This window comes from Achromobacter aegrifaciens (assembly GCF_902859735.1).
Lineage (GTDB): Bacteria > Pseudomonadota > Gammaproteobacteria > Burkholderiales > Burkholderiaceae_B > Achromobacter > Achromobacter aegrifaciens.
The window spans coordinates 112,244-223,190 of record NZ_CADIJY010000004.1; the positions used below are offsets into that span (position 1 = coordinate 112,244).

The following is a 110,947-nucleotide window of genomic DNA, read 5'->3' on the forward strand; positions in this document are numbered from 1 at the left end:
GGCTTCGATCGCCGCGTTCAGCGACAGCAGGTTGGTCTGGTCCGCCACTTTCGTGATCGTAGTAACCACTTGCGTGATGTTGCCGGCCTTCTCGTTCAGGATCGCCAGCTTGGCGTTGACCGAACCCGCCGCCCCGACCACGTTGCGCATGGTGTCTTCCATGCGCGCCAGGCCCACCTGGCCGCTGCCCGCCAGCGCCGCGGTCTGCTCGGCCGCGCCGGAGACTTCGGCCATGGTGCGCACCAGCTCGCGCGAGGTGGCGGAGATTTCGCGCGAGGTCACGCCGATCTCGGTCGTGGTGGCGGCGACTTCGGAGGCCGTCGCCTGCTGCTGCTTGGAAGTGGCCGCGATCTCGGTGACGGAGGTGGCCACCTGCACCGCGGAGCGCTGCGTCTTGCCAACCAGACCGGTCAGCTCGTCAACCATGCCATTGAAGCCGGTCTCGATGGCGTTGAATTCGTCCTTGCGCGCCAGCGTCAGTCGCCGTGTCAGATCGCCGCCGCCGGTGGCCTCCAAGGTCTTGACGATGGCGCGCATGGGGTTGGCGATGGCGCGCATCAGCAGGATGCCGCAGATGATGGCGGCCACGATCGCCAGGCCCAGCGACAGCAGCATGCGCGTTTCGGCGCTGTTCACCGATTGCTTGATGGCGACGGCCGCTTCGTCGGCCTGTTTCTTGTTTTCCTGCACCATCCTGGCGAGGATGTCGCGGCCCTTGTAGAACGCCGGCCGCAGTTCCGCCTTGATCAGCGCCTGCGCCCGCGCCGGGTCCGCCAGCGCGGCAGGCGCAAGAATGTTGGCGCGGATGCGTCTGTACTCCTGCAGTTCCTTCTCGAACTCCTCGAACATCTGCCGGTCGTCGGCGCGCGCGATGGTGCGACGGTATTGCTCGATATCGTCCGCCAGCAACTTATCGGTCTCGGGCAGACCCGCCAGGATGCGGCTGCGTTCCTGGTCCGTCTCCATGTTGAACGCGTCCTGCACCAGCACGAAGCCGGCGAACCAGGAGGCCCGGATCGAAGTGCTGTAGTAGATGCCGGGCACGGCATCATTGTTGATCAGCTCGACTTCCGACTCGATGACCAGCAGGCGCCGGTAATCCATCACCACCATCAACGCCATGATGGCCAGAATCGCCAGGAAGCTGGCCAGGATGCGCTGGCGTAGTGTCAGATTCTTCATGCCGGGAGACCTCTATGCAAAATCAACTCGTCGATTGGACCGAAATATTCTGGAACAGAACCGGGGACACAAGGCTGTCCATTTATTACGGGATGTTGTGAGTTGGTTGACAATTATTGCAAAGGCAAACGCTGACAGCCACGGAAAACGCCGAAATTGCGGGAAATATGGCGCTTTGCGTCGGAAAAAAGCAAAGCCCTCTTACAAGGGCTTGTCTTTTCCCGCAACAATGCGTACCGGACCCGTTTTCAGGCGGCGCCGCTCCAAAGCGCCGCGGGCGGACGGGATTGCACCCAGTCTTGCGCCTGCCCATAGGCGTGCGCAAGCTGCAGCACAGCCAGGTCCGCCTGCGGCGGCCCGATAAGCTGCATGCCCATGGGCAGCCCTGCGGCGTTGAATCCCACCGGCACGCTGATCACCGGGCAGCCCGCCAGCGTCCAGGGCGTGACGGTCTCCATCCAGCGGTGATAAGTGTCCATGGGACGCCCGGCGATCTCCTTGGGCCAGTCCAGCGCCGCGTCGAAGGGGAAGACCTGGGCCGACGGCACCGCCAGATAATCCACGTCGTCGAACATGCGCTGCACGGTCTGGTACCAGGCGCTGCGCTCTTCGGTGGCCTGGTAAACCTGCCGCGCCGTCATGCCTTCCAGCCCTTCGACTTCCCAGACCACGGCCGGCTTCACCAGCTTGCGGGTTTCGGGATTGTGGACGAGGGGGTGCAGTTGTCCGCCCACCATCAAGTGGCGGTGAGCCAGCCAGATGCGCCAAAGGCGTTCGCCGGCGAATGGCACCTGGTAGTCGACCGCCTCGCAGCCGGTCTGCGCCAGGCCGGCCAGCGCCTGCTCGCACAGTTCCAGAATGCCCGCCTCCATCGGCAGGTAGCCATTCCAGTCGCCCAGCCAGCCCACGCGCTTGCCCCGCAGGTCGGCGTCCAGGGACTGCGCGAACTGCGCCGGGTCGCCGGTCAGGGACAGCGGCACGCGGCGGTCGGGCCCCGCCATCACGGACAGCAGCATGGCCACGTCGCGCGGTGTACGGCCCATCGGCCCCTCAACCGCCAGCTGCTTGAGGAAAACCTCGGTCGACGGTCCGTAAGGCACGCGGCCAGCGGACGGGCGCATGCCGTAGACGTTGCAGAACGCCGCGGGATTGCGCAGCGAGCCGCCGAAATCGCTGCCGTCCGCCACCGGCAGCATGCGGGCCGCCAGCGCGGCCGCAGCGCCGCCGCTGCTGCCGCCCGCGGTCCGGGACGGATCGTAGGGGTTGCCCGTGACGCCATATACCTGGTTATAGGTGTGCGAGCCCAGGCCGAACTCCGGCACGTTGCTGCGGCCGATGAAGATGGCGCCGGACGCGCGCATGCGCTCGATGATGATGGAGTCGTGCGCCGTGACCTGGTCCTTGTAGACCAGCGAGCCCATGGACGTGACCATGCCGCGCACGGCGGTCAGGTCCTTGGGCGCCTGCGGCATGCCATGCAGCCAGCCCAGCCACTGTCCCGCGGCCAATTGGGCGTCGCGCTCATCGGCCTCGCGCAGCAGTTCGTCGCTGTCGCGCCGGGCGACGATGGCGTTGAGCTTGGGATTGACCCGGTCGATGTGCGCCAGGTAGGCCGCCATGACCTCGCGGCAGGACACCTGACGCTTGCGGATCGCCTCGGACAGCGCGTGCGCGGGCATCGCCACGATGTCGTTCAATGGGACGGCTGCGGCCGGGGCGGCAATGGTCATGCGGGTCTCCTTGCGGCGCGCCTTCGACTCGGGGCGCCTGATCATATGGGGTCGCGCTTGCCGGACGCCGGCCGCGCAGGCAGACGATACTACGCAAACCACAGGCGCCGCGCTTGGCGCGCCGGATCCCGCGGCAGGCCGGAAAACTTGCGCCAGATCAAACCGCAGGCTGGCGCACCCGCCCTAAGATCGCCTTCCGCCCCACAAGGAGACGACCTTGACCTCAGACGCAGACATCTGCACCGAAGCCGAAATCCGCGACCTGGTGCACGCCTTCTACGGCAAGGCGCGCGCGGACGCGCAGCTGGGCCCGGTCTTCAACAGCCAGGTGCACGACTGGGACGAGCATCTGGCGACCCTGTCGGATTTCTGGTCCGCCGTGCTGCTGGGCACGCGCCGCTTCACCGGCATGCCCATGCCCAAGCATGCCGCCATGCCGAACCTCAGCGCAGAACTGTTCGAGCGCTGGCTGGCGCTATGGCAGGAGACCACCGACGCCCTGCCCAACCGGGCGCTGGCCGACGCAGCCCAGGAAATGGCCCGGCGCATGGCGCGCAGCCTCTGGTATGGGTACCAGCTCAGCCGCGACCCCAGCCAGCCGCTGACCGAACTGCACCCGGCCTGATCACTCGATCCGCCACCAGCCCGGCAGCAGCCCGCGCACCTTGGCGCGGCGGTAGCGGTCGTCGATCAGGTGCACCGTGCCCACGTCGTGTTCCGTGCGGATGACGCGGCCCGCCGCCTGCACCACCTTCTGCATGCCGGGGTACAGGTAGGTGTAGTCGTAGCCGTTCTCCACGCCATAGCGCAAGTCCATGGCGCGCTTCATGTTCTCGTTCACGGGATTCACCTGCGGCAGCCCCAGCGTGGCGATGAACGCGCCGATCAGCCGCTTGCCGGGCAGGTCCACGCCTTCCGAAAATGCGCCGCCCAGCACCGCGAAACCTACGCCCTGCCCCGTTTCGGTAAAGTGCGCCAGGAACGCCGCGCGGCCCGCCTCGTCCATGCCCGGCGTCTGCAGCCAGATCGGCACCGCGGGATGGCGCTCACGCATCAGGTCCGACACCTGGCGCAGATAGTCGAAACTGCTGAGAAAACCCAGGTAGTTCCCCGGCCGCTCGGCGTATTGCCGCGCAATCAGTTCGACGATGGGCGCCAGCGAACGCTCGCGGTCGCGATAGCGCGTGGATACGTTGCCCACCACCCGCACCGCCAGCTGCTCGGCCTGGAATGGCGCGGCCACGTCCAGCCAGGGCGTGGCCGCGGGCAGGCCCAGCGTGTCGCGGTAGAACTGCTGCGGGCTCAGCGTGCCCGAGAACAGCACCGTGGCATGCGCCGCCGCGTAACGCGCCGCGAGGTACGGCGCCGGGATCACGTTGCGCACGCACAGCACGGAGGGCGGCGTCTTGGCGCCGGCCGCGCTGGCGTCCGACAGGGTCACATCGAACAGCGCGTGCGAGCCGAACTGCTCGGCCAGCCGCATGAATTGCAAGGCCTCGAAGTAGAACGCCAGCACGGGATCGTCCTGCGGCAGCGGGTTCTCGGCCATGTGCTCCATGATCGCGCCCACCGCCTTCTGCACCGCGGCCAGCACGCCGGCCGCGACCTCGTCATAGGCCTGGTAGCGCTCCGCCTGCTTCTTGTTGAGCGCGTTCCATGAGCGCTGCAAACCATCCAGGGACTTCTTCAACCCCTTGGGCGCGGCGTAGCGCGCCGCCACGAGCGAGGCCTGGTCGAGCTGGCCCGTGTACATGCGGCGCGCCCGGTCGACCAGATTGTGGGCCTCGTCCACCAGCACCGCCACCTTCCATTGGTACACCTGCGTCATGGCGTACAACATCGCAGTGGCGTCGTAGTAGTAGTTGTAGTCGCCCACCACCACGTCGCTCCAGCGGATCAGCTCCTGCGACAGGTAGTACGGGCAGACCTGGTGTTCGCGCGCGGTGGCCGCCACCGTGGCGGCATCCAGCCGCGCATGCGACAGCGCGGCTTCGCGCGCCTGCGGCAAGCGGTCGTAGAATCCCTGCGCCAGCGGGCAGGACTCGCCGTGGCAGGCCAGGTCCGGGTGGACGCAGGTCTTGTCGCGCGCCTGCAAGTCCAGCACCCGCAAGCCGGGCGCAGCCGGCTGCGCGTTGACCGTGTCCAGCGCCTCAAGCGCCAGGCCGCGGCCCGGACTCTTGGCGGCCAGGAAGAAAATCTTGTCCAGGCCCGCGCCCGGGCTGGCCTTGAGCAGCGGGAAGATCGTCCCCAGCGTCTTGCCTATGCCGGTGGGCGCCTGGGCCATCAGGCAGCCACCGTCGCGCGCCGTGCGGTACGTGGCCACGGCGAGCTCGCGCTGCCCCGCGCGGAACTCGCCGTACGGAAACTTCAGCGCTTCCAACGCCGCATCGCGCGCCTGGCGGTGCGCAAGCTCGGTCGCTGCCCAGGCCAGGAATCTTCCGCATTGCTCGCGGAAGAACGCCTGCAGCGCGGCGGCCTCGTGCGTTTCCACCAGCACCGTCTCTTCCTCGGTGACCACGTTGTAGTACACCAGCGCCACGCGCAGGCTTGCGAGTCCGCGCGCCTGGCACAGCAGATGCCCGTACACCTTGGCCTGCGCCCAATGCACTGCGCGGTGGTTATCGCGCACACTTTCAAGCTGGCCGCGGTAGGTCTTGATCTCTTCGAGCTGATTGGCAACGGGGTCGTAGCCATCGGCGCGGCCGCGCACCAGCAGGTTTTCATGCAGGCCGGACAGCGCCAACTCGGTCTCGTAATCCGGCCCCCGGCGCCCCGTCACGGCGGCATGGCCCGCCATGCCCTCCAGACCCGTAGGCGCAGGCGTGAAGCGCAGGTCCAGATCCCCCGCCCGCGCCGTGAATTCGCACAGGGCGCGCACCGCCACGGCGTAGCTCATGCCGCGTCCTCGCGCCAGCTGACGTGGCACACCCGCACCGGCATGCCGTGCGACACGCAGTACCGCAACCAGCGGATCTGGTTGTCCTGCAGCTTGTCGCCCGGCCCCTTGACTTCGATCAGCTCATAGCGGCGCTCGGCCGGCCAGAAGCGGATCAGGTCCGGCAAGCCGGAGCGGTTGGTCTTGACGTCGCGCAGCAGGCGTTCGAAGTACAGCTTCAAGTGGGCGGCAGGCAGGCAGTCCAGCGCCTGCGTCAGCAGGTCCTCGGACAGGGAGCCCCAGAAAACAAAGGGCGATTGCAGTCCGGATTTTTCGGCGTAGCGTTGCAGGATCAGGTCGGGGTAGCCCGGCGTGTCCAGCTGCGCCAGGCATTGCGCAAACAGCGCCGCGCGGCGCTCATGGAAATCCGGCGCGTCCAGGTCCGCCGGACCGCGCTGGAACGGATGGAAGAAAGCGCCCGGCAAGGGCGCGAACACCGCGGGCCAGCACAGCAGTCCGAACAGCGAATTGATCAGCGCGTTTTCCACGTAGTGCACGGGTGCGTCGTCCTGATGCAGGTGATCGCGGGTGACGAATTCGACCGAAGTTCGCTCTGCCGGGCGCGCCAGCGTCAGATCAGTGCGCAGCAAGGCGGGAGCCGACTCGCGCGCCGGAGCGCCCTGCCCCGCGCCGCGATACAGCCGCGGCAGCATGCGCGCCAGGCGCTGGCTTTCCTCTTCGCTTTCAGGTTGGGCCTGCGCCTGCAGAGCCAGGGCCAACGCGTCGCCGTGCCGCGCCATGCGTTCATACACGCGGATGCGGCGATGGCGCGCGCCAGGATATGCGCAGGCCTCGTACACGCGCTGCGCGGTGTCCCAGTCCTGCGACCGCTCGCAGGACTGCCCGATGCGCAACAGCACTTTGGCGCGACGCTTTTCGAGCCAGGGGTTGGCGCTGGCGCAGGCCTGCACGGCCTGCATCAGCGCATCGGCATCCGCCCCCTCATCCAGCGCGACGCGGCAAGCGTGCAGCGCCAGATAGCAGTCCACGTCTTCGCGCGTCTGGAAGGCGCGCGACGAGGCATCGAACAGCACGGTCTCGTACTGGAATACGCCCAGGTCGGCCAGCACGAACTCCGACCAGTCCTGGTGCAGATTGCCGAAGAACATCAGGCGGAATCGCTCACAGACATCCGATACGGTCACGCGCCAGACTGGCTCGTCCGCTGCGGGATTCCAGTCCGCATAGGGCCGCGCATCCGCGCACGCGACGCGCACGGCCTCCAGCAGATCGCCCTTGCGCGGGGCGGACTTGGCCGGCACCTGCGCAAACATGCGATTCAGCTCCGGCTTGGTATGCAGGCCGAAGAGTTCATCCAGCGTCATCGGCGCCTGCGCGTCCAGCCAGCCCAATTGCAGCAGCGGCCCGGCGGCGGCCTCGGCCGCGCCGATCTCCTCGTAGGTCAGCCGACTGGCGCGGAACCATGGCCCGCGCCGCATCAGCATGCGCACCATCAGGGCCTGGGATGCCTGCGGCAAGGCCGGAAATTCCGCCATGAAGCGGCGCTCGGCGTCGTCCAGCAGGTCGGCGTAGCGGTCGCCCACCCACGTCAGCGCGCGCTGGAAGTTGTGCAGATAGTAGTAACGGTAGGCGGGGAACATCGGCCGGGCCGGAAGACTGGATATTTATCCAGCAATCATAGCAGGCGCGACCGGCCGGCGTCCCTCTCTTCAGGCTTGCCCGTGGCGCACCAGATTGAACCCTTCGTCTTCGTCCGGCTCGACGAAGTACGCCGTGATCATGTCGAACTGTTCGTCCGTGGTGGTGTAAGGGTGCGTGCCCGAGGCATTGCGCGCGCGCAGCCTGGCCTTGCAGACCTCATCGGGCAGATCCAGAAAATGCAGCTGATGGGCGCAGCCGGCCTCTTGCGCCACTTGGCGCAGCCATTCACGGCTGCGCCGCGTGTTGGCCGGGAAGTCCAGCACCACCGACAAGCCAGCCCCGACCAGCGCCGCCACGTGGCTGCCCATGGCATTGCGCAGGCGGCTGGCGCAGCTGGCGTAGTCGGTCAGGTCCACGATTTCTCCGGGATACAGCGCCGCCAGCCAGCTGTCCTCGCTGAGCAGGATGGTGCCGGGCCGCGCGGCCAAGGCTTGCGCCAGCGTGGATTTGCCGGCGCCGATCTTGCCGCACAGAAAGTGCAGCATGGGCGTGGCGGCGGCGGAAGGTTCTGTGGACATCATGAAGTGCTCTCCTGGAAAAAACTGCGGCAGGAGGCGGGCCAACAAAAAACCCGCCTCTGGCGGGTTTATGTAGCGATGTACCGACGCGCGCTAACCCACCATGACCTTGATGGTGGTAATAATCAAAGCGAACGGGGTCAGGGATCGGCGCATGTGGTGAAGCTTGCGCCCGGCATCGGCTCTTGTCAAATTCCGCGGAAAAAACAGCGCCGGCAAGCCCTGCAGCTTGCCGGCGCCGTGTTGCATCACGCTGCGCGATGCCGCGGGGACCTCAACGCGCGGGCTGCGGCGCCGCCCCCACGTCCTTGCGCACCTTGGCCACGTCGGCGGCGGTGACGGCCGCCCCCTGGTTGCCCCAGCTGGACCGCACGAACGTCACCACATCGGCGACTTCCTTGTCGGTCATGCGCCAGTCGAAGCCCGGCATCGCGTAGGCAGTGGGCGCCGCCGCGGTGGCCGGCATCTGCGCGCCCTTGAGCACGATGTGGATCAGGGACGCGGGGTCCGCCGAATTCACCGTCGAGCTCAACGCCAGCTGCGGGAAGGTTTCCGCATAGCCCTTGCCGGTACTGCGGTGGCAGGCCGCGCAATTGTTGAGGAAGGCCATGGCGCCGTCGCCCTTGTCCTTGCCCGTGCGCAGCGCCTGCGCCACGGACTCGTTGTAGGCCAGCGGCTTGGTGGCGTCCTTGTTCACCGGCGGCAGGCTCTTCAGATAGGCCGCGATGGCGTTCAGGTCGGCATCGGACAGGTGCTGCGTGCTGTCGCCCACCACCTGCGCCATGCCGCCAAAAGCCGCGGAATGGCCGTTGCGACCGGATTTCAGGAAGGCCACGATGTCCGCCTGGCTCCAACTGCCCAGGCCGTCGGTCGTGTCGCCGCGCAGGTTCTTGGCCAGCCAGCCTTCGACCACGCCGCCGGACAGGAAGGCCGAGCCGTCCGCCTCGGTCAAGGCCTTTTCCTGCAAGGCGACGCCGCGCGGCGTGTGGCAGGTGCTGCAATGGCCCAGGCCTTCAACCAGATACTGGCCGCGCAGGAGCGCGGCGCGGTCGGCGCCCTGGGTATCGGCGGTCACGGGAGCCGTGGCCACGTCGGGCGCAAACATCCAGCGCCACACGCCCAGCGGCCAGCGCATCGACAAGGGCCAGATGATGTCCGTGTCCTTGTTCTCCTGCCTGACCGGCTCCACGCCATGCATGAAGTAGGCGTACAAGGCCTTCACGTCCTCGGGCGTGACCTTGGCGTAGGCGGTGTACGGCATCGCCGGATACAGCGAGTGCCCGTCCTTGGCCACGCCATGGCGCACGGCCCGGTCGAAGTCCTCGTAGGAATAGCCGCCGATGCCGGTGTCCTTGTCGGGCGTGATGTTGGTGGAATAGATCATGCCCAGCGGCGAATCGATGCCCAGGCCGCCTGCAAACGGCTTGCCGTCCTTGGCCGTGTGGCAGGCGATGCAGTCGCCGGCGCGCGACAGGTACTCGCCCTGCTTGATCATCTGGGCGTCGGCGGCGGCCGGCGTGCCGTCCGCGGCGAACGCGGCGCTGGCCACCAGGGCGGAGATGGCCGCAACAATGGTCTGCTTAATCATTGTGCCGTCTCCTTAAGCCTGGACCAGCGGGCCGGGGTTCTTCAGATACAGGTCGCGGATCGCCTGCGCCGACCAATAGGCCAGCGCCCCGACCAGGCCGGTGGGGTTGTAGCCCATGTTCTGCGGGAACACGCAGGCGCCCATCACGAACAGGTTGGGCACGTCCCAGCTCTGCAGGTACTTGTTGACCACGCTTTCCTTGGGGTTGGTGCCCATGATGGCGCCGCCCGTGTTGTGCGTGCTCTGGTAGACCCGCGTGTCGTAGCGCGCGCCCTTCTTGCGCACTCCCACGGCGTACTTTTCGGGCTTCATGGCCTTGGCCACTTCTTCCATGCGCTTGCCCATGTAGCCCAGCATGTCGAACTCGTTGTCGTGCCAATCGAAGGTCATGCGCAGCAGCGGCTGGCCAAAGCTGTCCTTGTAGGTCGGGTCCAGCGACAGATAGGCGTCGCGGTACGACATCACCGAACCGGAAATGCCTATGGACATGTGGCGCTGGTAGGCGTCCTGTACGCCGGCCTTCCAGCCCGTGCCCCAGCTGGGCGTGCCCGGCATGGTGGGCGTCTGCTTGATGGGACGGCCGCCGTAGCGCACGTGGCGGATGCTGGCGCCGCCCAGGAAGCCCAGCGGGCCGTGGTCGAACTGGTCGCCGTTCAGGTCGTCCATGCCCACGCCGCCCGCGCCCGTGCCCACGAAGGGATTGAGCTGGGTACCCTTGGGCAGCAGCACGCTGACCGCGCCGTTCATCTGGTACGCATAGTTCTTGCCGACCACGCCTTCATTGGTCTTGGGATCGTAGGGCTTGCCGATGCCGGACAGCAGCAGCAGGCGCACGTTGTGCATCTGGTAGGCCGACAGGATCACCAGGTCCGCCGGCTGCTCCACTTCGCGGCCTTGCGCATCGATGTAGGTCACGCCCACGGCCTTCTTGCCGCTCGAGTCCAGGTTGACCTTGATCACGTGCGAGTGCGTGCGCAGCTCGAAGTTGGGCTTCTTCAGCAGCACCGGCAGGATGGTGGTCTGCGGCGAGGCCTTCGAGTACATGTAGCAGCCGTAGTTCTCGCAGAAACCGCAGAAATTACAGGGGCCGAGACGCACGCCATAAGGGTTGGTGTACGGACCCGAAGCATTGGCCGCAGGCGCCGGATACGGATGGAAACCGACCTCGCGCGCCGCCTTGTCGAACAACTGGGCGCCGTAGGTGGTGGTCAGGGGCGGCAGCGGAAATTCCTTGCTGCGCTTGCCTTCCAGCGGATTGCCGCCTTCGACGATCTGGCCGTTCAGGTTGCCGGCCTTGCCGGAGGTGCCGCATACGTACTCGAACTTCGTGAAGTACGGCTCCAGCTCGTCGTAGGTCACGCCGAAATCCTGGATGGTCATGCCTTCAGGGATGAAGTTCTTGCCGTAGCGCGTTTCATACCGGGTGCGCAGCTCCAGTTCTTCGGGCAGCACACGGTAGTGCATGCCATTCCAGTGGAAGCCCGCGCCGCCCACGCCCGTACCCAGCAGGAACGAGCCGTTCTGGCGGTACGGCACGGCCACGTCGTCCACGCCATGGCGGATGGTCACGGTTTCCTTGGACAGGTCCTGGAACAGCTTGCCGCGCACGGAGTACGCCAGCTCATCCGCAACCTTGGGATACTCGGCGTCCTTGGGCGTGTCCTGCATCGCGCCGCGCTCCAGCGCCAGTACATGCAAGCCGGCCTCGGTCAGCTCCTGGCCGAGGATCGCCCCGGTCCAGCCGAACCCGACCAGCACCGCATCGACTTTGTCTTTCTTGATCGCCATGGCTTAACCCTTCTCCCCAGAGATCGACACGGGGCCGTAGGGATACTTCGCGTTGGGCTGGTCGGCCCAGTCCATGAAGTCCGCGCGCGCGCCCGGGAAACCCACCATCTTCCAACCCACCATGTTCTTGTTGCCGCCATACATCGGATCGGCGAAGAAGCCTTCCTTGGTGTTGGAAAGCAGGAAGCTGAAGAACGTCGTGGCAGGCACGGTTTCGAACTTGATCTTGCCGCCCTGCAGGTCCTTCAGGATCTGCTCCTGCAGCGGCTTGTCCAGTTCGGCGTAGGCCTTGCCGTGCGTCTTCACGCACCAGGCGTCACAGGCCTCGATGCCGTGGCGGTAGACCTCGCGGGGATTCTGGTTCAGCTGGTAGCCCAGTTCCGGCACCTGGTCGGTGTGGAACGGACCTTGCATGTACCAGAGCTTGCCGTGGCCGAACGGGGTTTCCATCTGGCGGTCGATGAACTCCGGCACGCCGGCCTCGATGGCGCCGGGACCGTACTGGTCTGCGGGAATCAGATGATCCACCGCGGCCACGATGAAGGCCCATTCGGCCTTGGTGAAATAGGTGGGTTCGTAGGGCTTGGCCGCGCGCGCTGCGGCGCCATCCGGCTCGTTGGTACAGCCGGTGGTCATTGCGCCCACCGCCAGCGTCGACGCCGGCACAATGGCCAACGCCTGCAGGAACCGCCTGCGCGGCTTTGCGTCTTCTGTCATAGACATCTCCGTGAATACTCCAAGTTGTCCTAGCTACCGAACATGAACCTGGGAACACGAACCGCCGAGCTAGTGACAACACGCTCTTCGCTTGCAGAAAATCGACCCGATCCCCACGACATGGAGCTTGGGAAAGGGTGCGCACATTATGCGCTTTTTAGGCCATCTGATACGCTCAGATGACCATATCAGATCGATTTTCTTGACATGAAAATAAGTTTTGCATTAAGGACAAAGTAAGTGCCTTTGCACTAGACCCGCATGACAACGGACCCACGCATGAACGAAAAAGCCAAGACCTGGCGCAGCACCACGACGACGCGCAGCTGGAGCGCCGCGAAGGACCTCACGCCTGAACAGCGCGCCAACATCGAAGATCTGCTGGACGGCGGAATGGACGGCGCCACGGTCAACGAGACCTGGAGCTATGCCGGCATCGAAAACGGCGAGTCCTTCAAGGTCGAGATCAAGAATGGCGCGGTCACGGTCAATGGCCGCAAATACGACAGCCTGGACGAAGTGCCGCGCGCCGAACGCGAACGCATCGAGGCATTGCGCGCCGGCCAGGGCGATGGCGGCCTGTGGGACATGCTGCGCAATGCCGGCGTGGACGTGGAAAATCTCGCGCCGGGATTGAAGCCGCAGGGCGCGAAGCCGGAGTTCGTGATCGAGACCGATGAGCCGACGCCGACCCGCGCCCCGACGGCAGCCGTCCAATCGGACCCGAACGCGGGCCTCCCTCCGGGCGCCGTGCCGGCCAAGGGCGGCGGCCTGCGCAGGACGCTGCTGATCGGCGTCGCGATCGGCCTGGGCTGGTGGGTGGCGCGGGCGCTGAACCTGTTCTGAAGCGCCCGGGACTGCGCAACGCGCCTGGCGAATTGTTTCAAAACTTGGCCGGCGCACGCAGCATTGCCGCCCCCGACATGCATGGAAACATAAGGACAAAACCCGCCAGGAGCGACACGCCTACGATCTGGGATTCCCGATGCGCGCGGCCTGCGCGCCTGGAGTCCGGATGCGCGTACTGCACTCGCTCAGAGCCCGTGTCGCAGCCAGCCTGGCAGGCATAGGCTCTCTGGTCGCCGCGGCCAGCGTGGCGATTTACGGCGCCTACGGCAAGCTCAACCGCGTGTCCGAACCCGTGTATGGCGCCGATATCTCGATCCAGACCGGCCAGTGGCAGGTGGTGCCGCGCCGGGCCTGGACCGCCTCCACGCCCAAGGTCTACGGCGTGCCGCTCAAGCCCGGCGCCACGGCGCTGGTGGTCGAGGCCGACCTCACCAACCGCACCGCCGAATCGAGCGCCGACTATCTCGGACTGCTGCGCTGGAATGCACCGCCGGGATCGGCTGCCGGCAAGCCCATGGTGGTCGGCCTGCGCGACTCCCAGCAAATGCCTTATCTGCAGCCCGGCCTGCCCGAGCGCATGGCCTTCGTCTGGATGCTGCCCCCCGCGGCCGCGGTTCCCATGCGCACCGCGCTCGCGGTGCAGAGCAAGATCTACAAGCCCGTCGACAACCTGTATGGCGCGCCGGGCTGGTTCAATCCCGCGAACGTGGGCCGGATCGAGTTGCCGATAGCCCCGGGCGGCGCGCCGGAGTCGGCCCCATGAGCGCACGGCTCGGCACGCTGCTGCTGGTGCTGGCCGCCGCGCTGGCTCTGTACGCCATGCAGCGCACCACGCCCCGCTACATGGCGCTGACCGGCCCCATCACGGCAAGCGGCGCCATGGGACAGACGGTGAGCGCCAGGCTGTTCGACGTCACTGTGGAGCGCGTGCAGTTCGCGCAGCAGCTGAACTACAAGAGCCTGAGCGCCACGCAGACGCGCACGACGGGCGGCGTCTGGGCCATCGTCTGGCTGCGCCTGGCGGCACGGGACACGTCGGCCACGGTCGGCGAAGCCGCCTGGCTCGGACCCGGCGGCCTGGCCTACCGCCATACGGACCGCCTTGCCCTCGCGCGCAACCAGCCGCCCCACGCCTTGGAACCGGGCCTGCCGCGCACCGTGCGGCTGGTGTTCGAGATCCGGCCGGATCAGGCGCGCGGCGCCACGCTGCTGCTGTCCGCGCGCTATGACCCGCGCCTGGATTCGCAGGTGCGCATTACGCTGGACGACGTCCCGCTGGACGCCTCCGGCCGGCCCATCGCCGCCGCCAACCATGATCTGGAACAGGAGGCCGCCCCATGAACGATGCGGCCGCGAGCGAACGCCGCTGGCGCCGCCGCAGCCTGTGGCTGCTTCCTGTGCTGCTCGCGCTGACGCTGTACTGGAGCGGTCGCGACAGCGTGGCCCGCTGGCTCGCAGGCCGTGAATTGCAGCCGCGCGAAATCGCGGCGGGCGCGCAGGCGCCGCTGGGCGGCGCGCAATGGCAGCTGCGGCAATTCGCGGTACTGGAACCACCTGCCGGCAGGGGTTGGCAGCCCGGCTCGCGCGCCGCGCTGGCTGCTTTCTCCGTGCAGGTGCAATCTGCCGATCTGCCCACGCGCTGGCGCGGCTGCCGTATTGCGCTGCACGACGCGCAGGGACGCACCTGGCTGCCCGCCATCGCCCCGGCGCTGCGCCTGCCGCGCGGCACCGCACGCGGTTGCGTGGCCGCGGCCCACAGCGGCGCCGCACCCGGCGCCAGCGTCGAAATCATGGAAGCCTTCATGGTGCCCGCCGACGCAGCCGCGCCCTGGTCTATCACCGTGTCCATCGACGCCGAACGGCCCGCCTACCTGCGCTTCGCGCCGCCGGAGCCTGCCGGCTGACTCACGCTGCTGGCGCGGGCGCCGCGCTGCGCATCTTCCAGGGTGCGTAAGCGCATTCCAGCACGGCCGCAAGAAAGCAGATGCGCACGGGTTCGATCAGCAGACCCGTGGAAGAATCGCGGAAGGGGCTGCCGAACAGCAGCGAAACGCCATGCGCCAGCACCTGCCAGGTATCCAGGTCGTGCGGACCGATCAGGCGCGCCGCGCCGTACCACAGCCACGCGGCGCCCCAGTCGATCAGGCGGTAGCCCACGATGAGCGTAACCAGCAGCAGCGCGCTGCTGTGAAAGGCCAGCCGCACGCCGCTGGCCAGCGGCAGATACCGCTTGCGGTAGCCGGCCACGAAATGCTCGACGAAATCGCGCAGAAAACGCGGCACGGCGCGGTAGCGATCGCCCAGCCGTTGCAGCCGTTCATAGCGCCTGAGATCGGCATCGTCGCGCACGTCATAGCCATAGACCAGTGCGGCCATCACCAGCCATATCACCGGCAACAAGGCATAGAAGAACAGGCTGAGCAGCGCGGCGCCCAGGCCGCGCCCCTGCGCCTCCACGGGCGTCATGCCCGCCGCCCAGGCATTCGTGACGGGCGTCAGCATGTTCATCAGGGACTGCAACAACGCCTCCAGGCCGCGCCGGTCGGCCAGCCACTGCCACGCCTGGTCCTTCCAGCGGCTGATGACGTACAAGCCGATCAGCACCCAGTTGGTTTCGCACAGCACCACCAGCCATTGCCAGCGACCCTTGCCCGTGCGGTCGCGCGCCGTCACCGCCGCCTTGCGCACCAGCCAGGAAATCGCCACCGACACCAGCAGCCAGCGGGAATCCAGCGCGTCCAGCACATTGCCGTGCTCGCCCAGCGGATCCAGCCCATAAGCAAGACGCGAGTATTGCCGCACGATGTCGCCCAGGAAACCCCAGGCGGCGTAGTAGGCGAAGAACGGCAACAAGGCCACGGTCAGCGCCCGCCCCAGACGTCCGTTGCTGCCGCCGGCCTCCGCCTGTCCGGCGCGCGCCGCTTCCTGTGCGCTTTGCAAGGCTGGCAGACCCGGTAGCAGCACCAGGAACATGGCGACAGTGGTGACCAGCTGAGCCAGGGCCACCAGCGTAAGCACGGCCAGGCCGGCCAGATGGTTGGCGAAGCCGGTCTGCGCCGCCACCCACAGCAGCACATCGCGGGCCAGCGTGCCTGCCAGCACCAGCGCCATCAATTGCGGCCAGAACCGCAGCCACAGCCGGCCGGTGAGCGCCCATGGCGCGAGTACGGACTCGAGCATGCCTACACCCTGCAGTGCGCGGATTGAAGCGAACGATGTTAATGCCGCCCGGACGCGCGGAGTGTTACCGCTCGCCACGATTGCGCACAGGGTGTCAATATACGGATATGAGCACATTGACATTCCGCCCCGCTACCGCCGACGACGTCCCCGCCTGCCTGACGATCCGCGGCCAGACGAGAGAGAACGCATTTTCCGTGGAGGAACTGCACGCATTGGGCATCACCGAGGACAGCTGGGCCGCTGGCGTGCGCTCGGGCGACCTGCCCGGCTTTGTCGCCTGCGCGCACGGCCGGGTGACAGGCTACTGCTTCGGCGACCGCGAGACCGGCGAAATCGTGGTGCTGGCGCTGCTGCCCGAAAGCGAGAACCAAGGCGCGGGCAAGACGCTGCTGCAACTGGTGGTCCGCCATCTGGCCAGCCTGGGACACGAACGCCTGTTCCTGGCATGCGCCAGCGATCCCGCCGTGCGCTCCCATGGCTTCTACCGCCACTTGGGGTGGACGCCCACCGGGGAGCGCGACGAGGCTGGCGACGACATCCTGGAACTGTCGATCAGATAGTTTCCAGGCGCCAGCCTTCCCTGCCCGCAACCAGCCGGTGCGTCAGGTCCAGACGCTCCATAAACGAGTCGTCATGGGACACCACGACCAAGGCGCCCCGGTAGGCGCGCAGCATCGCCTCCAATGCCTGCATCGAAGGCAGATCCAGGTGATTGCTGGGTTCATCCAGCAACAGCAATTGCGCGGGCGGGTCGGCGTACAGCGCGCAGGCCAGCGCGGCCTTCAGGCGCTCTCCCCCGCTGAGCTCGCCGCTGGGCGCCGCGATCTTGCGCGCGTCCAGCCCCAGTTGGGCCAGGCGCGTGCGCAAGTCGGCTTGCGTCGCGCTGCGATTGGCCGCCTGCAACTGCTCCAGCACCGGCCGCTGCGGCGCCAGCATGGCCAATCCCTGGTCCAGATACACGGCCTTTGCCGCGACCCGGCAGGTTCCGCCCGGTGCCTGCAGCTGTCCCGCCAGCACCTTGAGCAAGGTCGACTTGCCGCAACCATTCGGACCGACCACGCCCACCCGTTGCTGCCCGCCCAGCGTAAGGTCGATGCGGCGCGTGGCGGCCGGAACAAACGGCAGCTCCACTGCATCCAGTTCGGCGACGCGCCGCTGCGCCGGCATCGCGGCGGGCGGCGCATGCAGCACGATGGCGTCCTGGTCGTCGACCTGCGCGGCCGCCTCGCGCACGCGCAAGGCAAGCCGCTCGCTGGCCGCCGCATGCTGGTGGCGCAGCTTGCCCGCGGAAGTTTCACTGCGCGCCTTCTGCCGGCCCAGCAGGATCTTGGCCTGATTGGCGTCGCGTGCCTGACGGTTGCCGCGCGCCTGGCGGCGTTCCTGGCGTTCGTGCTGTTCGCGCAGGGCCTGTTCCTCGCGTTGGCGCTCATGCTTGCGCTGCTCCAGCAGCGACAGCGCATTGCTCCGTTCCTCTTCCTTGCGCTGCGCGTAAAAGCTGTAGCCGCCTCCATACCCGCGCAGTCCTAGCGTCGACAATTCCACGATGCGCTGCATCGCCTCCAGCAATTGCCGGTCGTGGCTGATCACCAGCAAACCGCGCGGCCAGCGTTGCAGCTGCTCGGCCAGGGCCTGCCGGTTCGGCCTGTCCAGATGGTTGGTGGGTTCGTCCAGGATCAGGAAGTCGGCGTCCGACAGCAACGCGCCGATCAAGGCGACACGCATGGCCTCGCCGCCGCTGAGCGCGGCGGCCGGCGTCGCCGCATCCAGATGGCCCAGGCCGCAGCGTTCCAGCTCCTGCTGCAACGCGAGGCGCGCCCCCCAGCGCTCGCCCACGATGTCGAAGTCCTCGGTGGCGGCGCTGCCCGCTTCGATGCGCTCCAGCGCAGCCAGCGTGGCCTGCATGCCCGCCAGGCCGCCCACGGTTTCCGCCACGCCGGGCGCCGCCTGCTGGGCCAGGTAATGCACGCTGCCCGAGCGCAGGCAGCGGCCGTGGGTCGGCGGCAGCTGCCCGGCAAGAATGCGTGCCAGCACGCTCTTACCCACGCCATTGCGGCCCACCAGCCCGGAAGGCCGCAGGTCGAACTGTTCGTCGAGACCGGAGAATAGCGTTCTGCCGTCCGGCAGAACATAAGACACGCCTTCCAGCGCGATATAGGGATTCGTCATGTGCAATTCCAAGGATGCCAAGAACTCCCCCTGCTCTTTGGGGGTGGGTGGAGACTGGCCGTCGCGTAGACGGCGGCATCAGTGGCGCATGGCGAATGACTCCTGGTGAGGTGATGAATACCGCATTGTAATGGGGATCACCGCCTGACCTGGGCATCCTGCTCGATCGTGGCTAGCAGAACGCGCCTGAGGGCGCTGGTCAGATGGCTGCGCGCCTCGTTCTCGAACAGCCCGACGGTGCGCTGCGCGGAGGGATCATCGAAGTAAGCCACGCGCAGCCGCGGATCTTCCTCCCAATGCGCCGCGCGCGTCAGCGGAACAATGGTCACGCCGACATCCTGGTGTACCAGTTCAACCATGGTCCGCAGCGAATTGATTTCCAGGTACTCGCCAAACTTCAGGTGATTCCTGCGGACGAAGGCATCGATCAGCGCCCCCGTGTGCGTGTCGCGCGAAGGCCGCAGGAAGAGCCGCCGCGCCATCAGGCTGGCCACGTCCGCCTTGCCCGCCGCCTGACGGTTGGCGATGAACACAAAGGGTTCTGTGTAGAGCGGCGTCCATTGCGTGCCCGAAGGCAGCTTGTGGGCGTTCTTGACCGCCAGCGCCGCGTCCAGCTCCCCTGCCCGCACGCGCAGCGACAGGTCGCCGGAAAAACTGATCACCGGCTGCACGTTCAGCTTGGGATGCGAGTCCCGCAGGGTCAGTACGGCGCGCGCAAGGAACGCCATGGACGTGCCCACCGACCCCACATCGATGGAACCCACCAGCTCGTCGCCGGCCGGGCCGTCGCGCAGGTCGTCGTACACCGCCAGCAGTTGCTCCGCGCGCGGCAACAGCCGGTGTCCGCCTTCGCTCAGCGACACGATCTTGCCGCTGCGGTCGAACAGGGTGACGCCCAAGTCGTCTTCCAGCGCGCGCATCTGCAGGCTGACCGCGGCCGGCGTCAGCGACACCCGTTCCGACGCCGCGGCGAAAGACCCGCTGCGCGCCACGGCGACGAAGGTGCGGAAGAAGCGGATCGAGCTCATCGGGTGGGCGCCATATCGGTAAGAAGAACTTTATATATCACAAAGTAATTTTAGTTTTACTTCTTTATGACAGGACGTCAAAGTTACGTCGTCCCGCAGCCGAGCTGGCATAGCGGCCCCGTCAACCGTATCGTCACCATCGCGCTGCCGCGGCAGGCGCCGGGACGTGAGCTACGAGCCCCCTATGCTTCGCTTCGCACTCTCGCGCATCGGAATGGCCATACCGACACTGCTGATCGTGTCCGTCGCCGTTTTCGTGCTGATCCGCATGATCCCGGGCGATCCGGCCCAACTGCTGCTGGGCGACCTTGCCGACCCCGCCAGCCTGGAAGAACTGCGCCAGCGCATGGGCCTGGACCTATCCTGGCCCGCGCAATTCGCCTTGTGGTTCGGCGACCTGCTGCAGGGCGACCTGGGGAAATCCATTACCACCGGCCAGGCCGTGCTGTCCCTGGTCTGGGACCGCTTCCTGGTCAGCGCCCCCATCGTGCTGGCCGCCGTGGCGGCCGCCGCCCTGGTCGCGGTGCCGGCCGGCATCATCGCCGCCTGGCGCCAGAATCGTGCCACCGATATCGCGCTGGTCGGCATGGCCACGCTGCTGGTTTCCATCCCCACCTTCTGGCTGGGCCTGCTGCTGTTGCTGCTGCTGGGACTGAAGCTGGAATGGCTGCCGGTCGTGGGCTATGTGTCGGTGTCGGAGGACGCGGTCGCCGGCCTGCTGTACCTGGCCATGCCCATCCTGACGCTGTTCCTGCACGAGATCGGCGTGCTGATGCGCATGGCGCGCGCCAGCGCCCTGGAGGTCCTGCGCCTGGATTACGTAACCCATGCCCGCGCCAAGGGCCTGAGCGAGCGCGCGGTGCTGACCCATCACGTATTCAAGAATTCCTTCGGCCCCACCTGGACCCTGATCGGCCTGGTGCTCGGCAATCTGCTGGGCGGCATCGCGGTGGTCGAGACCGTGTTCACCATACCCGGCCTGGGCCGCCTGCTGGTCGATTCCATCTTCGCCCGCGACTACCCGGTGATCCAGGGTTGCCTGCTGTTCGTCGCGGTCATCTACGTGCTGGTCAACCTGTTCGTCGACCTGCTCTATCCCGCCTTCGATCCCCGCGTTGGAGCGGAGTAAACCGCCATGCAACTGACTACAGCCATCAATCCCGTGAAACCGCGGCGCCGCCGCCTGCCCGCCAATGCGGCCATCGGCGGGGTCATCATCGCCATCGTCGTGGGCGCCGCCCTCATCGGCGCCGTCTGGACCCCGCGCGACCCGCTGGGCATCAGCTTCGCGTCCCGGCTCAAGCCGCCAGGCGCCCAGTTCTGGCTGGGCACCGATGAATTCGGCCGCGACGTGCTCAGCCGCCTGATGGTGGGCGCCTCGACCAGCGTCTGGATCAGCCTCTTGACCGTCTCGTTCTCCATCGTGCTGGGCACCGCCATCGGCGTGCTGACCGGCTTCGTGCGCGGCTGGACCGACCGCATCATCATGGCCTTCAACAACGCCCTGCTGGCCTTTCCCGGCCTGCTGCTGGCGCTGGGCCTGCTGGCGGTGGTAGGCGCCAACAAGTACGGCATCATCCTGGCGCTGGGGCTGGCCTATACGCCTTCGGTGACGCGGATCGTGCGCGGCACGGTGCTGTCGCTGCGCGAGAAGGAGTTCATCGAATCCTCGCGCGTGCTGGGCAATTCCGAGCTCTACACAATGTTCCGCCACGTGCTGCCCAACTGCGTCGCGCCGCTGACGGTTCTGGCGACTTCCATGTTCGGCTGGGTCATCCTGGCCGAAAGCGCCCTGTCCTTCCTGGGGCTGGGCGTGCCGCCTCCCGCGCCGACCTGGGGCAACATGCTGGCCTCGGCCCGTCCGTTCATGGCGCAGGCGACGTATCTCAGCATCTTCCCCGGCATCTGCATTTCGCTCACGCTGCTGGGCATCAACCTGCTGGGCGACGCCGTGCGCGACCGCCTGGATCCGCGCATGCGTACGGGTGAATGACATGACGACCAAGCATATGGACGCCGGCGCGACGCTGGCAGAGGTGAACGGCCTGACGCTGACCGTGGGCGCGGGCGGCCGGGAAATCGTCAAGCGGGTCAGCTTCTCCATCAAGCCCGGGGAACTGGTCGGCATCGTCGGCGAATCGGGCAGCGGCAAGACCCAGGCAGCGCGCGCCTTGCTGGGCCTGACGCCGCCGCCGCTGGTGCGCGCGGCGGGCTCGATCACGTTCGAAGGCAAGTCGCTGACCGACGCCCGCCCCGCCACCCTGCGCAAGCTGCGCGGAGCGCGCATCGGCATGGTCTTCCAAGAGCCGATGACCTCGCTCAATCCTTCCATGAAGATCGGCCGCCAGCTCGATGAAGGTCTGGCGCTGCACCGCAAGGACCTGTCCGCCGCCGCCCGCAAGCAGCGGACACTGGAGATGCTGGCGCGCGTCGGTCTGCGCGACCCCGCGGCTGCGCTGGACGCCTGGCCCCATGAATTCTCCGGCGGCATGCGCCAGCGCATGATGCTGGCCGCCGTCATGCTGCTGGAACCCGCCCTGCTGGTGGCCGACGAACCCACCACGGCATTGGACGCCGTGGTGCAGCGCGACGTGCTGGAACTGATGCTGGAGCTGACCCGCGCCCGCAACACGGCCGTGCTGATGATCAGCCACGACCTGCCCATGGTGGCCAAGTACACCGAGCGCATGATCGTGATGCGCCACGGCGAGATCGTGGAAACAGGCACCACCCAGCAGATCCTGGACCGTCCCGCGCATCCGTACACGCGGCAATTGCTGGCGGCCATGCCCATGCGCGGCCCCGCCCGTCCCATTCCGACCGAGGCGCCCATCGTCGACGTGCGCCAGCTGCTGGTGGACTACGCCGGCCGCCAGCGGCTGTTCGGCCGCACCCAGGCCAAGCGCGCCCTGCACGGCATAGACCTGCAGATCCGGCCGCGCGAGGTGGTGGCGGTGGTGGGCGGATCGGGTTCCGGCAAGACCACGCTGGGCCGGGCCATCGCGGGGCTGCTGGCCCCCACGGACGGCGGCATTTACTTCCGCGGCAAGCCCATTGCGCAGACGGGCGCCGCCTGGAACGACTACCGCCTGAACTGCCAGATGGTGTTCCAGGATCCCTATTCCTCCTTGAATCCGCGCATGACGGTCGGCGAGCTCACGGCCGAAGGCTTGCGCCAGGTGGACGGCATGACGGCGGCGCAGAAGGCCGAACGCGTCCAGACCGTGCTGACCGAGGTCGGGCTGGGCCCGGAGTACGCCAGGCGCTACCCGCATGAATTGTCCGGCGGCCAGCGCCAGCGCGTGGCGATAGCCCGCGCCATCGTACGGCGCCCCGCCTTCGTGATCGCGGACGAGCCGGTTTCGGCACTGGACGTGACCGTGCGTGCGCAGGTGCTCAAGCTGTTTGCCGAATTGCAGCAACGCCACGGCTTTTCCTGTCTGTTCATCAGCCACGACCTGGGCGTGGTCGAGCAGGTGGCAGACCGCGTGGTCGTGATGCAGGACGGCCAGATCGTCGAACAGGGCCTGCGCGACCAGATCTTCGACGCGCCCCAGCATCCCTACACGCGCAAGCTGCTGTCGGCCATTCCGGCCCTGGAGGCCAACGACAGCGGCGGCGTACGCCTGAAATGGCGGTTCGACCAATGACGCCCGCAGCCCCGCAGGCATAGGAACAGACATGGAAGCGCAAGCCTACTTTCCGCTGGTCGAGGTGGCCGGCACGCCTTACCAGCGCGGACTGCAGCACGGACGCCTGGCCGCCGCGCGCGTGCGGCGCAGCGCCGGGATCTACGCCCGTGCGCTGCAAGAGCTGCGGTACTCGCCCGCGGACCTGCGCCGGCTCATCGCGAACTTCTCGCGCGCCGTCGAGAATTTCGAGCCTGCCTACCTGGACGAGATGCGCGGCATCGCCGAGGGCGCCGGCGTTTCCTTCGAAGACGTGCTGATGATCAACGCCCGCACCGAGATCGTGGCCCAGGCCCGGCGCGCGCAGCTTGCCGGTTCTGCCGCGGTGGCAAGCGACGAATGCACCGGCGCTGCCATCCTGCCTGCCCGCAGCGCCAACGGCAGCTTCCTGCAAGGCCAGAACTGGGACAACCGCCAGGACTGCGCCGACACCATCATCATCCTGCGCGTGCTGCGCGACGACGGCCCCGACGTGCTTACCTTCGTTGAAGCCGGCGGCCTGGCGCGCTATGGCATGAACTCGGCCGGGTTGACCCTGAACGGCAACGGCATGTCCTCCAGCCGCGACTACCAGCAGGACGGCGTACCCCTGCCGCTGGTGCGCCGCAAGGCCCTGGAACAAGAGCACTACGCGCTGGCCCTGCAGATCGTCACCGGCACGCCTAAAGCGTGTTCGTGCAACCTGATCCTGGGCACGCAACTGGGCCTGGCGCTGAGCCTGGAATGCGCGCCCGACGAGACCTTCCTGGTCTATCCCGAGGACGGCCTGCTGGTCCACGCCAACCATTGGACCAGCCCTGTGGCGCTGGGCAAGCTGAAAGAGACGGGCATCGCCAGCTCGCCGGAAAGCCTCTACCGCGACCAGCGCGTGCGCCAGCGCCTGTCCGCCGCGGGCAACAAGCTCGGCGTGCAGGACCTGAAGGCCGCCTTCGCCGATACCCACGCCACTCCCTTTTCCGTCTGCCGGCCGGGGCGCGTCAGCGCCCAGGGCTATGCATCCTGCACCACCGCGACGCTGATCATGGAACCCGCGGCTGGCGTGCTGGAGGTCGCGCGCATGCCCTGGCAGGGCGCCACCTACGCCCGCTATACGGTGGAGCGCGGATCCTCCCCTTCCTTCTGAACGTCTTCCGGCTGCAAACCGCTCACAACAAGGACCCATCATGAAACGACCTCTGTATGCGTACACCGCCCTGGCCGCCCTCCTGACGGCCACCGCGCCGGCCCTGAGCGCCACCGTGCTGCGCGCCCACCAGGACGCGGACATCCGCAGCAGCGATCCGGGCGTCAACCGCGACGCCAATACCGATGGGGTGATCCTGCACGTGGTTGAAGGACTGGTCGGCTACAACGCGAAGGGCCAGCCCGCCCCCTTGCTGGCCGAGAAGATCGACGTATCCGAAGACGGCAAGACCTACACCTTCCGCCTGCGCCAGGGCGTGACCTTCCACAACGGCGCGCCCCTGACCGCGGACGACGTGGTCTGGAGCTGGAACCGCTACATGGATCCCAAGACGGGCTGGCGCTGCCTGACCGACTTCGATGGTCGCATCGGCCTGAAGGTGGAAAGCGCCGCCGCCACCGATCCCGCCACCGTCGTGTTCAAGCTGGACCGGGCCGCGCCGCTGTTTCTCGATTCGCTGGCGCGCAGCGATTGCGGCATGACGGCCATCACCCATCGCGACTCCGTCAAGCCCGACGGCACCTGGGACAAGCCCATCGGCACCGGCCCGTTCCGCTTCGCGGAGTGGCGCCGCCGCGAATACGTGAGCCTGACGCGCTTCGAGAACTACGCCAACCGGCCGGGCAAGCCCGACGGCTATGTGGGTTCCAAGCGCCCGCTGGTCGACGAAGTGCGCTTTGTCGTGATCTCCGACCCGGCGACGGCCAAGACCGCCCTGGCCAGCGGGGCTATCGACGTGATGTCCAAGGTGCCGTATTCCGAGGTCGCCGAATTGGCGCAGAACAAGGCCATCAGCACCAATGTCTCGCCCCAGTTGGCGCCTTCCACGCTGACGATCCAGACGCGCGACAAGCTGCTGTCCAATCCCTATCTGCGCCAGGCCATCGCCGCGGCGCTGAACTACAAGGAACTGGTGGCCGGCGTGACCTACGGCCTGACCGAGCCCAACAACTCGCTCGTCCCCGTAGCTTCGCCCTACTATGGCGAAGCCGAAAAGCAGGGCTACGTCTACGACCTGGCGCGCGCCAAGGCGCTGCTCGCCAAGGCCGGCTACAAGGGCGAGAAAATCGTCATTTCGACCAACAAGCGCAATCTGCCGAACTACGACGCGGCCGTGATCACGCAGGCAATGCTGCAGCAGGCCGGAATCAACGCCGACATCGAGGTGCTGGAATGGGGCGCCCAGCAGGACAAGTGGCAGAAAGGCAATTACCAGATGATGTCGTTCTCGTACTCCAGCCGCATGGACCCCGCCCTGAACTTCGAGGCCGTCACCGGCGACAAGAGTTCCCAGCCGCGCAAGCTGTGGGACGACCCCGCTGCCCGCGCGCTGCTGGAAAAGGCCACCAACGCCACGGCGCCCGCCGAACGGCAGGCCTTGCTGGATCAACTGCACCGGCTGATGCTGGAGCAGGTCCCCATCATCCCCTTGTTCAATACCTTGAGCACGGGCGCATACCGCAAGAACGTCCAGGGCTTCGAATCGTCGATCTTCGGCGCGCCGCTGCTCTGGGAAGTCTCGAAGGCCGACTAGGAACGCCACCATGAATCAAACCCTGTATCTGCTGGGCGACATCAACCTCAAGGGTGTGGATGACGCCAGCGGCCTGTTCGACCGCGTCAGCCAGCCGCTGCGGCAAGCGGACCTGGTGTTCGCCAACCTGGAATGCTGCCTGTACGACCTGCCCGAGCACGCCCAGGAGCGGCGCGGCTTCTATACCTCCCCCCGGCACGCGCAGGTCCTGCGCGACGCCGGCCTGCAGGCGGTGGGCAACGCCAACAATGTCAACATCGGCCATGAAGCGGTGCTGTCCTCGCTGGCGGCCTTGCGGAGCGCTTCCCTGTCCAGCGTGGGCGCCGGTGCGAACGCCAGTGCCGCCCGCGCTCCGCTGATCGAGGTACGCGACGGCGTGCGCTACGGCTTCCTGCAGCGCACCGCCGTGTACTGGCCGGACAACCACGAAGCCACCGCGCATCATGCCGGCGTCGCCATCATCCGCGGCCATACCGCCTACCGGCCGCGGCTGGAAATGCAGGCGGCGCGCACGCGCCCCGGCGTGCCGCCCGAAGTGCTGACCTGGGCCGATCCGGAGTCGCTCGCGCAATTCCGGGCCGACGTGGCGGCGCTGCGGGAACAGGCGGACGTCGTGATCGCCTCGCTGCACTGGGGCTACCGGCGCGAAGTGCTGCAGTACCAGCGCGAGTACGCGCATGCGGCCGTCGAGGCCGGCGCCGACATCGTGCTGGGACATGGCCCCCACATGATCCTGCCGATCGAACTGCATCGCGGCAGGCCCATTCTTTATGGCAGCGGCAATTTCTCCTTCCAGGTCGCCCACCAGGCGGACGCGCATACGGAGTGGACCGGCATGACGGTTCGCGTCGACATCCGCGACAAGCGCCCCGCCGCCATGCAGTTCCGTTTCGTGCAGCGCAACGACGCCAACCAGACCGTATTCCTGCCCGCGTCCGACGTGGCCCAAGAACGCGACCTGCTGATCCGCGCATCCGCCGCGCTGGGCGCGGACCTGCACGCCGACGGCGATGCCCTGCTGCTGGACCTGACCGGCCACACCGCCTCCTGAACATCCGTCTCCCCCATTTGATGCTCCCATGAAATACGCCCCGTTTCCCCTAGTCTCGATCTCCGGCGCCCCCTTTGAACGCGGCGTGCAGTACGGCCGCGCCGTGCCCGAACGCATTGCCCGCAGCGCGCGGCACTATCGCGGCGAACTCGACAAGATCGGCACTTCCATGGCCGCCCAGGCTGCCCTGATCAAGGAGTTCGCAGACCAGATCCAGAAGTTCGACCCCGCGCATACCGAAGAAATGCGCGGCATCGCGCAAGGCGCGGGCTGCGCCTTCGACGACGTAGCCCTGATCAACGCCCGCACCGAAGTCATCGCCAAGGCGCGGCTGCTGGCCAAGATGGGCAACCTGGACCCCGCCGAGGGCGAATGCACCGCCGCCCTGGTCATGCCCGGGCGCAGCGCGACAGGCACGCTGATCCATGCGCACAACTGGGACTGGGAACCCGACGCCTGCGACAGCACCATTGTGCTGCGCGCCACCCTGGAAAGCGGCATCACCTTCCTGACGCTGGTGGAGGCCGGCGGCCTGGCGCGGCACGGCTTCAACTCGGCCGGCATCGGCCTGACCGGCAACTATCTCAGCAGCGACCGCGACTACACGCAGTCCGGCGTGCCGCTGAGCAGCGTGCGGCGCGCGGTGCTCTGCCAGCAGCACGTCGCCATCGCCATGCAGCTGATCGCCGCCACGCCCAAGGCCTGCTCCAGCAACATGATCGTCAGCCAGAACGGCTGGGTGATCGACTTCGAATGCGCGCCCGACGAGAGCTTCACCTTGCTGCCGCAGGACGGCCTCTTGACCCATTCCAACCATTTCATGAGCGAAGTCGCGCTGGGCAAGCTGCGCGAAGCGGGCCTGAAGAATGCCGTGGACACCTATTACCGGGCCTGGCGCGTGCGCCAGTTGCTGGACGCCTGCGGCCCCCGGATCACGGTGATAGACGTGCGGCGCGCCCTGGCGGACGACTGGGCCACGCCCTATTCCGTCTGCCGCCCGCCGCGCGGCACGCTGACGGGCGGACGCTCGGCCACCGTCGCCACCCTGGTGCTGGACACCGCAGGACTCACAATGGATATCGCCGCCATGCCGTCGTTCGGGCAGTTCTTCACCCGCTATGGCCTGGAGGGCGAGGCCTATCCGATCGACTGAACGGGTTGGGCCATGAGCGCATGTTTTTCATGCGCATCGCCGGCGCGAAGGAATATTGCCGGGGCCCGCCTTGCAAATCCTGGACGAGATCGGGACGCTGGCGCGGGCAAGCGCTCTCAAAATGCGCAGGACCGTCATCCCACCAGCGCTTCCAGTGCCTTGGAGGCAGAACGCGAAACGCGCTGCCCTTCCTTTGCCGCATTGACCTGCAAGGCCACACGCGCCACGTCCATGACTTGTTCGACCTGCGGATAGCCGCCCTTGGCCTGCAACCAGGCCAGCACGTCCGCCAGGTGCCAGATCGAGGTACTGCCCTCATGGACCGGCAGCGGAAAGCTGTCTGGATACGCCAGCATCAGTTTGCGCATGTTCTGGCGCGAGACGCCGACGATCTCGGCCACATCGGTCAGGCCCACCAGATCGGGTGCGGCCTCGATCAGCTTGGCGGTTGGAACCGCGCGCCTGACGTCTGCCAGCGCCGAGCGCACGGCGGATTCCGCGCTTTCAGCCTCGCGGGTGAACTCCAGCGCGATGCGTCCCGGCAGCCCGGTGCCGACCAGAGCATCGTCGCAACCGGCCGCACCCAGGCGTTCGACCAACGCATCCATGTCATGGTCGCCGTCGGCAAGCTGGTACTTCAAGGTGAAGGTGTATTCCATCGCACTACTCCCATGCGCCGCCGTCAGCCCTAGGCAAGTGGCGGTGCGCAGTACAGTTATTTACGACGCGCAGCAAGGCGCGCGCATGATTGCCGGGGTTCTTCGGGGTGCTCCAGATGCTGGTGATGCAGAATTCGCCGCAGCGGCAGTCCGCCAGATTGCTGGGGCAATAGATCCGCCCCCATGCGTGGCTACCGCCAACTTCCACACGCCAGCCGCATTCTTCGGCATGGTGCAGTGCTGCCTCGACCTCTTTTTTGGGATGGGACGGACGAGCCATCATTGGTATCCAGTATGAAGACATAAGAATAGGTTGTCAATAGACAACCAAGCCACAGCTTCAGGGGATGCCAACAGCGCCGGGCGTCGTGAACGAACGGCGTTCTTTGCGCCGTGGCCGCCGGCCCTGAAAGCCGACGTTGCAGCTTATCGAGGGCGCTCGCGGGAACCAAGGCGGAATCCGTCTGAGAAACGGACGAAAAGGCTGGAATGGCTTGCGGGTTCTACCATCGCGGCCCATCACCGGGCCGCGCGCTCACCAAAGGATGATCTGCGAACAACGGAACAGCGACAGCTTGCGGCCGCTTGCGTCGACCACGGTCGCCGACCAGACCTGGGTCGTGCGCCCCATGTGCTCCGCCACCGCCTCTACGGTCAGCACGCCTTCCCGGGCGGTGCCCAGGAAGTTCGATTTCAGCTCCAGCGTGGTGAAGCCCTTGGCCCCTTCGGGCAGATGCGCCAGGGTGGCGTAACCGGCGCAGGTATCGGCCAGCATCACCTGCGAGGCTGCGTGCAGATAACCGTTGGGCGCCATCATCCACGGCGCCACCGTCATTTCCATGGACATGCGCCCTTCCTCGATTGACAGCGGCCGCACGCCGAAGGTGTCAGGCAACGTGCCGCGTTGCCGTTCGAAGAGACTTTCTATGGTTTCGGGTGAGCGCAGCATTGCGTTTGTCCTTTGTACAGGTTGTCGAGAATCAGGAAAGTACTACCGCTGGCGCTTGCCCGCCATCAACGCAGCGCACGCAAGCACAGAAGCGCCAGCCAACACCCCGCCCAATATCAGCGTGGGGCTGCCGCCCGCCAGGCTGGCCAACGCCGTCATGCCACCCGCGCAAGCCATCTGCAGGCCGCCCAGCAGCGCGGACGCCAGCCCGGCCTGCCGGCTGAAGGGTCCCAGCGCCAGCGCAGTGCCCAGCGGATTGACCAGTCCCATGCCGAACAGATACAGCGCCACGGCGGCCGTGAACTGCGACAGGCCGCTATCTTCGCCGCCCGCCAGCAAGGTCAGCGCGCCCGCCAGCGCCACCGCGCAGCCGGATCGCGCCACCCTGGCCGCGCCAAAGCGGTGAGCCAGGCGCGGCGCCAGCATGCCGGCGGCGAACACCACAAACACCGTGCAGGCGAAGAACAATCCCAACTGCAGCGCGCTCAGACCGAGGCGCCCCATGAGCATGGCTGGCGTGGCTGCAAAAATGGCATACAGGCCGCCGATGACCACGCTCACGGCAGACGCCGGACCGATGAACCGGACATCCCGCGCCAAGTCCGCATAGCCGCGCAGCACGGCAGCGGGCGTCGCCGCAGCGCGCCGGTCGGCCGGATGCGTCTCCCCCACCGTCGCCACATAGGCCAGCGCCAGAACAAGCCCCAGCACCGCGACCAGCGCAAAGCTCGCGCGCCAGCCCGGCCCGTACTCCATCGCGCTGCCCAGCAGAGGCGAAAAGCCCGGCGCGGCAGCCATGGCCACCATGGTCAAGGCCAGGGTGCGCGACAGCGCTTCGCCTTCGAACAGGTCGCGCGCGATGGCCCGCGACAGCACCGAGGCCGCGCATACGCCCAGCGCCTGCACCACCCTGCCCGCCACCAGCAGCGGCAAGGTCGACGCCCACACGCAGACCAGGCTGCCAGCGATGAACAGGACCAGTCCACCCACCACCGGAGCGCGCCGTCCCCAGCGGTCCGACAGCGGCCCGACGAACAATTGCCCGATGGCGAAGGCCAGGAAAAAGCTCGACAGCACCAGTCCCATATCGCGGGCGTCCACGCCCAGTTCGGATGCCATGCTGGGAAACGCCGGCAGGATAATGTTGGTGGACAGCGCGCCCAAGGCCGCCATGCCGGCAAGCACGGCCAGCAGGCGCCCGGTCAGGCGCGCAGGCGCCGCACTGCCCGGCGCCGCAGCGGAGATGGCGGTGTCCATGGTTCAGACCGCGGCCGTGTAGCGTTGCGCAACGGCGCTGCTGGACAGATGGGGCGCCATGGCCAGGCGCGCGGCCTCGTAGGCGTCCCATTCCTCGCCAGCATGCAGCGAGGGAATGGTGACCTTCTCGCCGCGCGCGAAGCCCAGCAAGGCGGCGTCGACCAGGTCTTCGGCTCGCATCACGATGCGCTGGTCCAATGTTTCCACCGGCCGCCCGCCGATGGCCCAGAAGTCCGTGGCCGTGGCGCCGGGCAGCACAGCCTGGACCTGCACGCCAGTCCCAGCCAGCTCGTGTTGCAGCGACTGGCTGAACGCCAGCACGAATGCCTTGCTGCCGCCATAGACGCCGTTCAGGACTTCTGGCGCAAGCGCCACGACGGAAGCGATATTGATGATGGCGCCCCGGCCTCGCGCGACAAAGCCCGGAACCGCCGCATAGGTCAGCCGCATCGGCGCGGTGACGTTCAGGTCGACCATGCGCGTCATCTGCTCCACGTCGCTTTGCAGCAGCGGCGTATGCGTGCCGATGCCGGCGTTGTTCACCAGCAAGGTAATGCTGGCGTCCTGGCGCAGTTGGTCTTCGACGCGGGCCAGCGACGCGCGGTCGCCCAGGTCCGCCGCCAATACCTCCACCGCGCGGCCGCTGCGGGTGCTGATGGCGCTGGCCAGCGCGTTCAGGCGTTCGCGGTTGCGCGCGACCAGGATCAGGTCGTAGCCCTGCTGCGCGAGCTTTTCCGCGTACAGCGCGCCGATGCCGCTGGATGCGCCCGTAACGAGGGCAGTGCCGGGTTGGGTTTGTGCCATGGTGAGACTCCGTAGGGGCGATTGCGATGGAAGCCATATTGCGGCTTGCAGCCCATGGCGTAAATGACGTATATAGTCATAAATAAGGACATTGACGCAGGACATACGCGGGGCCATAGCCCGCAAGGACGCTCCCATGCACCGCATCGGTTACATACTTCCCGAAGGCTTCCAGATCATCGGCCTGGGCACGCAGGCCGTGTTCGAACTCGCCAATGTGGTGGCGCGCGAGCCCTTCTACGCTGTGGAGAGCTACGCCCTGGATGGCGCGGTGCGCGCCTCGGCTGGCCTGACGGTACAGGCCCGTCCGCTCACCGTCCGCAGCCAGGCCGACACCTGGCTGGTGGCCGGCGTGCTTTCGCCCCTGTCCAGGCCCGTCGCGTCCGAACTTCCCCGGCTGCTGGAAAAACTCGCGCCCCGCTCGCGCCGCGTCGCCGGCCTGTGCACCGGCGCGTTCCTGCTGGCCGACGCCGGCCTGCTGGACGACCGGCGCGCCACCACGCACTGGTACTGGGCCGACGCCTTGCAGCAGCGCCATCCGCGCGCGCGGGTCGAGGCCGACCGCATCTACATCGCCGATGGGACGGTCTGGACCTCCGCCGGCATGACCGCGGAAATGGACCTGGCCTTGGCGCTGGTGGAAAAAGACCTGGGCGCGGATATCGCGCGCGCGGTGGCGCACCGGCTGGTCATGCATCAGCGCCGCTCGGGCGGCCAGTCGCAGCACTCGGAAATGCTCAGGCTCGCGCCCAAGTCCGACCGCATCCAGCAGGCGCTGGAACATGCCCGCCGCAACCTCGCCCGCCCCTTGAGCGTGGAGGATCTGGCCCAGGCCGCCAGCCTGAGCCCGCGCCAGTTCAGCCGCGTATTCACGGCCGAGACCGGCCAGTCGCCCGCCAAGGCCATCGAGGGGCTGCGGCTGGAAGCTGCCCGGCTGATGATAGAAAGCAGCCGGCATCCGCTGGAAGTCGTGGCCAGGGAAACCGGTTTTCGCGACCGCCGCCACCTGCGCGAGGCTTTTCTGCGCGGGTTCGGGATGCCGCCCCAGGCGGTGCGGCGCGACGCGCGGACCAGCCCTCCCGGCCCCTGACCGGCGCCAGATACCCCGCGGCCCCCTGCCTGCGGTCCAGTACAATTCGCGCTTGGCGACGTTGTGCTCGCCCCTTTATCTGGACCAAAGATGTTGCGACTGTCTGAAATCAAGCTGCCGTTGAATCACGCGCCCGAAGAATTGCCCGCCGCGATTCTCAAGAAACTGGGTGTAGCGGCCAGCGATCTGCGCGGCCATACCGTTGCCTCCCGCAGCTATGACGCGCGCAAGAAGCACAACATCCTGCTGATCTACACGCTGGACGTCGATGTCGAAAACGAAGCGGCGCTGCTCAAGCGCTTTCACGACGACCGCAACGTCAAGCCCACTCCCGACACCGAATACAAGTTCGTCGCCCAGGCACCCGCCAACCTGGCCAAGCGCCCCATTGTCATCGGCACCGGCCCCTGTGGCCTGTTCGCCGGGCTGGTCCTGGCGCAGATGGGCTTCAAACCCATCATCCTGGAGCGCGGCAAGGCCGTGCGCGAACGCACCAAGGACACCTGGGGCCTGTGGCGCAAGCGCATCCTGAACCCCGATTCGAACGTCCAGTTCGGCGAAGGCGGCGCCGGCACCTTCTCCGACGGCAAGCTGTACAGCCAGATCAAGGACCCCAAGCACTACGGCGAAAAAGTGCTCAAGGAATTCGTGCTGGCTGGCGCGCCCGAAGAAATCCTGTACGTCAGCAAGCCGCACATCGGCACGTTCCGCCTGGTCGGCATGGTGGAAGTCATGCGCGACACCATCACAAAGCTGGGCGGCGAAGTCCGCTTCTCCAGCAGGGTGGAGACGCTGCATCGGGAAAACGGCCGCGTCACCGGCGTGACCCTGGCCGGCGGCGAGCACATCGAGGCCGACCACGTCGTGCTGGCCATCGGCCACAGCGCGCGCGACACCTTCCAGATGCTGCGCGACCAGGGCGTGTTCATGGAAGCCAAGCCCTTCTCTATCGGCTTCCGCATCGAACATCCGCAGTCGCTGATCGACCGCGCGCGCTTCGGTCCCAACGCCGGCCACCCCATCCTGGGCGCGGCGGACTACAAGCTGGTGCACCATGCCAGCAACGGACGCTCGGTCTACAGCTTTTGCATGTGCCCGGGCGGCACGGTGGTGGCAGCCACCTCCGAACCCGACCGTGTCGTCACCAACGGCATGAGCCAGTACTCACGCAACGAGCGCAATGCCAACGCGGGCATCGTGGTCGGGATCTCGCCCGAGGTCGATTACCCCGAACATGTGCTGGCGGGCGTGGACTTCCAGCGCAAATGGGAATCCCAGGCCTTTGAGCTGGGCGGCCGCAACTACAGCGCGCCAGGCCAGTTGGTCGGCGACTTCATCGCCGGCAAGGCATCGACCGAATTCGGCTCCGTGCTGCCGTCATACACGCCGGGCGTGCACCTGACCGACCTGGCCACCGCGCTCCCCGAATTCGCCATCACCGCCATCCGCGAGGCGCTGCCCGTCTTCGACAAGACCATCAAGGGTTTCGGCATGCACGACGCGGTGCTGACCGGCGTCGAAACCCGCACCTCATCGCCCATCCGCATCAAGCGCGACAACGAAACCTTGCAGAGCCTCAACACCCAGGGACTGTTCCCGGCGGGTGAAGGCGCGGGCTACGCCGGCGGCATCCTGTCGGCGGGCGTAGACGGCATCAAGATCGCCGAGGCGGTGGCCTTGAGCATCATGAGCCGGCAGGCGTAAACAGTCGCACTTGCGGCGCCCGGGTTGAAGTGCCTGTGGCCGTCGCCAGGCCGGAGGTCGTTCTCAATCCAGCTTGGGATCAGGAAACGGCAGCTTATCCTGGGAAACGCTGGGCTGCGCTTTCCACTTGCCGTCCTGCTTGTAGAAATCCATCTGGTTCTCGCTGACCGCGGCCCCCAGGGTCACCGCGACCGTGCAGGCGACCTGGCCCGGATACGTGGCCTCCACCGCCGGGATGCAGGTTCCAAGCTTGACCTTGGACGGCCGGGGCATGCCCGTGTCCGCCAGCATGTCGACGATCGCATCCGTCGCTTCGGGAATGGAAGGCAGGACCAGATCCTGGGCCCGGGCCATGCCGCCCATTCCCAACAATGCAACCATCGACGCCACGGAAATCAAGGGCTTGAACATGCGCCAGCTCCATCAGAATTGAGACTCGCGGAGCTTAAAGGAAGCGCCCCTCTGTCACCGTAACAGAGCGCTACGCGACTATTCCTAAGGCAGCATCTGAGGGTTGTAGACCACTTCCCATAAATGCCCGTCCGGATCCATGAAGTAGCCCGCGTAGCCGCCATAGAAGGTATCGCCTGCGGCCTTGACCACGGGTAAGCAACGCCTCAGTAATCCCTGGCCTCGTCGAACCAGCGCTGCGTCTGCGCTTCGCTTACTCCCAGCCGTTCGACCTGGGCAAGCTGGCTGAACTGCCACACCGCCTCGCCTATGTCTTCGCGCTCGCTGGTCTCGATCCCCTTCATGCTGTTGAAGTGGCGGGTAAAGACAGAGATTGCGGCTTGGACCTCAACGGTATTGCTTGCGCTTTCCAGCGCCGACCGGGCCGTGTCGTAGGCCGTATTCGCCGACTTCGCCATGCGGCTGTTCCAGCCCGAGAAAGGCCGGCCGTATTCGCTTTGCCACCACTCCCGCTTGCGCAGCTGGGAGACGGAGTTGTAACCGCCCCATGCGCGGACCTTCTCCCTTGCCTTCATCTGCGCCTTCAAGCGCTTGCCCGCGGCTTCGTCGACGTTGTAGGCGATGAACCTGTCCAGCGCGGGCCAACTGGCCAGTTCCGGCAAGCCATCCAGATCGGGCGTGAATCGGATCTCCAGACTAGTCAGGCGCGGCAGGCGGGCAAGCGCCTCCCAGCCGCTGAAACCGCCCCAGAGCGACAGGCTCTCCAACTGCGGAAAGCGATCGATTCCCTGCAGCGAAATGGGCTGCCCCAGCGGCGCGCCATGCAGCGCCAGCGCGCGCACGTCCTGCAGCGGGCCGAGGTCGGGCAAGGCGTAAGGCGCCACGCCAGTCCGGCGCCCCAGCGCCGGCCGCAGCGACAACATATCGGGCAGTTCGCCCGCCACGGCAATGCGCGTCAGGTCGCCAAACAGCTCCAGGTCACGGACCTGAGGCAACCTGGCTTCAAGATGCCCCGACACCTGGTCCAGCCGGATGCGCAGCGTCTGGATTCTTGCCGCGCCCGCGTCGATGGCGCGCCTGCCTGAGTATGCCGGCGCCCAGCTGAACTGCTCGATTTCGCGGCCCTGCGACCAGCCGAAAAAACCGCTGTCGTTGCCGTAATAATCGATATGCCGCGGCCACGGCGAGCCGGCAGGCGTGGAGAACGGTTCAAATGCAGCCCAGTTGATGGCCTCGTCGCCAGCCACGTGCAGATCAGCCTTCTTGCCCATGCTGGCCGGGCCGATGATCAGATTGCCGCGCCCTGCTTCGCGTGCGAAGACGTGGCTGCCCGTCGCGGTCAGGCTCACCTGATAATGCCCTGCCTCGCTCACCGAGCCCGCGGGCTCGCCGGACACGTCTATGGGTACGGACATGCAACTCTCCTTTTGCTTGGCGGGATCCACTGATGGCGGTTCCGCCGACTCATTGACGCCTACGCAGGCTCGCCGTCCACGCGGAAGAACAGCGCGGTCTGCCCCTTCAGGCCGCCATCCAGGAACTCGAACTCGACGCGCCTGCCCGGTTCAACCACGTCGCCCAGGTATTCGACCCGATACATCACGCCGCCGATGCGGTAGTTGTGGACCAGCGAGACGATCGAGGAGTTGGGGCTGCGCAATCGATAGACCACGGCCTCTTCGACCACACCCCGCACGCCATGTTTGTACAGCCCCCGCTGCAGTTTGCGGCTGCGCATGCCAAACAGCATTCCCAGGATTGCAAAGATCGCCGCGACGAACAGCAGCGGCGGCAGAAACAGCCCCCCCACCAGCGGCACAAGGGCAAAGATCAGCATGAACTTGCGCGCGTCCAACTCTTCCCCGCGCACGGCCGCACGGTCGGCATCGCTGATTTCCTCGACAGCGACCAGGGACTCCGCGCTCATGGGGTACTCCACCCGCAACAGCACGGGAGGCGAGTCTGGCTGCAAGGTCAGCAGGTGCAGGCGCACGGGCAGATTTGTCAGACCCACGGCCGTCGCGGGCCCGTGTCCGCTACGAGTGTCGCTGGCGATCTCGTTCCAGAACGGCAGGGCGGCGTCCACGCGCTGCTCGCCGAATCCGTAGCACACGCCCGGCGTCGAGGAAGCCGGACCAAATGACGTCAGCCGGCCTGAAACGATCTGCTTGGCCAGCCGCCCCTTCAGCGCCCGGTCGAGGCTGCGCCAGCCTGGCGGCATGCGCAGCAGCTTGCGTCCGAAAAACACCGCCAGCGCTCCCATCACCGCAATGCCCGCCAGCAGCACCGCGCCCACGCCGACGTCCAGCGCGCGCCACTCGGACAGACCAAGCACGACAAAGGTCAACACGGAAAGCGCCAGCAGCAGCACCACGAAGACGCCGAACACGGCCATCAACAGCCTGCCGCGGGAGCATCTGCGCAGCAGCAGGATGTCATCCTCGGTGAGCGGGGCATCCTCGATTTGCAGGGTCTGGCTCATGCGGTGGTCGTCGCCTCCCGGGCTCAATAGGTTCCGATGGGAACCTCGATCTTCAGCGGCGCGCCACCCTTGGCCGGACGCAGGCTGTACGTGTACAGGCCGCCATCGTCATCAGCCAGCGTCGAATCCTTGCGCTCCACCGCGTAGCGCTGTCCATCGATTTCCAGCGAGCGGGCGGCGACGGCGTCGGCATGGTCGGGGACCAGCAGACCGCCCACGCCGTCGCCAGCATCGGCGAACTCGTAGTCGCGCAACTCGCCATCCACGCGCAGCAATTGCACCCGCGGCCGGTAAGGCGCCGCGTCCAGGTTCCAGCCATTGGTCAGATCGGTGATCCAGGGGCCCGGAATGTCGTAGACGCTGCCCAGTTGCTCTTCCGACACTTCCGGCCCTTCCACCACCAGGCAGCACACCACCTTCCCCGCGCGGGAGTCGTACACCGCCCAGTTGCTGCCGATGGCCGCCACGCCGGGCAGCATCGAGAAATGGAATTTCCGGTTGAACTGGCTATCCGACACCTGGCGCCAGCCTCCAATATTGGGCGCAGCCGCAGGCGGTTGCGCCTGGCTGGCCGTTGCCATCAGGACGCCTGCGGCCAGGACGCCTGCTCGGAACAATAAACGGTTCATCTCGGTGCCTGTCGTGGGCTTGTTGGGATCAGCGGACTTGGGCCTTGCGCCGGCATAGTACCAGTGCCGGCGCGGCGATCATGGCCTGCGCGCCGCCGCCCTGCCGGCTGCGAGCAAACTTCGCTACTATCGACGCATGGCTCATCTCGTTCCCCCCTCAATCGCCCCCCAGGTCGCAGCGGCCAGCAGCCTCATCGAACGGCATCTGGGCGCTGGCCTCGTCGCCATCCATCTGTTCGGCTCCGCCGTGGACGGCGGGCTGCAGCCCCATAGCGATATCGACCTGCTCGTTACCGTGACCCAGCCGCCGGACGAAGCCGTGCTGCGCGCGCTGGCCGCGGCGCTATTGCCGATCTCCGCGCCGCCCGGCTCATCGCCCGATTTGCGCGCGCTCGAAGTCACCGTGCTGGCGCTGGAACACGTCGTGCCTTGGCGCCACCCGGCCAGACGCGAACTCCAGTTCGGCGAATGGCTGCGGACCGATCTGATGGCGGGCGTCGTGGAACCGCCCATGATGGACCACGATCTGGCCATACTGCTCACCAAGGTCCGTGGCCACAGCATTCCCATCTTGGGGCCGCAGGCCGATCAGTTGCTCCAGGCCGTCCCCCGCGAAGACCTGAGGCGGGCGCTACTGGACACTGTCGCGCAGTGGAACACGCCCGAGGACTGGGCCGGCGATGAAAAGCACATCATCCTCGCGCTGGCGCGCATCTGGTACACGGCCGTCTCCGGGGGCATCGCATCCAAGGACCAGGCGGCGGCGTGGCTGCTCGAGAGGTTGGAAGCGCCCTACCGCCCCGTCCTCGCCCTGGCGCGCGCGATCTATCTGGGACAAGAAGAAGACGACCTGGCGCAACGGCACGATGCCGAAACCGCGGCGTTCATTGCCCACGCCCGCGCCGCTATTGAAGGACTGGCCGGCAGCCGATAACCCGGGGACACGTGAACGACCTGCTTGCCTGCGCGGATGCAGCGGGCGGCCTTTCAGCCATCACGGCTTCAGGTCGATTTCCATGCGCACGAAATCGCCGCGATACGTCACTTCGCCCAGGTAGATGACGCGGCGGTCCGGCCCGGTGAATACGCGCCGGACTTCCGCCACGGGCGCGTTCACGTTGATGCCCAAATGCCGCGCCACCTCGACGTCAGCGGTCGAAATGGTCAGCACCTGACGGGCAGAGACAATATCCACCGAGGACATCCCCATCAGAATGGGAATGACGGTCTCCTTGCGAAAGCGCGCAGGGTGCTTGGCAAAGATGGCGGCGTCCAGGTAGATGTTGATGACGCAATACGGCTGCCCGTTGCGGGCATGGATGCGCCGCATGAACACGTACTTTTCCGCGGCGACGCCGTCCGACTCGTTCAGCAACGGCGTGCGCGTGGACTCGTCGATATTGAGTATGGTCGGGTGCGTATCCCGATAGACGCTGGACAGGTTCTCGAGCGTGGTCTCGACACGGAACCAACGGTTGTCCTGGGGCGCTCCCGTCACGAAGGTGCCGCGCCCCCGCTGCGGTGAAAGCAGTCCGTCGCGGGTAAGCCTTTCGATTGCCTGGCGCACCGTGACCTTGGCCACGTGGAACTCCTCGGCCAGCGCGTCGAGCGAGGGCAATTTTTCGCCGTTCTTCCACACACCCTTCAGGATCCGCTGCCGGAACAGATCCGAAAGTTGAACGTAGAGAGGGGCTTGGGCGGTGTCGAGAATCATGGCGTCAAAGTGTCCGCGACTATATCACGCGCTTGCGGCCGGGCAGCGCCGCGCGCGTCTTCCAGGATCAGCGCGGCGCCCTTCTCGCCGATCATGATCGCGGCGGCGTTGGTGTTCGTCGACACCATGCGGGGCATGACCGAAGCGTCGACGACGCGCAAGCGCTCCACCCCGCGCACGCGCAAGCGCGCGTCGACCACCGACCCGGCGTCGCCGCCCATGCGGCAGGTGCCGGCAGGATGGAACACCGTGCCGCCCTTGTCGCGCGCGAATTGCTCCAGCGCGGCGGCTGTCGTGACATCGTTTCCCGGCAGGTACTCAACTCCGGTTACCAGGTCGCGGAACGACGGCTGGGCATAGATGTCGCGCAACATGCGCAAGCCCGCGACCAAGACCTTCGCATCGCGCGGTTCGGTCAGGTAGTTCGAGACGATGCGCGGCGATGCGAACGGATCCGTGCCCACGATCTCGACGGTGCCGCGCGAATCGGGCCTGCATTGCGTCGCCGACGCGGAAAAGCCGGAAAACCGGTGCAGCGCGTCGCCTGGCTTGTCCACGGATAGCGGCATGACATTGAAAAGTATGTCCGCACGGCCGCCCACCGCGTGCTCGGTCGCCGCCAGCCCGCCTACCTGGCCCGCGCCCACCGTGAGCGGTCCCCTGCCCTGGAACAGCCACTGCGCCCCCATGCCTGCGAGGCTGAACGGATTGCGCACCGCGTCGTTGAGCGACATGCGCCGCTTAAGCTTGACGATCACGCGCGCCTGGTAATGATCTTGCAGGTTGCGGCCGACTTCCGGCGAATGTGCGGCGACGGCGATGCCGTGCCTGGCAAGCAGCGCTGCGTCGCCCACGCCCGAAAGCTGCAGTACCTGGGGCGATTGCAGCGCACCCGCAGCAAGCACCACCTCGACATCCGCCATCGCGCGCTTCAAATGGCCCTCTTGCACCCACTCCACGCCCAGCGCCCGGCCGCCTTCGATCAGGATGCGCGTGACATGGGCGCCGGTCTCGGTCACCAGGTTCGGACGCGACCTGACCGGATAAAGAAACGCGGTCGCGGCGTCGCAACGCCAACGGCTGCCCAGCGTCAGCTGGTAGGGACCCACACCCTCCGATTCGGCGCCGTTGAAGTCGTCATTGCGCCGGCAGCCGGCCTCGACTGCCGCTTCCACCCAAGCAGCCGTGTAAGGATGTTCATTGCGCAGGTTGGAGACACGGAGTTCACCGGAAGCGCCGTGATACTCGGACTCGCCCCCGTCGTAGCGCTCGGATTTCTTGAAGTACGGCAGCACGTCCCGATAGGCCCATCCCGTTGCGCCCAGATCGGCCCAGTCGTCGTAGTCCTCATGCTGTCCACGGATGTACAACAAGCCGTTGATCACGCTTGAACCGCCCAACGCCTTGCCGCGCGGCCACAGGATGGTGCGATTGCCGGTTTCGGCCTGGGCTTCGACCGGGAACAGCCGAGCAAACCGCGGATCGTAAATGGTCTTGAAGTAGCCCACCGGCAGCTTGAGCCAGAAATTGTGCGCAGCCGCGCCCGCCTCCAGCAGCAGCACGCGCACCGCAGGATCGCGGCTGAGCCGGTTGGCCAGCACGCATCCGGCGGAGCCGCCGCCGACGACGATGTAGTCAAAGCCCGCGCCAGCCGGAATGCTCATGCCTTGATCGCCTCCAGATAGGCCGAGGGATCGAAGTAGCGCGAAGCGGGAACCGGATTCGGAATGTTCCCGGCCTGCGCGAAGAAATCGGTCACCTGCTGCAGCCAGCGTGTCACTGAGCCGTCCTCGTACTTGGTGCGCCATTCCGCCGTGGAGAAATACTTGGCCTGCTTGAACTGCGCCTTGAACTCGGCCAGCGGCACGTCCTTGTATTGCGTCTTCTGCAGCGTCTCCACCGCGGCGTCCGGGGTTTTTACGATTGCATCGTTGGCCTCGCCCCAGGCAGCGATGAGGCTGCGGATGGCCGGCTTCTGGGCCTCGTAGAAATCGTTCCTGGCCGCCCATCCGCCCATGATCGCCGCCTCCGGATAGAACGCGGAAGCGTCGATCAGCATGCGCGCATTGGACACCTTGGACCGGACGATCGTGTCAAACGGAACCCAGAGCGCAACCGCGCTGACCGCGCCGGACACGAACGAGGTAACGGCATCGGCCATGCGCTGGTTGACGATCTGCACGTCCTTGCCCGGATCGAGCTTGGCGGCGCGCAAGGCCCGGTCCAGGAACACATGGGCGGTCGTACCCGTGGTCGTGGAGATCTGCTTGCCCTTCAGATCGGCCACGGTCTTGATCGACTCGTCGCGGACCCAAAGCTGGGCAGTACCGTACTCGATGTCGTTCACAAGAAAAACCTTGCCCTGCCCGCGCGCTGGAAAGTTCGACACAACCGCGCCGGTGGCCAGCACATCCAGGCTGCCGCCTATCATGGCCTGGAAGATCTCCAGCCCCGTGGTGAAGACAATGGGCTCCAGTTCCAAACCATGCTTGGCGTAGCTGCCCATCTGCAAGCCCAGCCACAGGTGGCCGTCGACGGCGGGCGTATGCAAGTAGCCTACGCGCAGTTTCTTGCGCGCCTGGCCGATGGCAGGCGCCGCGATTGCTGCGATGGAAGCGGCCATGCCGGCCTTGAGCAGGGTTCTGCGGTCGAGTTTCATGGAGTCTCCTTGTGGTGGGGCTGCTGACGCTGGCTCAATCCGTCGGGCGCACGGATTGGCGGGCCTGGGCTTCGTACTCGAACATGACCAGCTCCCGGATCTCGCGGCTCAACTCGACGAAGCGAGGGTCCTCGTGTACCCGCTCCGAACGGGGGTAGCCGAAAGGAACCTCTATCACCTTCCGGACCTTTGAAGGCCGGGCGGTGACCACGACGATCTTTGACGACAGGTAGACGGCTTCTTCAACTGAGTGGGTGATCAGCATCACCGTCTTGCCTTCGGTCTGCAGCACTTCGAGCAGCAGATCCTGCATGGCGGTCCGGGTCTGCGCATCCAGCGCGCCGAAGGGCTCGTCCATCAACAGGAACTGGGGCTTGACGGCGTAGGCGCGCGCGATCGCCAGCCGCTGCCGCATGCCGCCGGACAAATGCTTCGGAAAGTGATCGGCGAAGTCGCTCAGGCCCATCAGCTTCATGTAGCGCTGGCAGATCTCGGCGCGCTCCCGCGGGCTCGTCTTGTTGGCCGCGAGCTTCATGCCGAACTCGATGTTGCCGCGCACCGTCAGCCACGGGAACACGCCGTATTCCTGGAAGATCACGCCGCGGTCGGGCCCGGGCGCCGTGACGGGCCGGCCGTCCAGCGTCACGGAGCCGGCGGTGGGTTGCACAAAACCGCCGACGATATTCATCAAGGTCGTCTTGCCGCAGCCTGAAGGGCCGATGATGGAGACGAACTCCCCATCCCGGATGTCCAGGGTCACGCCATCCACCACCCTCATCGGGCCTGTGGCCGTGGGAAAGTCCACGGTGACGTTATCGAACCTGATTCTGACTTCCGGTTCCTGGGAAGGCTTAGGCGTAGCGGTGTCCACGCTGCGCAGTTGAGTGCTCATGGTCATGGTCTTGTATGTCCGGAACGGTCTCAGGCGATGCGGTCTTGCCACGCGACCAGGCGCCGGCTCACGGCCCGCAGCGCCAGGTCCATCAGCATGGCGATGAGGCCGATGCAGATGATCCCCACGTAGATCACGTCCAGCTGGAAGAACGACGATGCATTCTGGATAAGCGCCCCGAGCCCCTGCTGGGCCGCAATGAGTTCGGACGCCACCAGCGTGGCCCAGGCGACGCCCAGCGCCACCCGGATGGCCGTCAGGATGTGCGGTACGGTAAGCGGCACGATGACCTTGGCGAAGATCTCCACGTCGTTGGCGCCCAACGTGCGGGCGACGCGCACGAAGATCGGGCTGATCTGGGCGATGCCTTCGTACATCACGATGACGCCGGCAAAAAACGAGGCATAGAACAGGATGACGGTCTTGGCCGATTCGCCAATGCCGAAATAGACGATCACCAGCGGAATCAACGCGATCGGCGGGAGCGCGCGAAAGAAGTTGATGACGGGATCAATGAAGACCCGCAGCCCGCGGTACCAGCCCAGGCAAAAACCCACAGGCACTGCCACCAGGATGCCCAGCGCGACGCCCGTGAAGACGCGCCGGGCCGACATCCAGATGTCCAGCCACAGGCGGTCCTTGGAGAGCTCGATGAACTTTTCGACGACGGCGGCGGGCGAAGGCACAAGCGCGGGGCTGACGAGTCCGCTGGCGCGCACCGCCAGCCACAGCAAGAGGATGCATAGCCATGGCGCCGCGATGAGCAGCGGGCGCGAGATGAAGGACGGAAGGCGCATGGTGTGTATAGAGGGTTAGACCTGAGTTGCAATCCGTAAGTGCTAAACATACTATAGACCAGCACTTAATATCTTCATGCCATGACAAACCCTAATACGACTCAAGCCTGGTCCATCAAACCATTCACGCTGGCGCGTATCGAGGCCTACGTCCTGCGATGGCCGGTCAAGCGTCCGGTACAGACCTCGTTCGGCACCATGCATGACCGCCCCGCCCTGCTCGTGCGGGTAGAGGACACGGATGGCGCAGTGGGCTGGGGCGAGGTCTGGTGCAACTTTCCCGGCTGCGGCGCGGAACACCGCGCCCGTCTGCTTGAAACCGTTGTCGCGCCGCTGGTCGTCGGTCAGCCTTACGCCTCGGCCCAAGCCGCGTTTGCCCACATGAGCGCGCGCACCGCGGTGCTCGCCATCCAGTCGGGCGAACCCGGGCCCATCGCGCAGGTGATCGCCGGCATCGACCTGGCCTTGTGGGACATGCTGTCGCGCCGGGCGGGCGTGCCGCTATGGCAATTCCTGGGCGGCGTCTCGGACGTGATCCGCGTCTATGCAAGCGGCATCAACCCTGACCGCCCCGAAGATACGGTGCTCGCAAAACACGCGGAGGGCTATCGCGCTTTCAAGCTCAAGGTGGGCTTTGGCGAAGAGCGGGACCTCGCCAATGTCAGAACGGTGCACGCCCGGCTGCCTTCGGGCAACGAGCTCATGCTGGACGCCAATCAGGCCTGGGATCTGGCGGGTGCGCAGCGCATGGCCAGCCACTTCAGCGAGTTCGCGCCGCGCTGGCTGGAGGAGCCGCTGCGCGCGGATCGCCCGCAGTCGGAATGGGCGCAGTTGGCTGCTCAAACGGACATCCCCCTGGCAGCCGGGGAGAACCTCATCGGTTCAGATGCCTTCGAGACCATGATCAACAGCAGGACGCTTAAGGTCGTGCAGCCGGATCTGGCCAAATGGGGCGGCATATCCGGCTGCCTGCCCGTCATCGACAGGATTCACGAGGCTGGACTGCGCTACTGCCCGCATTTCCTTGGCGCGGGTGTCGGCCAGCTTGCGTCGGCGCACATTCTGGCGGCGCGAGGACGAGCCGGCGGCATGCTTGAAATCGATGCCAACGAGAACCCGCTGCGCGCGGCCCTCAGCCCGGCGTTGGGCGTCATCATCGAAGGAGAGGCCAAGCTCGGAAACGCGGCGGGCCTGGGCGTGGAGCCGGATCTCGCGCAATTGCGCGAGATCTGTGGTTTGCGTTCATAACATCCCAGAAAGAAGGCCCGCAATTGCCCAGGCTGCAGGGGTCAACAGGGCTTGACGTCAGCCGGGCACGCTTGTCGCAAGACGCATCTGGAGAAAATCGAGGAATACCTGGACCTTTTTGGAGTGCCTGCGATTCGGTAGATACGCCGCATGGACGCACACACTCTGTTCTTGAGGATTGACCTCGTAGTCCTCGAAGAACCGGCGCAGCCGCCCGGCCCGCACGTCCTCCCGGATCAGCCATTCCGCCAGCAACGCGATGCCCTGTCCATCCAGCACGGCTTCGCGCAGCATGTCCGAGTTGTTGGCGGCCAGACGCCCCTGCACCTCCACATGCTGCACCTTGTCATCGCCGCGAAGAAACGACCAGCGCTGCGGCCCGGCCTGGTGGGCGAATCGCAGACAGTCGTGCTGTGTCAATTCCTCCGGCGCAGTGGGCGTGCCGTGACGTTCCAGGTAGTCGTGGCTGGCCACCACGTAGCGCCGATGCTCGGCCAATTTGCGCACGATCAATTGCGGCTGCAAGTCCGGTGTGCCAATGCGGACGGCGACATCGATCCGTTCCGCCGCCAGGTCCACATACGCATCGGATAGCACCAGATCCAGTGACACGCGCGGATTCTCGCGCAGGAAACCCGAGATATAGGGTCCCAGGCACAAGCGCGCGAAGGTCACGGGCAAGGAAACCCGCAAGGGTCCGACCGCGACCGCGCCAACGTCCGACACGCTGCCGTCGGCCTCCTCCAGATCCGACACAACCCTGGACACCTGCTCCAGGTAAGTCACTCCTGCGTCGGTCAACGTTACCCGGCGCGTCGACCGGGTCAGCAGCGCGGTACCGAGAGACGCCTCCAAGGTATCGATCAGCCGCGTGACGGAAGACGTGGCGACCCCCAGGCGCCGCGCGGTTTTGGAGAATCCTCCTGACTCGGCCACGTCCAGGAAGACGCGCAAGGCTTGCAGTTTATCCATGGTTATCTTTGCAAATAACGCAACCCTACGTTGCGATAAAGACCAATTCATTGAATTCCATGCAAAGACTAATCTGGCCTTCCCCTCAACGCAAGGAGCTACGCCGTGAAATCCCTGTGCATCGGCACTTCACTCGTCAGCGCTGCGCAACCCCTCGCGCCGTTCCTGCAAGCCCTTCAACAGGCCGCTGCGGCGGCCGCCCACCAAGCCCCCGGAACATAGCAACATGCCTTCCACGCAAATTACCGCCATCAAGGATCAGGATCCGACCGTCTCCTCGGGGCTGCCACTACGCTTGACCTTCATGCTGGCCGGCAGCGCCGGCCTGTCGGTCGCATCCCTGTACTACAGCCAGCCCATGCTGGGCGTGCTGGCTCCGGACATCGGCGCCTCTTCCCAGTCGGTCGGACTGCTGCCGACACTGACCCAGTTGGGCTATGCCCTGGGCATACTCTTCCTGGCGCCGCTGGGTGACCGGCACGACCGGCGCAGGATCATCCTGCTCAAGGCCGCCATCCTGTCTGCCGCGCTGCTGTTGGCGGCGCTGTCACCTACGCTGGCGACGCTGCTGGCCGCCAGCCTGGCCGTCGGCCTGTCCGCGACAATGGCGCAGGACATCGTGCCGGCAGCCGCAACGCTGGCGCCAGCCGCGCACCGCGGCAAGATCGTGGGCACGGTGATGACAGGCCTGCTATTGGGCATCCTGCTGTCCCGGGTAGTCAGCGGCTTCGTTGCCGAGAACTGGGGTTGGCGCGCCATGTTCGCGGCCGCCGCCGCCAGCATCGCACTCGTGGGCCTGGCCGCAAGCCGCCAACTCCCGCGCTTCGAGGCCAGCACGCGACTGCCCTACTTTGCGCTGCTGCGATCGCTGGCCGCGCTATGGCAGCAACATGCCGCACTACGTCGCGCCACTTGGGCTCAAGGCCTGCTGTCGATCGGCTTCAGCGCCTTCTGGTCCACCCTGGCCGTCATGCTGCATGGCGAACCCTTCAACCTGGGCGCAGCCGCCGCCGGCGCCTTCGGACTGGCCGGCGCGGCAGGGGCCATGGCCGCGCCCATCGCCGGACGCATCGCCGACCGGCACGGCGCGGCGCTAGTCACCCGCCTGGGCGCAGCTCTGGTCGTCGTGTCCTTCGCCGTTATGGGTTTGACCCCGTTCCTGGCGCCCGGCGCGCAGCTGGGATTGCTGGTCGCCAGCGCCATCGGCTTCGACCTGGGCATACAGGCAGCGCTGATCGCGCACCAAACCATCATCTACGGTATCGATGCGAACGCCCGCAGCCGGCTCAACGCGGTGCTGTTCACCGGCATGTTCATCGGAATGGCCGTCGGGTCGGCATTGGCAGCCTTGCTGTATGCACAGTTCGGATGGATGGCGGTGACGGTGCTGTCCACTGCCACGGCGCTCGGAGCATTCTTGGTGCGATTGAGGGGATGACGGCAGCGCTTTCATCTCCCGACTCAAAAAGAAAGAGGCGCCGAAGCGCCTCTTTCATTCACCGCACGACAACAGCGGGATCACTCCCACTCAATCGTCGCAGGCGGCTTGCTCGACACGTCGTAAACAACGCGATTAATGCCACGCACCTCATTGATGATCCGCGACGACACCCGCGCCAGCAGCGGATGCGGCAGCGGCGCCCAATCGGCGGTCATGAAGTCGAAGGTCTGCACAGCACGCAACGCCACCACGTATTCGTAGGTGCGCCCATCGCCCATCACCCCCACCGACTTCACCGGCAGGAACACGGCAAACGCTTGTGAGGTCAGCTCGTACCAGGTCAGGCCGCTGGCCTCGTCCTTGGTGTTGCGCAGCTCTTCGATGAAGATCGCGTCGGCGCGGCGCAGCAGTTCGGCGTATTCATGCTTCACTTCGCCCAGGATGCGCACGCCCAGGCCGGGGCCAGGGAACGGGTGGCGGTAGACCATCTGCGGCGGCAGGCCCAGGGCTACGCCGAGTTCGCGGACTTCGTCCTTGAACAGTTCGCGCAGCGGCTCCAGCAGTTGCAGGTTCAGCGTGTCCGGCAGGCCGCCCACGTTGTGGTGCGACTTGATGGAGGTGGCCTTGCCCGTCTTGGCGCCAGCGGATTCGATGACGTCGGGGTAGATCGTGCCCTGGGCCAGCCACTTGGCGCTCTTCTGCTTGCCCGCCTGTTCCTGGAACACTTCGACGAATTCGCGGCCGATGATCTTGCGCTTGGCTTCGGGATCCGCCACGCCGGCCAGCTTGCCCATGAATTGAGCGGTGGCGTCGACGTGGATGATCTTCACGCCCATGTTTTCAGCGAAGGTCTGCATGACCTGCTTGCCTTCGTCCAGGCGCAGCAGGCCGTGGTCGACGAACACGCAGGTGAGCTGGTCGCCGATGGCCTTGTGGATCAGCGCCGCGGCGACCGAGGAGTCCACGCCGCCGGACAGGCCCAGGATGACTTCGTCCGTGCCGACCTGCTCGCGGATGCGGGCGACGGCTTCGGCCACGTAGTCGGGCATGTTCCAGTCGCCTTCGCAGCCGCAGATCTCGTTGACGAAGCGGGCCAGCATGGCCTTGCCCTGGACGGTGTGCGTGACTTCGGGGTGGAACTGGACGGCGTAGAACTTGCGGTCTTCGTCGGCCATGCCGGCGATGGGGCAGGACGGCGTGGAAGCCATCAGCTTGAAGCCCGGGGGCAGCTCGGTGACCTTGTCGCCGTGGCTCATCCAGACCTTGAGCATGCCGTGGCCTTCGGCCGTGGAAAAGTCTTCCAGGCCTTCCAGCAGCTTGGTGTGGCCGTGGGCGCGGACTTCGGCGTAGCCGAATTCGCGGTGGTCGGAATAGCTGACCACGCCGCCCAACTGCTGCGCCATGGACTGCATGCCGTAGCAGATGCCGAGCACGGGCACGCCCAGCTCGAACACCGCGTGCGGCACGCGCATGGAGCCTTCTTCGTAGGCGGAAGCGTGGCTGCCGGACAGGATGATGCCCTTCAGGCCTTGCGCCATCTGGTCGCGCACGAAGGCGTCGTCGACGTCGCCGGGGTGCACTTCGGAGTAGACGCCGGCTTCGCGGACGCGGCGGGCGATCAGCTGGGTGACTTGCGAACCGTAGTCGAGAATGAGGATGCGCTGGTGCATGGAGACTCTACCGGTAAAGAATAAAACCGCAGTAAATAAAACCGCACCGGCAGAACCGCTGATTCATGTTGCGGTTCTGCCGGTGCGCGATGCATGACATTGTAGTTGACTGTACGGATCAGTCGGCGCGGTAGTTGGGCGCTTCCTTGGTGATCTGTACGTCGTGCACGTGGGACTCGCGCACGCCCGCGGAGGTGATCTCCACGAATTCGGTCTTGGTGCGCATGTCGTCGATGGTGGCGCAGCCGCAGTAGCCCATCGAGGCGCGGATGCCGCCGACCAGTTGGTAAATGATGGCCAGCACGCTGCCCTTGTAGGGGACGCGGCCTTCGATGCCTTCGGGAACCAGCTTGTCGGCGTTGTTGGACGGATCCTGGAAGTAACGGTCGGCGGAGCCGTCCGTCATGGCGCCCAGGCTGCCCATGCCGCGGTAGGATTTGTACGAACGGCCCTGGAACAGCACGACTTCGCCCGGCGCTTCTTCGGTGCCGGCGAACATGCCGCCCATCATGCAGGCGAAAGCGCCGGCCGCCAGGGCCTTGGCAACGTCGCCCGAATAACGGATACCGCCGTCGGCGATCAGGGGCACGCCCGTGCCTTCCAGCGCCTTGGCGACTTCGGAAATGGCATGGATCTGCGGCACGCCGACGCCCGCGACGATGCGGGTGGTGCAGATGGAGCCCGGGCCGATGCCGACCTTGACGCCGTCGGCGCCGTACTCGACCAGCGCGCGCGCGGCGGCGGCGGTGGCGATGTTGCCGCCGATGACTTCAACCTTGGGGTAGTTCTGCTTGACCCAGCGCACGCCTTCCAGCACGCCCTTGGAATGGCCGTGGGCGGTGTCGACGATCAGGACGTCGACGCCAGCCGCAACCAGCTTTTCCACGCGTTCTTCGGTGCCGGCGCCCACGCCCACAGCCGCGCCCACGCGCAGCTGGCCCTGGGCGTCCTTGCTGGCCATCGGGTGTTCGGTGTTCTTGACGATGTCCTTGACGGTGGCCAGGCCACGCAGTTCAAAGCCGTCGTTGACGATCAGCACGCGCTCCAGGCGGTGCTTGTGCATCAGGGACTGCGCCTCTTCCAGCGTGGCGCCTTCCTTCATGGTGACCAGGCGTTCCTGCGGCGTCATGATGTTGCGCAGGGGCTGGTCCAGGTTTTCTTCGAAGCGCAGGTCGCGGTTGGTGACGATGCCGACCAGCTTGCGTCCTTCGACCACCGGCAGGCCCGAGATGCCATGCTGGCGCTGCAACGCGATGGCGTCGCGCACCTTCATTTGCGGGGTAACCGTGACCGGATCGATCACGATGCCGAATTCATGGCGCTTGACGCGGGCGACCTCGCGGGCCTGGGCTTCAGCCGACAGATTCTTGTGGATGATCCCGATGCCGCCCTCTTGCGCCATGGCGATGGCCAGGCGCGATTCGGTCACGGTGTCCATGGCGGCGGACACGAGCGGGATGTTCAGGGTGATGTTGCGAGTGAGGCGCGTAGCCAGGGAAGTGTCGCGAGGCAGGACCTCGGAATACGCAGGCACCAGCAACACATCGTCGAAGGTGAGCGCTTTTTGTACGAGACGCATGGGTAACTCCGGGCGCAAAGCAAGATTATACGCCGCTTGCGTGTTTTGCCTAGGTGTTGACCCTAGGTCCACAAGGATATTTCTGCACCTCACGGTGGTGCATTTTTCGTTTCTATATTTTTACCCGGGTGTATTGACATCCATTTTTACCCGGATCATAATTCATACACAAATTTCACCCGGATAAAAATGAACAACCCAATCTCCCCCCTCCCCGCCGATCCGCACACCGCCTTCGCGGGTCATCGCATCCTTGCGGCCGGCGCCCTCTCCGACGTGGCGCTCGCGGTCAGGCAGGCGATGGACGAAGGCCACGACGCCACCATCCTCGTATTCGATGACCTGTCCGGCAAACAGGTCGATCTGGACCTGAGCGGAAACCATGCCGCCATCGCGGAGCGCCACCGCGTCCGCACCAGCCCGGCCGCCCCTTCGCTTGAAGCGCCCGCCGCAGCGGCCGATGACGAGCAACCGCGCGGCCGCGGCCGTCCCAAGCTCGGCGTGGTGGCGCGCGAAGTAACCCTGTTGCCGCGCCATTGGGACTGGCTGGGCGCGCAGCCCGGCGGCGCATCGGTCGTCCTCCGCAAACTGGTGGAACAGGCGCGCCGCGACAACGAGGCGCAGGACCGCCGGCGCGAGCGCCAGGAGGCTGCATACCGGTTCATGTCCAGCATGGCCGGCAACCTGCCCGGTTTCGAGGAAGCCACGCGGGCGCTGTACGCCAACGACCGCGAGCGCTTTACGCAGCAGATCGCCGGATGGCCGGAAGATGTGCGCGGCTACGCCATGGGTCTGGCATGGGGCGCGCCCGACGAAGCCGCCGCGGGCTGATCCGTGTCCGGGTGCGGCCTGCGCGGGCTGCACCCTCCCCCCAAAAGGCCACGGCCTTCCTCGCCGCACTTTCCTCAATGCTGCCACCGGCCTTGCTCACCGCAGCATCGGCCACAATGTCAGCGCCAGCAGCGTTCCCATGCCGATGTTGAACCACTTCAGCCTTCCAGGCTGCGCCAGGAATCCGCGCAGCGCCACGCCGAAGCCCGCCCACAGCGAAACGCTGGGCACGTTCACCACCGCGAACACCAGGCACATCCACGCCAGCGACGCCCAGGGCGCCGCGGCATCCACATAGACCGCAACCGCGGCCAGCGCCACGATCCAGGCCTTGGGATTGATCCATTGGAACAAGGCCGACTCAATGAACGTGAGCGGCCTGGCGGACGCCTGTCCCGCACCGATGGAACGCGATAGGGCTATGCGCCATGCCAGGTACAGCAGATAGGCCGCGCCCCCAACCTTCAGTCCCGCCGACAGGGCCGGCCAGGCGTGGAACAGCGCACCCAGGCCCAGGCCTACCCCAAGCAGCAGCGAAGTGAAGCCGGCTGTGATGCCCAGCACTTGGGGCAGCGTCCGGCCGAAGCCGAAGTTTGCGCCCGAGGTCATCAGCATGACGTTGCTAGGCCCTGGCGATACCGAGGTCACGAAGGCGAATACCGTCAGGGCAAGCAGGTTTTCAAAAGACAAGATAAGGCTCCGGCAAGACGCGGCGCACGCTTGCGCTCGCGATCAGACAGCGGCATTGTGCGTCCGGGCGGGCCTTATTAATATTGGCGGTTTTGACATCTTTGATAGCGTTCTTGCCATGAAGATCCAGATCCTGGCCCTGGAGGGCGTGTTCGATACCGGCCTGTCGGCCATCCTGGACGTGTTCACCACGGCCAACGAGCTGGCGCCGCTGCTGCCCGAACCGGTCCGGCCGTTCGACGCGCGGATCGTCGGCATGCGCCGCAAGGTGCGTACCGCACAGGGATTCGGCGTGCCCGTCTCGGGTAGCCCGGACCCGTCGGACCCGGACTGGCTCGTGATCCCCGCCATTGCCTGCAAGATGCCCGAAACCCTGCTGCCCGCGCTGGACCGCGCCGACGTGCGCGACGCCGGCCGCATGCTGCGGCAGCGCGCGCCCGGCGCGAACACCGCCGCAGCCTGCATCGGCACCTTTGTGCTGGCGGAATCCGGCCTGCTGGACGGCCACAAGGCCACCACCACCTGGTGGCTGGCCCCGTTGTTCAGGCAGCGCTATCCGGCGGTGGACCTGGAGGACGAACGCATGCTGGTGCGTTCGTCGTCGCTGCTGACCGCAGGCGCGGCGCTCAGCCACATGGACATGGCGCTGTGGCTGGTGCGCCAGGCCAGCCCGGAGCTGGCCGCGCTGGTGGCGCGCTATCTGATCGTGGACCAGCGGCCCTCGCAGTCGGCCTATGTCATTACCGATCACCTGACGCATGCCGAGCCGATGGTACAGGCCTTCGAGCGCTGGGCCCGCGCGCATCTTGCGCAGGGATTCTCGCTGGACGCCGCGGCGCAGGCGCTGGGCGCCAGCAAGCGCACGCTGGCGCGCCGCATGCAGGAGGTCCTTGGCAAGAGCCCGCTGTCGTTCTTCCAGGACCTGCGCGTAGAGCGCGCGGCCCATTTGCTGAAGACCAGCAACCAATCGCTGGAGCAGATCGCGGCGCAAGTCGGCTATGCCGACGGCGTCACGCTGCGCAACCTGCTGCGCCGGCGCCTGGGCCACGGCGTGCGCCAGATGCGCTGAAACCCGCGCCGCGATGCGGGCGGTGGGCGCTTGCCGCGATATGCGTTTTAATCGGATGTAAGAGGCAGGCGCGCCTTTCGCGCCCGCGCATTTCCACACGGTGCATCATGGCCATCGCAAAGAACTTCCTGCTCTACGACGGAGACTGCCCTTTCTGCTCGAACTACGTGCGGATGCTGCAACTGCAGAAGGCCGTCGGCCCCATCGACCTGCTGAACATGCGCGACCACCCAGACCTGGCGGTGGCCTATAAGGCACAAGGCTACGATCTGAACCAGGGCATGCTGCTGCACCTGGACGGGCAGGACTACTGGGGCGCGGACTGCATCAACCGCCTGGCGCTGATCAGTACCGGCAACGACCTGTTCAACAGCGTCAACGCGGCCGTGTTCCGCAACCCCTGCCTGTCGACGGCGCTCTACCCCTTCATGCGCACCGGCCGCAGCCTGGCGCTGACGCTATTGGGCAAGAAGAAGATGCAGATGTAGCCGCGCCGGCCGCTGAGCCAACGCAGGAAAGGTATCTGATTAAATACGGCGCGCCACGCTACGCGGCGCCGACGGCTCTCGCCAAAGGCGCTTCGGCCGTTTCCGTGTGCACGCCCGCATCGGAGCGGCGCCACCCCGAAGCCGGGTCGCGCTTGTCGTAGAGATAATCCCAATCCGTGCCGCACACCGCACAGGTGTACGCCTCGTGCTGCACGCCGCGTTGCTGCTGCCCCGTCGATCGCACCACTCCCAGGCTGATCAGGCTGTCATGACCAGGCGCGTCGCGCCGGTCCCTGACGATAGCCTCGCATTTTTCGCACGCCCCCATGCCTCTTCCCCTTTCAATATCCTTTCATCGGATATTACGAAGGGAAAAACGATTAAAGCTCAGCAATTCTCACCAGTTCGAGGCCGGCCGGCGCTGGAATTCAGCCGACCCCGGCGCTGGCGTCAGACCAACGTCACCTTGCCCGTTGCCAGGCTGTACACGCCGCCCACCACTCCCAACTTTTTCTGTTGCACCATCTCTTGCAACAGCGGCTGCGCAGTCTTCAGGCGTTCAACCGCAAGGCGCACATTGGCCTGCACGGCAGCCAATATCAGATCCCTTGCGCCCGACTTGCTCGCGATCTCGACAGCGGGCTTGATCGTGTTCACCAGCGCAGGCAGATGGCCAGGGAATTCCGTCTTGTCCTGCCACGCCTTCACCGTCGCGTCCACCGCGCCGCAGTTGTCGTGGCCCAGCACCAGGATGAGCGGCGCGCGCAGGACCAGCGTGCCGTACTCCAGGCTGGCCAGGCCGTCTTCGTTCACGAAGTTGCCGGCCACGCGCACGATGAAGAGGTCGCCCGGCCCTTGGTCGAAAGCCAGTTCCGGCGCCACCCGCGAGTCCGAACAGCCCAGGATGGCGGCGATGGGCTTTTGCTTCACGGCGCGAGCGGCGCGTCCCGCGGAATAGTCCCGCATGTTCGGCTTGTTGGCGGCGTAGCGGGCATTGCCGGCCATCAGGCGTTTCAGGGCCTCGTCGGGGCCGATATCGTTTGTCGGCACGGCGGCTTGGGCATCGCCCAGCCAGCCTGAACCGCCGGCCGCGGCGATCGCTGCGGCGCCGAACAGCAGGCGGCGGCGGTTGAATTGCGGGGAATGGGCGAAAGAGGAACAGTCGCACATGAGGCTCTCCTGAAAGAAGAACATCTGGGAAACCAGCGCAGGACCATTGTGCTGCCGCGGCCACTACAAATGCTCAAACATTGCGCTGCCACAATCAAAAAAAGCGCCGTAGCCGCAGCTTGAGAAACACGGATGAGGGGCGTAATGTGGAAAAGCGGCATATGCCGCGTCACCTGCTTGATAGGTACGCACCATGACGCCCAACACTCCCCACCCCAATCCCTCCCACACCGCGCCAGACACGCATGCCGACAAGGAACGCGCCCGCGCGGATCAACAGCATGAGGAAGCCCGGCGCAAGGCCCTGGTCGGCTCGCAGCACAAGGAAAACGTCCGCAGCGTCGCCGCACCGCGCTACCACGGGCACCGCGGCGGATGAGGCTTGTGCCGGCTAGATTCCGTAACGTCTTGGAAAAACATCAAACTGAAATAAGCGCCTGAAAGTTGGACCATCTTGCGTTGGACTTTGGACGGGACCAAAAGGATGAGTCCTGGTCCGGATGCCCTGCCCTGAATGGTTTTCAACGACAAAGGATGCTTATCGTGATTCCGATCAGAAAGACAGCCGCCGCCTGTGCCCTCGGTTTGGGCATGATGGTGGCGGCAGCCGCCCAGACCGCCATGGCGCAAGGCCAGGCCGACGCTCCCGCGCCCCTGGCCACCGGCCTGACCGATTCCGGCAGCGCGGAAGGCCAGGTCATCGAAGCGGTGCGCAGCGGCGACATCCTGTCCATCAAGATCCGGTTCAAGCCCATCGTCGACGGCAAGACGGAAATGATCTACTCGCAGATCAGCAAGGACGACTACGCCAACAGCTTCTACGTCATCGCCGGCAACAAGAAGCACCTGCTGCTGAAAGACAGCAACGACAAGCCGCTGACCAATCCCAAGCTGCTCATCCGCACGTCCAAGGACACCCCCATGGCCGGTTCCTGGCAGGGCAAGTTCCCTGCCCCGCCCAAGGAAATCAAGGAGGTTTCGCTGACCATCCCGGGCGTGGAGACCTTCGACGCCATCAAGATCACCGACCGCTGACCATGGCCGCCGCCACGCGCGCGCCGACTCTCCTGGCCGCGGCGCTGCTCGCCGCCGCCAGCGGCTCCTGGGCGCAGGAGCCTCCCTATAAGGCCGAGATCCTGGATCTGCAGGCCACCATCCTGGACCTGAAGGGATTGCCTGCCGATGCCAGCGGCGGCATATCGGACCTGAACGCGCAGATAGACGGACTGGCCGCGCGCCACGACGGCCTGTCGGTGCGGCAAGACAAGAACGCCGTGACCGTCGCCATGCTGGGCGATGTGCTGTTCGATTTCGACAAGACCACGATACGCCCCGCCGCCGAACCTACGCTGCGTGACATCGCCAGCCTGATCAAATCCAGTTCGGCCGGCACCGTCGGCATCGAAGGCCACACCGACTCCAAGGGTTCGGCCTCGTACAACAAGGATCTGTCGTTACGCCGCGCGCAGGCGGTGGCGCAATGGTTGGCAAGCCATGGCGTGGACAAGTCGCGGCTGACGGTCAAGGGACTGGGCGATACCCAGCCGATCCAGTCGAACCGGCTGGCCAACGGTTCGGACAATCCGCAAGGACGGGCGCAGAACCGGCGCGTGGAGTTCGTGCTGCCCAAGCGCTGAGCAAGCACTGCGTGGGGCCGGCAGCGGCCTCAGCCGGCCGGCATACGCGAGGAGTCTGCGACCGCCAGGGCCACGTCCATGCTGACCAGCGCCGGCGCATTGCGCGGCAGCTCGCGCACGCCAATGACCGAGCGCGCATGCTCGCCCTGGCGGCCGAAGATCGCGACCAGCAGTTCCGATCCGGTATCGGCAATGGCGGATAGCCGCGTGCTGGCGCGCTCGCCCACCTGGAAGAAGTAGTTGACGCGCAATACCTGCTCCACCGAGTCCAGGCTGCCCTGCGCGTGATGGGCAACCCACGACAGCGCATGCAGCACGCACAGGCGCACGGCCTCGCGCGCCTGTGCTTCGCCGACCTGCTCACCCACCGCGCCTTGAACCAGCAACTGGTCCGCGCTGAGCTTCGGAATCTGCCCTGCGACGTACACCGTGCCGCCGTGCCGCAGCGCCGGCAGATAGGCATAGTGCGTCGGCGTAGGCTGGGGCAAGGCCAGGCCCAGGGCCTGCAAACGCGCATCGGCTCCGGTCAGGATGCTCATCACAAACTGCCGGGCAGGAAGTTGACTTGTTTGGCCAGCGTCGCCCAGCGCTTGTTTTCGGCCGCGACGAAATCGGTAAAGGCCTGGGCCGAGCCGCCCTTGGTGCTTACCCCCTGCTCTTTCAGGCGCGAGGCCACTTCGGGCGACTGCAAGGCCCGGTTGAAGTCCTCGTTGAGTTTCTTGACGACTGCCTCGGGTGTACCGGCCGGAGCGACGATGCCCTGCCACGAAGTGATGTCCATATCCACCAGGCCGACTTCCTTGTAGCTGGGAATGTCCGGCGCCGTATCTATCCGTTCGGACGAAGTGACCGCCAGGGCCCGCAGCTTGCCGGCCTGGACGTGCGGCAGCAAGGTGATCACCGGATCCAGGATCAGACTGATGTGTCCGCCAAGCAGATCGTTGATGGCGGGTGCGCTGCCCTTGTAGGGGATGTGCGCCATGCGGATGCCCGCCCGCTGCTTGAACAGTTCGCCGGCCAGAAAGGTCGAGCTGGACGCGGAACCGAAAGTCAGCGTGTCCGGCTTGTCCTTGGCATAGGCGATGAACTCCTTCATCGTCTTGGCGGGCACGGCGTTGCCGGTGGCGATGATGTAGGGTTGATCGGCCAACAGGATCACGGGCGCGAAGTCCCGCGTGGCGGAGTACGGCAGGCTGCTGTACTGCAGTTCATTGATCGACATGATCGGCAGGTTGGCCAACAGCAGCGTGTAGCCGTCCGCCGGCGCGCGGGCCACGAACTCGGCCCCGATGATGCCGCTGGCGCCGGGCTTGTTCACCACCAGCACGGGCTGCTTGACGTCCTGGCCCAGCTTTTGCGCGACAGTGCGCACGACCAGATCGGCCACGCCGCCCGGCGGGAACGGCACGACGATCTGTATGCTTTTGTTGGGAAAGTCCTGCGCGCTGGCGTTGCAGACGGCGCCCAGCGCCAGCGTGGCGCACGCAAGGATGCGAATGGCGTTCTTCATGTAAGTGCTCCGAGGTTGCGACCGTTCAGGGATTGCGGGTAGTAGTGGCTTGCGGGCCGAAGCTTGCATCGAAGAAGCGCATCCAGTTGCCGCCCATCAATAGCGCCACCTCGTCCGCTGAAAACCCCGTGGCGCGCAAGCCCTGTTCGATGTTCTTGAAATCCCGGCTGTCCTGGAACCAGCCGGGCTGCGGCGGAAACCCCGGCTGCGCGGCCGAGCCTTCGCCGTAGTCGATGTTCTTGGTATAGCGGCCCGTGCGCATCCACTGGACCACCGAGTCCGGCTGGTCCTGGCACAGGTCCGAACCCAGGCCCAGGTGCTCCACCCCCACCAGATCCGCGGTGCGCGCCACCATGGCGCAGAAGTCGTCCAAGGTACAGGCCGATTTGTTCTTGAGGTGATGCGGATACAGCGAAAAGCCGAACATGCCGCCCGCGCCAGCCAGCGCCTTGAGCACCGTGTCCGACTTGTTGCGCAGCGCCTGCGCCCATGAATGCGGATTGGCGTGACTGATGGTGATGGGCCGCTCGGACAGTTCTATCGCCTCCAGCGTGGAACGTTCGCCCGAATGGCTCATGTCGATGACCAGCCCGACCCGGTTCATTTCCTTGATCACTTCGCGCCCCATGCGGGTGACGCCGCTGTCGACCGCTTCATAGCAGCCCGCAGCCAGCAAGGACTGGTTGTTATAGGTCAGCTGCATGAAGCGCACGCCCAGCGTGTGCACCACCTCGACCAGGCCGATGTCGTCTTCGATGGGTGACGGGTTCTGCAGCCCGAAAATGATCGCGGTGCGGTCGGCCTCGCGGGCGCGCCTGACGTCGTCGCCACTGCGCGCCTGCACGATCAGGTCGGGATAGCGCTCGAACCACCGGTTCCAGCGTTCGATGTTGTGGATCATCTCGCGCAGGTTCTCGTGATAAGCGATGGTGACGTGGACCGCGTCCACGCCGCCTTCACGCAGCTGGCGGAATATCTTCTCGGACCAGTTGCTGTATTGCAGTCCGTCGACGCGTAAGGCGCTTGCGCTCATTGCTTGCTTCCTTGAATGGCAGTGAGCGGTACTGTAGATTTCCAGCTTGAATTCAGTCAAACTAAAATAACTTCGTTCTATTTAATATTTTCTTAAATATGAAACTCGAGCATCTGCGCATTTTCATGGCCGTGGTCGATGCTGGCGAACTGGCGCAGGCCGGTGACCGCGTCGGCCGTACGCCGGCGGCGCTTTCCATGACCTTGAAGCAGCTGGAGTCGGAGCTGGGCGGCCCCTTGTTCGAAGGCGAACGCAAGATCCGCTTGTCTCCCCTGGGCCTTTATGTCCGCGCGCAGGCGCAGCGGGCCATTGCGGAATTCGACTCGGCCGTGGCCCACATGGTCCGCTATGCCAGCGGCGCGCTGGGAACGGCCAAGGTGGCCGCCGTGCCCTCGGCGGCCATCCGGCTGTTGCCCCAGGTCATCGGCTTGATGCGCAGGCAGTATCCGCAGGTACGGGTCGACCTGCGCGACATAGACTCGGCCGCGGTGGGCAAGGCGGTGGCCGATGGCGAGGTCGATTTCGGCATAGCCACGCTGCCGGCGCCCCTGCCCGGCATCGTGACCGAACCCCTGTTCGAAGACCGTTTCGTGCTGGTGTGTCCGGCCGGGCACCACCTGACGAAATTGCGGCGCGAGGCGCGCTGGCGCGATATCGACGCCGCGGAATTCATTGCAAACGGCTTGTGCGCCCGGTTTGACTCCCCGGAAGTGGCCGCGTTGGTGGAAGCCTCGCTGCTGACGGTGCGCAACACCACTTCCTTGCTGACCTTTGTCGAACAAGGCTTCGGCGTCACCATCCTGCCCGCGCTGGCGGTGACGGCAAGCGCAAAATTGGCCATCGTACCCCTGGCCGACCAAAGCGCCGTCCGCAGCCTGGAAGTATTGACCCGCGGCGGCGAGACGCTCAGCCCGGCCGCTCAGGCTCTTCTGGGACTCACGCGCAGCATGGCTGCCGAGTTGGCACTGGCCTGGTCATGATTTTTTCGGGACATCGATGAAATTCGACATCTACGGCAGGTTTCAGCTCGACATCCGGCGCGAGGGCGCGGTGTGGACGGTGTACCGTTCGGAAGCCGGCAAGCGCGTGCGGGCTGCGGACATTGCCATTCCTGCCGATGTGCCCGCAGACGGGCTGGCCGAATATCTGGATGACATCTATCACGAGTTGTCCGGTCCGGGCGACCGGATTGAGCGTATCGGCTAGGGCAGCCGGACTACTCCTCTTCACCGTAGCCGAAAGGCCAACGGCGCTTGTTCGGCTCGGGCGCGGGTTGCTGACTGTGCATGACGGGCTCCTGAGGTTCGATGGACGAATACTACCGGCATCCGCCAAATCGAACTGCAAAGGTTCGCAAAGATCGCGGCAATCATGCCGCAAGAGCCCCATCCGTGTTTCTAACACAAGGTAGACGCAACCCGCATCGGGGCTAGAACGTATGCCAATTCCCGGGCCGGCGCGTAGGATTGAAGCCGTACGGGAGAGCGCCATGCCAGATTCCAGCTGGATTTGCGGCAGCGAGCCGCCGGGTCGCCAGGGATTCTTCGAGACGGAATTCAATACTGGCCAGACCGAAGTCACGATGTACTCCGTATTGGGCTGGATGCCGCCAGCGCATCGCGGCTACGTCGTCAGGTGGCGCTCGCTGGAACCGGCGGTGGAACAGGCGGAAATCGAACGCTATCTGTATTACCGGCGCGAGGGACGCGGGCATTCTTGACGCCCCAGGCTGGCCGCTTCTCTCCCGTTAATGCTCGCAAAGCCCGCGAATGCCGACGCGGGCTTTTTCTTTGTCCGGCGCGGCGTACAGGCGCCACCGCCGCAAACCCTTGAAATAACTACCAGTTATGAAATTCCCTGATGAAAACCCCATCAGGGAATTTACTTATGCTCTTTAATTATTTGCAAAGCGCATACTTGCCGGGCAAGAATTCGTCCTTGGCATAAATCAAACCAGATGGAACTTCGTCAACTCGAGGCCTTCGCGGCCGTCATGTCCACGGGCAGCGTCACTGCTGCCGGCCGGCTATTGGGACGCTCCCAGCCGGCGATCAGCCGGTTGTTGCAGGAACTGGAAGCCGAGATCGGCTATCCCTTGTTTGCGCGCAGCGGCCCGCGCGTGACGCCCACCGAGCAGGGCTTCCTGCTGTATGACGACGTCGAGCGCGCGTTGGCGGGCATGCAGCAGATCCGCAGCCGCGCCGATGAAATCGCGCGCGGCCAGGCCCAGCCGCTGCTGATGGCCGCCACCTCCGCCCTGGCGGCGGGCCTGGTGCCCGACGCGCTCAAGCGCATCGAGGACCGGGTCGGCGCCGCGCGCATCCAATTGCGCAGCGCCTCGCCCGAGCGCGTGGTGCACGCCGTGCTATCCGGCGCCGCGCAACTGGGCGCGACCAGCCTGCCGCTGGAACATCGCGGCCTGACGGTGCACTGGATCGGGCAAGCGCCCTGTGTGGTCGCGCTGCCGGAAAACGATCCGCTGGCGCAACAAGCCGTGGTGCCAGTCGCCGCACTGGCCGGGCGCCGCATGATCACGATGGCCAATCCCTATCGCCTGCGCCGCCGCCTGGATGCCGCGCTGGCGCAGAACGCCCAGACGCTGGGCACCATGGAAACCAACTCGTCCGTCAACGCCCTGGCCGCCGTGCGCGCCGGGCTGGGCGTGTCGGTGCTGGAACCGATCACCGCCTACGGCGCCCCCATGCCGGGCGTGGCGATCCGTCCCATCGACCTGGACATCCCCTTTTTCTTCGGGGTCATCACCCCGCAGTCGCAAACGCTGACGCCGGCCTGCCAGGCCATGGCGGACGCGCTCGCCCAAGCCGCCGCGGCCCTGCTGCCCGGCTTCGCCCTGCACGACGCCGCCGAGCATTCGGCCCTGCTGCAGTCGATCTATGGCGACGACGCCCCTCTTACGGAATCCCCTGCTATATGAATCAGCCTGTCGCCACCCCGCCGCAAGGCCTAGCCGCGCTGGAAGCGCGCCTGCGGCAAGACCTGTCCTGGCTGGAACTGCCCGCCAAGAACTGGGTCACGCCCCGCCTCGTCGACGGCCAGCCGGTGCTGGACGTGGCCATCATCGGCGGCGGCATGGCCGGCCTGGCCGCGGCCGCCTCGCTCAAGCACCTGGGCATCAACGCCCCGATCTTCGACCAGGCGCCCGAAGGCTATGAAGGTCCCTGGGCCACCACCGCCCGCATGGAAACCCTGCGTTCGCCCAAGCAATTGACCGGCCCCGCGCTGGGCCTGCCGGCGCTGACCTTCCGCGCCTGGTTCGAGGCGCAGTTCGGCGTTGACGCCTGGGAAGCGCTGGACAAGATTCCGCGCCTGCAATGGATGGACTATCTGCGCTGGTACCGCCGCGCACTGGACCTGGACCTGAAGAACGAACACCGCATCCTGGCCGTGCTGCCGCGCGCCGACCAGTTGGTGCAGCTGGACATCGAATCCCCCGCCGGACGCAGCACGGTGCTGGCGCGCCGCGTGGTGCTGGCCACCGGCCGCGACGGCCTGGGCGGCGCCTATGTGCCTGATTTTGCAAAGAAGCTGCCGCGCAACCGCTGGGCGCATTCGTCCGACGTGATGGACTACAACACCCTGGCCGGCAAGCGCGTGGGCGTGGTAGGTGCCGGCGCGTCGGCCATGGACAGCGCGGCCACCGCGCTGGAAGCCGGCGCCGCCAGCGTAGACCTGCTGATCCGCCGCAACGACATTCCGCGCATCAACAAGGGCAAGGGTGCGGGCAATCCGGGCCTGACCCATGGGCACCTGACCCTGCCCGACGAATGGAAGTGGAAGATCCGCCACTACATCAACGCCGCCCAGGTGCCGCCGCCCCGCGGCAGCACGCTGCGCGTCTCGCGCCACCCCAACGCCCGCTTCAACCTGGGCTGCGGCGTGCAGGACCTGGCGCTGGTCGGCGACGAGATCCACGTCACCACGCCCAAGGGCGTGTTCGTGCTGGACTTCCTGATCTTCTCCACGGGTTTCCGCATCGACTGGACCGTGCGTCCGGAGTTCGCCGCGCTGGCGCCGCACGTGCGCGCCTGGGGCGACCGCTACGTGCCGCCGGCGGGCGAGGAAGACCAGGAGCTGCATGATTCGCCCGACCTGGGCGCCGTGTTCGAACTTCAGGAAAAGACCCCGGGCGCCTGTCCCGGCCTGGACCGCGTGCATTGCTTCTCCTACCCCGCCGCGCTGACGCAAGGCACGATCTCGGGCGACATCCCGGCCATCAGCGAAGGCGCCAAGCGCCTGGCGCAAGGCATCGCCGGCCTGTTCTATCGCGAGGACGTGGAGACGCACTACGCCAATATGGAAGCGTTCTCCGAACCCGAGGTATTCGGCGATGAATGGACGCCGGCCCCGGCCCCGCAAGCGGAGACCGCGCAATGACGGGCTGGTTGCTGCGCCGCATCGCGCAAGCCGCGGTGGTGGTCTTCCTGATGACGCTGATCGTCTTCGTGGGCCTGCACGCCATCGGCAATCCGGTGGACATCCTGATCGGCCAGGACGTGGACCAGGTGGATCGCGCCCGCATCATCGCCGAACTCGGCCTGGACAAGCCGCTGTGGGAACAGTACCTGGCGTTCCTGAACGGCGCCCTGCACGGCAATCTGGGCAATAGCTTCGTCTACAACATCCCGGCCGTGGAACTGGTGATCCAGCGCCTGCCGGCGACGTTCGAGCTGGCCATCGCCGCGATGATGCTGGCCGTGGTGGTGGGCCTGCCGCTGGGCCTGTACGCCGGCCTGTATCCGGACAGCCGTTTCGCCAAGATGATCATGGCGGGCAGCATCGTCGGCTTCTCGCTGCCGACGTTCTGGATCGCGCTGATGCTGATCATGACCTTCAGCGTGTCGCTGGGCTGGCTGCCGGCCAGCGGCCGCGGCGAAACCGTGGAGCTCCTGGGCTTCCAATGGTCCTGGCTGACGGCCGACGGCTGGCGCCACCTGATCCTGCCGGCGTTCAACCTGTCGCTGTTCAAGATTTCGCTCGTGATCCGCCTGACCCGCGCCGGCGTGCGCGACGTGCTGCCGCTGGACTTCGTGAAGTTCGCCCGCGCCAAGGGCCTGTCGCCCATGCGCGTGGTCTGTGTGCACGTGTTGCGCAACACCATGATTCCGCTGGTGACGGTGCTGGGCCTGGAGCTGGGCTCCACCATCGCCTTCGCCGTGGTCACGGAAAGCATCTTCGCCTGGCCCGGCGCCGGCAAGCTGATCCTGGACAGCCTGAACGCACTGGACCGCCCCGTCATCGTGGCCTACCTGATCGTGGTGGTGTGCCTGTTCGTGACCCTGAACCTGATCGTGGACATTCTTTATAAAGTGCTGGACCCGCGGGTGCGGCTGGAGGCCTCGGCATGAGCGCCGTATCGACAAACCCCACTCCCGCGCTGCGCCGCGAATCGCCGTGGCGGCGCAACCTGGCCGAGTTCATGTCGTCCAAGACGGCGGTGCTGGGCCTGACGGTTGCCACGTTGCTGATCCTGGCCGCCATCCTGGCGCCCTGGATCGCGCCGCAGAACCCCTATGACCTGCTGCAGATCGACGTGCTGGACGCGCGCCTGCCGCCGGGCAGCATGAACGGCCTGGACACCTTCCACTACTGGCTGGGCACCGACGGCCAGGGCCGCGACCTGCTCTCGGGCATTCTGTACGGCCTGCGCATCAGCCTGATGGTGGGCGTGGGCTCGGCCGTCATCGCCGGCATCGTCGGCACGCTGCTGGGCCTGCTTGCGGCCTACGCCGGCGGCAAGGTCGACGCGCTGATCATGCGCCTGGTCGACCTGATCCTGTCGTTCCCGTCCATCCTGGTGGCCATGATGATCCTGGCCTACCTGGGCAAGGGCGTGGGCAACGTGGTGCTGACGCTGGTGATCCTGGAATGGGCCTACTACGCCCGCACCGCGCGCGGCCAGGCCCTGGTCGAGCGCCGCCGCGAATACGTGGAAGCCGCCCGCTGCCTGGACATCCCCAACTGGCGCATCATGTTGAAGCACATCCTGCCCAACTGCCTGCCGCCGCTGATCGTCATCGGCACTTTGCAGATCGCGCGCGCCATCACGCTGGAAGCCACCCTGAGCTTCCTGGGCCTGGGCGTGCCCGTGACCGAACCGTCGCTGGGGCTGCTGATCTCCAACGGCTTCCAGACCATGCTGTCCGGCGAATACTGGATCAGCTTCTATCCCGGCATCGCGCTCCTGATCACCATCGTGGCGATCAACCTGGTGGGCGACCGCCTGCGCGACGTGCTGAACCCGAGGACCCACAAATGAGCGCCGACCGCCATATTGCCGGCGCGCCGACGCTGGAGGTGCGCAACCTGCGCACCCACTTCCATACCCGCGCGGGCGTGCTGCCCGCCGTGGACGACGTTTCCTTCACGCTGGAACGCGGCAAGATCCTGGGCCTGGTCGGCGAGTCCGGCTCGGGCAAGTCCGTCACGGGCTTCTCCATCATGGGCCTGGTCGACGCGCCGGGCCGCATCGTCGGCGGCGAAGTGCTGTTCCAGGGCCGCGACCTGACCAAGCTGGCGCCGCGCGAACTGCGCAAGCTGCAGGGCAACCGCATCGCCATGATCTTCCAGGATCCGATGATGACGCTGAACCCCGTGCTGCGGGTGGACGCGCAAATGATCGAGACCGTGCGCGCGCACAACAAGATGAGCGCAGCGCAAGCCCGCGCCCTGTCGCGCGACACCCTGGGCATGATGGGCATCCCCAGCCCCGAAGAGCGGCTGCTGGCCTACCCGCATCAGCTGTCCGGCGGCATGCGCCAGCGCGTGGCCATCGCGATTGCCATGCTGCACCGGCCCGACCTGATCATCGCCGACGAACCCACCACCGCGCTGGACGTCACCATCCAGGCGCAGATCCTGTCCGAAGTGCAGAAGCTCGCGCAGCAGCACGGCACCAGCCTGATCTGGATCACCCATGACCTGTCGGTGGTGGCCGGCCTGGCCGACGACGTGGCGGTGATGTACGCCGGCCGCATCGTCGAACACGGCACCGTCGACGACGTGCTGGACCGTCCGCAGCACCCCTACACCGTGGGCCTGATAGACAGCCTGCCCAGCAACAACCGGCGCGGCCAACGCCTGCGCCAGATCCCCGGCATGACGCCCAACCTGCTCAACCTGCCCGCGGGCTGTGCCTTCGCGGCGCGCTGCTCGCGCGCCACCGCCGCCTGCGGCCAGCAGCCCGGCATCACCCAGGCCCTGCCCGAACACAAAGTGCGCTGCTTCCATCCCACGATCCAGACCAGCGAGGTAATGGCATGAGCACGACAGCCCCTACCCCGCTGATTGATCTCAGCCAAGTCAGCAAGCGTTTCGGCGAACGCCCCACCGGCCCCGCCACGCGCGCGATGCAGCGCCTGGGCCTGTCCAAGCCGCCCGCCGTGACCCGCGCCGTCGACAACGTCGACCTGATCGTCAACCCCGGCGAAGTGGTCGGCCTGGTCGGCGAATCCGGCTGCGGCAAGTCCACGCTGGGCCGCATCGCGGCCGGCCTCTTGACGCCCTCCGGCGGCGAGATCCGCATCAACGGCGTGCGCCCGGCCGACATGAACTCGGCCCAGGCCCATGCCGCGCGCCTGCAAGTGCAGATGATCTTCCAGGACCCCTACGCCAGCCTCAACCCTCGCCTGCGCGTGGACGAGATCGTGGGCGAAGCGGCCCGCATCCACGGCCTGGTCGGCAACGGCGACTTCGACGACTACGTCAGCGCCCAGCTGGAACGCGCCGGCCTGGACCCGGCCCTGCGCCAGCGTTACCCGCACCAGTTCAGCGGCGGCCAGCGCCAGCGCATCGGCATCGCCCGCGCCCTGGCCGTGCAGCCCACCATGCTGGTGTGCGACGAGGCCGTGGCCGCGCTGGACGTGTCGATCCAGGCGCAGATCCTGAACCTTTTCATGGACCTGCGCGAAGACCTGGGCCTGACCTATCTCTTCATCAGCCATGACCTCGGCGTGGTCGAGCACCTGTCCGACCGCGTCGTGATCATGTACCTGGGCCGCGTGGTGGAAACGGCGACCGTGGAAGAAGTCTTCCGCCATCCCAACCACCCGTATACGCAAGCCCTGCTGGCCGAGATCCCCAGCCTGAAGTCGCGCCACAAGACCTTTACCGCGATCAAGGGCGAGATCCCCAGCCCGCTGAATCCGCCGGGAGGCTGCCATTTCCATCCGCGCTGCCCGCATGCGATGCCGCGCTGCAAGACCGAGGTTCCCACCTTGAAGGGAATCGCCATCAACCACCTGAGCGCCTGTCACCTGAACGACATGGCGTGACCACCGCCGCCGCGCCGCGGCGCCCGAACCAACCGCCAGTTCCCCCTATACCAAGGACTCCGAACATGAAACGCCTGATTCTGACCACCCTGACCGCCGCCATCCTCGGCGCTTCCGCCGCCGCCAGCGCCGACGACCTGTCCATCGGCTTCGCCGACCCGCTGTCGTCGCTGGACCCGCAGCTGAACAACCACGCCGGCGACCGCTCGGTGGCCCTGCACTTCTGGGACCTGCTGATCGAGAACAAATGGAACAAGCTGCAGCCCGGCCTGGCCGTCAGCTGGAAGCCGCTGGACGACAAGACCTGGGAATTCAAGCTGCGCGAAGGCGTCAAGTGGCAGGACGGCACGCCCTTCACCGCCGATGACCTGATCTACTCCTACACCCGCGCGCGTGCCGTGCCGGGCAGCGTGGCCACCTACGCCGGCTATCTGCGCACCATCGACACGATGACCGCCAAGGATCCGCTGACGCTCATCGTCAAGACCAAGGCCCCCAACCCCGACCTGCCGCTGAACCTGGCCTCGGTGCACGTGGTCAGCAAGCACGTCGGTGAAAAGTCCACCACCGAGGACTACAACTCGGGCAAGGCCATGGTCGGCACCGGCCCCTACAAGTTCGTGTCCTACACCCCCGGCGACCGCGTCATCATGGAACGCAACGACGCCTACTGGGGCGACAAGCAGATCTGGGACAAGGTCAACTACCGCTACATCAACAACGCCGCCGCCCGCACCGCCGCGCTCTTGGCCGGCGACGTGGACGTGATCGACAAGGTCTCGGTGTCCGACCTGGCCAAGCTGCAAAAGGCCGCCAACGTGTCGGTCTACCCCTACGACGGCCTGCGCGTCATGCTGCTGCAGCCCAGCTTCAACCCCGCGCCCAACCAGTACATCACCGACAACAACGGCAAGCCGCTGGACAAGAACCCGCTCTTGGACGTGCGCGTGCGCCAGGCCCTGAACCTGGCCATCAACCGCAAGGCCATCGCCGACCGCATCCTGCAAGGCGCGGCCACCGAAGCCAACCAGTGGATGCCCAAGGGCACCATCGGCTACAACCCCGACGTCAAGGACATCCCCAACGACGTCGCCCAGGCCAAGAAGCTGCTGGCCGAAGCCGGCTACCCGGACGGCTTCAAGCTGACCATGCACGTGCCGAACGACCGCTACCCGCAAGGCCCGGAAACCGCCCAGGCCGTGGCGCAGTTCTGGACCCGCGCCGGCGTCAAGACCCAGGTGGAAGTCGTGCCATGGGCCGTGTACTCGGGCCGCGCCAACAAGAACGAATTCGCGGTCAGCATGCTGGCCTGGGGCAACGGCACCGGCGAAGGCAGCTACGCGCTGGTAAACATCCTGGCCACCGCCGACGCCAAGAAGGGCCTGGGCGCGTCCAACTGGGGCCGCTACAGCAACCCCAAGGTCGACGCCGCGCTGGAGCAATCCACCTCGGAATTCGACGTGGCCAAGCGTGAAGCCATCCTGCGCGACTCCGTCAAGATCGTGTACGACGACGTCGGCATCATCCCGCTGTTCCACTACAAGAACATCTGGGCCACCAAGAAGGGCCTGAAGGTCACCCCCATGACCAGCGACCGCACGGCCGCCATGATGGTGACGAAAGAGTCGGGCAAGTAAGCCATGACGCCCACCCTTACCATCACCCCGGCCGTCGACCTGATCGACGTGCCACGCCAGATCCGGGTCGAACACGTCGCGCCCGGCCAGACGGTGGAAATCACCGCCCTGACCCGCCGCAACGGCGTGCTCTGGCAAAGCCAGGCCGCCTTCGTGGCGGGCGCCGACGGCACGGTCGACCTGGGCCGCGACGCGCCCGTGTCCGGCGACTACGAAGGCGTGGCGCCCATGGGCCTGGTCTGGTCGCAGTCCCCCGTGGACTCGTCCAGCCGCGAACACTTCAACCACCCGGTGACCGAGGCCCTGGTCACCGACGTAGTGGCGCGCGTCGCGGGCTCGCAGGCCCAGGCCAGCTTCACCCAGCGCCTGGCGGCTGACGGCGTCACCCGGCAGGACGTGCGCGAGGAAGGCCTGGTCGGCACGCTGTACCTGCCGCCCGGCCCCGGCCCGTTCCCTGCCGTCATGATCCTGAACGGCTCCGGCGGCGGCATCAACGAACCGCGCGCGGCGCTCTACGCATCGCGCGGTTACGCCGCCTTCGCGCTGGCCTACTTCAAAGCGCCGGGCCTGTCGGACTACATCTCCAACACTCCGTTGGAATACTTCCAGACCGGCCTGCGCTGGCTGCGCAAGAAGGTCCAGCCTAAGCAAGACTTCGTCGCCATCAGCGGCCAGTCGCGCGGCGGCGAACTGGTGCTGCTGTTGGGCGCCACCTTCCCCGAGGAAGTCTCGGCCGTGGTCGCCTACGTGCCCGGCGCCGTGGTCCACAGCGGCCAGAACGCCTGCGATCCCAAGATCGGCCGCGAAGGCCCCACGTGGCTCTTGGGCGGCAAGCCCATCCCCCACGTCTGGGAAAACAACCGCACCGCCACCTGGGCGCCCTTCGACGAAGGCCCCTCGCCGCACCGCCACGAAAAAGCCATCCTCACCGCCCTGCAAGACCCTGATGCCGTGGCCCGCGCCCGCATCAAGGTCGAGGACATCCAGGGCCCCGTCATGCTGCTGTCCGGCACCGACGACGGCTCCTGGCCGTCCAGCATCTATTCCAAGATGGTGCAGGACAAGCTGGCCGAGGTGAACCACCCCTACCCGGTCGAGTGGCTGGACTACGAGAACGGCGGGCACTCCATCCTGTTCCCCTACGTGCCCACCACCCAGCTTGTCTACGCCCATCCCGTGTCCGGCAAGATCAGCACCAGCGGCGGCAACCCCAAGGACAACGCCCGCGCCGACCAGGAATCCTGGGAAGGCGTGAAGCAGTTCCTGGACGCCGCTGTCGCAGCACGCGCCGCCAAGTAAAGCATCAAGGAGATCCGCATGGCTGAACCCATCGTCTACAACGTCACGGACGACCTCGTCGACCGCCTGATCGGCCTGGCCCCGGGCGCCAAGACCTACGAAGTGCGCCACTTCCGCGAGAAGGTCGCCGCCGCAACCCAAGGCAGCTACGACGCCCTGTTCGACCCCGCGCTGCCCGGCCTGTCCCTGGCCGAGCGCCTGCTGGTCGCGCTGTACGCCACCCGCATCACCCCGTCGCCGCTGCTGGCCGCGCACTACCGCAAGCGCGTGGCCGAGGCCGGCGCCACCCCGGCCGACATCGCCGTCGCCGAATCCGGCAAGCCGTCAGACGCCGCCACCCCGCGCCTGGCCGCCATCCTGGAATTCACGCGCAAGCTGATCGAGAAACCCGTCGAAGGCGACGAAGCCGCGCTCAAGACCCTGCCCGCCGCCGGCGTCTCCACGCCCGCCGTGGTCACGCTGTCCCAGCTCGTCGCCTTCCTGTCCTACCAGGTCCGCCTCGTCGCCGGCCTGGAAGCCATGAAGGCCCTGGAAGCCGGCCCTGAGCGCGCCGCCAGCGTGCCGCCCGCGCCCTTCCCCGCCAACACCGCCGCCACCGCGCCCGGTGCGGTGATCAAGGCCCACGGCTTCACCAACGAATCGCTGGAATGGAAGGCCTGGCTGGACGTGGTCAACGTCGAAACCGCCACGCCCGAACAAGTCGCCGTCCTGGAAGAAAGCCACCCCAAGGCCAAGGTCTCGGACTACTACCTGTTCCTGGTGCATCAGCCCGAAATCCTGCGCCAGCGCTCCACGGCGTTCAACGCCATCATGTACGCGCCCGGCGGCCTGTCCCGCGCGGAGCGTGAACTGGGCTCGACCTACGTGTCGCGCATCAACGGCTGCGTGTACTGCGCGTCCGTGCATGCCCAGCGCTTCGAGCAGTTGGCCAAGCGCAACGAGGTCATCGCGCAGGTGTTTGAGGATCCCGCCACCGCCGGCACCACGGCGCGCGAACTCGCCATCGGCAAGTTCTCGATCCAGATCACCGAAGCGCCTGCCGCGGTGAACGCCGACAGCATCCAGGCCCTGAAGGATGCGGGCTTGAACGAAGGCGAGATCCTGGACCTGCTGCATTCGGATGCGATCTTCGCCTGGGCGAATCGCCTGATGCTGAACCTGGGCGAGCCGGTTTTCCCGCAGGCTTGATCCGGCGGCGTCCGGCCGCTTGCGTGCTGGACGCTTTGCCTGGAGCTTGTCATCGCCGGCGCTGGCCGGCGCTGACATGCGGCCCCATCAACGTTGCCAGGTCAGCAGCTTGACGCCCGCAACGCCAAACACCACGGCCACCGTCCCTTCGATCCAGCGCCGCAGCCTGGCGTACAGCGCAATCATTGGCGCAGTCGAGAACGCGATCGCATAGCCGCCAAACACCATCACGCCGAGCAACGCGCAACCTCCAATAATCGCGGGCAAAGTGCCGTTCGACGCGCTCTCCCCCAGCCCCAGCGACATGATCGCCATCCAGGCCAGCACCGCCTTGGGGTTGCCGATATGCATCAGCACGCCCTGGCGGTAGAGCACCCGATAGCGCGGCGTCGCGCGCCCCGTTTCCACCTTCGCAAAGGCCGCGCCCCGCCTCAACGCCGACCTGGCGCTGCGGAACGCCAGGTAAAGCAGATAGACTCCCCCCACCACCTTAATGATGAATAGCGCCTGGGCGGAAGCCGCCAGCACGGCGGAAATCCCAGTCGCAGCCAGCGTCGCCCAAAACAACGAGCCCGTAATGACGCCCGCCGCCAGCGCAAGCGCCGGCACACGGCCGTGACGCATCGCGGTTGCCATGATCGCCATATTGCTGGGTCCGGGACTGGCCGTGGCGATCAGATAGGTGCCGTACACAAGAGCGAGCTGACTCACGAGCATTTGCGTTTCCCCAGGGATGTCGGGCCTCTCCGCCTTACAGCGGGAGGTCCCCGCGATGAACGATGTGGACCTTGTTGCCGTCAGGATCGCGCAGATACGCGCCAAAGTAGCCGTCACCATAATGAGGACGTACCCCCGGTGCCCCTTCGTCCGTCCCGCCCTGCGCAAGCCCGCCCGCATGGGCCGTGCTCACGGCTTCCTGCGTAGGAGCCAGAAAAGCCACCATGCTGCCATTGCCCACCGTCGCCGGCTCGCCATCGTAGGGCATGTAGACATAGAAGCGCGGCAGCAGCGCCTGACCGGTCACCCAGCAAAGCGCCAAGGGCCCGCCATCCGGCTTGACTACGCGACGCTTCAGTCCAAGCGGAAGCAGCACCGCGTCATAAAAACGGCCCGCGCGTTCAAGATCACGCGTCCCGACAGTGATATGGCTGAACATTTGACGACTCTCCACGCGCCCGCCCTGATGGTCAGGCGCTTTCAGAAATGCATGACATGCCTCAATCGCATCGGGCATGTTACTCGCATGCCAGATAATCTGGATCGCCAGACACTGCACAGTCCGCGGCCGGTTTTCCCGGTTCGCCAGCGTCGGCGGCGTTTTCGTTAAACTGACGTTTTCCGCCTACTTATGCGCCCCGCCCATCGCGGGGCGCATTGCCTTACCCCATGTCCGACAAAACCCACGACATCCGCCCCGGCCAGTCGATCGAGCTGCTCAAGGCCCTGCACATCCTGACCCGCGACGGCAAGATGAACCAGGACAGCCGCCGCAAACTCAAACAGGTCTACCACCTGTTCCAGTTCATCGAACCGCTGCTCAAAAACGTCCAACAACAACGCGGCGCCGCCACCCTCGCCGACCACGGCGCGGGCAAGTCGTACCTGGGCTTCATCCTCTACGACCTGTTCTTCAAGGAACAGCCCGAGGCGCTGAAGAACGGCTCCCACATCTACGGCATCGAAACCCGCGAAGAACTGGTGAAGTCCTCGGAAGAACTGGCCAAGCGGCTGGGGTTTGGCGGCATGTCGTTCCTGAACCTGTCCGTGGCCGATTCGATCACGTCGGACAAGCTGCCCGCCACCATCGACGTCGTCACCGCCCTGCACGCCTGCAACACCGCCACCGACGACGCGATCCACTTCGCCTTGGAGAAGAAGGCCAAGTACATCGTCGTCGTGCCGTGCTGCCAGGCGGAAGTGGCCTCGGTGCTGCGCAAGAACAAGGCTAAGGCGCTGGCCGATCCGCTGGCTGAGATCTGGCGGCATCCGCTGCATACGCGGGAGTTCGGGAGCCAGATCACGAATGTGTTGCGCTGTCTGCAACTGGAAGCGCATGGGTATCAGGTCAGCGTGACGGAGCTGGTGGGGTGGGAGCATTCGATGAAGAATGAACTCATCATCGCGCACTACAAGGATTTGCCGCGCAGGAAGCCGGCTGACCGGCTGACGGAAATGCTGGATAGGATTGGGCTGCAGGAATTGAAGGATCGGTTCTTTGTGCCGCAGCCTGCAGAGGCGGCGGCGTAAGCGCCTGTCCTGCTTCATGCCGCGGCGTCAGCATCCGTGGTGCGTGCCGTCGTCTGCTGCCGGATGCACCGCATGACGCGGTGAACACCATGCGAACAGCATTCCCCACATGTCCTCTCGCCCGCGCAAGGCATCCCCTGAGCAGACGGCGCTGCTAACAGCGGCCTTCCCCGCGCGACTGCAAGCCGAAGTGGCACATATCGCCGAGGAGATCTGTCCCTCGGTCATGAGCGGCCGCGGATTGTCCGTCATCGTGCAGGACGAGTCATTGACGCTGCCCTATCGCGTTCAGCATGGGAACAGCGACTCCTTGTCTTCCACGCTGGGCGAACCCCAAGCGCTGATCTACGCGTGCATACAGTCACGCCATCACGACGGCCACGTGCGTCAGCGCCAAATTGAGCGACTGGCTGGGGCTTCCGAGCCTTGGGTTGTGCCGTTCGTGGTGCAGCTCTGCAGTGAATACGTCGTTGAAATCCTGCAGGACATCGAGGCGCGCTTGCCATTGCTGGATAAGCACGTCTACGGAACGGTTCTTCGAGGCAATCCGGCCTTTCTGGATCTGGCGCAGCAACGCATGACCAGCTACTGGGATTGCTACTACCGGCGGCGCTGGCTCAGGAGCGAAACCTATGTAGGGTTTCGCTTGTTCAAGCAGTTTCGCGACTGGCAAGTCTCAAGCTAAGACCTCACGAGCGTGAAAAGCTCGATCCGCGGATCAATTGCCAGAGCTGCGGCGCAACCGATCGGATGAGTTCTTGTTCAAGCGCTTCGCTTCGTCTTCCGCGTAGTCTTCCTCGCCCTCTTCGTACTTGCCTTCGTACATGCAGCTGCTGCGGTTCCATCCGCACTCACCGCCGAGTGAACAACCTGAGCTCAAGGCGGCAAGGAACAAGAGGATGCTGCAACGGCCTAATCTTTGAATCGACATATCGCTCCCTGATGATCGGGGTAAGTGTAAGGGATGGAGATGACGACTGAGTCGGCATGGCCTGAGCCTGCATTGGAAATGGCCGCAACGCATGGCGCGGATTTAGGCTCAAGTGTGCTCAATTTGGCACGGGTCACGCTTGATTGCGATGTCCGTCGGCCTCGATACTGGCATTGCAATCCCACAAAGATCGCCCAGATTGACAGCTGGAAAAGACGGACGACATGGTCGCTGCAATGGCGACTGCCTTCTCTTTATTACGTCAATACTGGAGCGGCTGATGGACCATCACCCTTTGACTCATGACCGGTGGGCTACGCCGGATGATCCGGAGTTCGTCAGGGTACGGTTTGCCGAGCTTCGGAAAATGGAACGGGCGTGCTCCGCGATTTGGGCTGTTGCTCGAATCGTGGGGAATAGCGCGAATGAGCCTGAAGCTAGTGGCAGGCAACCGCTTGATGCTTGGATTATGTCCAATTTAATCGGAGGAATTGAAGGCCTATGCGATCACATCGCGGACCTTGTGGAGTCAAATCTTGACGAATCCAATTTTAGGGAAAGTGCGCCAGACACCGATTAACTACATGCGGTAGACGAAATTTTTGTCTGACACCCTATCTTGTATGCTTGCGGACATGATCCCGAAACGGTAGCGCGCAACAGGAAAAGGGTCGGTGGATTTGACGGCTAAAGTTAAACTGGTTTCTTGTGCGCCATGCATGCCACAAAGTTAGGCTACAAGTCCTTGCTGGATTTTTTCGGGTCAGTTTAGACCACAAGCGCCAGATATGGCCTGCATTTTCGCGTGGTCTACATCAATCAAGTTAGGTGCCATATGTCATTGCCTGATCTACGCCAAGCCTCGCTGCTTGGAGAGTACTCCGACCGTCTTGAATATCAGATCGGGGGGACTCTCGTATGGGTGCTGTTTGGCGGCCCAGAACAACAAGTCGCCGCTCTGGAGTCGGCTTGTCAGCAATTTCCTTCGATCTGGACTGCGATCCCCGCAGTCATATCGGAGGCGGAGCACGCATCTCGCGTCGAACTGCCTGAGTTCTGGCAGATGCATGAAGCCGCGGGTACTTCAAGCGAAGTTCTTTCAGTGTGGGGAATCTGGATTGAACCTGTCTCTGGAACCGCAACGTACGAGGTCAGCACCAATCACGCCTTTGATCTACCTCCACAAATGGACCTTTCCTCGTTTCCGGCTGAGAGCTCTGTCATGATTGAGCGTAACAAGGAAGGTGTCATTAGTACCGAAGCAAGGTGAGGCTGTACTCAGTAGGCTCCTAACACCCTCAACCAACCGACCATCCAACGAGCTTTGCGGTGGCCCCTGGCCCGCGGCGGTCATTCGTCCTGCTTGATCCGGTTATCAGCCGTGAGGGCATTGCGCTCGATCTCGAGGACCTTGGTCGCTCCTAAGCCAGATACACTTTCAATCTATTGAAGGTCAGAAGAATGAACCGAAAACCTATAGGCCGGGCCGGCGGTGGTGTCATAGACTATGTTGCGGCGGCCCTCGTTGACACGTTGTCTGCGTTAACTTGTAGCCTGGCACCATTTTTTGGTATAAATTTAACCGTCACCTTAAGGCGCATTAATCTCTCGATCAAATAGTAAATCTGACAGCAAATATCAACCATTCCTGTGATTTTCAGAAAATGCCATGCGCATTCGTTACATCATCCCAATTAAAGGTAAATTAGTCGTCCCAGACCACTGGACCATTCCGATTCAAGGTGGCTCCTGTCGTATTATTGAGGAGGCCGGATTAGCCAAAGCATTGGAGATCACCTTCGCGAATCAATCTATCGAGCATGCTCCCCATATCAAAAAATTGGAAAACGGCAGCACCGAGATATTGGTACGCGATCCCTTATGGCTTTTTGTCAAACAGCAGTTGGATGGTGCGATGGCCTTCCTTCACTGCTTTCACGACATTGTGCTTGCAACTGAGGAGCCAGATATCAGATATGAGGGCGAGACAGAGGAGGAGGAGAGGAAGATTGCTGTCAAATCCATGGCTCAGAAATTTGAGGAAACTCCAATACATATTTCCTTTGACATGTTCACACGGGCAATTATGGCGGCAAACAAAAATAATGCGCCAAAATTCGAGTCCACCCTCGCCCGAGCTGCGAGCAAGTCGTTATCTGACCAACAGTTCATAAATTCCTTTCGCTATTCCTTCCTACTTATTGAATCGCTGTACGGAAGAGGTCAATTCAAATCTTCCAAATTAAAAGAAGCACTGAAGAACAATGCCTTTTTCGTGAAAATGGTAAAGGAAAATATGTCAGATCCACTTATGATGAAATCTCGACATATTTCGGACACTACGGAACTTCTTGCCACCCCCCCTTCTGCCGAAAGGATAATAGAGCATCTTGTAGAAAAAAGAGGCTTTTATTTCCATGGAAACATAGAACGCAAGGATGCTTGGCGGCCTGAGCAACAGCAAGAGGCCGAGGCCTTAGCCATATTCTCGATAGGACTCGTCCTTCTTATCACCCGTGAGGCATCAACCCCGATGTTTGATGAATGTTTTGCGGCTCAACATTATGAGGATGCAAAAAATGCAGGAGCAACAATCGTGTTCCATGTAAATTTCAAATTTCAAGATCCAATAAGAAATTCATCTCACACTAATCAAATCAATATTGAAACACCAGGAACAAAACTCACTTCTAAAATCGCATTAGACGTAGCAAAGCTCTTCCTGGAAAAATTTGAGTACTATCATCCATTGGCCAAACTCGAACATGTCGAATGCCTAACCCAAGATCGCTCAGAAAAAATATTCGAGATGAAATTTCATACGAAAAAATAAGCAAATTACTCGAAGATAAAGAAACACCTCACCTGTAAGCGTAAGCACCCCTGTCAAGTAGACAGTGTCTGATAGACGATCGGAGCGAGGGTTAATCGAGGCATAAAGTTCACCGGCGGGAGGCCGCCCAGCGTCTCATGCGGGCGGTATTCGTTGTAATCGGCCAGCCATCGATCGGTAATTGCTTGGACCTGCTCAAGGTTGGCGAACAGATGTGCATCGAGTACATCGGTTCGATAAGTGCGATTGAACCGCTCGATAAAGGCGTTTTGATTCGGCTTGCCAGGTTGGATATAGCAGATCGAGATGCCTTTGGCAGCAGCCCATTCGGTAAAGGCCCCGGAGATCATCTCCGGGCCGTTATCCAGGCGTATTGCGCCGGGAGGCCGATAGCAATCAATTAAGCGGCTCAAGACGCGAGTCAGGCGTGCCGAAGGGATGGACATGCCTGCCTCGATGACCAAGAGAGAAAAGGTGTCAGACTACAATTTCGCTTCCGAAAGTGTAGTCTGACACCTTTCTTTCTTATTTTATTTTCTCAGAGAATGGGAGATCCATTCTTAGAACCCCCTCTTCCTGTAGGCGCTTAAAAACAATCTCTTCGCTAACAGGAATATCAAAGTACAACATCAAAATTGCCGCATTGATGTCCCGAAAATATCGCAAAAACTCCACCGACCTTCTTAACGCATGATCAAAGGCCAACCAGAGTGCCTTCTCATGAGCTATCCAGCGAGTCCACTGCTGAAAGATCGCCGCCTTGCTCTTATTGCTATGCGCTAATTCCCCGTAAATGACCGTATCCAAGATGGTCCCATGGGATAGCACCACTCCGTTGGGACAAAGCGACGAGTCTGCGGCGAAAAATATAGCGTATTGCTCTCGTAAATCGATAAAGGTGTTACGAAAGACCGGATGAACATGATCGTAGATATCGGCCAAACGGGCAACGGCAAATCTGTCGTTGTTCTGGGTAAGCATTCTATAGGTTAGAACTACGGCCTCTATATTTTCCCGATCAAAATGGTGCAACCCAAAGTCGTTTACCTCAGCTTCCAGTTCGAGCTCAACAGGTTCGCTCGTTGCATCGATGACTGACCTAATTGATACGACACGCCCCCTAGCCTCCACCAGACTAAGTGATGCACCAGGGGCTTGGAAAAAGCGAGCATGCTCAAGTCGCGACACCTTCCGGTTGAATCCTAATAATCGCTCTCGCAGCTCGGAAACCATCGTGACATTGGTGCTTTGCATAAGATCTTCCGTTAATCCGCATTTACGAATAAAGGGAAAATGGTGTCAGACTACAAGTTAGAAAGAAATCGTAGCCTGACACCTATTCTGTAACATCTCCCGTCGTGCGCAGGCCTTCCTGATATTGGTACATCCCTTCGTTCAGGCGGACCGGATCGAAGCTCAGATTCAACAGGGCACGATACGGAACACCTTCGCCGCGCGGTTCCATCACGTATCCGCCTTGCGGCAGTTTGGTTTCCAGCACCCGCCAATCAAGCGGCGGCAAATGCATGTCGCGGGAGCACAGAAACTGGTGGTGTTCGGACATGGGTGGGACTCGCTCTGCTGCAGTGATTGGGGCCGGCGAATTGTAAGCTGACGCCCCATGTAGAAATAATGGGAGCCTACAATTTAGACCGAGCGAAATTTTAATCTAGGATCTTGTTCCGGTCATTCAATCTCTTCCCATTCGCCGGTTTCTTTGTTTCGAATCATGCGCTGTTCGCTCGGGTAGTCGCGGCCCACAATTCTGAATGCTTGAAGAATTTGGTCAATATCAACAAAGTACAACTTCTCACCTCTTGTTTTATCTGAGGCAACATATACGCCTGCTAACGCGTCCTTTTCATCTAAAACCATACTAAAAATAAAACTATGAACAAACTGGTTGCACAAAAAAACCAGATCACGCATTTCTTTTTGCTGAATCGTCAAATCGTAATGCTCTTCGATTCGATGCCAGTTAAAATAATCTGGCCGTCCAATCCGAGGCGACCAGACCAAGGAATAATTTCCTCTTCGCGTCGACGGTGAAACCTTGAACGTATCAAGCAATTTTCGAATGGAATAAAACCCAATGAAAATTTCTCTTTCAATACGCGCGGAGTCACGTTCAAAATTCTCCTCATCATTACGCCATCGCTTCAACCACGACGCACTACGCAATAAAGGTCGTTTCCAATATTGAGATTCCCAAATCATTACTCATTCCAAATGAAAGAAATGCGAAATATGGTGTCAGACTACCAGCGAAATTGTAGTCTGACACCTTTTTCTGCAGTTTGCAGTACGTTGCCTCGGAGATACCGTGCTTGCGGCACAGTTCTGCAGGCTTGGCACCTGCATCGGCCTCCTTGAACACGCCGATGAGTTGTTCTTCCGTGAATCGTTTCTTCATTGCCATTCCTTTGGGAACGGACTCTACATCGATTTCGTACTAATCACGGGGAGCAGGTCAGTCGAGTACAAAACCCATCGGCCCCACAGTGTGCTCGGATATGTAATTCCAGCGAAATTCGTTCAGGCTCACCAGAAGGAAACCCCGTTACCCCCGGACTCTATGTCGACGCCATACTAAATCCGCGGGCAGGTCAGCATTGGCTGCTTGAATTTCCTTACAGGCTAGCGTATCGGTTCAGGCCGAAGCGCTATCTGGATCGGTATCACAGGCGAAGAACTGACTACACTACTGTCGTTTCAATATGCGAATACAATTGCCAAGACTAATTCTGCATGGCTCAGTTCCCCAGAGAGCCTTTTCGCTTGCCGGCAAAGCAACCAACTTTTCCACAACCAAACTTAAGCCATAGCAAAGAGCCGCACATTGCGCATCAGTAAAGTCACCATTTCGCTTGGAAATCATTGGCTCTAGTTTGAGAAATGCCTTTATCACGTGATTCCTGTGATTGCCGTCGTCAATCATGGCGCGACACGTTTCCATGAGTTCGGTAAGCTTTTCAAACCTGGTCACGGGTTGACCAACACTGGAAAAAAATAGCTCCAAATCGCACAACAACCCGAGAAAGTTCGTATCAAGTTGAAAAGTTTTGAAGCCAGGGCGCGTGGCACCACGCGCATACGCCTCAGCCATGTGTGACTCAGCCAAGTCCCATCGAGGCTCATCCTGCCAAAAGATACTGTATTGAAGCCAAAATAGAGGCTCCTTCTCAATTAGCGCATCACGACGGCATGATTCGTAGAGTTTTCCAATTGTTTTTCGTTTATCCGGGGTGTGTCCGATAATTGAGTTAATAAACCCAAATCGAATCACTGCCGAAAGAAGTCCCCGCGCCCTCCGGAATCGTTCCGAAGAAAAATCACATTCCTCATCAATTCGGCGTGCAGCCTCTGCGGCAAGATCAAAAATAATTCCAACAAAATCTTTTGGGTCAATATACTTTCGCAATATATGCTCGGATAGAACCGATGAATACGGCGCAAGCTTATCCATGCTGTACTCCATAAGCTCAAGGACGCTCTCTCCTAAGCCGCTCAATATTGCGTAAGGGTCTTCTCCAATGACATTTTCGATAAAGCCGACATCCACAGGAAGGCCAGCGGATTTCAATATCGAACTAATGCATATGAGCCTTCTTGCTGAGGCATTCTGAAGCAGCGGATTAATAACCGATCTTAGTCGCTTCGCAATTTCCGGATCATCGTAAGACATTAACAAGAAGTCGCGAAACTCGATTCCTTCACGAATATCAGCGACCCGTGCAAGAGCAGTAAGCCCGGCCTTTCCAAGCAGGTTTCGAAGAGCAGTCGCGTCCTCGTGATCTAACCTATCAATCCCGACTCTCGCTATCTTTCCACGGAGCCTATTATGAACCTCTTGCATCCTAACTTGTAATGTACTGGATGAAATTTCCACCACATATCTTGCATTTTCAGTTAGCCCATCAAACAAATGAATATTGGCAATTGCGCTATCGTAATTGGGGAAAAATATTACAGGCGCATCGATCCCCTTCAAAAATTCGATATCCTGGGGAAGTGGTGAAATGCTATCTCTTAATATGAAGCAACGGCGCCCTTCCTGCGACAAAACAACCTTAAGCTCATCACTGACGATTGTCTTTCCATTCCCAATTTTGCTGTGAATGACAAGTGTTTTACTCTCTTTCAGTGCATCCCTACATGTATCCAAAAGATTTTTCCTAAATACAACATATTCTGACTCTGGTAGAGTTGACCTCATCGCATCAAATCTAGTTCTCCCGAATGCAAGCAGCTCTTGGATTTCAGCGGAAGTTGGCTTTAATGGCAGCTTATTGTCCTTTGAGAGGTCAACGTAGCGAAAGGAACTCAACTCCCTTTCATGAGCCGGGGTTGCCTCAACTTTGGCTCGATTCAATCTATCTACGAACCCCGTCATCTCAAACGAATGCCGCACACCGTAGTCCGCTAATTTTGAGGCCATTATCGGACTCTTAGGATTTCTTAAAATAAAGTGTCGCCGCCCCTCCATGCCTGGGTACTTAATTAAATAGCTTGCAGGTTCAAAGTCGTTTATGTCATACCCGAGGAAAAATACGTACTGTGAGATTTTTATATCTCGATCGAACCAATCCCACCAGCGAGACTTCTTAACTCTCTGTTCCACGTACGAGCGACGAGTTAAGACAAGTGACTGATCTAGGTTGTTCGGCTGACACTTGGCGATTGATCCGTGCAGATGGACGACAGCACCTTTACGTAGCTGCCGAGGTGGCTCATCTGTCAAGTCAAAAATATCTCCATTCGCGTTTCTATTGTTCTCCGCCCTGAAAACGGAAACCGAATTGTCGTAATTTGTTGTGTATATCCTTAGCCAAGGTAGAGACAGAATACTACGCTGGGAGTCCGTGAGCTGCTTAATTGTGTAGAGCCCCTCAAGCAACCCAAATAGATCAAGCTTCTGTGATATGGCATACCCCGCCGAATCGGTGAAATCAGAAGGCTCGTCCACTGGAATATTAGCCAGTATTTTTATCGCTTTATTTAGCCCATTTCCAACAGGAGGGTAGCCATTGTTCTTGTTTTTCGAGTCAGCAGAAAAGCCTGCCCCAAGAAAAATAACGCAGCGAGAAGGGTCAAATACCTTAGGGAAATCATCAAAACTCAAGACCGCCTCCATATTATTTAATCTCTGAAACCATGACGACATACCGTTATCTCAAGAACGGTCCTAGTCGGTGTAGGGACACGAGCCTTGCCCCGCATCTCTGGACAAGTGCCTTAACCTAAAATAGCGCCGCCAGACTACCTTTTCTATAGCAAATTTATAGTGCGACATCTTTTCTGCCCTCCGGAGAAAAGGTATCAGACTACAATTCCGCTTCCGAAATTGTAGTCTGATACTTAGGTTTCCCCACGAATTCATCGGCATCCTCCCATGGATTCGGCAAAGTCGTGTGGTGCTTGCAAGAGCCCAAGCACCGACGTTGCGGTCAAAGTCAGAACCCTCTCGGCATAGATCATGACGCCCAGCGTAAGCAACGAGATGGTCTAAATATGGTGTCAGACTACAATTCTCTCGGTAGATTGCAGCCAAACACCATTTCTCCCACGCGCAAAGGGGGTAACCCATGCCAAAATTCGTGACCATCGGGTATGGCGATCAACAAGACTACGACAGTACGCCCGCAGCCATCCGAAACGCAGCGCATGCGCACGACGCACAATTGCAGAAAGGCGGGGTATTGATGGGCGTCGCAGGCAAGCCCGTACAAGTGCGCAACCACGAGGCGGTCCGGGTCGAAACAACACCCGGCCCCTTCATGAAATCCCCCTCGCCCGTAGCAGGCTTCGCCATCATCGAAGCCGCCGACATGGCCGAAGCTATAGCGATGGTGTCGAAAACGCCCTGCGCCGTCGCGCACGGGGTCGTTGAGGTATGGCCGCTGGAACAGCCGTAGCGGCACCTCTCATTTGCACCGTAGGTGTATGTCTTGCAAGAACAAGGGAATGGCAACCCGGCACCTATTCCCTACCCGGCATTCACAAATGCCGATGGCTGCAAACCATAGCCAACCCGGTCAGCTCCTCAATCAGCTTGGCCAGCCCCCTGGCGCTACCCTCATCCAGCCATTCTGTCCGGACCATGCGAAACCCCATCGCCAGGCTGTACTGCCAATCCAACTCCAGTATCCGGTAATCACGGCCATCTTCTGCGCAATGCCATTGCGCAGCGGGATCCTCGTAAGCCGCCCCAATGAAATCAACATGCGAGTCAAACGGCGGCATTGATTCCAGCAGTACGTCTGAACCCGGCAAGCTCGGCTCGGAGAGGTTTTCCCCCACAGCCACACGCGGCTCCGGACCGTCGTACGCCAGCAGCATCAGCGGAAAATTCCTGGGATCCGCATCATAGGAGGCTTGGGTGTCAGGAGTGAGATAGGGTCTTGCCGCAGGCCCCAGGCAGTATTGCGGGCTGTTCCAATCGCTGCCCTCATTATCCGCATACAGCTCCCCAGGCGTGATGCCGTGGCTGGCCAACAACTCCAGAGCTTCGGCCATGGTGTCGTTATGGCGAATGGGAATATCCGCAGGCAGATACCCGGCCCGCACGTACATCGCGATCACGTCGCCTGTCGTGCGCAACGGTTCCTGATACTGGCACGAGCCTTCGTTCAGGGTGGCCAAGCCGAAGCTCAGGTTCAACAAGGCGCGGTACGGGATATTGTCGCCGCGCGGTTCGAGCACGTATCCGCCTTCCAGCAGCTTAATGGAGAAATGGTGTCAGACTACAATTCTCTCGGCGGATTGCAGCCAGACACCATTTCTCCCACGCGCAAAGGGGACAAACCATGCCCAAATTCGTGACCATCGGATATGGCGATCAAGAGGGCTACGATCGTACGCCCGCGACCATCCGAAACGCAGCGCATGCGCACGACGCAAAATTGCAGAACGACGGTGTACTGATGGGCATCGCAGGCAAGCCAGTGCAAGTGCGCAACCACGAGGCCGCTCGGGTCGAAACAACAAACGGCCCATTCATGAACTCACCCTTACCAGTGGCAGGCTTCGCCATCATCGAAGCCGCCGACATGGCCGAAGCTATAGCGATGGTGTCGCAAACGCCCTGCGCAGTCGCGCACGGAGTCGTTGAGGTTTGGCCGCTGGAACAGCCGTAGCGACACCCCATTCGGACCGCAGGTTTATGCCTTGCGAGAACAAGGGAATAACAGCCCAGCGCCTATCCCCCACCCCGCATTCACAAATGCCGATGGCTGCAAACCATAGCCTGCCCGGTCAGCCCCTCGATCAGCCTGGCCAGCCCCCCGGCGCTACCCTCATCCAGCCATTCCGTCCGAACCATCCGAAACCCCATCGCCAAGCTGTACTGCCAATCCAGCTCCAGTATCCGGTAATCGCGCCCATCCTCCGCGCAATGCCACTGCGCCGCCGGATCCTCGTAAGCCGCCCCAATAAAATCAACATGCGAGTCAAACGGCGGCATGGATTCCAGCAGTTCATCTGACCCCGGCAAGCTAGGCTCGGACAGATTCTCCCCCACCGCCACATGCGGCTCAGGGCCGTCGTAGGCCAGGAGCATCAACGGAAAATTCTTGGGATCTGCATCATAGGAAGCCCGCGTGTCGTCAGTCAGATAGGCACGAGCCGCCGGCCCCAGGCAGTACTGCGGGCTGTTCCAGTCGCTGCTCTCGTTATCCGCATACCGGTCCCCCGGCGTAATACCGTGCTCGGCCAGCAACGCCATGGCTTCTTCCATCGTGTCGTTGTGGCGTATCGGCATATCCGCCGGCAGATACCCCGCCCCCACGTACATGGCGATCACATCTCCCGTGGTGCGCAGGTCTTCTTGATATTGGTACGAACCTTCGTTCAGGCTGGCTAAGTCGAAGCTCAGATTCAACAGAGCGCGATACGGAACACCGCCGCCGCGCGGTTCCATCACATATCCGCCTTCCAGCAGTTTGGTTTCCAGCGCCCGCCAATCAGGCGGCGGCAAATGCATGTCGCGGGGGCACAGAAACTGGTGGTGTTCGGACATGGGCGGGACTCTCTCCGCTGAGGTTGCTAGGGCCGGCGAATTGTAAGCTGGCGCCCCGCGCATTTCCCTAGGCAGAGGAATCAGGCAACGCAAACACTTAATCCACCTTCGCCCCCGACCGCTGCACCAGCGGCACCCATTTAGCGATATCCGCCTGGATAAATGCCGCCAAACCGCTGGGCGGCCCGTCGTGGAAGATCTCATACCCCAAGCCCTGCAGCCGCTGGCGCTGCTCGGCGCTATCCATGACTTTGCGCGCCGCGGCGTTGAGTTTTGCCACAACGTCTGGCGGCGTGCCGGCGGGGGCCATCAGGCCGAGGTCGACGGTGATCACATAGCCCTGCACGCCCTCTTCCATCATGGTCGGCACGTCTGGCAGCAAGGGGGATCGGGCCTCGCCGGTGACCGCCAGGGCGCGCAGCTTGCCTTCCTTGACCAGGCCGGACACGCTGGGCGTGTTGTAGAACGCGAAGGCGACCTCATGCGCCATGACGGCGGCCACGCCTTGCGGGGCGCCACGGTAGGGAATGTGCGCGGCCTGGGTGCCGGTGATCGACAGCAGCAGTTCGGCCGAGAGGTGGTGCGTGGTGCCGTTGCCGCCGGACGAGTACATCAGTTTGCCCGGTTGGGCTTTCAAGGCCGAAACCAGTTCGGGCACGGAGCGGTACGGGCTGTCGGTCGGCACGACCAGCACATTGGAGCCGCCGGCCAGATAGGCGACCGGCACGAAGTCCTTGTTCGGATCGTAGGACAGCTTCGAGAACAGCCCCAGGTTGATGGCCCAGGTATTGTTGGAGCCCAGCACCAGCGTATAGCCGTCGGGCGAGGCCTTGGCCACGTAGCTCATGGCGATCTGGCCGCCGCCGCCGGGCTTGTTTTCGACGACGACCGTCTGCCCCAGTTGCTGGCTAAGACCGGGCTGGATCGAGCGCGCCAGGATATCTGCCGTGCTGCCCGCCGCCAGCGGCACGACCAGCGTGATGGGACGATCCGGAAACGGCGCCGCCTCGGCTGGCGTCACGACAAGCGACGCACAGGTCAGTACAGCCCCCAGTAGAACCCCTTGTAGTGTTTTCATGATGCCTCCGCGCTGGCGCGATCAATGGAAACCATGCGGGCTTGCATGATGCCAAGCAGCGTATCGGAGCAGGCAACCCCGAAAAATAGGCGGGGTGCTATAGCGTCATGCCATCACGGCATGGCGGCGTCGCGGCGCAGGCGTTGGGAGACGGAACGGACCACGGCGACGAACGCCTGGGCGGCCGGAGACAGTGGATAGTTGGCCAGGCGCGCGATGGAGATCGGCCATTCCAGCGCCGGATTGCGCAAGGCGATGCCTTTGATGCCGGCGGGCATCTGCCCGCGCGCGATCTGCGGCAGCATGGCCACGCCCATGCCGGCCTGTATCAGACCGATGGCCGTGGACAGGAGGACGACGCGCTGTTCGACACGCGGATAGATGTTCGCGGCGATCAAGCGGCGGCTGATGTTGAGCCAGGCGGGCGCTTCGGGATTCAGCTGGATGCAGGGCAATTCGGCCAGCACCTTGGCGTCGACCTCGTCCAGCCTGGCCAGGGGGTGATCCATGCGCGCGAAGAGCGCGACGCCGCTGTCCGAAAGCTGTTCCACCATGATGCGGGAGTCGTCGTCCTGCATGACCGCACCCAGGCCGACATCGGCCTCGTGCGAGAGCAGGCGCGTGCGGATCTGCTGCACCATGCAATCGACCACGATCAGGTCCAGTTGGGGGTGGCGCTGGCGGAACTCCATCAGGATGTGCGGCAACAAGGTGGCCGCGCTGACGTGGCCCACGGCGACCATGACTTTGCCGCGCTTCAGGTCGGAGTGTTCGCGGCATTCCTGGATGGAACTGTCGATGGCCAGGATGGCGCGCCGCGCCGCGTCGACCATAGCCTGGCCGTCGCGCGTCAAGGAGACCTCGCGGCCACGCACCACCAGCGGCTGGCCGACTTCGGCCTCCAAGCGGCGGATCAAGTGGCTGACCGAAGGTTGCGACAGGCCCAGGCGTTCGCCGGCGGCCGTGAAGCTGGCCGTTTCACCGATAGCGACCAGCGCGCGCAACTGGCGCAGGGAGACGGATTCGATCGGCTCGGTCATGTAGCGACGTCATGATGGAATAGTTTGCATACTATAGCTATATGGATGTGCGGTCCCTAAGATGGGATTTCCCTAACCCGCCAGGAACCGCAATGCCCCACTCTTCCTACGCCGCCGACCGCATGGGATCGGCCATCGTCGAACCCACCGGCCGCTTCGAAGCGGGCAGCTTCGCGTCGTTCACGCTGACGTACACGGCGGGCTATTTCGGGATCGACGACACCGGATCGCTCAAGATCGTGCACCGCTTCGCCAGCGACATGGGCAAGCCGCAGTTCGATCAGCCGGACGGCTGGAACTACACCACGGTCGAGGCTTCCAACGGCGCCGTGTTGCAGGTCGAGTACGACGGCAAGCGCAACATCCGGCCCTGGGACAAGACGCTATTCATCCGGGTGGTGCGCGGCTACCTGGAGGAAGGCGATCGCATCGTGGTGCGCTTCGGCGATACGCGGCAGGGCTCGCCCGGCATGCGGGTGCAGACGTTCAGCGAGCCTACGTTCGAATTCAAGGTGCTGGTGGACGCCTTCGCCACCTACAACTACACCGAACTCCAGCACTCGCCCACCATCGCCGTGGTGGCCGGGCCGCCGGTCGCCTACAAGGCCATCCTGCCCAGCCAGGCGGTGGCGGGCGAGCCCTTCAGCCTGGGTTTCAAGGGTGAAGACAAATGGGGCAACCCCAGCGATCAGGTAGCAGGCGAGTTCACCCTGCGCAGCAGCCTGCCGCTGCGCGGCCTGCCCGCCACGTTCACTATGCGCGAGGGCGAGTTTGCGGCGCGGCTTGAGGGATTGGTGGCCGAAGCGTCTGGCGAGCTGCGCATCGAGGTGCTGCGCGACGGCCTGCCCGTGGCGCAAAGCACGCCCTGCCGCATCGTCGCGGCTGGCGGCGGCACACGCGGGCACTACTGGGCCGACCTGCACGGGCAGTCCGAGGAAACCATAGGCACCAATTCCGCCGAGGATCTGATCCTGTTCGCGCGCGACCGCGCCTTTCTGGACGTCATGAGCCACCAGGGCAACGACTTCCAGATCACCACGCCGTTCTGGGAACAGTTGAACCAGCTGACCGCGCAATACAACCAGGATGGATCGTTCATCATCTTTCCCGGCTATGAATGGTCGGGCAACACCGGCCTGGGCGGCGACCGCAACGTGCTGTACCTGAAGGAAGGCCGCCCCATCCATCGTTCCTCGCACGCCCTGATCGACGACCTGTCGGACCTGGCGCTGGACGCCAACGATGCCGATGCGCTGTTCGACGCGTTGAAGGACGAGGACGTGGTGGTGTTCGCGCACATAGGCGGGCGCTACGCCGACATTACGCGGTCGCATGACGCGCGGCTGGAGCGCTCCATCGAGATCCACTCCGACTGGGGCACCTTCGAATGGCTGCTGGAGGATGCTTTCCGGCTGGGCTACCGCGTGGGCATCCTGGCCAATAGCGACGGGCACAAGGGCCGACATGGCGCCAGCCATCCTGGCGCATCGTTGTTCGGCGCGTATGGCGGCCTGAGCTGTCTGATTGCCGACCAGCTGACCCGCCAGTCGATCGCCGAATGCCTGCGCCAGCGCCGCCATTACGCCACCACCGGATGCCGCGCCTACCTGGACGTACAAGCGCATTTCGATAGTCCGGCGCAGCGCTATTCCGAGGATCCCAAGCTGGGCGCCCCGGTCACGCGCGAGCCGGTCACGCAGGCCGACATGGGCGCCATCCTGTCGTACGACGGCGACTCGCTGGAGCTGTCCTTCGAGGTCCTGACCCATGGCGCCATCGAGCGCGTGGAAGTCCGCAACCGCATGGACGTAGTGCAGACGCTGTACCCCTACGATGAGGCCGCGCTGGGCAGCCGGATCCGCATCGTCTGGGAAGGATCCGAGTACCGCGGCCGTGGCCGCCAGACGGTCTGGGACGGTAGCGCGACCCTGGAAGGCAACACCTTCGTCGATCCGCTGCCCATCAATTTCTGGAACCTGGACAAGACCCTGGCGCAACCCCGCCCCGACATGCTGAGCTGGCGCTCGCTGACCACCGGCGGCTATAGCGGCATCGACGTGCGGCTGGGCGATCCGCGCGCTGGTGTGTTGAAAATCGACACGCCGGTCGTGCGTACCGAGATCGCCGTCGACCAGATCGGACTGGAACCGGTAGTCTTCGAAAACGGCGGCATCCGTCGCCGGCTACAGGTCTATCGCCTGCCTGACGAGAACCCGGTGCAACGGATGCAGGCCCGGGTGCGCGTGCCGCTGCACACAGGCTCCGACAATGCGGTGTACCTGCGCATCACGACCGAGGACGGCTTCTTCATCTATTCCAGCCCGATCTATGTGGAGCGGACCGGGTCCGGGCCGAAATAAGGCGGCCGGCCGCTAGGCGCCAGCGGCATCGATCAATTCCGCCGACGACTCCCGCAAGCACTCGGCAAACAGCTCCGTGGTGGAAGTCGTCGTATCTTCGCGCCAATACAGAATCGCCTCGCCCAATGGCCCCAGCGGCGGTAGCGGCAGCATCCGCATCGTTCCGCGCTGCACGTAGCGGCGCGCGAGCGACAGCGGCAGGATCGAGACGTATCCCCCGTCGCGCAGCAAGGACAAGTTCAGCGCCAAGGAACTGGACTCGATGGTCGGCCGCAACAGGGTCACGCCATGTTCGGCCAGGATCTCGACCATGGTCGCGAAAGCGGGCGAACCCTGCATGGGCGTGATCCAGCGCACGTCCTGCAGGTCGTCCCAGGTCACGGGGGTATCGGGGCCGCCCAATGGGTGGCGCGTACCCACCACGAACACGAACGGCTCGTGATGCAGTGACTCGTGGCGCATCACCGGAAGATAGCCGGTCACGCGGTTGCGGCCCAAGGCCAGGTCGAGATTGCCTTCGTCCATCATCTTGAGCAGGCGGTCGAGCGTGGCTTCGACGAACGAGAACGAGGCATTCGGCGCGCGCCGCGTGAACAGCTCGACGGCATGCGCGATCAGGGGTTGGGGAATCGTCACCACGGCGCCGAATCTCACGTGGCCCGCCGTGCCGGAGGCCAGCGCCTTGACGTCGCGCCGCGCCAGTTCGATCTGGCGCAGGATCTCACGCCCGCGTTCGACCAGCACGCGCCCTATGCGCGTCAATTCAATGGCGTTGCCCACGCGGCGCACGACCGGCGTGGCCAGCGCCTCCTCGATCTCCGCGATCTGCTTGGAGATGGCAGGCTGCGTGACGTGGAACGCGGCGGCCACCCGAGTCACCTGGCGCAGCTCGCCCAGCGCCACCAGGATGCGCAGATGCCCTAGCTTCAGGCCGCTGCGGAAAAAGCGTTCTATCGAATTGTCGGACGGCGTGCTGGCGGACATGTCGTGAATGGAAAGACGGGGATATCGGTCGCCATCAGGTAACGGCGCAAGCCGCCAATCATAACCAAATGGTAATGCCGAATGCGCAAAGTGTGATTTGCCGCCGAATGCGAGCTGCCCGTACCCTTCGAACGGACAGCACTGTAGCGCAGGCCTTTCGTGAAGCATCGACGATCAACCGGGAACAATGATTGATCCTACGTCAATGCCGCATCGCATAACCGAACTCGCAGGCTGCCGAATAACTCGATGTGCCCCATGGCACACACCCACGGAGACAACACTCATGAGCACGTCCCTATCCGGCGGCGCGCCGGCCTATGCCGGCGCCCAGGCCGCGCAGAACCCTGCGCAGCTAGACGCGCTGTACCGCAAGCTGGCCTGGCGCATCATGCCGTTCCTGTTCCTGTCGTTCATCGTCGCCTACATCGACCGTGTGAATGTGAGCTTCGCCAAGCTGCAAATGCTGGCCGACCTGTCGATGTCGGAAACGGTCTACGGCTTGGGGGCCGGCATTTTCTTTCTGGGCTACTTCCTCTTCGAGGTGCCCAGCAATCTGATCCTGCATCGCGTGGGCGCGCGCATCTGGATCGCGCGCATCATGGTCACGTGGTCCATCATTTCCTGTCTGACGATGTACGCGCAGGGACCGCTGTCGTTCTATCTGCTGCGTTTCCTGCTGGGGGTGGCGGAAGCCGGCTTTTTCCCGGGCATCGTGCTGTACCTGTCGACCTGGTTCCCGTCCAGCCGCCGCTCGCAGATCATCGCGCTGTTCATGGTGGCCATTCCGGTGTCGGGCGCCATCGGCGGTCCGCTGTCCGGCTGGATCATGGAGCGGTTTGGCGGCATGCATGGCCTGGCCGGCTGGCAGTGGCTGTTCCTGGTCGAAGGCCTGGGGTCGCTGCTGGTCGGTATTGCCGCCTTCTTCATGCTGCAGGACCGGATCGAGACGGTGAAGTGGCTGAACGCGGACGAGAAGCGCCTGCTGGCGCAGGATCTGGCGGCCGACGACAGCACCCGCGCCCGCCATAGCGTGCGGCAGGTGTTCGGCGACCGTAAAGTGTGGCTGCTCGGCCTGCTCTATTTCTGCATCGCCATGGGCAACTACGGCCTGGTGTTCTGGCTGCCGACGATGATACGGGCCGCGGGCGTGGCCAATCTGGGCAATATCGGCCTGCTGTCGGCAGTGCCGTCGCTGGTCAGCGCGGTGGCGATGATACTCATCGCGCGCCATGCGGACCGCACGAACGAACGCCGCATCCACGTTGCCGTGTGCTGTGTGCTGGGCGCCGTCGGCATGCTGGTATCGGTGCTGCTTGCCGAACACCTGTGGTGGTCGATGGCCGCCCTCATCGTCGCCGCCATCGGCATCAATTCGATCGCGCCCGTCTTCTGGGGCATTCCCACGGCGATGATGAGCGGCGCGGGCGCCGCGGCGGCCATCGCGCTGATCAACTCGGTCGGCAACCTGGCCGGCTTCGTCAGCCCCTATGTCATCGGCTTTCTCAAGGACGCCACGGGGCAGCTGCTGCCCGGCATGATCCTGCTAGCCTGCGCGCTGGTCGGCGGGGCCTTCATCGCCATGTCGCTGCGCACGAAGCGGGGGCAGGCATGAGCGTGCCCGTCTGTCTGGTAACCGGCGCGGCCAGCGGCATCGGGGCCGCCACGGCCCTGCGTTTCGCGCGTGAAGGCTGGGCCGTGGCCATCAACAATTTCGACGACGGCACGCGGGCGGCGGCCGAGGCGGTGGCCGCGCAGTGCAGCGAGGCCGGCGCGCAGGCCATCGTCGTGGATGCCGACGTGGGCGACGACGCTGCCTGCCGCGGCATGGTCGATGCCGTCGCGGCGCGGTGGGGACGGCTGGACGCGGTCGTGAACAGCGCGGGCACGACCCGCGTGATTCCGCATGGCGACCTGGAAGCGGTCGACGCCAGCGAATTCGAACGCGTCTATCGCGTGAACCTCATCGGCATGTTCCAGATGACGCGCGCCGCGGCTCCCCTGTTGCGCGAGCGTCCGGCAGGCGCGGCGTCGGGCTGCGTGATCAATATTTCTTCGCTGGCGTCCTTGAATGGCACGGGATCGTCCATCGCCTATGCGGCCTCGAAGGGCGCGGTCAATTCGCTGACGCTGTCGCTCGCGCGCAATCTCGCCCCGCAGGTCCGTGTGAATGCCATTGCCCCGGGCATGGTCGACGACGGCCTGCTGCGGCGCGTGCTGGGCGACGAGGCCTACGCCCGCGTGATCGACGGCATGCGCGAGAACGCGCCGCTCAAGCGGGTGTCGCAGCCTTCGGAAGTCGCGGACCTGGCCTGGTTCATCGCCGCCCGCGCGCCGGCGATGACCGGCCAGGTGCTGGCCATCGAAAACGGCTTGATGCTCAACACTTGAGTCTCCGCCAATACTAGGAACATCATCCATGAAAGATCTGCACAAACACCGCTCCCGCACGGTCACCGAGGGTGTGACGCGCGCCCCGCACCGCGCCTTCCTGCGCGCCACGGGCCTGGACGACGAGGCCATCGACAAGCCGTTCGTCGCCATCGTCGACACATTCGGCGAGAACACGCCCTGTTCCATGTCGCTGAACCAGATCTCGGACAACGTCCGTCTCGGGATCGCGGCGGGCGGCGGCGTGCCGATACGCGGCTCGGCGATCTCGGTCTCCGACGGCACGTCGATGAATCACTCGGGTATGCGGTTCTCGCTGGTTTCGCGCGAGACCATCGCCGACAGCGTCGAGTTGTTCGTGCGCGCCCACTGTTACGACGCGCTGGTCGGCGTGGCCGGTTGCGACAAGACCCTGCCCGGCATCCTGATGGGCATGGTGCGCGTGAACGTCCCCGGCGTGTTCCTGTTCGGCGGAGCGATGTTGCCGGGCGTAGCCCCGGACGGCTCGCAGGCCACGATCCTGACGGCCATCGAGGCCGTGGGCGCGGCGCAGCGCGGCGATATGTCGGCCGAGACGCTGCGCGGCATAGAAAAGCGCTGCACGCCGACCGCCGGTTCCTGTCCGGGACAGTTCACGGCCAACACCATGGCGATGGTCGCTGAGGTGCTGGGGCTGGCTCCGCTGGGCTCGGCGATGGTGCCGGCCGTCTACAGCGAACGCATCGCGATTGCCCGCCGCGCCGGTGAGAACGTCATGCGCGCACTGCGCAATGGCGGGCCGCTGCCGCGCGACCTGGTGACGCGCAAGAGCCTGGAGAACGCCTGCGCGGCCGTCGCCGCCACCGGCGGGTCGACCAATGCCATGCTGCACATCCCGGCCATCGCCCACGAAGCAGGCATCACCTTCACGCTCGACGACGTGTCGGAAGTGCTGGCGCGCACGCCGCTCATCGGCGACATGCAGCCGGGCGGACGCTATCTGGCCGTGGACCTGCATCATGTCGGCGGCGTGCCGGCGGTGCTCAACGCCCTGCTCGCGGGCGGCCATATACACGGCGACACGCTCACGCAAAGCGGCGAAACGCTGGAAACGGCGCTGCGCGCCTTCCCCGGTCCCGATGGCCGCGTGGTCAAGCCGCATGACGAACCGCTCTCGCCCAACGCCGGGCTGGTGGTCCTGCGCGGCAATCTGGCCCCGGACGGCGCCGCGCTGAAGACCGCCGGCCTCAAGCAGCTGGTGTTCTCGGGCACGGCGCGGGTATTCGAGACGGAAGAAGACTGCATGGCCGTGGTTGCCGCCGGTACCTATCGGGAAGGCGACGTCCTCGTCATACGCAACGAAGGGCCCAAGGGCGGCCCGGGCATGCGTGAAATGCTGAGCGTGACCGCCGCGATCTACGGGCAAGGCATGGGTGAAAAGGTCGCGCTGCTGACCGATGGCCGCTTCTCGGGCGCCACGCGCGGCATGTGCATCGGCTATGTCGGCCCCGAAGCGGCGGCGGGCGGCCCGATACGCCTGCTGCGCGACGGCGACCGCATACACATCGATGCAATCAAAGGGACCCTGGACGTCGAACTCTCCGACGAGGAACTCGCGCAACGGGCGAAGGCCAGCCAACCGTTCGCGCGCGGCAGGCTGGGCGGCGTGCTTGAGAAGTATGAAGCGCTGGTGCGTCCGGCAAAGCTGGGCGCAGTGACCCATTCCGGGGCCGTGACGTGGCCCTATGAAGCTTCCCTCGGGGAAACGCCGGCCCAGCGAGGCCAAGAATGACGAAGACGCCACGCATCGGCTTTTGCGGCATCGGCCGCATGGGCGAACCCATGACTCAGCGGCTATTGGCCGCTGGTCACGAGGTCGCCGTCTGGAACCGCTCCAGCGCGAAGCTCGACTCCCTTGCCGCTGCCGGGGCCGTGGCAAAGGCCACGCCGCAGGCGCTGGGCGAGAGCGTGGACATCGCCCTGCTTTGCCTGGGCGACGGCAAAGCCGTGGAGGACGTGGTGTTCGGCGCGCACGGGCTGGCGCAAGCCGCCACGCCGCCCGCTTGTCTCATCGACCATTCGACCTTGTCGCCCGCGCTCACGCGTGCCTTGGCTAGGCGCTGGGCGACGGCGACCGGCGGCGTGTGGATCGATGCGCCTGTCTCGGGCGGCACGGAAGGCGCGGCGAACGGCAAGCTGGCCATCATGGCGGGTGGACCGGCGGACACGATCGAAGCCGTTACGCCCGTGATGCGCGCCTACGCCGCGCGCGTCACGCGCATGGGCGAGGTCGGCGCGGGCCAGACCACCAAGCTCGCCAATCAGGCCATCGTCGCGACCACCCTCGCCGGCCTGGCCGAAGCCTTTGTGCTGGCCAAGCGCAGCGGCATCGATACGGCGGTCCTGCCGTCGGCCCTGCAAGGCGGTTGGGCCGACTCCGTGCTGCTGCAAACGTTGTGGCCGCGCATGGTGACCTCGCCCGAGCAAGCCACCGGCACGGTGCGCGTACTGCTCAAGGATCTGGACGCGATCGCCGAACTGGCCGAAGCGAGCGCCACGGTCCAACGCGTGCTGCCGGAAGTGCGGCGCCTGCTGCAGGATGCCGCGCAGCGCGGCATGGGAGATTGGGATCTATCTCAAGTTTTCCGGATCGGTGAAGCGGAGAGCCAGGCCGGCGCGTAACGGACTGCGCGATGGGGAGCGCCTGGCGCCCCCCCCCTCCTCCGTCAACCCAACGGCAACTCCAGCACCTGCTTCGTCGTCATGATGTCGCCGAAGGTGTCATCGATGCTCGCCAGCGCGGCGCGATGCAGCATCGCATGCGGCAAGGCCGACTGTTCCCCCGCACCCGTATCCAGGTCGCGCGTGGCGCAGGCATCGGCCGCCACGATCACCTGATAACCCAGCGGCACCGCGTCGCGGGCCGCGCCTGCGACGCAGGCGTGGGTCATCAGGCCAGTGATCAACAGCGTACGCACGCCAGCCGCCTTCAGGCGCTGGTCGATGTCGGTGCTGGGAAACACGCTGACAGTGGACTTGCGCAGCACCGTATGGCCCGCCGCGGGACTCAGGTCGGGGTGGAATTCGATGCCCGTGCTGCCGTCGGCGAAGACCGGGCTGCCGGCGGGCGTGGCGTGCTGGATGTGGAAGACCGGGATGCCATGCTGATCGGCGTGGGCAACGAGCTGCGCGGCGTTGCGCAGGGCCGCCGGGCCTTCAGGAATGGGCAGCCTGCCGCTGAAGTATTCATTCTGGAAGTCGATCACCAGCAAGGCGGTGCTGGCCGGGTCGATGGACTGCGGGGCGGTGGCGCCGGCGATGGCGCGAATGGTCGGGTGGTTCATCGTAGGTCCTTGATCTGTAGGCGTTTAGTGTGCCGTTCACGCACGAGGGCGAACGGCATCAAGGATGCGCCATCGGGCATTAACCCGAAAGTGGCCCGAATACCAATTAGTGATAGGATCGGGCCAAATCCGCATTCCTGCCTCTTGTGCCATGCATACCATCGCCGTCGTCGCCTTCGCGGGCATCAGTTCCTTCCACCTGTCCGTGCCTTGCATGGTGTTCGGCGACGATCTGGCCCGGCTGGGCGTGCCGCGCTATCGCCTGCTGGTTTGCGGCGAAGCTGTCGGACCCGTCGCGACCATGTCGGGTTTCGATATCCATGTGCCGCACGACTATTCAGCCCTGGCCGAGGCCGACACGGTGATCGTGCCCGCCTGGCGCGATCCGGACGAGCGCCCGCCTGAAACCATGCTGCAGGCCCTGCGCGAGGCGCATGCGCGCGGCGCGCGGGTCATCGGCTTGTGCCTGGGCGCCTTTGTGCTGGCGGAGGCCGGCCTGCTGGACGGCCGCCCGGCTTCGACGCACTGGGTCTGGAGCGACGACTTCGCCCGCAAGTACCCGCAGATCCGTCTCGACCGCAAGGCCCTGTACGTGGACGACGGCGACATCCTGACCTCGGCCGGCACCGCGGCCGCCATCGATTGCTGCCTGCACCTGCTGCGCTGCGACCATGGCGCAGAACTCGCTAACCGGGTGGCCCGCCGCATGGTGATGGCGCCGCACCGCGATGGCGGGCAGGCGCAGTACATCGAACGGCCGCTGACGCGGGAGGACGGCGGCGACCCGATAAGCGTCGCGATGGAATGGGCCATCGAGCATTTGCAGGAGCCGCTGGGGCTGGACCGCCTGGCCGACCACGCCGGACTGAGCCGCCGCAATTTCACCCGGCGCTTCAAGCTGAAGACGGGCACGACGGTGACGCAATGGGTGCTGAACCACAGGCTGGCCGCGGCGCAACGCCTGCTGGAGACGGGCGGGCTGTCGGTGGACCGGGTGGCCGAGGCTACGGGATTCGGGTCGACGGTGTCGCTGCGGCAGCATTTCACGGCGGCGTTTTCGGTGTCGCCTGCCGCTTATCGGAAGCAGTTCCGGCAGCGGTGATGGCGTTTTGTATCGACGAACCAAGGCTCGGATGCTGGCCAGGTTTGATCGATGCGCGCGGGGCAACAAATAATTCAAACAGAGTTCGTCTTTTCAAGCTGGCGCTCGCCAACTAAGCATAGTCAAAAACAAGATTTAGCCTCCCTTCTCCCCACGCTATATTTTTTTCATCAGCCGCGCCTCGCACAGAGAGCCGGATCAAACCGCCCATGGCCATCAATCGTCGCGGCGCTTATTAATCATCCAGCGGCATCACACTGGAAAGCGATGAAGAGAAGAATGTCCAATGAGACACAGGGAGTCTTTTTCTTGCGGGCGATGCGTGCGCTGCGCGGCGGCGCACACGCCCTTGCAGGACGCCTCAGCCTGCCGCTCATCATTATCGCGGCTTGGCAATCGGCTTCCGTCACAGGCCTGATTTCGCCCACCCTCTTGCCCTCCCCGCTCCATGTCGCCGAGACGGTGGCGTACCTGATCGACAGCGGAGAACTCTGGCGCCACGTCAGCGCCAGCGGCCTGCGAGTGATACAGGGCTTCGTCGCGGCTGCCGCGCTGGCGCTGACATTGGGAATCTCCATGGGAATCTTCAACCGCCTGGAGCGATTCGTGGATTTCCTGATTCAAATACTCAAGCCGGTTCCCCCTATCGCCTGGATTCCGCTGTCGGTCCTCTGGTTTGGCATTGACGAAGGCGCCAAGATTTTCATCATCGTGCTCGGCAGCTTTTTCCCGATTCTGACGACTACCGTGGACGCCATCCGCCAGACGGACCGGCGCTACGTGGAGCTGGCCCGGACGCTGGAGCTGCCCCGCCATCTGTTCATCCGCAAGATCATGCTCCCGGGCGCTGCGCCGCAGATCATGAGCGGTCTGCGCGTAGGCCTGGCCATGGCCTGGATGTGCGTTGTAGCCGCCGAGCTGATAGCAGCGCCGAGCGGCGTAGGCTTTCTGATCATGGACGGCCGGGCGATGTCCCAGGCAGATTTGGTGCTGGCAGGCATGCTGACCCTGGGTGTGCTTGGGAAGATCACTGACGACGTTCTACGGGCTGTGGAACAACCGCTGGTCCTCTGGCGTCCTCAGTTCAAGGGGATGACACGCACATGAATGCCCTATCGCAAGCGCAGCAGCGGGCAGGCAACGCCATGCAGGCCCTGAATGTGAGCAAGCAATACCTGGGACCCCATGGCCAGCATGTGGCTGCGCTGGTGAACATAGATCTCGTTTTTCCCGAAGGCAGCATTACCTGTGTAGTGGGGACCAGCGGTTGCGGCAAGAGCACCTTGCTCAGAATCCTGGCGGGGCTGGATGGCGATCATGGCGGCAGCGTCACGCTAGGCGCACAGACTTTCTCCGGGCCATCGCTCCAACGCGGCGTGGTGTTCCAGGACCATCGCCTGCTGCCCTGGATGACGATTGCGGAAAATGTGGCACTGGGCCTGCACCGCGAGACCGCCCAGAGACGCCGGGAGATCGTGGACCAGAAGCTGGAGTTGGTTGGGCTATTGGCGTTTCGCGACACCTATCCTGCACAGCTTTCGGGCGGCATGGCCCAACGTGTAGCCATTGCACGTGCGCTGGCGCATGAGCCGCGCGTGCTGCTGCTGGACGAGCCGTTCGGCGCGCTGGACACCATCACCCGGCTGCAGATGCAGGATGAGTTGCTCCGAATCCGCGAGAAGGAACGGGTGACGACCGTGCTCATCACCCATGACATCGAGGAAGCGGTCTATCTGGGCGATCGGATTGCCGTCCTGTCGAGCAGGCCGGGCACGGTACGGGCCGTGGTCGATGTCGAGTTGCCTCACCCGCGCAAGAGGACAAGCGCCAGCTTCGCGGCCTTGCGCCAGTCGCTTTACGAGCAATTTCTACAACATGCCTCCGGAGCGCCGCCAAGCAATGTGCCAGAGCGTGGCGATACGGCTTACACCCCGATAACAGGTGGCACCCATGCATGAACGATTCCGGAACCTCATGACAGCGGCGGTCTTCGGCGCAGCCCTCCTCTGCTCCATGGCGGCCCATGGCGCCGATACGCTGCGCCTGGGCGTCATGCCCTTCGTGCCGTATTCGGCAAGCCTGCTGGCCCGGCAATACGGCTGGGTGGAAGAGGAGCTGAAAAAGGCCGGCCACAACGACGTCAAAGTCATCTGGACGCAATTTTCCGGCGGCCCGCCGATCAATGAAGCGTTTGCCTCCGGCAACCTGGACATCGCAGCGCTCGGTGACACTGCCGCATTGATCGGCCGCGCTTCCGGAATCGACGATCGCATTATCGGTCTGTCATACAAGGGGGAAGAAACGTTGGCGCTGATGGTGCGCAAGGATGCGCCATTCCTGAGCGTGGCAGAGCTCAAGGGTAAGAAGGTGGCGACGTTGCGCGGGGGAAACGTGCATGAACTGCTGGCGCTTATCCTGGCCGAATCCGGCCTGAAACTGTCGGACGTGCAGTTTCTCAACCTGTCTCTGCAGGACATGAACACGGGGCTGCTCAATAGCGATATTGACGCCGCGCTGGTGTGGGACCCCGTCTTCACCCAGTTGGAGACCGAAGGCCAGGCACGCACGCTGCGCGATGGCCGGGGCCTCAAGAGCAATCTGATTCCCATCATCGCCTCCGCATCGCTCATCCAGCAGAAGCCCGAGTATGTCCAGGCCTACCTGCGCGGTATCGCCCGCGGCGCCGACGCGCTGAAACGCCGGCCCCATGAAACGGCCGCCGAGCTGGCTCCTGTTTTCGGATTGAGCCCGGCGCAGACCTTGACTGCATTCAGCCGTTCCACCTGGGTCCCGCGTCTGGACGCGCAAGCGTTGGCCGAACTGAGACGTTCGGTCGAGTTCCTGTTGGGCAATCGAATGATCCGCAAGCCCCTGGATCTGGACAAGTTTGTCGATCCTGCAGACGCCGCGACCACAGACCTCACGGGATATTTGGGATCCGCCCGTGATCCCTCCTACCCGATCCCGGCGGGAGTGCCCCATGCCTGAATCAAACAAAGGCGTAGCGCCCCAAAACACGGATGATCAACCCCGGCCCTTGCCGGCGCGGCTGGTGCTTCGGCCTGCGGCGCGCCCTGATTTCCAAGCCGTTCGCGACATCGTGCTCGAAGCTGAAGCGTTGGGCGCAAGCGCGGCGCTGATCACAGGCGGACGCGGCGCGCTGGAACCTTTGACCGTCGTAGGCGCGCTGGCGCCGCTGACCGCACGCATAGGCCTGCTCGCCGAAGTCGACGCTGCCGAAACCCATCCCTATACCGCTGCCCGCCGACTGGCGGCGCTCGATCACATCAGTGGCGGCAGGACCGGCTGGTCGCTGACTGGCGCTCGCGAACCTGGCCGCATTCGGGACTACGTCGATGCGGTGCATGCGCTCTGGGATAGTTGGGATGACGATGCCCATCGATTCGACAAGCGCAGCGGCGTCTACATCGATACGGATCGGATCGCGGCAGCGGACCACGCAGGGCCGTTCTATCGCGTGGCAGGCCCGCTCGATATTCCTCGACCGCCGCAGGGCCGCCTGCCCAGGGTGGGCGATGACAGCACTGCGGATGTCTCTTTCAGTGAGTGGATTGACGTCGTGGCAGATCCGACCGCATGGCGCAAGCTGCGCGCCCGGTTCGAACCGGGCGTCGCGGATACCGCCGGACGGCCGCCTCGGACGCTGCGGCGCGAGTTAGGCCTATCGGACATTCCCCCGCAGTACTCCAACCGTCTTGCCGCCGCCCCAAATCCATGACCGCTCAAGATCGATCGTTGATTCTGCTCGTGAACGCCTTTGTCGCGGGCCACCACGAGGGGGCTTGGCGGCTGCCCCAAGCTCAACCAGAACGCCTGCGTGACATCCGCTATCACCAGGAGATCGCCCGCCTCGCCGAGACTGGGGGCTTTCATGCCATGTTCGTCGCGGATTTCTTCGTGTTCAATCCGGGCGCGCGCCATAGCCCGCGCTGGGAACTGGATCCGCTGACGCTCCTGTCGGGTGTCGCGCAGGCGACCGAACGGCTGGGCTTGATCGCAACAGGATCGGCCACGCTGAGCACGCCGGAAGAAATTGCGCGCACCTTTTCCACGTTGGATCATGTCAGCGCCGGACGCGCCCTCTGGAACATCGTGACCAATGGCGATCCCGCGGCAGCCGCCAATTTTGGACAGAACAAGCCCGTACCGCATCAGCAGCGCTACCAGATCGGCGCGCAGGCTGTTCAAGACGTGCTGCAGCTTTGGCGCAAAGGACAAGACGTGCCAGCGCCAGTCCAGTCGCATCCGGTTCTGGTGCAGGCCGGGTCCTCATCGGATGGCCGCGACTTCGCCTCGCGCTATGCCGAACTGGTATTCACCGCGCAAAACACCATCGGGGAGGCACATGCGTTTCGTCACGACTTGCTGACACGCGCCGCGGCGCATGGACGCAAGCCTGATGCTGTGAAGCTCATACCCGGCATCAGCCCCGCCATCGGCAGCACGGTTGAAGAGGCGCGCCGCAAAAAGCGCGACCTTGACGAGTTGATCGTGCCGGAAGCTTCGCTGGCGTGGCTGGCTGGCTTTGGAATCGATCTGGGAGCCCACGACCTGGACGGTCCCCTGCCGCCGATATTGGGCGACATCGATAGATTCGAAGGGATAAAAAGCCGCTTTGGGGTGATCGCTTCGGTAATCGAACGCCACCGCCCGACGACCATCCGTGCGTTGCTCCAGTTACTTGCGGGCAGTCGCGGCCATGCCAACCTGACCGGCACGCCGGACAGCATCGCGGACCTGATTGCCGAGTGGTTCCAACAGGGCGCGGCCGATGGCTTCATGCTGATGCCGCATGCTTTCCCGAGCGAGTTCCAGTTGTTCGTGGACGAAGTCGTGCCCATGCTACGCCGACGCGGCTTGCTGCGGGATGGAGAGCGGCAAGCGGGCTTGCGTGAACGCCTGGGGTTGCCGGTGGAAGGGCTGGGCGAGCGAATCTAGGAAATATCTGCGCAATGCCCCCCAGATGAGGGTCTGAAAAGGCATTCGTCTGCCGCAGTAGGCCAAGGGCCTATGAAATGGGACAAAAGCGGCGCTATCGCCCGCAATCGACGAGCATCTGCCCCCCCCAACTCCAGAGGCACAAAGAAAATCCCGCCATATCAGTACATTTACATCCGCTCCTGCCGTAAATCTAGCTAAGTCTGGTTTATTGAAAACAGGAGTTTGATGTGGCAGAAAAAGGCTTGATCCGTGGACTTGTGATCGGCGTACCCTCATTGGTGGTTTTGGGAGCCGCTTCCCTCTCCATGCTGGGGTACGGTGCAGCCAGTGCCATTGAAAGCCGCTTTGGCGTGCCTACGGAATTGACGTATGACACGCCACTAGATCTTCTGCATCTCTCCAGTCACGCGTTTTCCGGCTGGATAGAAATTGCGGACGAGATACACACCCTCGAAAACTTCAAACTGTTGGCCATCGTCATGGCGGCCATAGGCCTCGCAATCACTCTGGTTTTCATTGGCTCGCACACGCCGAAAGTGCGCGAACCCGTGATAAAGGCCGGAAGCAGCATCGCGCTCATGCTCTCCAAAATTCCTGGCTGGCAGTTCATTCAAAGAGGCCGGAGATGGCTGCGCAAGGAAATAATCAGCTTCATTCCACTAGCCGCACTCAGCATTGCACCTTGGCTACTTATTTTCGCCATGAAGACCGTGCTGATTCTATTTGCCCTCCTTCCCTATTTGGGATACGTGGGGGCAATGAAACAGCTCCAAACCTGGATAGTTTCCGCTGAGCATTGCACCCCAATCGGCAGCAGAAATGAGAGATTGATTCTCTCCGACCTTCCAAAGACATCTGCCCAGCAAGAGAACAAAAGCAAGGCCACTCCATGCCTCGCTCTCTGGAGAAACGGTTCCATGATTGCAGAAGGCCGACATGTCGCGTCAACCGGAAGCACCATCATCCTTTTTGATCCGGTAAGCGGCAATGTGACGATAGAGCCGACCGAGGGAAGCTCCTTGCGTTTACACGGCCTTTCCGCAATGACGCTGAAAGAGTTGATTGAAACTCCCAACACCGACAACTAAGGCGGAAAATGGCTCGATTATTTGATAGAAAACATCTATAGCCTTGAAATAATCATAGCAAAATATATAAAATTACTTGCCTATAGCAAACAATAATATGCCTTAAGCAAGTAATTGGAACTCCCCCATGACAGAGCAATCGCTCTACGACCGCGCCGAAGCGGTCCGGCATTTCAACCGTTTCTACACCCGCCAGATCGGCGTCCTGCATGAGCACCTGCTGGCCAGCGAGTTCTCGCTGACCGAAGTCCGCATTCTTTATGAACTGGCCCACAGGCCGGCGCTCAGCACGTCGGACCTGTGCCGGGAACTGAACCTGGACGCCGGGTATGTCAGCCGCGTGATCTCGGGCTTCGAAAAGAAAGGCTTGATCGCCAAGACGCGCTCGGCCGCGGATGCCCGCGTCGGCCTGCTGGAACTGACAGAGGCCGGCCGGGCGGCGTTTGCTCCGCTCAATGAAGCGTCCCGCAACGAGATCATCGCCATCCTCAAACAGCTATCGGAGCCGGCGCAAGCGCAGCTGGTCAATGCCATGAACGAAATCCAGAACCTGCTCGGCGACAAAGCCGCCCTGCCCTATGTGCTGCGCGATCCGCGCCCGGGCGACATGGGGCTGGTGGTGGCAAACCAGGCCACGGTCTATGCGCAAGAATTCGGTTGGAACTCGGAGTACGAGGCGCTCGTGGCCGAGATCGTGGCGAAGTTCATCCGGGAGTTCGACCGCGAGCGAGAGCGCTGCTGGATCGCGGAGAAGGACGGAAAGATGGTGGGCTCGGTCTTCGTGGTGCGGCAGGACGAAACCACGGCGAAGCTACGCCTGCTGTACGTGGACGGCTCCGCGCGCGGGCTGGGCATAGGCCATCGGCTGGTCGACGAGTGCCTGCGTTTTGCGCGGCAGGCGGGCTACAAGCGCATGGTGTTGTGGACCAATAGCGTGCTGACGGACGCGCGCCGGATCTATGAAAAGGCCGGCTTCGAACTGGTCGAGGAAGAACAGCACCACAGCTTCGGCAAGGATCTGGTGGGACAGTATTGGGCGCGGGATCTGTAGGCCACGCGATGCATCCCTGCGGCCAGATCAAATCCGTTTCCACGGACAGGCTCGACTCCGATGAGTGAACGCGCCCAGGCCATATGCGCCGCCGCCGTCACAGGCGCGCTTGTGGGGGCCGCGATGGTGTCCACCCGCGCGGTGTCGAGCGACGTGTCGCCCGAGACGCTGGCTTTCCTGCGTTATGCCATCGGGGCGCTCGTGCTTGCCGCGCCCATGCTGCGGCGATGGTCTGTACGGTTCACGGCCAAGGATTTCTGCGCGGTGGCGGGCCTGGGCATACTGCAATTCGCGATGCTGATATTGCTGTTGAACTACGCGCTGGCCCGGCTGCCGGCCGCCACTTGCGCGCTGGTGTTTTCCACGCTGCCGCTGGTAACGCTGTGCCTGGCGATTGCCACGGGACGCGAGCAGTTCAGCTGGCCGCGGCTGATCGGCGCGGTCGTGGCGGTCTCGGGGATTGCGCTATTGCTGCAACCCTCTGCCGCCGCGGTGGGCAGCGCCGCAGATGGTTGGGCATGGGCCGCCTTGTTGGGCGCGACCTTCATCGGCGCGGCTTGCAGTCTTTTATATCGTCCGTACCTGCGTCGCTATCCATCCATGTATGTCAGCGTGGTGGCGATGCTGGTGTCGGTCTTGTTCCTGGCGGGCGTCTGCCTGGCGCGAAGCGCGCCATTGCTGCCCAGCCTGTCCGGCTTTCAATGGGCGAACGTGGTGTTCATCGGGCTTTCCAGCGCAGTGGGCTATTTTTGCCTGCTGTGGGCGCTGAGCCGCCTGGAGGCAAGCCGGGTAATGTCGTTTCAGGCGCTGGCGCCGATCACGGCAGTATTGATCGAGCTGCTGAGCGGCTCGTATCCGCTGACCTGGCGCCTGACGGGGGCTTTTGTTCTGGTGTTATCGGGCGTCTGGTTCGGCACGCATGAACGGCGCGCGAGCGCCGCTTGACTCTGCCTCTGGAGCATCAAACCGTTCAGGTTTCTGGATTGATCCGGGCGCGCGTCTTCTCGTCCAGGATGCTGCGCACCAGCGCAAACAAAGGATCCGCGTCGGTGTGCTTCTGGCCGTAGGTCAGATTGAACCCATAGTCGAAATCCGGCGGATTCAAACCCTGCGTGTGCTGCAGGATGGTTTCCAGCTTGTCCAGGGCCTTGACGGCTTTGGCTTCCGGCGTGGCGGCATCCTCATATTCCTGCCAAAGCGCCAGGATTCCTGCGCGCTGTTGCTCATCCAGGGAGCGGGTCAGGTGCAGCAGGTCGGCTTTCTCCTGTTTGGCCTTGTCCGGATGATGGTGTTTCTCGATGGCGGGCACGTCGCCATGGATGGCCTCGCCCAGATCGTGCAGCACACACAGCTTCAGAACCTTGAGCATGTCCAGGCCGCCCAACTCGTCTTCGAAGGCCATGGCCATCAGGCATAGGCGCCAGCTGTGTTCAGCCGTGCTTTCGGGGCGGCCGGTGGACGTGAATCCGCTACGCAGCACGCTCTTGAGTTTTTCGGCTTCCTGCAGAAAGGCCAGCCGGCCTTTGATGTTCTCGATATTCATTTCAATTCCAACCCAATGCGGCGCGGCCATGGGCCGCGCCCGCCATCACAAGGTCGGCTGCGGAATGGGGATATCCTTCGATATCAGGTCGCCGTCTTGAATCCTTGTGTCGCACCCGGAGCTAAGGCCCCACTTGGTGACCGTGCCGTCATCAATCCTGAACTTCTCCGTGCATCGGTAGATGGTGTTGTTGATGATGCCACGGACGTATTCGTACGAAATGATCTTGCCGCCGTTGGACAAGGTATAGCTGTTGGTGGGCGGCCCCCATTTGGAAACCAGCTTTTCTTCGCTTTCGCCAACCCACGATTGCATCATGTCAGCCCTGGTTTCCTGGCGTTCATTGTTGATCATATTGCCTAGCGGGGAACCCGCGCACCCGGCAAGCAGTTGAGCCACAAGAACCGTCAAGATTAGCTTCTTCATTTATTTTTTCCCCTGGGATCGGCCTGACATGGCCGTGGATTGCAAAGACAGCAGCCCGCAGTGCGGCCTAGCGGCAAGATTCCTTCGGCAGATCGAACCCGACCTTGACGCTGGTCGCGATCACGTTCTTGAAAGCTGCATCGGCGGCGCTGTTGTAGCGGGCGTCGCAATTGAATTTGTTATTGAGCAGGTAATCCTTGCCCTCCGCCTTTTCCATCTGCGTGGCCCATTTCTCGGCTGCATCCAGCGCTTGGTCTCCGGCCTGTACAAAGCCCAGCATGATTTCCATGCCACCGGCTGCGCGAGGCGCGGTCCAGCTTGCGTACACCCAGGGATCGGCGGCGTTGCCGCAGTCGGTCAGGCAATCTGCCGTATACGTCAGGTCAGAGCCAAAGGCGGCCGGGGTAATTTTCTGCCCAGGCTTGGGCGCATATTCGCCGATGAAGCTGGCGAGGTCGGGCTTGCAGGTTTCGGAAGGCTCCAGGCTCAGCGCCGATACCTTGCCCGACTTGATCGTCGCGGTGACCAGGCAGCCCTGCACTTCGAACACGCGATCGTCACCATAGGATTCCTGCGGCGCGCCGGCTATCGTTTCGAAATGCGCCTGGCTCTTGCCCAGCATTTTTCCATTGAAGACTTCCTGCACGGTGGCGGCCTGCGCAATATTGCCGCCGGCCATCAGCAGCCCCATGGCCAAAACTCTGAAATACATACTGGATCAGGCTCCGTCGAATATGGGTTTTGCCGCGGGCCAAACCTCGCGCGCAAACGGAGCGTATTCAAACATAGATGGCACTGCACGGATGGGCAAAAAATCGGTAATTCACCGGCATACGCCTGCGGATACTTCGCATTCACTGGAAGCCGCGGATTCAAGCAGTAACAACTGCGGCAGCGGGGCAACAAATTATCACGTTTACGATACGGCCCTGGCAGATCGCCGTATGACCGGCCTCCGATTAACGCTTAGGCGCGAATATCACCTTGACCGGCGCGCCCTGCTTGACCGTGCTGGCCCAGGGGCCATTCTTCGGTTCGAACGCGGGATGCCAGGCCCTGAGTTCCGTATCGGAAATCCATTCAAGCTGCAGTTGCTCATCAGGCGTATACGACCGGAACTGCGTCAGCGCCACGATGAACGCATTGCACTTTTCCGACACGCCGGTCTCGACCACGGATACCTGGGTCTGCTCGTCCCAGGTCAGCGACCCGCGCTGCGGGCATTTGCGGACCTCGACGTGATACTTTCCGCCAGGCGAAGGGAGATCGGCGATGATTTTGTCGGGACCGCAAGCCGTCAGCAGCATGGACGACAGCAATACCAGCGGAATGCTTTTTTTCATTGAAAAGCCTTCTGACCGTGAAGGAGGTCGATCCGTGAAAACCTGCGCATGATACCTTGCGACCTTGCGCACCGTTGAAGCCTGAAGCGTTCACACATGGACGATCGATGAACACACCTACGCAATACTGCAGCCAGAAGTTTGCCCGCAAGCCCTGGAGGCTCGCATGCCGATAGCCCTGGCCGATCTGGAGCAAGGCGTCATGGAGCTGTTGCGCGCACAGCCCGCGTTCGCGGGCTGGAAGAAAAAGGGCAAGCGTTGCCTGTGGCGAGCCTGCGGCGAATTGCAGCAAGGCGTGGAACTTATCCGCTACAAGGGCTCGTTCGACGATGCGCAGCACGTATCCTTGGGCGTCTACGTGTCGTTTCCGTATGAAAAGGAATGGCCGGTCTACGTGCCAGCAGAAGTCTGGAACAAGGGGCGCATGTACCGCCGCGCCTATTTGAAGCCAGCTGCCGGGCTAATCCTGGAACCTACGTTGGGCAGCGGCGCGGTGCTCAAGATCGGCAGTGCGCAGGACCTGAAGGACTGGCTGTCGACCTTGGCGGCGGATGTCGAAAACCATCTGGCTCCATGGTTTCAGCGCTATCAGACTCTGGAGGAAGCGTGGTACGAGTACCGCATCCCGTCCTGGCGTCTGCAGGCGGCCGGCCTTAAACCGGAAGAAAGACCGGAGCGCTAAATCAAGGGAGAGTAAAGCCCGCCGCGCCATTCCCGAAGTTCTCCACGCTGCGCGGGGACGCAACGATAGGCTCGTTCTCGGGTCATATCGTTTTCGTCAATCTGCACATTTTGGCGACGCCACGGCCCCTTGCAGACGATATCTCCAAAAGAATATCGCACCCACGCCCGCACGGTGACATGTTTGTCAGCGACCTCACCGATCGGAAACTCAAGTGGTCTCAACGCATCCGATAATACCGGCGAAGAGACGATCAGCGGAACCGCAGGTGCCGCCGCTGCAATTCAGCAACGGTCCTGCACCCCATCAGCTTCATGGCCCGCTCGATCTCGACCCGCATCAGTTCCAGCGCCCGCTCCACGCCCGGCCGGCCGGCGGCCGCCAGCGGAAACAGGTAGTAGCGGCCCAGCCCCACGGCCTTGGCGCCTAGCGCCAGCGCCTTAAGCACATGAGTGCCACGCTGCACGCCGCCGTCCATCATCACGTCGATGCGGTCGCCAACCGCGTCGACGATTTCCGCGAGCTGGTCGAAAGCGCTGCGCGAACCGTCCAATTGGCGGCCGCCGTGGTTGGACAGCACGATGCCGGAGCAGCCGATGTCGGCCGCGCGCCTGGCGTCTTCCACCGACATCACGCCCTTCAGGCAGAATTGCCCGCCCCATTCCTGCACCATCGCGGCGACATCGTCCCAGGTCATGGCCGGGTCCAGCATGTCGGTGAAGTAGCGGCTGATGGACATGGCGCCCCCGCCCATGTCGACGTGGGTGTCCAGCTGCGGCAGCCGGAAGCGTTCGTGGGTGAGGTAGTTGAGCGCCCAGGCCGGCTTGGCGGCGAACTGCGCGATGCCGGCCAGATTGAGCCTGAACGGAATGGCGAAGCCGGTGCGCTTGTCGCGTTCGCGGTTGCCGCCAGTGATGCTGTCCACGGTCAGCATCATGACCTGCACACCGGCCTCCTTGGCGCGGGCCATCATCTCGCGGTTCAGGCCGCGGTCCTTGTGGAAGTAGAACTGGTAGACCTGGGGGCCGCCGCTGATCTTGCGGGCTTCTTCCAGGCTGACGGTGCCCAGCGAGGACACGCCGAACATGGTGCCGAACTTGCCCGCGGCGGCGGCCACGGCGCGTTCGCCGTCATGATGGAACAGCCGCTGCAAGGCGGTGGGCGAGCAATAGACCGGCAGCGCCAGCTTCTGGCCCATGACGGTCACCGACATGTCCACTTCCGCCACGCCGCGCAGCACATCGGGCAGCAGGTCGCAGGACTCAAAGGCCGCGGTGTTGCGCCGGTAGGTGGTTTCATCGTCGGCCGCGCCGTCGATGTAATTGAAGATGGGGCCCGGCAGCCGCTGGCGGGCCATGCGGCGAAAGTCGTGGAAGTTCTGGCACTGATGCAGACGCATGGGTGGACCTTTATCGACACTACACGTACAGACAGCCTGAGCCCCCGGATGGAGCGGGAGGAATTGTAGACCGATAGCCGCATTTCCAAGGACATCAAAATGGACCCAAGCGCAGATCGTGTTAAATGCGGGCTTTCGCCCTACGAACGGAAGTACTCCGCAATGCCTCACCACCTGCTCAAACCGGCCACGCTGATCGCGGCCGCCGTCCTGTCGCTGCCCGCCGCAACCGTCTCGGCGCAACAGAACCTGGAGCGCGCCACCTCCTTGGCCCAGATCCACGCCATCATGGAGTATTGCGAGGTGCTGACCCCCGAACTGCTGGAGGTCCTGAAGAAGCGGCAGCAGTCCGCCACGCGCGAGTCCGGCGTGTCGTCGCTGGTGTTCGATG

At 64.0% G+C, this 110,947-nt stretch carries 110 protein-coding genes and 2 pseudogenes (2 of these 112 cut by a window edge); 58 read left to right on the plus strand and 54 right to left on the minus strand.

The window, feature by feature from the left end:
* Nucleotides 1-1,182, minus strand: the 5' portion of a protein-coding gene (locus HV766_RS13520; RefSeq protein WP_054456378.1) for a methyl-accepting chemotaxis protein. The gene continues 438 nt to the left of window position 1, outside the view; 1,182 of the gene's 1,620 nt are visible here — the first part of the coding sequence; its start codon is at nt 1,180-1,182; its stop codon lies beyond the left edge, outside the window.
* A 248-nt stretch (nt 1,183-1,430) separates the two neighbouring features.
* On the minus strand, nt 1,431-2,912 hold the full coding sequence (locus tag HV766_RS13525) for an amidase (protein ID WP_175181301.1): 1,482 nt from the start codon (nt 2,910-2,912) through the stop codon (nt 1,431-1,433).
* A gap of 217 nt (nt 2,913-3,129) precedes the next feature.
* Between HV766_RS13525 and HV766_RS13530 the strand changes: the two genes are divergently transcribed.
* On the plus strand, nt 3,130-3,537 hold the full coding sequence (locus HV766_RS13530) for a group III truncated hemoglobin (RefSeq protein ID WP_119451386.1): 408 nt from the start codon (nt 3,130-3,132) through the stop codon (nt 3,535-3,537).
* Here the strand turns inward: HV766_RS13530 and HV766_RS13535 are convergent, their stop codons facing one another.
* The 6 genes from HV766_RS13535 to HV766_RS13560 all read right to left on the minus strand — a co-directional run bounded on the left by HV766_RS13535 (nt 3,538) and on the right by HV766_RS13560 (nt 12,120).
* Nucleotides 3,538-5,808, minus strand: coding sequence for an ATP-dependent DNA helicase (locus HV766_RS13535; protein WP_175181302.1), 2,271 nt, complete (start codon nt 5,806-5,808; stop codon nt 3,538-3,540).
* Nucleotides 5,805-7,448 carry a VRR-NUC domain-containing protein gene (locus HV766_RS13540; protein ID WP_175181303.1) on the minus strand — a complete coding sequence of 548 codons (1,644 nt, stop codon included), beginning with the start codon at nt 7,446-7,448 and terminating at the stop codon, nt 5,805-5,807. Before HV766_RS13540 ends, HV766_RS13535 begins: the two co-directional genes overlap by 4 nt.
* A gap of 69 nt (nt 7,449-7,517) precedes the next feature.
* A complete protein-coding gene (locus HV766_RS13545) occupies nt 7,518-8,030 on the minus strand; it encodes a P-loop nucleotide/nucleoside kinase family protein (protein WP_175181304.1) in 513 nt (170 codons plus the stop codon).
* 271 nt (nt 8,031-8,301) lie between these two features.
* Nucleotides 8,302-9,615, minus strand: coding sequence for a cytochrome c (locus HV766_RS13550; RefSeq protein WP_175181305.1), 1,314 nt, complete (start codon nt 9,613-9,615; stop codon nt 8,302-8,304).
* Nucleotides 9,616-9,627: 12 nt separating this feature from the next.
* Nucleotides 9,628-11,403 (minus strand): GMC family oxidoreductase, encoded by a 1,776-nt coding sequence (locus tag HV766_RS13555; protein WP_054456372.1) that lies wholly within the window; start codon nt 11,401-11,403, stop codon nt 9,628-9,630.
* Between the two features lie 3 nt (nt 11,404-11,406).
* Nucleotides 11,407-12,120 (minus strand): gluconate 2-dehydrogenase subunit 3 family protein, encoded by a 714-nt coding sequence (locus HV766_RS13560; RefSeq protein WP_175181306.1) that lies wholly within the window; start codon nt 12,118-12,120, stop codon nt 11,407-11,409.
* 279 nt (nt 12,121-12,399) lie between these two features.
* Between HV766_RS13560 and HV766_RS13565 the strand changes: the two genes are divergently transcribed.
* The 4 genes from HV766_RS13565 to HV766_RS13580 all read left to right on the plus strand — a co-directional run bounded on the left by HV766_RS13565 (nt 12,400) and on the right by HV766_RS13580 (nt 14,873).
* Nucleotides 12,400-12,966, plus strand: a complete 567-nt coding sequence (locus tag HV766_RS13565; protein ID WP_175181307.1) for a hypothetical protein — start codon at nt 12,400-12,402, stop codon at nt 12,964-12,966.
* Between the two features lie 169 nt (nt 12,967-13,135).
* Nucleotides 13,136-13,732 (plus strand): hypothetical protein, encoded by a 597-nt coding sequence (locus tag HV766_RS13570; RefSeq protein ID WP_175181308.1) that lies wholly within the window; start codon nt 13,136-13,138, stop codon nt 13,730-13,732.
* Nucleotides 13,729-14,310 (plus strand): hypothetical protein, encoded by a 582-nt coding sequence (locus HV766_RS13575; RefSeq protein ID WP_175181309.1) that lies wholly within the window; start codon nt 13,729-13,731, stop codon nt 14,308-14,310. The genes HV766_RS13570 and HV766_RS13575 overlap by 4 nt, the downstream gene beginning before the upstream one ends.
* A complete protein-coding gene (locus HV766_RS13580) occupies nt 14,307-14,873 on the plus strand; it encodes a hypothetical protein (RefSeq protein ID WP_054456364.1) in 567 nt (188 codons plus the stop codon). The genes HV766_RS13575 and HV766_RS13580 overlap by 4 nt, the downstream gene beginning before the upstream one ends.
* Nucleotide 14,874: 1 nt before the next feature.
* Here HV766_RS13580 and HV766_RS13585 read toward each other — a convergent pair whose 3' ends face one another.
* Nucleotides 14,875-16,149 (minus strand): hypothetical protein, encoded by a 1,275-nt coding sequence (locus HV766_RS13585; protein ID WP_119451379.1) that lies wholly within the window; start codon nt 16,147-16,149, stop codon nt 14,875-14,877.
* A gap of 107 nt (nt 16,150-16,256) precedes the next feature.
* Here HV766_RS13585 and HV766_RS13590 point away from each other — a divergent pair, with 107 nt between their 5' ends.
* Nucleotides 16,257-16,712 (plus strand): GNAT family N-acetyltransferase, encoded by a 456-nt coding sequence (locus HV766_RS13590; RefSeq protein WP_175161441.1) that lies wholly within the window; start codon nt 16,257-16,259, stop codon nt 16,710-16,712.
* On the opposite strand, the gene HV766_RS13595 is transcribed toward HV766_RS13590, so the two are convergent.
* A complete protein-coding gene (locus HV766_RS13595; protein WP_175181310.1) occupies nt 16,705-18,318 on the minus strand; it encodes an ABC-F family ATP-binding cassette domain-containing protein in 1,614 nt (537 codons plus the stop codon). The genes HV766_RS13590 and HV766_RS13595 overlap by 8 nt on opposite strands.
* A 137-nt stretch (nt 18,319-18,455) precedes the next feature.
* Entirely contained in the window at nt 18,456-19,346 is an 891-nt protein-coding gene (locus HV766_RS13600) for a LysR substrate-binding domain-containing protein (protein WP_054456360.1), read from the minus strand.
* Between the two features lie 184 nt (nt 19,347-19,530).
* Between HV766_RS13600 and HV766_RS13605 the strand changes: the two genes are divergently transcribed.
* Genes HV766_RS13605 through HV766_RS13635 form a run of 7 tightly spaced genes read left to right on the plus strand, consistent with a single transcriptional unit; the run spans nt 19,531 to nt 27,956 of the window.
* A complete protein-coding gene (locus tag HV766_RS13605) occupies nt 19,531-20,475 on the plus strand; it encodes an ABC transporter permease (protein ID WP_054456359.1) in 945 nt (314 codons plus the stop codon).
* Between the two features lie 6 nt (nt 20,476-20,481).
* Nucleotides 20,482-21,339, plus strand: coding sequence for an ABC transporter permease (locus tag HV766_RS13610; RefSeq protein ID WP_054456358.1), 858 nt, complete (start codon nt 20,482-20,484; stop codon nt 21,337-21,339).
* A gap of 1 nt (nt 21,340) precedes the next feature.
* Nucleotides 21,341-22,996, plus strand: coding sequence for an ABC transporter ATP-binding protein (locus tag HV766_RS13615; protein WP_175181311.1), 1,656 nt, complete (start codon nt 21,341-21,343; stop codon nt 22,994-22,996).
* A 31-nt stretch (nt 22,997-23,027) separates the two neighbouring features.
* The gene (locus HV766_RS13620) at nt 23,028-24,158 is read left to right on the plus strand and encodes a C45 family autoproteolytic acyltransferase/hydrolase (protein WP_175181312.1); all 1,131 of its coding nucleotides are present in this window, start codon (nt 23,028-23,030) and stop codon (nt 24,156-24,158) included.
* A 40-nt stretch (nt 24,159-24,198) separates the two neighbouring features.
* Nucleotides 24,199-25,752: an ABC transporter substrate-binding protein gene (locus HV766_RS13625; protein ID WP_175181313.1), complete on the plus strand. Its 1,554-nt coding sequence runs from the start codon at nt 24,199-24,201 to the stop codon at nt 25,750-25,752.
* A 10-nt stretch (nt 25,753-25,762) separates the two neighbouring features.
* Entirely contained in the window at nt 25,763-26,803 is a 1,041-nt protein-coding gene (locus tag HV766_RS13630; protein WP_175181314.1) for a CapA family protein, read from the plus strand.
* Nucleotides 26,804-26,831: 28 nt separating this feature from the next.
* A complete protein-coding gene (locus HV766_RS13635; RefSeq protein WP_175181315.1) occupies nt 26,832-27,956 on the plus strand; it encodes a C45 family autoproteolytic acyltransferase/hydrolase in 1,125 nt (374 codons plus the stop codon).
* Nucleotides 27,957-28,090: 134 nt separating this feature from the next.
* Here the strand turns inward: HV766_RS13635 and HV766_RS13640 are convergent, their stop codons facing one another.
* The 5 genes from HV766_RS13640 to HV766_RS13655 form a co-directional block, all read right to left on the minus strand.
* Nucleotides 28,091-28,615: a helix-turn-helix transcriptional regulator gene (locus HV766_RS13640; RefSeq protein WP_175181316.1), complete on the minus strand. Its 525-nt coding sequence runs from the start codon at nt 28,613-28,615 to the stop codon at nt 28,091-28,093.
* Between the two features lie 4 nt (nt 28,616-28,619).
* Nucleotides 28,620-28,895 (minus strand): hypothetical protein, encoded by a 276-nt coding sequence (locus HV766_RS30210; RefSeq protein ID WP_082401177.1) that lies wholly within the window; start codon nt 28,893-28,895, stop codon nt 28,620-28,622.
* Nucleotides 28,896-29,150: 255 nt separating this feature from the next.
* On the minus strand, nt 29,151-29,564 hold the full coding sequence (locus HV766_RS13645; RefSeq protein ID WP_054456351.1) for a PaaI family thioesterase: 414 nt from the start codon (nt 29,562-29,564) through the stop codon (nt 29,151-29,153).
* A 42-nt stretch (nt 29,565-29,606) separates the two neighbouring features.
* The gene (locus HV766_RS13650) at nt 29,607-30,821 is read right to left on the minus strand and encodes a multidrug effflux MFS transporter (RefSeq protein ID WP_175181317.1); all 1,215 of its coding nucleotides are present in this window, start codon (nt 30,819-30,821) and stop codon (nt 29,607-29,609) included.
* Between the two features lie 3 nt (nt 30,822-30,824).
* Nucleotides 30,825-31,625, minus strand: coding sequence for an SDR family NAD(P)-dependent oxidoreductase (locus tag HV766_RS13655; RefSeq protein WP_175161453.1), 801 nt, complete (start codon nt 31,623-31,625; stop codon nt 30,825-30,827).
* Between the two features lie 136 nt (nt 31,626-31,761).
* Here HV766_RS13655 and HV766_RS13660 point away from each other — a divergent pair, with 136 nt between their 5' ends.
* Both HV766_RS13660 and HV766_RS13665 read left to right on the plus strand, forming a co-directional pair.
* The gene (locus HV766_RS13660) at nt 31,762-32,715 is read left to right on the plus strand and encodes a GlxA family transcriptional regulator (RefSeq protein ID WP_175181318.1); all 954 of its coding nucleotides are present in this window, start codon (nt 31,762-31,764) and stop codon (nt 32,713-32,715) included.
* A gap of 90 nt (nt 32,716-32,805) precedes the next feature.
* Nucleotides 32,806-34,419 (plus strand): NAD(P)/FAD-dependent oxidoreductase, encoded by a 1,614-nt coding sequence (locus HV766_RS13665; protein WP_175161458.1) that lies wholly within the window; start codon nt 32,806-32,808, stop codon nt 34,417-34,419.
* Nucleotides 34,420-34,482: 63 nt separating this feature from the next.
* On the opposite strand, the gene HV766_RS13670 is transcribed toward HV766_RS13665, so the two are convergent.
* From HV766_RS13670 to HV766_RS13690, 5 genes and pseudogenes are all read right to left on the minus strand, one after another.
* Nucleotides 34,483-34,830 carry a hypothetical protein gene (locus HV766_RS13670; protein ID WP_054456346.1) on the minus strand — a complete coding sequence of 116 codons (348 nt, stop codon included), beginning with the start codon at nt 34,828-34,830 and terminating at the stop codon, nt 34,483-34,485.
* 84 nt (nt 34,831-34,914) lie between these two features.
* Nucleotides 34,915-35,019: pseudogene (locus tag HV766_RS13675) on the minus strand (VOC family protein); the annotation flags it as partial.
* A 17-nt stretch (nt 35,020-35,036) separates the two neighbouring features.
* The gene (locus tag HV766_RS13680) at nt 35,037-36,245 is read right to left on the minus strand and encodes a hypothetical protein (protein ID WP_175181319.1); all 1,209 of its coding nucleotides are present in this window, start codon (nt 36,243-36,245) and stop codon (nt 35,037-35,039) included.
* 59 nt (nt 36,246-36,304) lie between these two features.
* Nucleotides 36,305-37,312 carry a hypothetical protein gene (locus HV766_RS13685; protein ID WP_175181320.1) on the minus strand — a complete coding sequence of 336 codons (1,008 nt, stop codon included), beginning with the start codon at nt 37,310-37,312 and terminating at the stop codon, nt 36,305-36,307.
* A 23-nt stretch (nt 37,313-37,335) separates the two neighbouring features.
* Nucleotides 37,336-37,941: a hypothetical protein gene (locus HV766_RS13690; protein WP_175181321.1), complete on the minus strand. Its 606-nt coding sequence runs from the start codon at nt 37,939-37,941 to the stop codon at nt 37,336-37,338.
* Between the two features lie 136 nt (nt 37,942-38,077).
* On the opposite strand from HV766_RS13690, the gene HV766_RS13695 reads away from it, so the two are divergent.
* Nucleotides 38,078-38,875: an aminoglycoside adenylyltransferase family protein gene (locus HV766_RS13695; protein WP_175181322.1), complete on the plus strand. Its 798-nt coding sequence runs from the start codon at nt 38,078-38,080 to the stop codon at nt 38,873-38,875.
* Nucleotides 38,876-38,935: 60 nt separating this feature from the next.
* On the opposite strand, the gene HV766_RS13700 is transcribed toward HV766_RS13695, so the two are convergent.
* From HV766_RS13700 to HV766_RS13720, 5 genes are read right to left on the minus strand one after another with little or no spacing between them, the layout of a single operon-like run.
* The gene (locus tag HV766_RS13700) at nt 38,936-39,655 is read right to left on the minus strand and encodes a GntR family transcriptional regulator (RefSeq protein ID WP_054456341.1); all 720 of its coding nucleotides are present in this window, start codon (nt 39,653-39,655) and stop codon (nt 38,936-38,938) included.
* Nucleotides 39,652-41,319 (minus strand): GMC family oxidoreductase, encoded by a 1,668-nt coding sequence (locus HV766_RS13705; RefSeq protein ID WP_175181323.1) that lies wholly within the window; start codon nt 41,317-41,319, stop codon nt 39,652-39,654. The genes HV766_RS13700 and HV766_RS13705 overlap by 4 nt, the downstream gene beginning before the upstream one ends.
* Nucleotides 41,316-42,314 carry an ABC transporter substrate-binding protein gene (locus HV766_RS13710; protein ID WP_054456339.1) on the minus strand — a complete coding sequence of 333 codons (999 nt, stop codon included), beginning with the start codon at nt 42,312-42,314 and terminating at the stop codon, nt 41,316-41,318. The genes HV766_RS13705 and HV766_RS13710 overlap by 4 nt, the downstream gene beginning before the upstream one ends.
* A 34-nt stretch (nt 42,315-42,348) precedes the next feature.
* Nucleotides 42,349-43,206 carry an ABC transporter ATP-binding protein gene (locus tag HV766_RS13715; protein ID WP_125472951.1) on the minus strand — a complete coding sequence of 286 codons (858 nt, stop codon included), beginning with the start codon at nt 43,204-43,206 and terminating at the stop codon, nt 42,349-42,351.
* A 29-nt stretch (nt 43,207-43,235) separates the two neighbouring features.
* Nucleotides 43,236-44,003, minus strand: coding sequence for an ABC transporter permease (locus tag HV766_RS13720; RefSeq protein ID WP_054456338.1), 768 nt, complete (start codon nt 44,001-44,003; stop codon nt 43,236-43,238).
* Nucleotides 44,004-44,084: 81 nt separating this feature from the next.
* On the opposite strand from HV766_RS13720, the gene HV766_RS13725 reads away from it, so the two are divergent.
* Nucleotides 44,085-45,251: a mandelate racemase/muconate lactonizing enzyme family protein gene (locus HV766_RS13725; protein ID WP_175181324.1), complete on the plus strand. Its 1,167-nt coding sequence runs from the start codon at nt 44,085-44,087 to the stop codon at nt 45,249-45,251.
* 57 nt (nt 45,252-45,308) lie between these two features.
* On the opposite strand, the gene HV766_RS13730 is transcribed toward HV766_RS13725, so the two are convergent.
* Nucleotides 45,309-46,223, minus strand: a complete 915-nt coding sequence (locus HV766_RS13730; RefSeq protein ID WP_175181325.1) for a LysR family transcriptional regulator — start codon at nt 46,221-46,223, stop codon at nt 45,309-45,311.
* A 226-nt stretch (nt 46,224-46,449) separates the two neighbouring features.
* Between HV766_RS13730 and HV766_RS13735 the strand changes: the two genes are divergently transcribed.
* Nucleotides 46,450-47,661 carry an MFS transporter gene (locus HV766_RS13735; RefSeq protein ID WP_175181326.1) on the plus strand — a complete coding sequence of 404 codons (1,212 nt, stop codon included), beginning with the start codon at nt 46,450-46,452 and terminating at the stop codon, nt 47,659-47,661.
* Nucleotides 47,662-47,741: 80 nt separating this feature from the next.
* Here HV766_RS13735 and guaA read toward each other — a convergent pair whose 3' ends face one another.
* The gene (gene guaA, locus HV766_RS13740) at nt 47,742-49,334 is read right to left on the minus strand and encodes a glutamine-hydrolyzing GMP synthase (protein ID WP_119451346.1); all 1,593 of its coding nucleotides are present in this window, start codon (nt 49,332-49,334) and stop codon (nt 47,742-47,744) included.
* Between the two features lie 118 nt (nt 49,335-49,452).
* Nucleotides 49,453-50,913, minus strand: coding sequence for an IMP dehydrogenase (gene guaB / locus HV766_RS13745; protein WP_054456333.1), 1,461 nt, complete (start codon nt 50,911-50,913; stop codon nt 49,453-49,455).
* A 189-nt stretch (nt 50,914-51,102) separates the two neighbouring features.
* Here guaB and HV766_RS13750 point away from each other — a divergent pair, with 189 nt between their 5' ends.
* Nucleotides 51,103-51,744, plus strand: a complete 642-nt coding sequence (locus HV766_RS13750; RefSeq protein ID WP_175181327.1) for a DUF2239 family protein — start codon at nt 51,103-51,105, stop codon at nt 51,742-51,744.
* Nucleotides 51,745-51,840: 96 nt separating this feature from the next.
* Here HV766_RS13750 and HV766_RS13755 read toward each other — a convergent pair whose 3' ends face one another.
* Nucleotides 51,841-52,434, minus strand: coding sequence for a LysE family translocator (locus HV766_RS13755; protein WP_175181328.1), 594 nt, complete (start codon nt 52,432-52,434; stop codon nt 51,841-51,843).
* A 118-nt stretch (nt 52,435-52,552) separates the two neighbouring features.
* Here HV766_RS13755 and HV766_RS13760 point away from each other — a divergent pair, with 118 nt between their 5' ends.
* Both HV766_RS13760 and HV766_RS13765 read left to right on the plus strand, forming a co-directional pair.
* Nucleotides 52,553-53,503 (plus strand): GlxA family transcriptional regulator, encoded by a 951-nt coding sequence (locus HV766_RS13760; RefSeq protein WP_175181329.1) that lies wholly within the window; start codon nt 52,553-52,555, stop codon nt 53,501-53,503.
* Between the two features lie 107 nt (nt 53,504-53,610).
* Nucleotides 53,611-53,991: a DCC1-like thiol-disulfide oxidoreductase family protein gene (locus HV766_RS13765; protein ID WP_013394373.1), complete on the plus strand. Its 381-nt coding sequence runs from the start codon at nt 53,611-53,613 to the stop codon at nt 53,989-53,991.
* Nucleotides 53,992-54,049: 58 nt separating this feature from the next.
* Here HV766_RS13765 and HV766_RS13770 read toward each other — a convergent pair whose 3' ends face one another.
* The gene (locus tag HV766_RS13770; RefSeq protein ID WP_244300685.1) at nt 54,050-54,238 is read right to left on the minus strand and encodes a hypothetical protein; all 189 of its coding nucleotides are present in this window, start codon (nt 54,236-54,238) and stop codon (nt 54,050-54,052) included.
* 203 nt (nt 54,239-54,441) lie between these two features.
* On the minus strand, nt 54,442-55,161 hold the full coding sequence (locus tag HV766_RS13775; RefSeq protein WP_175181330.1) for a carbonic anhydrase: 720 nt from the start codon (nt 55,159-55,161) through the stop codon (nt 54,442-54,444).
* 193 nt (nt 55,162-55,354) lie between these two features.
* Between HV766_RS13775 and HV766_RS13780 the strand changes: the two genes are divergently transcribed.
* From HV766_RS13780 to HV766_RS13790, 3 genes are all read left to right on the plus strand, one after another.
* Entirely contained in the window at nt 55,355-55,540 is a 186-nt protein-coding gene (locus HV766_RS13780) for a hypothetical protein (protein WP_054456325.1), read from the plus strand.
* A gap of 155 nt (nt 55,541-55,695) precedes the next feature.
* Complete coding sequence (locus tag HV766_RS13785; protein ID WP_254593315.1) at nt 55,696-56,196, plus strand: hypothetical protein; 501 nt, start codon at nt 55,696-55,698, stop codon at nt 56,194-56,196.
* A gap of 2 nt (nt 56,197-56,198) precedes the next feature.
* Nucleotides 56,199-56,798, plus strand: a complete 600-nt coding sequence (locus tag HV766_RS13790; RefSeq protein WP_054456324.1) for an OmpA family protein — start codon at nt 56,199-56,201, stop codon at nt 56,796-56,798.
* A 29-nt stretch (nt 56,799-56,827) separates the two neighbouring features.
* Here HV766_RS13790 and HV766_RS13795 read toward each other — a convergent pair whose 3' ends face one another.
* Genes HV766_RS13795 through HV766_RS13805 form a run of 3 tightly spaced genes read right to left on the minus strand, consistent with a single transcriptional unit; the run spans nt 56,828 to nt 59,341 of the window.
* Nucleotides 56,828-57,337: a RidA family protein gene (locus HV766_RS13795; RefSeq protein WP_175181331.1), complete on the minus strand. Its 510-nt coding sequence runs from the start codon at nt 57,335-57,337 to the stop codon at nt 56,828-56,830.
* Nucleotides 57,337-58,308 carry a Bug family tripartite tricarboxylate transporter substrate binding protein gene (locus HV766_RS13800; protein ID WP_054456322.1) on the minus strand — a complete coding sequence of 324 codons (972 nt, stop codon included), beginning with the start codon at nt 58,306-58,308 and terminating at the stop codon, nt 57,337-57,339. Before HV766_RS13800 ends, HV766_RS13795 begins: the two co-directional genes overlap by 1 nt.
* A 25-nt stretch (nt 58,309-58,333) precedes the next feature.
* Entirely contained in the window at nt 58,334-59,341 is a 1,008-nt protein-coding gene (locus HV766_RS13805; protein ID WP_175181332.1) for a membrane dipeptidase, read from the minus strand.
* A 98-nt stretch (nt 59,342-59,439) separates the two neighbouring features.
* On the opposite strand from HV766_RS13805, the gene HV766_RS13810 reads away from it, so the two are divergent.
* The 12 genes from HV766_RS13810 to HV766_RS13865 all read left to right on the plus strand — a co-directional run bounded on the left by HV766_RS13810 (nt 59,440) and on the right by HV766_RS13865 (nt 71,756).
* Entirely contained in the window at nt 59,440-60,321 is an 882-nt protein-coding gene (locus HV766_RS13810) for a LysR family transcriptional regulator (RefSeq protein WP_175181333.1), read from the plus strand.
* Between the two features lie 16 nt (nt 60,322-60,337).
* Nucleotides 60,338-60,547, plus strand: a complete 210-nt coding sequence (locus HV766_RS13815; protein WP_175181334.1) for a DUF7661 family protein — start codon at nt 60,338-60,340, stop codon at nt 60,545-60,547.
* A gap of 283 nt (nt 60,548-60,830) precedes the next feature.
* Nucleotides 60,831-61,061 (plus strand): hypothetical protein, encoded by a 231-nt coding sequence (locus tag HV766_RS13820; RefSeq protein WP_054456318.1) that lies wholly within the window; start codon nt 60,831-60,833, stop codon nt 61,059-61,061.
* Between the two features lie 237 nt (nt 61,062-61,298).
* Nucleotides 61,299-62,276 (plus strand): LysR family transcriptional regulator, encoded by a 978-nt coding sequence (locus tag HV766_RS13825; protein ID WP_054456317.1) that lies wholly within the window; start codon nt 61,299-61,301, stop codon nt 62,274-62,276.
* Nucleotides 62,273-63,736 carry a flavin-containing monooxygenase gene (locus HV766_RS13830; RefSeq protein WP_175181335.1) on the plus strand — a complete coding sequence of 488 codons (1,464 nt, stop codon included), beginning with the start codon at nt 62,273-62,275 and terminating at the stop codon, nt 63,734-63,736. The genes HV766_RS13825 and HV766_RS13830 overlap by 4 nt, the downstream gene beginning before the upstream one ends.
* On the plus strand, nt 63,733-64,707 hold the full coding sequence (locus HV766_RS13835) for an ABC transporter permease (protein ID WP_175181336.1): 975 nt from the start codon (nt 63,733-63,735) through the stop codon (nt 64,705-64,707). Before HV766_RS13830 ends, HV766_RS13835 begins: the two co-directional genes overlap by 4 nt.
* Complete coding sequence (locus HV766_RS13840) at nt 64,704-65,618, plus strand: ABC transporter permease (protein WP_119451331.1); 915 nt, start codon at nt 64,704-64,706, stop codon at nt 65,616-65,618. Before HV766_RS13835 ends, HV766_RS13840 begins: the two co-directional genes overlap by 4 nt.
* Complete coding sequence (locus tag HV766_RS13845) at nt 65,615-66,622, plus strand: ABC transporter ATP-binding protein (RefSeq protein WP_059373245.1); 1,008 nt, start codon at nt 65,615-65,617, stop codon at nt 66,620-66,622. Before HV766_RS13840 ends, HV766_RS13845 begins: the two co-directional genes overlap by 4 nt.
* Entirely contained in the window at nt 66,619-67,632 is a 1,014-nt protein-coding gene (locus HV766_RS13850) for an ABC transporter ATP-binding protein (RefSeq protein WP_059373250.1), read from the plus strand. Before HV766_RS13845 ends, HV766_RS13850 begins: the two co-directional genes overlap by 4 nt.
* Nucleotides 67,633-67,697: 65 nt before the next feature.
* Nucleotides 67,698-69,269 carry an ABC transporter substrate-binding protein gene (locus HV766_RS13855; RefSeq protein WP_175161502.1) on the plus strand — a complete coding sequence of 524 codons (1,572 nt, stop codon included), beginning with the start codon at nt 67,698-67,700 and terminating at the stop codon, nt 69,267-69,269.
* 3 nt (nt 69,270-69,272) lie between these two features.
* Complete coding sequence (locus HV766_RS13860; RefSeq protein ID WP_175181337.1) at nt 69,273-70,568, plus strand: acyl-CoA thioesterase/bile acid-CoA:amino acid N-acyltransferase family protein; 1,296 nt, start codon at nt 69,273-69,275, stop codon at nt 70,566-70,568.
* A gap of 18 nt (nt 70,569-70,586) precedes the next feature.
* The gene (locus HV766_RS13865) at nt 70,587-71,756 is read left to right on the plus strand and encodes a CMD domain protein (RefSeq protein WP_175181338.1); all 1,170 of its coding nucleotides are present in this window, start codon (nt 70,587-70,589) and stop codon (nt 71,754-71,756) included.
* Nucleotides 71,757-71,843: 87 nt separating this feature from the next.
* On the opposite strand, the gene HV766_RS13870 is transcribed toward HV766_RS13865, so the two are convergent.
* Together HV766_RS13870 and HV766_RS13875 are read right to left on the minus strand one after the other, a co-directional pair.
* Nucleotides 71,844-72,473, minus strand: a complete 630-nt coding sequence (locus HV766_RS13870; protein WP_119451223.1) for a LysE family translocator — start codon at nt 72,471-72,473, stop codon at nt 71,844-71,846.
* A gap of 34 nt (nt 72,474-72,507) precedes the next feature.
* Entirely contained in the window at nt 72,508-72,912 is a 405-nt protein-coding gene (locus tag HV766_RS13875) for a VOC family protein (RefSeq protein ID WP_175181490.1), read from the minus strand.
* Between the two features lie 230 nt (nt 72,913-73,142).
* Between HV766_RS13875 and HV766_RS13880 the strand changes: the two genes are divergently transcribed.
* The 4 genes from HV766_RS13880 to HV766_RS13900 all read left to right on the plus strand — a co-directional run bounded on the left by HV766_RS13880 (nt 73,143) and on the right by HV766_RS13900 (nt 77,767).
* Nucleotides 73,143-74,003 (plus strand): class I SAM-dependent methyltransferase, encoded by an 861-nt coding sequence (locus HV766_RS13880; protein ID WP_175181339.1) that lies wholly within the window; start codon nt 73,143-73,145, stop codon nt 74,001-74,003.
* A 109-nt stretch (nt 74,004-74,112) separates the two neighbouring features.
* A complete protein-coding gene (locus tag HV766_RS13885) occupies nt 74,113-74,688 on the plus strand; it encodes a hypothetical protein (protein ID WP_175181340.1) in 576 nt (191 codons plus the stop codon).
* A 1,081-nt stretch (nt 74,689-75,769) separates the two neighbouring features.
* Nucleotides 75,770-76,204, plus strand: coding sequence for a hypothetical protein (locus HV766_RS13895; protein WP_175181341.1), 435 nt, complete (start codon nt 75,770-75,772; stop codon nt 76,202-76,204).
* Nucleotides 76,205-76,603: 399 nt separating this feature from the next.
* Complete coding sequence (locus tag HV766_RS13900; protein ID WP_175181342.1) at nt 76,604-77,767, plus strand: hypothetical protein; 1,164 nt, start codon at nt 76,604-76,606, stop codon at nt 77,765-77,767.
* A 53-nt stretch (nt 77,768-77,820) separates the two neighbouring features.
* On the opposite strand, the gene HV766_RS13905 is transcribed toward HV766_RS13900, so the two are convergent.
* From HV766_RS13905 to HV766_RS13930, 6 genes and pseudogenes are all read right to left on the minus strand, one after another.
* A complete protein-coding gene (locus tag HV766_RS13905; protein ID WP_415822936.1) occupies nt 77,821-78,213 on the minus strand; it encodes an integrase core domain-containing protein in 393 nt (130 codons plus the stop codon).
* Nucleotides 78,214-78,292: 79 nt separating this feature from the next.
* On the minus strand, nt 78,293-79,021 hold the full coding sequence (locus HV766_RS13910) for a hypothetical protein (RefSeq protein ID WP_175181343.1): 729 nt from the start codon (nt 79,019-79,021) through the stop codon (nt 78,293-78,295).
* Nucleotides 79,022-79,103: 82 nt separating this feature from the next.
* Nucleotides 79,104-79,331, minus strand: a complete 228-nt coding sequence (locus HV766_RS13915; RefSeq protein WP_175181344.1) for a hypothetical protein — start codon at nt 79,329-79,331, stop codon at nt 79,104-79,106.
* A 122-nt stretch (nt 79,332-79,453) separates the two neighbouring features.
* Nucleotides 79,454-79,984: a hypothetical protein gene (locus HV766_RS13920; RefSeq protein ID WP_175181345.1), complete on the minus strand. Its 531-nt coding sequence runs from the start codon at nt 79,982-79,984 to the stop codon at nt 79,454-79,456.
* Between the two features lie 67 nt (nt 79,985-80,051).
* A pseudogene (locus HV766_RS13925) lies at nt 80,052-80,180 on the minus strand (transposase); the annotation flags it as partial.
* Nucleotides 80,181-80,468: 288 nt separating this feature from the next.
* Nucleotides 80,469-82,889, minus strand: coding sequence for an SIR2 family protein (locus HV766_RS13930; RefSeq protein WP_175181346.1), 2,421 nt, complete (start codon nt 82,887-82,889; stop codon nt 80,469-80,471).
* Nucleotides 82,890-83,352: 463 nt separating this feature from the next.
* Between HV766_RS13930 and HV766_RS13935 the strand changes: the two genes are divergently transcribed.
* The gene (locus tag HV766_RS13935; protein ID WP_175181347.1) at nt 83,353-83,682 is read left to right on the plus strand and encodes a YciI family protein; all 330 of its coding nucleotides are present in this window, start codon (nt 83,353-83,355) and stop codon (nt 83,680-83,682) included.
* Nucleotides 83,683-83,764: 82 nt separating this feature from the next.
* Here the strand turns inward: HV766_RS13935 and HV766_RS13940 are convergent, their stop codons facing one another.
* On the minus strand, nt 83,765-84,469 hold the full coding sequence (locus HV766_RS13940; protein WP_175181348.1) for a hypothetical protein: 705 nt from the start codon (nt 84,467-84,469) through the stop codon (nt 83,765-83,767).
* Between the two features lie 104 nt (nt 84,470-84,573).
* Here HV766_RS13940 and HV766_RS13945 point away from each other — a divergent pair, with 104 nt between their 5' ends.
* Entirely contained in the window at nt 84,574-84,903 is a 330-nt protein-coding gene (locus HV766_RS13945; RefSeq protein WP_175181349.1) for a YciI family protein, read from the plus strand.
* Between the two features lie 80 nt (nt 84,904-84,983).
* On the opposite strand, the gene HV766_RS13950 is transcribed toward HV766_RS13945, so the two are convergent.
* From HV766_RS13950 to HV766_RS13960, 3 genes are all read right to left on the minus strand, one after another.
* On the minus strand, nt 84,984-85,784 hold the full coding sequence (locus tag HV766_RS13950; protein WP_175181350.1) for a hypothetical protein: 801 nt from the start codon (nt 85,782-85,784) through the stop codon (nt 84,984-84,986).
* A 97-nt stretch (nt 85,785-85,881) separates the two neighbouring features.
* The gene (locus HV766_RS13955) at nt 85,882-86,862 is read right to left on the minus strand and encodes a Bug family tripartite tricarboxylate transporter substrate binding protein (RefSeq protein ID WP_175181351.1); all 981 of its coding nucleotides are present in this window, start codon (nt 86,860-86,862) and stop codon (nt 85,882-85,884) included.
* A gap of 113 nt (nt 86,863-86,975) precedes the next feature.
* On the minus strand, nt 86,976-87,902 hold the full coding sequence (locus HV766_RS13960; RefSeq protein ID WP_119451312.1) for a LysR family transcriptional regulator: 927 nt from the start codon (nt 87,900-87,902) through the stop codon (nt 86,976-86,978).
* A gap of 92 nt (nt 87,903-87,994) precedes the next feature.
* On the opposite strand from HV766_RS13960, the gene HV766_RS13965 reads away from it, so the two are divergent.
* Nucleotides 87,995-90,262, plus strand: coding sequence for a PHP domain-containing protein (locus HV766_RS13965; protein WP_175181352.1), 2,268 nt, complete (start codon nt 87,995-87,997; stop codon nt 90,260-90,262).
* Nucleotides 90,263-90,274: 12 nt separating this feature from the next.
* Here the strand turns inward: HV766_RS13965 and HV766_RS13970 are convergent, their stop codons facing one another.
* Complete coding sequence (locus tag HV766_RS13970) at nt 90,275-91,246, minus strand: LysR family transcriptional regulator (protein ID WP_175181353.1); 972 nt, start codon at nt 91,244-91,246, stop codon at nt 90,275-90,277.
* 286 nt (nt 91,247-91,532) lie between these two features.
* Here HV766_RS13970 and HV766_RS13975 point away from each other — a divergent pair, with 286 nt between their 5' ends.
* The 4 genes from HV766_RS13975 to HV766_RS13990 are packed head-to-tail and all read left to right on the plus strand — an operon-like array spanning nt 91,533 to nt 96,298.
* Nucleotides 91,533-92,861, plus strand: coding sequence for an MFS transporter (locus tag HV766_RS13975; protein WP_175181354.1), 1,329 nt, complete (start codon nt 91,533-91,535; stop codon nt 92,859-92,861).
* Nucleotides 92,858-93,637 (plus strand): SDR family NAD(P)-dependent oxidoreductase, encoded by a 780-nt coding sequence (locus HV766_RS13980; protein WP_175181355.1) that lies wholly within the window; start codon nt 92,858-92,860, stop codon nt 93,635-93,637. Before HV766_RS13975 ends, HV766_RS13980 begins: the two co-directional genes overlap by 4 nt.
* A 28-nt stretch (nt 93,638-93,665) precedes the next feature.
* On the plus strand, nt 93,666-95,408 hold the full coding sequence (gene ilvD / locus HV766_RS13985; protein WP_175181356.1) for a dihydroxy-acid dehydratase: 1,743 nt from the start codon (nt 93,666-93,668) through the stop codon (nt 95,406-95,408).
* Nucleotides 95,405-96,298, plus strand: a complete 894-nt coding sequence (locus HV766_RS13990; RefSeq protein ID WP_175181357.1) for an NAD(P)-dependent oxidoreductase — start codon at nt 95,405-95,407, stop codon at nt 96,296-96,298. The genes ilvD and HV766_RS13990 overlap by 4 nt, the downstream gene beginning before the upstream one ends.
* 44 nt (nt 96,299-96,342) lie before the next feature.
* On the opposite strand, the gene HV766_RS13995 is transcribed toward HV766_RS13990, so the two are convergent.
* Nucleotides 96,343-96,960: a cysteine hydrolase family protein gene (locus HV766_RS13995; protein WP_175181358.1), complete on the minus strand. Its 618-nt coding sequence runs from the start codon at nt 96,958-96,960 to the stop codon at nt 96,343-96,345.
* 151 nt (nt 96,961-97,111) lie between these two features.
* On the opposite strand from HV766_RS13995, the gene HV766_RS14000 reads away from it, so the two are divergent.
* From HV766_RS14000 to HV766_RS14040, 9 genes are all read left to right on the plus strand, one after another.
* Nucleotides 97,112-98,062 (plus strand): GlxA family transcriptional regulator, encoded by a 951-nt coding sequence (locus HV766_RS14000; RefSeq protein ID WP_054456291.1) that lies wholly within the window; start codon nt 97,112-97,114, stop codon nt 98,060-98,062.
* A 279-nt stretch (nt 98,063-98,341) separates the two neighbouring features.
* Nucleotides 98,342-99,169 (plus strand): ABC transporter permease, encoded by an 828-nt coding sequence (locus tag HV766_RS14005; RefSeq protein WP_254593316.1) that lies wholly within the window; start codon nt 98,342-98,344, stop codon nt 99,167-99,169.
* Nucleotides 99,166-100,020, plus strand: a complete 855-nt coding sequence (locus HV766_RS14010; RefSeq protein ID WP_254593317.1) for an ABC transporter ATP-binding protein — start codon at nt 99,166-99,168, stop codon at nt 100,018-100,020. The genes HV766_RS14005 and HV766_RS14010 overlap by 4 nt, the downstream gene beginning before the upstream one ends.
* The gene (locus HV766_RS14015; RefSeq protein ID WP_175181360.1) at nt 100,013-101,050 is read left to right on the plus strand and encodes an aliphatic sulfonate ABC transporter substrate-binding protein; all 1,038 of its coding nucleotides are present in this window, start codon (nt 100,013-100,015) and stop codon (nt 101,048-101,050) included. Before HV766_RS14010 ends, HV766_RS14015 begins: the two co-directional genes overlap by 8 nt.
* Nucleotides 101,043-101,801, plus strand: a complete 759-nt coding sequence (locus HV766_RS14020) for an LLM class flavin-dependent oxidoreductase (protein ID WP_175181361.1) — start codon at nt 101,043-101,045, stop codon at nt 101,799-101,801. Before HV766_RS14015 ends, HV766_RS14020 begins: the two co-directional genes overlap by 8 nt.
* A complete protein-coding gene (locus HV766_RS14025) occupies nt 101,798-103,021 on the plus strand; it encodes an LLM class flavin-dependent oxidoreductase (protein ID WP_175181362.1) in 1,224 nt (407 codons plus the stop codon). The genes HV766_RS14020 and HV766_RS14025 overlap by 4 nt, the downstream gene beginning before the upstream one ends.
* A 230-nt stretch (nt 103,022-103,251) precedes the next feature.
* Complete coding sequence (locus HV766_RS14030) at nt 103,252-104,112, plus strand: hypothetical protein (RefSeq protein WP_175162310.1); 861 nt, start codon at nt 103,252-103,254, stop codon at nt 104,110-104,112.
* A gap of 127 nt (nt 104,113-104,239) precedes the next feature.
* Nucleotides 104,240-105,163, plus strand: a complete 924-nt coding sequence (locus HV766_RS14035; RefSeq protein ID WP_175181363.1) for a bifunctional helix-turn-helix transcriptional regulator/GNAT family N-acetyltransferase — start codon at nt 104,240-104,242, stop codon at nt 105,161-105,163.
* A 60-nt stretch (nt 105,164-105,223) separates the two neighbouring features.
* Nucleotides 105,224-106,108 carry a DMT family transporter gene (locus tag HV766_RS14040; protein ID WP_125472350.1) on the plus strand — a complete coding sequence of 295 codons (885 nt, stop codon included), beginning with the start codon at nt 105,224-105,226 and terminating at the stop codon, nt 106,106-106,108.
* 25 nt (nt 106,109-106,133) lie between these two features.
* Here the strand turns inward: HV766_RS14040 and HV766_RS14045 are convergent, their stop codons facing one another.
* From HV766_RS14045 to HV766_RS14060, 4 genes are all read right to left on the minus strand, one after another.
* Complete coding sequence (locus HV766_RS14045) at nt 106,134-106,706, minus strand: HD domain-containing protein (RefSeq protein WP_175181364.1); 573 nt, start codon at nt 106,704-106,706, stop codon at nt 106,134-106,136.
* A 45-nt stretch (nt 106,707-106,751) separates the two neighbouring features.
* Complete coding sequence (locus HV766_RS14050) at nt 106,752-107,132, minus strand: hypothetical protein (RefSeq protein ID WP_119451295.1); 381 nt, start codon at nt 107,130-107,132, stop codon at nt 106,752-106,754.
* Nucleotides 107,133-107,199: 67 nt separating this feature from the next.
* Entirely contained in the window at nt 107,200-107,844 is a 645-nt protein-coding gene (locus tag HV766_RS14055) for a hypothetical protein (protein WP_175181365.1), read from the minus strand.
* Nucleotides 107,845-108,091: 247 nt separating this feature from the next.
* Nucleotides 108,092-108,475, minus strand: coding sequence for a hypothetical protein (locus HV766_RS14060; RefSeq protein ID WP_054456281.1), 384 nt, complete (start codon nt 108,473-108,475; stop codon nt 108,092-108,094).
* Nucleotides 108,476-108,641: 166 nt separating this feature from the next.
* On the opposite strand from HV766_RS14060, the gene HV766_RS14065 reads away from it, so the two are divergent.
* The gene (locus tag HV766_RS14065; RefSeq protein ID WP_254593318.1) at nt 108,642-109,157 is read left to right on the plus strand and encodes a hypothetical protein; all 516 of its coding nucleotides are present in this window, start codon (nt 108,642-108,644) and stop codon (nt 109,155-109,157) included.
* A gap of 253 nt (nt 109,158-109,410) precedes the next feature.
* On the opposite strand, the gene HV766_RS14070 is transcribed toward HV766_RS14065, so the two are convergent.
* A complete protein-coding gene (locus HV766_RS14070; RefSeq protein WP_175181366.1) occupies nt 109,411-110,556 on the minus strand; it encodes an alpha-hydroxy acid oxidase in 1,146 nt (381 codons plus the stop codon).
* Nucleotides 110,557-110,718: 162 nt separating this feature from the next.
* On the opposite strand from HV766_RS14070, the gene HV766_RS14075 reads away from it, so the two are divergent.
* Nucleotides 110,719-110,947, plus strand: the 5' portion of a protein-coding gene (locus HV766_RS14075) for a hypothetical protein (protein ID WP_125472354.1). It continues 110 nt past the right edge of the window; the window shows 229 of its 339 coding nt (coding positions 1-229); its start codon is at nt 110,719-110,721; the stop codon falls past the right edge of the window.

What these genes read in the sequence shown, in the direction of transcription:
- HV766_RS14050 (WP_119451295.1), bottom strand. Translation starts at nt 107,132, where the DNA reads ATGAAGAAGCTAATCTTGACGGTTCTTGTGGCTCAACTGCTTGCCGGG.
- HV766_RS13885 (WP_175181340.1), top strand. Translation starts at nt 74,113, where the DNA reads ATGTCCTCTCGCCCGCGCAAGGCATCCCCTGAGCAGACGGCGCTGCTA.
- HV766_RS13575 (WP_175181309.1), top strand. Translation starts at nt 13,729, where the DNA reads ATGAGCGCACGGCTCGGCACGCTGCTGCTGGTGCTGGCCGCCGCGCTG.
- ilvD (WP_175181356.1), top strand. Translation starts at nt 93,666, where the DNA reads ATGAAAGATCTGCACAAACACCGCTCCCGCACGGTCACCGAGGGTGTG.
- HV766_RS13600 (WP_054456360.1), bottom strand. Translation starts at nt 19,346, where the DNA reads ATGAGCTCGATCCGCTTCTTCCGCACCTTCGTCGCCGTGGCGCGCAGC.
- HV766_RS13590 (WP_175161441.1), top strand. Translation starts at nt 16,257, where the DNA reads ATGAGCACATTGACATTCCGCCCCGCTACCGCCGACGACGTCCCCGCC.
- HV766_RS14010 (WP_254593317.1), top strand. Translation starts at nt 99,166, where the DNA reads ATGAATGCCCTATCGCAAGCGCAGCAGCGGGCAGGCAACGCCATGCAG.
- HV766_RS14065 (WP_254593318.1), top strand. Translation starts at nt 108,642, where the DNA reads ATGCCGATAGCCCTGGCCGATCTGGAGCAAGGCGTCATGGAGCTGTTG.
- HV766_RS13845 (WP_059373245.1), top strand. Translation starts at nt 65,615, where the DNA reads ATGAGCGCCGACCGCCATATTGCCGGCGCGCCGACGCTGGAGGTGCGC.
- HV766_RS13785 (WP_254593315.1), top strand. Translation starts at nt 55,696, where the DNA reads ATGCTTATCGTGATTCCGATCAGAAAGACAGCCGCCGCCTGTGCCCTC.
- HV766_RS13870 (WP_119451223.1), bottom strand. Translation starts at nt 72,473, where the DNA reads ATGCTCGTGAGTCAGCTCGCTCTTGTGTACGGCACCTATCTGATCGCC.
- HV766_RS13960 (WP_119451312.1), bottom strand. Translation starts at nt 87,902, where the DNA reads ATGACCGAGCCGATCGAATCCGTCTCCCTGCGCCAGTTGCGCGCGCTG.
- HV766_RS13965 (WP_175181352.1), top strand. Translation starts at nt 87,995, where the DNA reads ATGCCCCACTCTTCCTACGCCGCCGACCGCATGGGATCGGCCATCGTC.
- HV766_RS13840 (WP_119451331.1), top strand. Translation starts at nt 64,704, where the DNA reads ATGAGCGCCGTATCGACAAACCCCACTCCCGCGCTGCGCCGCGAATCG.
- HV766_RS13650 (WP_175181317.1), bottom strand. Translation starts at nt 30,821, where the DNA reads ATGGACACCGCCATCTCCGCTGCGGCGCCGGGCAGTGCGGCGCCTGCG.
- HV766_RS13730 (WP_175181325.1), bottom strand. Translation starts at nt 46,223, where the DNA reads ATGGATAAACTGCAAGCCTTGCGCGTCTTCCTGGACGTGGCCGAGTCA.
- HV766_RS13805 (WP_175181332.1), bottom strand. Translation starts at nt 59,341, where the DNA reads ATGAGCGCAAGCGCCTTACGCGTCGACGGACTGCAATACAGCAACTGG.
- HV766_RS13540 (WP_175181303.1), bottom strand. Translation starts at nt 7,448, where the DNA reads ATGTTCCCCGCCTACCGTTACTACTATCTGCACAACTTCCAGCGCGCG.
- HV766_RS13955 (WP_175181351.1), bottom strand. Translation starts at nt 86,862, where the DNA reads ATGAAAACACTACAAGGGGTTCTACTGGGGGCTGTACTGACCTGTGCG.
- HV766_RS14035 (WP_175181363.1), top strand. Translation starts at nt 104,240, where the DNA reads ATGACAGAGCAATCGCTCTACGACCGCGCCGAAGCGGTCCGGCATTTC.
- HV766_RS13710 (WP_054456339.1), bottom strand. Translation starts at nt 42,314, where the DNA reads ATGAAACTCGACCGCAGAACCCTGCTCAAGGCCGGCATGGCCGCTTCC.
- HV766_RS13535 (WP_175181302.1), bottom strand. Translation starts at nt 5,808, where the DNA reads ATGAGCTACGCCGTGGCGGTGCGCGCCCTGTGCGAATTCACGGCGCGG.
- HV766_RS13970 (WP_175181353.1), bottom strand. Translation starts at nt 91,246, where the DNA reads ATGTCCGCCAGCACGCCGTCCGACAATTCGATAGAACGCTTTTTCCGC.
- HV766_RS13725 (WP_175181324.1), top strand. Translation starts at nt 44,085, where the DNA reads ATGACAAACCCTAATACGACTCAAGCCTGGTCCATCAAACCATTCACG.
- HV766_RS13595 (WP_175181310.1), bottom strand. Translation starts at nt 18,318, where the DNA reads ATGACGAATCCCTATATCGCGCTGGAAGGCGTGTCTTATGTTCTGCCG.
- HV766_RS13810 (WP_175181333.1), top strand. Translation starts at nt 59,440, where the DNA reads ATGAAACTCGAGCATCTGCGCATTTTCATGGCCGTGGTCGATGCTGGC.
- HV766_RS13565 (WP_175181307.1), top strand. Translation starts at nt 12,400, where the DNA reads ATGAACGAAAAAGCCAAGACCTGGCGCAGCACCACGACGACGCGCAGC.
- HV766_RS13995 (WP_175181358.1), bottom strand. Translation starts at nt 96,960, where the DNA reads ATGAACCACCCGACCATTCGCGCCATCGCCGGCGCCACCGCCCCGCAG.
- HV766_RS13610 (WP_054456358.1), top strand. Translation starts at nt 20,482, where the DNA reads ATGCAACTGACTACAGCCATCAATCCCGTGAAACCGCGGCGCCGCCGC.
- guaB (WP_054456333.1), bottom strand. Translation starts at nt 50,913, where the DNA reads ATGCGTCTCGTACAAAAAGCGCTCACCTTCGACGATGTGTTGCTGGTG.
- HV766_RS13780 (WP_054456325.1), top strand. Translation starts at nt 55,355, where the DNA reads ATGACGCCCAACACTCCCCACCCCAATCCCTCCCACACCGCGCCAGAC.
- HV766_RS13855 (WP_175161502.1), top strand. Translation starts at nt 67,698, where the DNA reads ATGAAACGCCTGATTCTGACCACCCTGACCGCCGCCATCCTCGGCGCT.
- HV766_RS14060 (WP_054456281.1), bottom strand. Translation starts at nt 108,475, where the DNA reads ATGAAAAAAAGCATTCCGCTGGTATTGCTGTCGTCCATGCTGCTGACG.
- HV766_RS13680 (WP_175181319.1), bottom strand. Translation starts at nt 36,245, where the DNA reads ATGTCCGTACCCATAGACGTGTCCGGCGAGCCCGCGGGCTCGGTGAGC.
- HV766_RS14040 (WP_125472350.1), top strand. Translation starts at nt 105,224, where the DNA reads ATGAGTGAACGCGCCCAGGCCATATGCGCCGCCGCCGTCACAGGCGCG.
- HV766_RS13905 (WP_415822936.1), bottom strand. Translation starts at nt 78,213, where the DNA reads ATGTCCATCCCTTCGGCACGCCTGACTCGCGTCTTGAGCCGCTTAATT.
- HV766_RS13715 (WP_125472951.1), bottom strand. Translation starts at nt 43,206, where the DNA reads ATGAGCACTCAACTGCGCAGCGTGGACACCGCTACGCCTAAGCCTTCC.
- HV766_RS13760 (WP_175181329.1), top strand. Translation starts at nt 52,553, where the DNA reads ATGAAGATCCAGATCCTGGCCCTGGAGGGCGTGTTCGATACCGGCCTG.
- HV766_RS13935 (WP_175181347.1), top strand. Translation starts at nt 83,353, where the DNA reads ATGCCAAAATTCGTGACCATCGGGTATGGCGATCAACAAGACTACGAC.
- HV766_RS13630 (WP_175181314.1), top strand. Translation starts at nt 25,763, where the DNA reads ATGAATCAAACCCTGTATCTGCTGGGCGACATCAACCTCAAGGGTGTG.
- HV766_RS13685 (WP_175181320.1), bottom strand. Translation starts at nt 37,312, where the DNA reads ATGAGCCAGACCCTGCAAATCGAGGATGCCCCGCTCACCGAGGATGAC.
- HV766_RS13665 (WP_175161458.1), top strand. Translation starts at nt 32,806, where the DNA reads ATGTTGCGACTGTCTGAAATCAAGCTGCCGTTGAATCACGCGCCCGAA.
- HV766_RS13580 (WP_054456364.1), top strand. Translation starts at nt 14,307, where the DNA reads ATGAACGATGCGGCCGCGAGCGAACGCCGCTGGCGCCGCCGCAGCCTG.
- HV766_RS13555 (WP_054456372.1), bottom strand. Translation starts at nt 11,403, where the DNA reads ATGGCGATCAAGAAAGACAAAGTCGATGCGGTGCTGGTCGGGTTCGGC.
- HV766_RS13850 (WP_059373250.1), top strand. Translation starts at nt 66,619, where the DNA reads ATGAGCACGACAGCCCCTACCCCGCTGATTGATCTCAGCCAAGTCAGC.
- HV766_RS13620 (WP_175181312.1), top strand. Translation starts at nt 23,028, where the DNA reads ATGGAAGCGCAAGCCTACTTTCCGCTGGTCGAGGTGGCCGGCACGCCT.
- HV766_RS13525 (WP_175181301.1), bottom strand. Translation starts at nt 2,912, where the DNA reads ATGACCATTGCCGCCCCGGCCGCAGCCGTCCCATTGAACGACATCGTG.
- HV766_RS13800 (WP_054456322.1), bottom strand. Translation starts at nt 58,308, where the DNA reads ATGAAGAACGCCATTCGCATCCTTGCGTGCGCCACGCTGGCGCTGGGC.
- HV766_RS14005 (WP_254593316.1), top strand. Translation starts at nt 98,342, where the DNA reads ATGTCCAATGAGACACAGGGAGTCTTTTTCTTGCGGGCGATGCGTGCG.
- HV766_RS14015 (WP_175181360.1), top strand. Translation starts at nt 100,013, where the DNA reads ATGCATGAACGATTCCGGAACCTCATGACAGCGGCGGTCTTCGGCGCA.
- HV766_RS13655 (WP_175161453.1), bottom strand. Translation starts at nt 31,625, where the DNA reads ATGGCACAAACCCAACCCGGCACTGCCCTCGTTACGGGCGCATCCAGC.
- HV766_RS13560 (WP_175181306.1), bottom strand. Translation starts at nt 12,120, where the DNA reads ATGACAGAAGACGCAAAGCCGCGCAGGCGGTTCCTGCAGGCGTTGGCC.
- HV766_RS13750 (WP_175181327.1), top strand. Translation starts at nt 51,103, where the DNA reads ATGAACAACCCAATCTCCCCCCTCCCCGCCGATCCGCACACCGCCTTC.
- HV766_RS13830 (WP_175181335.1), top strand. Translation starts at nt 62,273, where the DNA reads ATGAATCAGCCTGTCGCCACCCCGCCGCAAGGCCTAGCCGCGCTGGAA.
- HV766_RS13815 (WP_175181334.1), top strand. Translation starts at nt 60,338, where the DNA reads ATGAAATTCGACATCTACGGCAGGTTTCAGCTCGACATCCGGCGCGAG.
- HV766_RS13975 (WP_175181354.1), top strand. Translation starts at nt 91,533, where the DNA reads ATGAGCACGTCCCTATCCGGCGGCGCGCCGGCCTATGCCGGCGCCCAG.
- HV766_RS13825 (WP_054456317.1), top strand. Translation starts at nt 61,299, where the DNA reads ATGGAACTTCGTCAACTCGAGGCCTTCGCGGCCGTCATGTCCACGGGC.
- HV766_RS13920 (WP_175181345.1), bottom strand. Translation starts at nt 79,984, where the DNA reads ATGATTTGGGAATCTCAATATTGGAAACGACCTTTATTGCGTAGTGCG.
- HV766_RS13765 (WP_013394373.1), top strand. Translation starts at nt 53,611, where the DNA reads ATGGCCATCGCAAAGAACTTCCTGCTCTACGACGGAGACTGCCCTTTC.
- HV766_RS13615 (WP_175181311.1), top strand. Translation starts at nt 21,341, where the DNA reads ATGACGACCAAGCATATGGACGCCGGCGCGACGCTGGCAGAGGTGAAC.
- HV766_RS13895 (WP_175181341.1), top strand. Translation starts at nt 75,770, where the DNA reads ATGTCATTGCCTGATCTACGCCAAGCCTCGCTGCTTGGAGAGTACTCC.
- HV766_RS13880 (WP_175181339.1), top strand. Translation starts at nt 73,143, where the DNA reads ATGTCCGACAAAACCCACGACATCCGCCCCGGCCAGTCGATCGAGCTG.
- HV766_RS13605 (WP_054456359.1), top strand. Translation starts at nt 19,531, where the DNA reads ATGCTTCGCTTCGCACTCTCGCGCATCGGAATGGCCATACCGACACTG.
- HV766_RS14000 (WP_054456291.1), top strand. Translation starts at nt 97,112, where the DNA reads ATGCATACCATCGCCGTCGTCGCCTTCGCGGGCATCAGTTCCTTCCAC.
- HV766_RS30210 (WP_082401177.1), bottom strand. Translation starts at nt 28,895, where the DNA reads ATGGCTCGTCCGTCCCATCCCAAAAAAGAGGTCGAGGCAGCACTGCAC.
- HV766_RS13835 (WP_175181336.1), top strand. Translation starts at nt 63,733, where the DNA reads ATGACGGGCTGGTTGCTGCGCCGCATCGCGCAAGCCGCGGTGGTGGTC.
- HV766_RS13860 (WP_175181337.1), top strand. Translation starts at nt 69,273, where the DNA reads ATGACGCCCACCCTTACCATCACCCCGGCCGTCGACCTGATCGACGTG.
- HV766_RS13570 (WP_175181308.1), top strand. Translation starts at nt 13,136, where the DNA reads ATGCGCGTACTGCACTCGCTCAGAGCCCGTGTCGCAGCCAGCCTGGCA.
- HV766_RS13700 (WP_054456341.1), bottom strand. Translation starts at nt 39,655, where the DNA reads ATGATTCTCGACACCGCCCAAGCCCCTCTCTACGTTCAACTTTCGGAT.
- HV766_RS13545 (WP_175181304.1), bottom strand. Translation starts at nt 8,030, where the DNA reads ATGATGTCCACAGAACCTTCCGCCGCCGCCACGCCCATGCTGCACTTT.
- HV766_RS13795 (WP_175181331.1), bottom strand. Translation starts at nt 57,337, where the DNA reads ATGAGCATCCTGACCGGAGCCGATGCGCGTTTGCAGGCCCTGGGCCTG.
- HV766_RS13915 (WP_175181344.1), bottom strand. Translation starts at nt 79,331, where the DNA reads ATGTCCGAACACCACCAGTTTCTGTGCTCCCGCGACATGCATTTGCCG.
- HV766_RS13775 (WP_175181330.1), bottom strand. Translation starts at nt 55,161, where the DNA reads ATGTGCGACTGTTCCTCTTTCGCCCATTCCCCGCAATTCAACCGCCGC.
- HV766_RS13695 (WP_175181322.1), top strand. Translation starts at nt 38,078, where the DNA reads ATGGCTCATCTCGTTCCCCCCTCAATCGCCCCCCAGGTCGCAGCGGCC.
- HV766_RS13990 (WP_175181357.1), top strand. Translation starts at nt 95,405, where the DNA reads ATGACGAAGACGCCACGCATCGGCTTTTGCGGCATCGGCCGCATGGGC.
- HV766_RS13865 (WP_175181338.1), top strand. Translation starts at nt 70,587, where the DNA reads ATGGCTGAACCCATCGTCTACAACGTCACGGACGACCTCGTCGACCGC.
- guaA (WP_119451346.1), bottom strand. Translation starts at nt 49,334, where the DNA reads ATGCACCAGCGCATCCTCATTCTCGACTACGGTTCGCAAGTCACCCAG.
- HV766_RS13705 (WP_175181323.1), bottom strand. Translation starts at nt 41,319, where the DNA reads ATGAGCATTCCGGCTGGCGCGGGCTTTGACTACATCGTCGTCGGCGGC.
- HV766_RS13875 (WP_175181490.1), bottom strand. Translation starts at nt 72,912, where the DNA reads ATGTTCAGCCATATCACTGTCGGGACGCGTGATCTTGAACGCGCGGGC.
- HV766_RS13720 (WP_054456338.1), bottom strand. Translation starts at nt 44,003, where the DNA reads ATGCGCCTTCCGTCCTTCATCTCGCGCCCGCTGCTCATCGCGGCGCCA.
- HV766_RS13690 (WP_175181321.1), bottom strand. Translation starts at nt 37,941, where the DNA reads ATGAACCGTTTATTGTTCCGAGCAGGCGTCCTGGCCGCAGGCGTCCTG.
- HV766_RS13645 (WP_054456351.1), bottom strand. Translation starts at nt 29,564, where the DNA reads ATGCTGCGCTCACCCGAAACCATAGAAAGTCTCTTCGAACGGCAACGC.
- HV766_RS13945 (WP_175181349.1), top strand. Translation starts at nt 84,574, where the DNA reads ATGCCCAAATTCGTGACCATCGGATATGGCGATCAAGAGGGCTACGAT.
- HV766_RS13670 (WP_054456346.1), bottom strand. Translation starts at nt 34,830, where the DNA reads ATGTTCAAGCCCTTGATTTCCGTGGCGTCGATGGTTGCATTGTTGGGA.
- HV766_RS13980 (WP_175181355.1), top strand. Translation starts at nt 92,858, where the DNA reads ATGAGCGTGCCCGTCTGTCTGGTAACCGGCGCGGCCAGCGGCATCGGG.
- HV766_RS13910 (WP_175181343.1), bottom strand. Translation starts at nt 79,021, where the DNA reads ATGCAAAGCACCAATGTCACGATGGTTTCCGAGCTGCGAGAGCGATTA.
- HV766_RS14020 (WP_175181361.1), top strand. Translation starts at nt 101,043, where the DNA reads ATGCCTGAATCAAACAAAGGCGTAGCGCCCCAAAACACGGATGATCAA.
- HV766_RS13820 (WP_054456318.1), top strand. Translation starts at nt 60,831, where the DNA reads ATGCCAGATTCCAGCTGGATTTGCGGCAGCGAGCCGCCGGGTCGCCAG.
- HV766_RS13585 (WP_119451379.1), bottom strand. Translation starts at nt 16,149, where the DNA reads ATGCTCGAGTCCGTACTCGCGCCATGGGCGCTCACCGGCCGGCTGTGG.
- HV766_RS13900 (WP_175181342.1), top strand. Translation starts at nt 76,604, where the DNA reads ATGCGCATTCGTTACATCATCCCAATTAAAGGTAAATTAGTCGTCCCA.
- HV766_RS14070 (WP_175181366.1), bottom strand. Translation starts at nt 110,556, where the DNA reads ATGCGTCTGCATCAGTGCCAGAACTTCCACGACTTTCGCCGCATGGCC.
- HV766_RS13625 (WP_175181313.1), top strand. Translation starts at nt 24,199, where the DNA reads ATGAAACGACCTCTGTATGCGTACACCGCCCTGGCCGCCCTCCTGACG.
- HV766_RS13660 (WP_175181318.1), top strand. Translation starts at nt 31,762, where the DNA reads ATGCACCGCATCGGTTACATACTTCCCGAAGGCTTCCAGATCATCGGC.
- HV766_RS14025 (WP_175181362.1), top strand. Translation starts at nt 101,798, where the DNA reads ATGACCGCTCAAGATCGATCGTTGATTCTGCTCGTGAACGCCTTTGTC.
- HV766_RS14055 (WP_175181365.1), bottom strand. Translation starts at nt 107,844, where the DNA reads ATGTATTTCAGAGTTTTGGCCATGGGGCTGCTGATGGCCGGCGGCAAT.
- HV766_RS13635 (WP_175181315.1), top strand. Translation starts at nt 26,832, where the DNA reads ATGAAATACGCCCCGTTTCCCCTAGTCTCGATCTCCGGCGCCCCCTTT.
- HV766_RS13790 (WP_054456324.1), top strand. Translation starts at nt 56,199, where the DNA reads ATGGCCGCCGCCACGCGCGCGCCGACTCTCCTGGCCGCGGCGCTGCTC.
- HV766_RS13550 (WP_175181305.1), bottom strand. Translation starts at nt 9,615, where the DNA reads ATGATTAAGCAGACCATTGTTGCGGCCATCTCCGCCCTGGTGGCCAGC.
- HV766_RS13735 (WP_175181326.1), top strand. Translation starts at nt 46,450, where the DNA reads ATGCCTTCCACGCAAATTACCGCCATCAAGGATCAGGATCCGACCGTC.
- HV766_RS13950 (WP_175181350.1), bottom strand. Translation starts at nt 85,784, where the DNA reads ATGTCCGAACACCACCAGTTTCTGTGCCCCCGCGACATGCATTTGCCG.
- HV766_RS13640 (WP_175181316.1), bottom strand. Translation starts at nt 28,615, where the DNA reads ATGGAATACACCTTCACCTTGAAGTACCAGCTTGCCGACGGCGACCAT.
- HV766_RS14045 (WP_175181364.1), bottom strand. Translation starts at nt 106,706, where the DNA reads ATGAATATCGAGAACATCAAAGGCCGGCTGGCCTTTCTGCAGGAAGCC.